This is a genomic window from Sulfurimonas lacustris, from assembly GCF_059705355.1.
Window position 1 is genome coordinate 2,121,462 of sequence record NZ_AP046125.1, and the last position, 112,091, is coordinate 2,233,552.

At 41.0% G+C, this 112,091-nt stretch carries 119 protein-coding genes, 1 tRNA gene and 3 rRNA genes (2 of these 123 cut by a window edge); 46 read left to right on the forward strand and 77 right to left on the reverse strand.

Features of this window, described 5'->3' with window-relative positions:
• The 9 genes from AC6H4V_RS11010 to luxS form a co-directional block, all read right to left on the reverse strand.
• Positions 1–214: the 5' portion of a nucleotidyltransferase family protein gene (locus AC6H4V_RS11010; protein WP_497606874.1), read on the reverse strand. It extends 83 nt beyond the left edge of the window; only the first 214 of its 297 coding nucleotides appear in the window; the start codon lies at positions 212–214; its stop codon lies beyond the left edge, outside the window.
• 138 nt (positions 215–352) lie between these two features.
• Positions 353–721, reverse strand: a complete 369-nt coding sequence (locus tag AC6H4V_RS11015) for an HVO_A0114 family putative DNA-binding protein (RefSeq protein WP_497606875.1) — start codon at positions 719–721, stop codon at positions 353–355.
• Positions 718–1,056 (reverse strand): toxin-antitoxin system TumE family protein, encoded by a 339-nt coding sequence (locus AC6H4V_RS11020; RefSeq protein WP_428729065.1) that lies wholly within the window; start codon positions 1,054–1,056, stop codon positions 718–720. The genes AC6H4V_RS11015 and AC6H4V_RS11020 overlap by 4 nt, the downstream gene beginning before the upstream one ends.
• Before the next feature lie 51 nt (positions 1,057–1,107).
• A complete protein-coding gene (locus AC6H4V_RS11025; protein WP_497606876.1) occupies positions 1,108–1,866 on the reverse strand; it encodes a tRNA (5-methylaminomethyl-2-thiouridine)(34)-methyltransferase MnmD in 759 nt (252 codons plus the stop codon).
• A gap of 28 nt (positions 1,867–1,894) precedes the next feature.
• Positions 1,895–2,110: a toxin-antitoxin system HicB family antitoxin gene (locus AC6H4V_RS11030; RefSeq protein ID WP_428729063.1), complete on the reverse strand. Its 216-nt coding sequence runs from the start codon at positions 2,108–2,110 to the stop codon at positions 1,895–1,897.
• On the reverse strand, positions 2,107–2,526 hold the full coding sequence (locus AC6H4V_RS11035) for a putative toxin-antitoxin system toxin component, PIN family (protein ID WP_497606877.1): 420 nt from the start codon (positions 2,524–2,526) through the stop codon (positions 2,107–2,109). Before AC6H4V_RS11035 ends, AC6H4V_RS11030 begins: the two co-directional genes overlap by 4 nt.
• Before the next feature lie 31 nt (positions 2,527–2,557).
• Entirely contained in the window at positions 2,558–3,058 is a 501-nt protein-coding gene (locus AC6H4V_RS11040; protein ID WP_497606878.1) for a hypothetical protein, read from the reverse strand.
• Positions 3,042–3,344 carry a hypothetical protein gene (locus AC6H4V_RS11045; RefSeq protein ID WP_497606879.1) on the reverse strand — a complete coding sequence of 101 codons (303 nt, stop codon included), beginning with the start codon at positions 3,342–3,344 and terminating at the stop codon, positions 3,042–3,044. Before AC6H4V_RS11045 ends, AC6H4V_RS11040 begins: the two co-directional genes overlap by 17 nt.
• A 4-nt stretch (positions 3,345–3,348) precedes the next feature.
• Positions 3,349–3,852 carry an S-ribosylhomocysteine lyase gene (gene luxS, locus AC6H4V_RS11050; RefSeq protein ID WP_497606880.1) on the reverse strand — a complete coding sequence of 168 codons (504 nt, stop codon included), beginning with the start codon at positions 3,850–3,852 and terminating at the stop codon, positions 3,349–3,351.
• Between the two features lie 170 nt (positions 3,853–4,022).
• Here luxS and AC6H4V_RS11055 point away from each other — a divergent pair, with 170 nt between their 5' ends.
• Genes AC6H4V_RS11055 through AC6H4V_RS11065 form a run of 3 tightly spaced genes read left to right on the forward strand, consistent with a single transcriptional unit; the run spans position 4,023 to position 7,991 of the window.
• Positions 4,023–4,592: a chemotaxis protein CheB gene (locus AC6H4V_RS11055; protein ID WP_497606881.1), complete on the forward strand. Its 570-nt coding sequence runs from the start codon at positions 4,023–4,025 to the stop codon at positions 4,590–4,592.
• Positions 4,592–5,371, forward strand: coding sequence for a CheR family methyltransferase (locus tag AC6H4V_RS11060; RefSeq protein ID WP_497606882.1), 780 nt, complete (start codon positions 4,592–4,594; stop codon positions 5,369–5,371). Before AC6H4V_RS11055 ends, AC6H4V_RS11060 begins: the two co-directional genes overlap by 1 nt.
• 43 nt (positions 5,372–5,414) lie before the next feature.
• Positions 5,415–7,991: an EAL domain-containing protein gene (locus tag AC6H4V_RS11065; protein WP_497606883.1), complete on the forward strand. Its 2,577-nt coding sequence runs from the start codon at positions 5,415–5,417 to the stop codon at positions 7,989–7,991.
• Here AC6H4V_RS11065 and AC6H4V_RS11070 read toward each other — a convergent pair.
• Together AC6H4V_RS11070 and AC6H4V_RS11075 are read right to left on the reverse strand one after the other, a co-directional pair.
• On the reverse strand, positions 7,988–8,191 hold the full coding sequence (locus tag AC6H4V_RS11070) for a hypothetical protein (protein WP_428729055.1): 204 nt from the start codon (positions 8,189–8,191) through the stop codon (positions 7,988–7,990). The two genes, AC6H4V_RS11065 and AC6H4V_RS11070, sit on opposite strands and share 4 nt — an antisense overlap.
• Entirely contained in the window at positions 8,178–9,941 is a 1,764-nt protein-coding gene (locus AC6H4V_RS11075) for a Na/Pi cotransporter family protein (RefSeq protein WP_497606884.1), read from the reverse strand. The genes AC6H4V_RS11070 and AC6H4V_RS11075 overlap by 14 nt, the downstream gene beginning before the upstream one ends.
• A 249-nt stretch (positions 9,942–10,190) precedes the next feature.
• On the opposite strand from AC6H4V_RS11075, the gene AC6H4V_RS11080 reads away from it, so the two are divergent.
• Positions 10,191–11,495: a M23 family metallopeptidase gene (locus AC6H4V_RS11080; RefSeq protein WP_497606885.1), complete on the forward strand. Its 1,305-nt coding sequence runs from the start codon at positions 10,191–10,193 to the stop codon at positions 11,493–11,495.
• On the opposite strand, the gene AC6H4V_RS11085 is transcribed toward AC6H4V_RS11080, so the two are convergent.
• From AC6H4V_RS11085 to AC6H4V_RS11105, 5 genes are read right to left on the reverse strand one after another with little or no spacing between them, the layout of a single operon-like run.
• Positions 11,480–12,379, reverse strand: coding sequence for a DMT family transporter (locus AC6H4V_RS11085; protein ID WP_497606886.1), 900 nt, complete (start codon positions 12,377–12,379; stop codon positions 11,480–11,482). The genes AC6H4V_RS11080 and AC6H4V_RS11085 overlap by 16 nt on opposite strands.
• 33 nt (positions 12,380–12,412) lie before the next feature.
• Positions 12,413–13,102 (reverse strand): penicillin-binding transpeptidase domain-containing protein, encoded by a 690-nt coding sequence (locus AC6H4V_RS11090; protein ID WP_497606887.1) that lies wholly within the window; start codon positions 13,100–13,102, stop codon positions 12,413–12,415.
• Between the two features lie 41 nt (positions 13,103–13,143).
• Positions 13,144–13,923, reverse strand: a complete 780-nt coding sequence (locus tag AC6H4V_RS11095) for a PhzF family phenazine biosynthesis protein (RefSeq protein WP_497606888.1) — start codon at positions 13,921–13,923, stop codon at positions 13,144–13,146.
• Between the two features lie 35 nt (positions 13,924–13,958).
• Entirely contained in the window at positions 13,959–14,417 is a 459-nt protein-coding gene (locus AC6H4V_RS11100; RefSeq protein ID WP_497606889.1) for an FKBP-type peptidyl-prolyl cis-trans isomerase, read from the reverse strand.
• Between the two features lie 16 nt (positions 14,418–14,433).
• The gene (locus tag AC6H4V_RS11105) at positions 14,434–17,232 is read right to left on the reverse strand and encodes a helicase-related protein (RefSeq protein WP_497606890.1); all 2,799 of its coding nucleotides are present in this window, start codon (positions 17,230–17,232) and stop codon (positions 14,434–14,436) included.
• A gap of 124 nt (positions 17,233–17,356) precedes the next feature.
• Between AC6H4V_RS11105 and AC6H4V_RS11110 the strand changes: the two genes are divergently transcribed.
• The gene (locus tag AC6H4V_RS11110; RefSeq protein WP_497606891.1) at positions 17,357–17,803 is read left to right on the forward strand and encodes a hypothetical protein; all 447 of its coding nucleotides are present in this window, start codon (positions 17,357–17,359) and stop codon (positions 17,801–17,803) included.
• Here the strand turns inward: AC6H4V_RS11110 and AC6H4V_RS11115 are convergent.
• Positions 17,788–19,281: a class II aldolase/adducin family protein gene (locus AC6H4V_RS11115; protein WP_497606892.1), complete on the reverse strand. Its 1,494-nt coding sequence runs from the start codon at positions 19,279–19,281 to the stop codon at positions 17,788–17,790. The genes AC6H4V_RS11110 and AC6H4V_RS11115 overlap by 16 nt on opposite strands.
• Complete coding sequence (mtnA, locus tag AC6H4V_RS11120) at positions 19,278–20,330, reverse strand: S-methyl-5-thioribose-1-phosphate isomerase (protein ID WP_497606893.1); 1,053 nt, start codon at positions 20,328–20,330, stop codon at positions 19,278–19,280. Before mtnA ends, AC6H4V_RS11115 begins: the two co-directional genes overlap by 4 nt.
• A gap of 146 nt (positions 20,331–20,476) precedes the next feature.
• Between mtnA and AC6H4V_RS11125 the strand changes: the two genes are divergently transcribed.
• A complete protein-coding gene (locus AC6H4V_RS11125) occupies positions 20,477–20,677 on the forward strand; it encodes a hypothetical protein (RefSeq protein WP_497606894.1) in 201 nt (66 codons plus the stop codon).
• Here the strand turns inward: AC6H4V_RS11125 and AC6H4V_RS11130 are convergent.
• The 5 genes from AC6H4V_RS11130 to ahbA are packed head-to-tail and all read right to left on the reverse strand — an operon-like array spanning position 20,674 to position 23,228.
• Entirely contained in the window at positions 20,674–21,360 is a 687-nt protein-coding gene (locus AC6H4V_RS11130; RefSeq protein WP_497606895.1) for a Rossmann-fold NAD(P)-binding domain-containing protein, read from the reverse strand. The two genes, AC6H4V_RS11125 and AC6H4V_RS11130, sit on opposite strands and share 4 nt — an antisense overlap.
• A gap of 5 nt (positions 21,361–21,365) precedes the next feature.
• Positions 21,366–21,659, reverse strand: a complete 294-nt coding sequence (locus AC6H4V_RS11135; RefSeq protein WP_497606896.1) for a hypothetical protein — start codon at positions 21,657–21,659, stop codon at positions 21,366–21,368.
• Positions 21,656–21,817, reverse strand: a complete 162-nt coding sequence (locus AC6H4V_RS11140; RefSeq protein WP_428729036.1) for a hypothetical protein — start codon at positions 21,815–21,817, stop codon at positions 21,656–21,658. Before AC6H4V_RS11140 ends, AC6H4V_RS11135 begins: the two co-directional genes overlap by 4 nt.
• Positions 21,814–22,218: a hypothetical protein gene (locus AC6H4V_RS11145; protein WP_497606897.1), complete on the reverse strand. Its 405-nt coding sequence runs from the start codon at positions 22,216–22,218 to the stop codon at positions 21,814–21,816. Before AC6H4V_RS11145 ends, AC6H4V_RS11140 begins: the two co-directional genes overlap by 4 nt.
• A gap of 2 nt (positions 22,219–22,220) precedes the next feature.
• Positions 22,221–23,228 (reverse strand): siroheme decarboxylase subunit alpha, encoded by a 1,008-nt coding sequence (gene ahbA / locus AC6H4V_RS11150; protein WP_497606898.1) that lies wholly within the window; start codon positions 23,226–23,228, stop codon positions 22,221–22,223.
• A 177-nt stretch (positions 23,229–23,405) separates the two neighbouring features.
• On the opposite strand from ahbA, the gene AC6H4V_RS11155 reads away from it, so the two are divergent.
• Together AC6H4V_RS11155 and AC6H4V_RS11160 are read left to right on the forward strand one after the other, a co-directional pair.
• Positions 23,406–23,978 carry a precorrin-2 dehydrogenase/sirohydrochlorin ferrochelatase family protein gene (locus AC6H4V_RS11155; protein WP_497606899.1) on the forward strand — a complete coding sequence of 191 codons (573 nt, stop codon included), beginning with the start codon at positions 23,406–23,408 and terminating at the stop codon, positions 23,976–23,978.
• Positions 23,975–24,358 carry a hypothetical protein gene (locus AC6H4V_RS11160; RefSeq protein ID WP_428729032.1) on the forward strand — a complete coding sequence of 128 codons (384 nt, stop codon included), beginning with the start codon at positions 23,975–23,977 and terminating at the stop codon, positions 24,356–24,358. Before AC6H4V_RS11155 ends, AC6H4V_RS11160 begins: the two co-directional genes overlap by 4 nt.
• Here the strand turns inward: AC6H4V_RS11160 and AC6H4V_RS11165 are convergent.
• Together AC6H4V_RS11165 and AC6H4V_RS11170 are read right to left on the reverse strand one after the other, a co-directional pair.
• Positions 24,355–25,575 carry an MFS transporter gene (locus tag AC6H4V_RS11165; protein WP_497606900.1) on the reverse strand — a complete coding sequence of 407 codons (1,221 nt, stop codon included), beginning with the start codon at positions 25,573–25,575 and terminating at the stop codon, positions 24,355–24,357. The two genes, AC6H4V_RS11160 and AC6H4V_RS11165, sit on opposite strands and share 4 nt — an antisense overlap.
• On the reverse strand, positions 25,568–26,464 hold the full coding sequence (locus tag AC6H4V_RS11170; protein WP_428729030.1) for a glycosyl transferase: 897 nt from the start codon (positions 26,462–26,464) through the stop codon (positions 25,568–25,570). Before AC6H4V_RS11170 ends, AC6H4V_RS11165 begins: the two co-directional genes overlap by 8 nt.
• Positions 26,465–26,636: 172 nt before the next feature.
• Here AC6H4V_RS11170 and AC6H4V_RS11175 point away from each other — a divergent pair, with 172 nt between their 5' ends.
• From AC6H4V_RS11175 to AC6H4V_RS11185, 3 genes are read left to right on the forward strand one after another with little or no spacing between them, the layout of a single operon-like run.
• On the forward strand, positions 26,637–27,449 hold the full coding sequence (locus AC6H4V_RS11175) for an SDR family oxidoreductase (RefSeq protein WP_497606901.1): 813 nt from the start codon (positions 26,637–26,639) through the stop codon (positions 27,447–27,449).
• Positions 27,450–28,637, forward strand: coding sequence for a cytochrome-c peroxidase (locus AC6H4V_RS11180; RefSeq protein ID WP_497606902.1), 1,188 nt, complete (start codon positions 27,450–27,452; stop codon positions 28,635–28,637). It abuts the gene before it with no gap.
• Positions 28,634–30,445 carry a multiheme c-type cytochrome gene (locus AC6H4V_RS11185; RefSeq protein WP_497606903.1) on the forward strand — a complete coding sequence of 604 codons (1,812 nt, stop codon included), beginning with the start codon at positions 28,634–28,636 and terminating at the stop codon, positions 30,443–30,445. Before AC6H4V_RS11180 ends, AC6H4V_RS11185 begins: the two co-directional genes overlap by 4 nt.
• A gap of 38 nt (positions 30,446–30,483) precedes the next feature.
• On the opposite strand, the gene AC6H4V_RS11190 is transcribed toward AC6H4V_RS11185, so the two are convergent.
• Entirely contained in the window at positions 30,484–30,876 is a 393-nt protein-coding gene (locus AC6H4V_RS11190) for a hypothetical protein (RefSeq protein WP_497606904.1), read from the reverse strand.
• 108 nt (positions 30,877–30,984) lie between these two features.
• Here AC6H4V_RS11190 and AC6H4V_RS11195 point away from each other — a divergent pair, with 108 nt between their 5' ends.
• From AC6H4V_RS11195 to AC6H4V_RS11250, 12 genes are all read left to right on the forward strand, one after another.
• The gene (locus AC6H4V_RS11195; RefSeq protein WP_497606905.1) at positions 30,985–31,203 is read left to right on the forward strand and encodes a hypothetical protein; all 219 of its coding nucleotides are present in this window, start codon (positions 30,985–30,987) and stop codon (positions 31,201–31,203) included.
• A 205-nt stretch (positions 31,204–31,408) separates the two neighbouring features.
• Positions 31,409–31,735 carry a hypothetical protein gene (locus AC6H4V_RS11200; protein ID WP_428729024.1) on the forward strand — a complete coding sequence of 109 codons (327 nt, stop codon included), beginning with the start codon at positions 31,409–31,411 and terminating at the stop codon, positions 31,733–31,735.
• A 37-nt stretch (positions 31,736–31,772) separates the two neighbouring features.
• A complete protein-coding gene (locus AC6H4V_RS11205) occupies positions 31,773–32,459 on the forward strand; it encodes a c-type cytochrome (protein ID WP_497606906.1) in 687 nt (228 codons plus the stop codon).
• Complete coding sequence (locus tag AC6H4V_RS11210) at positions 32,449–33,873, forward strand: cbb3-type cytochrome c oxidase subunit I (RefSeq protein ID WP_497606907.1); 1,425 nt, start codon at positions 32,449–32,451, stop codon at positions 33,871–33,873. The genes AC6H4V_RS11205 and AC6H4V_RS11210 overlap by 11 nt, the downstream gene beginning before the upstream one ends.
• 12 nt (positions 33,874–33,885) lie before the next feature.
• Positions 33,886–34,053 carry a hypothetical protein gene (locus AC6H4V_RS11215; protein ID WP_428729021.1) on the forward strand — a complete coding sequence of 56 codons (168 nt, stop codon included), beginning with the start codon at positions 33,886–33,888 and terminating at the stop codon, positions 34,051–34,053.
• 120 nt (positions 34,054–34,173) lie between these two features.
• Positions 34,174–35,793, forward strand: coding sequence for a cytochrome D1 domain-containing protein (locus AC6H4V_RS11220; RefSeq protein ID WP_497606908.1), 1,620 nt, complete (start codon positions 34,174–34,176; stop codon positions 35,791–35,793).
• Between the two features lie 185 nt (positions 35,794–35,978).
• Positions 35,979–36,284 (forward strand): c-type cytochrome, encoded by a 306-nt coding sequence (locus AC6H4V_RS11225; RefSeq protein WP_428729019.1) that lies wholly within the window; start codon positions 35,979–35,981, stop codon positions 36,282–36,284.
• Positions 36,285–37,406 (forward strand): radical SAM protein, encoded by a 1,122-nt coding sequence (locus tag AC6H4V_RS11230; RefSeq protein WP_497606909.1) that lies wholly within the window; start codon positions 36,285–36,287, stop codon positions 37,404–37,406.
• On the forward strand, positions 37,406–38,542 hold the full coding sequence (locus AC6H4V_RS11235) for a cytochrome D1 domain-containing protein (RefSeq protein ID WP_497606910.1): 1,137 nt from the start codon (positions 37,406–37,408) through the stop codon (positions 38,540–38,542). The genes AC6H4V_RS11230 and AC6H4V_RS11235 overlap by 1 nt, the downstream gene beginning before the upstream one ends.
• Positions 38,542–39,282 (forward strand): uroporphyrinogen-III C-methyltransferase, encoded by a 741-nt coding sequence (gene cobA, locus AC6H4V_RS11240; protein ID WP_497606911.1) that lies wholly within the window; start codon positions 38,542–38,544, stop codon positions 39,280–39,282. The genes AC6H4V_RS11235 and cobA overlap by 1 nt, the downstream gene beginning before the upstream one ends.
• Entirely contained in the window at positions 39,275–40,795 is a 1,521-nt protein-coding gene (locus tag AC6H4V_RS11245) for an oxygen-binding di-iron domain-containing protein (RefSeq protein ID WP_497606912.1), read from the forward strand. Before cobA ends, AC6H4V_RS11245 begins: the two co-directional genes overlap by 8 nt.
• Positions 40,785–41,474, forward strand: coding sequence for a response regulator transcription factor (locus AC6H4V_RS11250; RefSeq protein ID WP_497606913.1), 690 nt, complete (start codon positions 40,785–40,787; stop codon positions 41,472–41,474). Before AC6H4V_RS11245 ends, AC6H4V_RS11250 begins: the two co-directional genes overlap by 11 nt.
• On the opposite strand, the gene AC6H4V_RS11255 is transcribed toward AC6H4V_RS11250, so the two are convergent.
• From AC6H4V_RS11255 to AC6H4V_RS11290, 8 genes are all read right to left on the reverse strand, one after another.
• Positions 41,471–42,172, reverse strand: a complete 702-nt coding sequence (locus AC6H4V_RS11255; RefSeq protein WP_497606914.1) for a tetratricopeptide repeat protein — start codon at positions 42,170–42,172, stop codon at positions 41,471–41,473. The two genes, AC6H4V_RS11250 and AC6H4V_RS11255, sit on opposite strands and share 4 nt — an antisense overlap.
• Before the next feature lie 160 nt (positions 42,173–42,332).
• Positions 42,333–42,863 (reverse strand): YceI family protein, encoded by a 531-nt coding sequence (locus AC6H4V_RS11260; protein WP_497606915.1) that lies wholly within the window; start codon positions 42,861–42,863, stop codon positions 42,333–42,335.
• Positions 42,864–43,001: 138 nt separating this feature from the next.
• The gene (locus tag AC6H4V_RS11265) at positions 43,002–43,910 is read right to left on the reverse strand and encodes a hypothetical protein (RefSeq protein WP_497606916.1); all 909 of its coding nucleotides are present in this window, start codon (positions 43,908–43,910) and stop codon (positions 43,002–43,004) included.
• The gene (locus AC6H4V_RS11270) at positions 43,907–45,451 is read right to left on the reverse strand and encodes a hypothetical protein (protein ID WP_497606917.1); all 1,545 of its coding nucleotides are present in this window, start codon (positions 45,449–45,451) and stop codon (positions 43,907–43,909) included. The genes AC6H4V_RS11265 and AC6H4V_RS11270 overlap by 4 nt, the downstream gene beginning before the upstream one ends.
• Entirely contained in the window at positions 45,435–46,058 is a 624-nt protein-coding gene (locus AC6H4V_RS11275; RefSeq protein WP_497606918.1) for an ABC transporter ATP-binding protein, read from the reverse strand. The genes AC6H4V_RS11270 and AC6H4V_RS11275 overlap by 17 nt, the downstream gene beginning before the upstream one ends.
• Positions 46,055–47,128, reverse strand: a complete 1,074-nt coding sequence (locus tag AC6H4V_RS11280; RefSeq protein WP_497606919.1) for an ABC transporter permease — start codon at positions 47,126–47,128, stop codon at positions 46,055–46,057. Before AC6H4V_RS11280 ends, AC6H4V_RS11275 begins: the two co-directional genes overlap by 4 nt.
• Complete coding sequence (locus AC6H4V_RS11285) at positions 47,125–47,595, reverse strand: hypothetical protein (protein ID WP_497606920.1); 471 nt, start codon at positions 47,593–47,595, stop codon at positions 47,125–47,127. The genes AC6H4V_RS11280 and AC6H4V_RS11285 overlap by 4 nt, the downstream gene beginning before the upstream one ends.
• A 41-nt stretch (positions 47,596–47,636) precedes the next feature.
• Positions 47,637–48,374, reverse strand: coding sequence for a metallophosphoesterase (locus AC6H4V_RS11290; RefSeq protein WP_497606921.1), 738 nt, complete (start codon positions 48,372–48,374; stop codon positions 47,637–47,639).
• A 64-nt stretch (positions 48,375–48,438) separates the two neighbouring features.
• Here AC6H4V_RS11290 and AC6H4V_RS11295 point away from each other — a divergent pair, with 64 nt between their 5' ends.
• The 3 genes from AC6H4V_RS11295 to AC6H4V_RS11305 all read left to right on the forward strand — a co-directional run bounded on the left by AC6H4V_RS11295 (position 48,439) and on the right by AC6H4V_RS11305 (position 51,421).
• Positions 48,439–49,029 (forward strand): lipid-binding SYLF domain-containing protein, encoded by a 591-nt coding sequence (locus AC6H4V_RS11295; RefSeq protein ID WP_497606922.1) that lies wholly within the window; start codon positions 48,439–48,441, stop codon positions 49,027–49,029.
• A 59-nt stretch (positions 49,030–49,088) separates the two neighbouring features.
• A complete protein-coding gene (locus AC6H4V_RS11300; protein WP_497606923.1) occupies positions 49,089–49,535 on the forward strand; it encodes a DUF3015 family protein in 447 nt (148 codons plus the stop codon).
• Between the two features lie 86 nt (positions 49,536–49,621).
• A complete protein-coding gene (locus tag AC6H4V_RS11305; protein ID WP_497607936.1) occupies positions 49,622–51,421 on the forward strand; it encodes an Lnb N-terminal periplasmic domain-containing protein in 1,800 nt (599 codons plus the stop codon).
• 51 nt (positions 51,422–51,472) lie between these two features.
• On the opposite strand, the gene AC6H4V_RS11310 is transcribed toward AC6H4V_RS11305, so the two are convergent.
• From AC6H4V_RS11310 to recA, 4 genes are read right to left on the reverse strand one after another with little or no spacing between them, the layout of a single operon-like run.
• On the reverse strand, positions 51,473–52,129 hold the full coding sequence (locus AC6H4V_RS11310) for an AMIN domain-containing protein (protein ID WP_497606924.1): 657 nt from the start codon (positions 52,127–52,129) through the stop codon (positions 51,473–51,475).
• A gap of 42 nt (positions 52,130–52,171) precedes the next feature.
• Positions 52,172–52,450 carry an FtsB family cell division protein gene (locus AC6H4V_RS11315; protein WP_428729002.1) on the reverse strand — a complete coding sequence of 93 codons (279 nt, stop codon included), beginning with the start codon at positions 52,448–52,450 and terminating at the stop codon, positions 52,172–52,174.
• A gap of 8 nt (positions 52,451–52,458) precedes the next feature.
• Entirely contained in the window at positions 52,459–53,724 is a 1,266-nt protein-coding gene (eno, locus tag AC6H4V_RS11320; RefSeq protein ID WP_497606925.1) for a phosphopyruvate hydratase, read from the reverse strand.
• 37 nt (positions 53,725–53,761) lie between these two features.
• The gene (gene recA, locus AC6H4V_RS11325) at positions 53,762–54,799 is read right to left on the reverse strand and encodes a recombinase RecA (RefSeq protein WP_428729000.1); all 1,038 of its coding nucleotides are present in this window, start codon (positions 54,797–54,799) and stop codon (positions 53,762–53,764) included.
• A gap of 169 nt (positions 54,800–54,968) precedes the next feature.
• On the opposite strand from recA, the gene AC6H4V_RS11330 reads away from it, so the two are divergent.
• The 3 genes from AC6H4V_RS11330 to AC6H4V_RS11340 are packed head-to-tail and all read left to right on the forward strand — an operon-like array spanning position 54,969 to position 56,934.
• On the forward strand, positions 54,969–55,823 hold the full coding sequence (locus AC6H4V_RS11330) for a menaquinone biosynthesis family protein (RefSeq protein ID WP_497606926.1): 855 nt from the start codon (positions 54,969–54,971) through the stop codon (positions 55,821–55,823).
• The gene (gene fliQ / locus AC6H4V_RS11335; RefSeq protein ID WP_299859640.1) at positions 55,823–56,089 is read left to right on the forward strand and encodes a flagellar biosynthesis protein FliQ; all 267 of its coding nucleotides are present in this window, start codon (positions 55,823–55,825) and stop codon (positions 56,087–56,089) included. Before AC6H4V_RS11330 ends, fliQ begins: the two co-directional genes overlap by 1 nt.
• A complete protein-coding gene (locus AC6H4V_RS11340) occupies positions 56,089–56,934 on the forward strand; it encodes a UDP-N-acetylmuramate dehydrogenase (protein WP_497606927.1) in 846 nt (281 codons plus the stop codon). The genes fliQ and AC6H4V_RS11340 overlap by 1 nt, the downstream gene beginning before the upstream one ends.
• Positions 56,935–56,994: 60 nt before the next feature.
• On the opposite strand, the gene AC6H4V_RS11345 is transcribed toward AC6H4V_RS11340, so the two are convergent.
• Both AC6H4V_RS11345 and AC6H4V_RS11350 read right to left on the reverse strand, forming a co-directional pair.
• Positions 56,995–57,969, reverse strand: a complete 975-nt coding sequence (locus AC6H4V_RS11345) for an iron-sulfur cluster assembly scaffold protein (protein WP_497606928.1) — start codon at positions 57,967–57,969, stop codon at positions 56,995–56,997.
• 155 nt (positions 57,970–58,124) lie between these two features.
• Positions 58,125–59,336 carry a NifS family cysteine desulfurase gene (locus AC6H4V_RS11350; protein ID WP_497606929.1) on the reverse strand — a complete coding sequence of 404 codons (1,212 nt, stop codon included), beginning with the start codon at positions 59,334–59,336 and terminating at the stop codon, positions 58,125–58,127.
• A 156-nt stretch (positions 59,337–59,492) separates the two neighbouring features.
• Between AC6H4V_RS11350 and AC6H4V_RS11355 the strand changes: the two genes are divergently transcribed.
• Positions 59,493–59,999 (forward strand): hypothetical protein, encoded by a 507-nt coding sequence (locus tag AC6H4V_RS11355; RefSeq protein ID WP_497606930.1) that lies wholly within the window; start codon positions 59,493–59,495, stop codon positions 59,997–59,999.
• On the opposite strand, the gene AC6H4V_RS11360 is transcribed toward AC6H4V_RS11355, so the two are convergent.
• Complete coding sequence (locus tag AC6H4V_RS11360; RefSeq protein WP_497607937.1) at positions 59,996–60,682, reverse strand: pseudouridine synthase; 687 nt, start codon at positions 60,680–60,682, stop codon at positions 59,996–59,998. The genes AC6H4V_RS11355 and AC6H4V_RS11360 overlap by 4 nt on opposite strands.
• 97 nt (positions 60,683–60,779) lie before the next feature.
• Between AC6H4V_RS11360 and AC6H4V_RS11365 the strand changes: the two genes are divergently transcribed.
• From AC6H4V_RS11365 to AC6H4V_RS11390, 6 genes are all read left to right on the forward strand, one after another.
• Positions 60,780–62,045, forward strand: coding sequence for a 3-isopropylmalate dehydratase large subunit (locus AC6H4V_RS11365; protein ID WP_497606931.1), 1,266 nt, complete (start codon positions 60,780–60,782; stop codon positions 62,043–62,045).
• Positions 62,046–62,125: 80 nt separating this feature from the next.
• On the forward strand, positions 62,126–63,172 hold the full coding sequence (locus tag AC6H4V_RS11370) for an OmpA family protein (RefSeq protein WP_497606932.1): 1,047 nt from the start codon (positions 62,126–62,128) through the stop codon (positions 63,170–63,172).
• The gene (gene mobA, locus AC6H4V_RS11375) at positions 63,173–63,760 is read left to right on the forward strand and encodes a molybdenum cofactor guanylyltransferase MobA (protein ID WP_497606933.1); all 588 of its coding nucleotides are present in this window, start codon (positions 63,173–63,175) and stop codon (positions 63,758–63,760) included.
• 144 nt (positions 63,761–63,904) lie between these two features.
• Positions 63,905–64,375, forward strand: coding sequence for a cyclic pyranopterin monophosphate synthase MoaC (gene moaC, locus AC6H4V_RS11380; protein WP_497606934.1), 471 nt, complete (start codon positions 63,905–63,907; stop codon positions 64,373–64,375).
• Positions 64,356–64,625, forward strand: a complete 270-nt coding sequence (locus AC6H4V_RS11385; RefSeq protein WP_428728989.1) for an HP0495 family protein — start codon at positions 64,356–64,358, stop codon at positions 64,623–64,625. The genes moaC and AC6H4V_RS11385 overlap by 20 nt, the downstream gene beginning before the upstream one ends.
• 12 nt (positions 64,626–64,637) lie before the next feature.
• Complete coding sequence (locus tag AC6H4V_RS11390) at positions 64,638–65,609, forward strand: DUF6781 family protein (protein WP_428728988.1); 972 nt, start codon at positions 64,638–64,640, stop codon at positions 65,607–65,609.
• 14 nt (positions 65,610–65,623) lie between these two features.
• On the opposite strand, the gene AC6H4V_RS11395 is transcribed toward AC6H4V_RS11390, so the two are convergent.
• From AC6H4V_RS11395 to ccoG, 9 genes are all read right to left on the reverse strand, one after another.
• The gene (locus AC6H4V_RS11395) at positions 65,624–66,475 is read right to left on the reverse strand and encodes a nitrate- and nitrite sensing domain-containing protein (RefSeq protein WP_428728987.1); all 852 of its coding nucleotides are present in this window, start codon (positions 66,473–66,475) and stop codon (positions 65,624–65,626) included.
• Between the two features lie 82 nt (positions 66,476–66,557).
• Positions 66,558–67,631, reverse strand: coding sequence for a chorismate synthase (gene aroC / locus AC6H4V_RS11400; RefSeq protein ID WP_497606935.1), 1,074 nt, complete (start codon positions 67,629–67,631; stop codon positions 66,558–66,560).
• Entirely contained in the window at positions 67,628–68,308 is a 681-nt protein-coding gene (rnc, locus tag AC6H4V_RS11405; RefSeq protein ID WP_428728985.1) for a ribonuclease III, read from the reverse strand. The genes aroC and rnc overlap by 4 nt, the downstream gene beginning before the upstream one ends.
• Entirely contained in the window at positions 68,305–68,736 is a 432-nt protein-coding gene (gene rnhA, locus AC6H4V_RS11410; protein ID WP_497606936.1) for a ribonuclease HI, read from the reverse strand. The genes rnc and rnhA overlap by 4 nt, the downstream gene beginning before the upstream one ends.
• Entirely contained in the window at positions 68,711–69,757 is a 1,047-nt protein-coding gene (locus tag AC6H4V_RS11415; RefSeq protein ID WP_428728983.1) for a tetratricopeptide repeat protein, read from the reverse strand. The genes rnhA and AC6H4V_RS11415 overlap by 26 nt, the downstream gene beginning before the upstream one ends.
• Positions 69,757–70,224, reverse strand: coding sequence for a hypothetical protein (locus AC6H4V_RS11420; protein ID WP_428728982.1), 468 nt, complete (start codon positions 70,222–70,224; stop codon positions 69,757–69,759). The genes AC6H4V_RS11415 and AC6H4V_RS11420 overlap by 1 nt, the downstream gene beginning before the upstream one ends.
• Positions 70,225–70,289: 65 nt before the next feature.
• The gene (locus AC6H4V_RS11425) at positions 70,290–71,336 is read right to left on the reverse strand and encodes a YeiH family protein (RefSeq protein ID WP_497606937.1); all 1,047 of its coding nucleotides are present in this window, start codon (positions 71,334–71,336) and stop codon (positions 70,290–70,292) included.
• A 38-nt stretch (positions 71,337–71,374) separates the two neighbouring features.
• On the reverse strand, positions 71,375–74,911 hold the full coding sequence (locus AC6H4V_RS11430) for a DUF748 domain-containing protein (protein WP_497606938.1): 3,537 nt from the start codon (positions 74,909–74,911) through the stop codon (positions 71,375–71,377).
• 56 nt (positions 74,912–74,967) lie between these two features.
• Positions 74,968–76,401 (reverse strand): cytochrome c oxidase accessory protein CcoG, encoded by a 1,434-nt coding sequence (gene ccoG / locus AC6H4V_RS11435; protein WP_428728979.1) that lies wholly within the window; start codon positions 76,399–76,401, stop codon positions 74,968–74,970.
• Between the two features lie 168 nt (positions 76,402–76,569).
• On the opposite strand from ccoG, the gene metH reads away from it, so the two are divergent.
• Positions 76,570–80,061, forward strand: a complete 3,492-nt coding sequence (gene metH, locus AC6H4V_RS11440) for a methionine synthase (RefSeq protein WP_497606939.1) — start codon at positions 76,570–76,572, stop codon at positions 80,059–80,061.
• Between the two features lie 71 nt (positions 80,062–80,132).
• On the opposite strand, the gene AC6H4V_RS11445 is transcribed toward metH, so the two are convergent.
• From AC6H4V_RS11445 to AC6H4V_RS11455, 3 genes are all read right to left on the reverse strand, one after another.
• Positions 80,133–80,390, reverse strand: coding sequence for a hypothetical protein (locus AC6H4V_RS11445; protein WP_497606940.1), 258 nt, complete (start codon positions 80,388–80,390; stop codon positions 80,133–80,135).
• Positions 80,391–80,455: 65 nt separating this feature from the next.
• Positions 80,456–80,794, reverse strand: a complete 339-nt coding sequence (locus AC6H4V_RS11450) for a type II toxin-antitoxin system HicB family antitoxin (RefSeq protein WP_497606941.1) — start codon at positions 80,792–80,794, stop codon at positions 80,456–80,458.
• Positions 80,794–81,042 (reverse strand): type II toxin-antitoxin system HicA family toxin, encoded by a 249-nt coding sequence (locus tag AC6H4V_RS11455; RefSeq protein ID WP_497606942.1) that lies wholly within the window; start codon positions 81,040–81,042, stop codon positions 80,794–80,796. The genes AC6H4V_RS11450 and AC6H4V_RS11455 overlap by 1 nt, the downstream gene beginning before the upstream one ends.
• Positions 81,043–81,175: 133 nt before the next feature.
• Between AC6H4V_RS11455 and AC6H4V_RS11460 the strand changes: the two genes are divergently transcribed.
• Positions 81,176–81,742 carry a YceI family protein gene (locus AC6H4V_RS11460; RefSeq protein ID WP_428728973.1) on the forward strand — a complete coding sequence of 189 codons (567 nt, stop codon included), beginning with the start codon at positions 81,176–81,178 and terminating at the stop codon, positions 81,740–81,742.
• A 75-nt stretch (positions 81,743–81,817) separates the two neighbouring features.
• Here the strand turns inward: AC6H4V_RS11460 and AC6H4V_RS11465 are convergent, their stop codons facing one another.
• The 7 genes from AC6H4V_RS11465 to glmM form a co-directional block, all read right to left on the reverse strand.
• Positions 81,818–83,326 (reverse strand): YifB family Mg chelatase-like AAA ATPase, encoded by a 1,509-nt coding sequence (locus AC6H4V_RS11465; RefSeq protein WP_428728972.1) that lies wholly within the window; start codon positions 83,324–83,326, stop codon positions 81,818–81,820.
• A 93-nt stretch (positions 83,327–83,419) separates the two neighbouring features.
• Positions 83,420–83,959: a peptide deformylase gene (gene def, locus AC6H4V_RS11470; protein ID WP_428728971.1), complete on the reverse strand. Its 540-nt coding sequence runs from the start codon at positions 83,957–83,959 to the stop codon at positions 83,420–83,422.
• A gap of 15 nt (positions 83,960–83,974) precedes the next feature.
• The gene (locus AC6H4V_RS11475; protein ID WP_497606943.1) at positions 83,975–85,039 is read right to left on the reverse strand and encodes a GGDEF domain-containing protein; all 1,065 of its coding nucleotides are present in this window, start codon (positions 85,037–85,039) and stop codon (positions 83,975–83,977) included.
• A gap of 21 nt (positions 85,040–85,060) precedes the next feature.
• Positions 85,061–85,645: an ATP-dependent Clp endopeptidase proteolytic subunit ClpP gene (gene clpP, locus AC6H4V_RS11480; RefSeq protein ID WP_497606944.1), complete on the reverse strand. Its 585-nt coding sequence runs from the start codon at positions 85,643–85,645 to the stop codon at positions 85,061–85,063.
• A 4-nt stretch (positions 85,646–85,649) separates the two neighbouring features.
• Positions 85,650–86,948: a trigger factor gene (gene tig / locus AC6H4V_RS11485; RefSeq protein ID WP_497606945.1), complete on the reverse strand. Its 1,299-nt coding sequence runs from the start codon at positions 86,946–86,948 to the stop codon at positions 85,650–85,652.
• A gap of 59 nt (positions 86,949–87,007) precedes the next feature.
• Entirely contained in the window at positions 87,008–87,469 is a 462-nt protein-coding gene (gene lspA, locus AC6H4V_RS11490; RefSeq protein WP_428728967.1) for a signal peptidase II, read from the reverse strand.
• Positions 87,462–88,802, reverse strand: a complete 1,341-nt coding sequence (gene glmM / locus AC6H4V_RS11495) for a phosphoglucosamine mutase (RefSeq protein WP_497606946.1) — start codon at positions 88,800–88,802, stop codon at positions 87,462–87,464. The genes lspA and glmM overlap by 8 nt, the downstream gene beginning before the upstream one ends.
• Before the next feature lie 146 nt (positions 88,803–88,948).
• Here glmM and rpsT point away from each other — a divergent pair, with 146 nt between their 5' ends.
• Together rpsT and prfA are read left to right on the forward strand one after the other, a co-directional pair.
• Positions 88,949–89,209, forward strand: a complete 261-nt coding sequence (gene rpsT, locus AC6H4V_RS11500) for a 30S ribosomal protein S20 (RefSeq protein WP_300694703.1) — start codon at positions 88,949–88,951, stop codon at positions 89,207–89,209.
• A gap of 12 nt (positions 89,210–89,221) precedes the next feature.
• The gene (gene prfA, locus AC6H4V_RS11505) at positions 89,222–90,289 is read left to right on the forward strand and encodes a peptide chain release factor 1 (protein ID WP_497606947.1); all 1,068 of its coding nucleotides are present in this window, start codon (positions 89,222–89,224) and stop codon (positions 90,287–90,289) included.
• Positions 90,290–90,544: 255 nt separating this feature from the next.
• Here prfA and dapF read toward each other — a convergent pair whose 3' ends face one another.
• Genes dapF through AC6H4V_RS11520 form a run of 3 tightly spaced genes read right to left on the reverse strand, consistent with a single transcriptional unit; the run spans position 90,545 to position 92,432 of the window.
• Positions 90,545–91,294: a diaminopimelate epimerase gene (gene dapF, locus AC6H4V_RS11510; protein WP_497606948.1), complete on the reverse strand. Its 750-nt coding sequence runs from the start codon at positions 91,292–91,294 to the stop codon at positions 90,545–90,547.
• Positions 91,291–91,887 carry a dephospho-CoA kinase gene (gene coaE / locus AC6H4V_RS11515; protein WP_497606949.1) on the reverse strand — a complete coding sequence of 199 codons (597 nt, stop codon included), beginning with the start codon at positions 91,885–91,887 and terminating at the stop codon, positions 91,291–91,293. Before coaE ends, dapF begins: the two co-directional genes overlap by 4 nt.
• Positions 91,887–92,432 carry a class I SAM-dependent methyltransferase gene (locus tag AC6H4V_RS11520; RefSeq protein ID WP_497606950.1) on the reverse strand — a complete coding sequence of 182 codons (546 nt, stop codon included), beginning with the start codon at positions 92,430–92,432 and terminating at the stop codon, positions 91,887–91,889. Before AC6H4V_RS11520 ends, coaE begins: the two co-directional genes overlap by 1 nt.
• 237 nt (positions 92,433–92,669) lie before the next feature.
• Between AC6H4V_RS11520 and AC6H4V_RS11525 the strand changes: the two genes are divergently transcribed.
• The 3 genes from AC6H4V_RS11525 (at position 92,670) to purM (ending at position 95,376) form a co-directional block, all read left to right on the forward strand.
• Positions 92,670–93,995: an FAD-dependent oxidoreductase gene (locus AC6H4V_RS11525; RefSeq protein WP_497606951.1), complete on the forward strand. Its 1,326-nt coding sequence runs from the start codon at positions 92,670–92,672 to the stop codon at positions 93,993–93,995.
• Positions 93,996–94,146: 151 nt separating this feature from the next.
• Positions 94,147–94,329 carry a YgaP family membrane protein gene (locus AC6H4V_RS11530; protein ID WP_428728960.1) on the forward strand — a complete coding sequence of 61 codons (183 nt, stop codon included), beginning with the start codon at positions 94,147–94,149 and terminating at the stop codon, positions 94,327–94,329.
• Positions 94,330–94,380: 51 nt separating this feature from the next.
• On the forward strand, positions 94,381–95,376 hold the full coding sequence (purM, locus tag AC6H4V_RS11535) for a phosphoribosylformylglycinamidine cyclo-ligase (protein WP_497606952.1): 996 nt from the start codon (positions 94,381–94,383) through the stop codon (positions 95,374–95,376).
• Between the two features lie 56 nt (positions 95,377–95,432).
• On the opposite strand, the gene AC6H4V_RS11540 is transcribed toward purM, so the two are convergent.
• The 8 genes from AC6H4V_RS11540 to AC6H4V_RS11575 form a co-directional block, all read right to left on the reverse strand.
• On the reverse strand, positions 95,433–96,014 hold the full coding sequence (locus AC6H4V_RS11540) for a DUF302 domain-containing protein (RefSeq protein ID WP_428728958.1): 582 nt from the start codon (positions 96,012–96,014) through the stop codon (positions 95,433–95,435).
• A 241-nt stretch (positions 96,015–96,255) separates the two neighbouring features.
• Positions 96,256–97,530 carry an OmpP1/FadL family transporter gene (locus AC6H4V_RS11545; RefSeq protein ID WP_497606953.1) on the reverse strand — a complete coding sequence of 425 codons (1,275 nt, stop codon included), beginning with the start codon at positions 97,528–97,530 and terminating at the stop codon, positions 96,256–96,258.
• Between the two features lie 400 nt (positions 97,531–97,930).
• On the reverse strand, positions 97,931–98,527 hold the full coding sequence (locus AC6H4V_RS11550) for a hypothetical protein (RefSeq protein ID WP_497606954.1): 597 nt from the start codon (positions 98,525–98,527) through the stop codon (positions 97,931–97,933).
• Positions 98,524–99,039: a hypothetical protein gene (locus AC6H4V_RS11555; protein WP_428728955.1), complete on the reverse strand. Its 516-nt coding sequence runs from the start codon at positions 99,037–99,039 to the stop codon at positions 98,524–98,526. Before AC6H4V_RS11555 ends, AC6H4V_RS11550 begins: the two co-directional genes overlap by 4 nt.
• 182 nt (positions 99,040–99,221) lie before the next feature.
• A 5S ribosomal RNA gene (rrf, locus tag AC6H4V_RS11560) occupies positions 99,222–99,337 on the reverse strand.
• A 252-nt stretch (positions 99,338–99,589) separates the two neighbouring features.
• A 23S ribosomal RNA gene (locus AC6H4V_RS11565) occupies positions 99,590–102,479 on the reverse strand.
• A gap of 323 nt (positions 102,480–102,802) precedes the next feature.
• Positions 102,803–102,879: transfer RNA gene (locus tag AC6H4V_RS11570), tRNA-Ile, on the reverse strand.
• A gap of 161 nt (positions 102,880–103,040) precedes the next feature.
• A 16S ribosomal RNA gene (locus tag AC6H4V_RS11575) occupies positions 103,041–104,561 on the reverse strand.
• Together the 16S, 23S and 5S rRNA genes with 1 tRNA gene alongside form the textbook arrangement of a ribosomal RNA operon.
• A gap of 504 nt (positions 104,562–105,065) precedes the next feature.
• Between AC6H4V_RS11575 and AC6H4V_RS11580 the strand changes: the two genes are divergently transcribed.
• Both AC6H4V_RS11580 and AC6H4V_RS11585 read left to right on the forward strand, forming a co-directional pair.
• Positions 105,066–105,770: a Bax inhibitor-1/YccA family protein gene (locus AC6H4V_RS11580; protein WP_497606955.1), complete on the forward strand. Its 705-nt coding sequence runs from the start codon at positions 105,066–105,068 to the stop codon at positions 105,768–105,770.
• The gene (locus AC6H4V_RS11585) at positions 105,763–106,161 is read left to right on the forward strand and encodes a thiamine-phosphate pyrophosphorylase (protein WP_497606956.1); all 399 of its coding nucleotides are present in this window, start codon (positions 105,763–105,765) and stop codon (positions 106,159–106,161) included. The genes AC6H4V_RS11580 and AC6H4V_RS11585 overlap by 8 nt, the downstream gene beginning before the upstream one ends.
• Before the next feature lie 240 nt (positions 106,162–106,401).
• Here AC6H4V_RS11585 and AC6H4V_RS11590 read toward each other — a convergent pair whose 3' ends face one another.
• From AC6H4V_RS11590 to soxC, 5 genes are all read right to left on the reverse strand, one after another.
• Entirely contained in the window at positions 106,402–107,445 is a 1,044-nt protein-coding gene (locus AC6H4V_RS11590) for an MBL fold metallo-hydrolase (RefSeq protein WP_497606957.1), read from the reverse strand.
• Positions 107,446–107,558: 113 nt separating this feature from the next.
• Positions 107,559–107,858, reverse strand: a complete 300-nt coding sequence (gene soxZ / locus AC6H4V_RS11595) for a thiosulfate oxidation carrier complex protein SoxZ (RefSeq protein WP_497606958.1) — start codon at positions 107,856–107,858, stop codon at positions 107,559–107,561.
• Between the two features lie 58 nt (positions 107,859–107,916).
• The gene (gene soxY, locus AC6H4V_RS11600) at positions 107,917–108,369 is read right to left on the reverse strand and encodes a thiosulfate oxidation carrier protein SoxY (protein ID WP_428730394.1); all 453 of its coding nucleotides are present in this window, start codon (positions 108,367–108,369) and stop codon (positions 107,917–107,919) included.
• Positions 108,370–108,410: 41 nt separating this feature from the next.
• Entirely contained in the window at positions 108,411–109,523 is a 1,113-nt protein-coding gene (locus AC6H4V_RS11605; protein WP_497606959.1) for a c-type cytochrome, read from the reverse strand.
• Between the two features lie 13 nt (positions 109,524–109,536).
• A complete protein-coding gene (gene soxC, locus AC6H4V_RS11610; protein WP_428730396.1) occupies positions 109,537–110,874 on the reverse strand; it encodes a sulfite dehydrogenase in 1,338 nt (445 codons plus the stop codon).
• Positions 110,875–111,234: 360 nt separating this feature from the next.
• Here soxC and AC6H4V_RS11615 point away from each other — a divergent pair, with 360 nt between their 5' ends.
• Positions 111,235–111,681, forward strand: a complete 447-nt coding sequence (locus tag AC6H4V_RS11615; protein ID WP_428730397.1) for an MOSC domain-containing protein — start codon at positions 111,235–111,237, stop codon at positions 111,679–111,681.
• Here the strand turns inward: AC6H4V_RS11615 and AC6H4V_RS11620 are convergent.
• Positions 111,663–112,091 carry the 3' portion of a methyltransferase domain-containing protein gene (locus AC6H4V_RS11620; protein WP_428730398.1) on the reverse strand. 264 nt of this gene lie beyond the right edge of the window, so only the last 429 of its 693 coding nucleotides appear in the window; its start codon lies beyond the right edge, outside the window; its stop codon occupies positions 111,663–111,665. The two genes, AC6H4V_RS11615 and AC6H4V_RS11620, sit on opposite strands and share 19 nt — an antisense overlap.

Here is a 112,091-nt window from a genome sequence, read left to right on the forward strand (position 1 = left end):
GGAAATGTTCTTCGAGATATTTGTTTAACTTCAAATACGCAAACATCGAAAACTTTTTATTTTTATCTATTTCATAAATAATGTCAACATCGCTGTTTTTGGTTGATTCATCTCTAGCATATGAGCCAAAAAGTCCTATCTTGCTTATGCCGAACTGCTCGTGAAGGAATTGTTTTTTGTTTTTCAAATAATCTAAAATTTGTTCTTTATTCATATGTGCCTCCATAAAAATTTTTTCATTATAGCAAAATGTTATTGAATGCCTGACCCTTGTGCAACGGTGTTTTGTGCCAGCCACTTTTTTGCATCATCTTGAGCTAATCCCTAAGCGAACAAACAAGCGGATTGCACTTTATGCTGCATTAACTCCAAATTCTACTTGAAAATGAGTTGCTTTTACCTCTGCCACAAGTGCGTTGTTCTCTTTGTGAAGTTCTACTATGCCGTACCTCTCTAAAGTCTTAAGTGTTCTGGAGAGGTTTGATTTTGCTCTGCCTGTTAGCTCTTCCAGCTCTTTGAGTGATTTTGGACTCTTTTGCAATATAGTTTTTAACAGTTCTTGGTTCTCGCTTGAGAGGATTTGAGCCATTGATTTGATGGACTCAAACCACACTTTTGGTTCATCGCTCATTGGTCTATACTCGCCTTTTGCTATGGCTATAGTTCTTGCTTTATATTCAGATAGTGACATAATGCCGACTTTGATTGTTTTTGTATTCATAGGTTGTTCTCCAAATAATAATCTACACTCTTCCAAAAGTCCTCTATAAGCTGTGATGCTGATTCAAACTCATAGGATACGACTTCCATCTGTTTATGAATATGGTCATATGTCTCTTTTTTAGCTCCGTACTTTTGAGTGGGCTTAAAGCTATGTGCGTTGTCATATCCTATCACTCTTTGATTTCTTTTATCGTGAAGCGTAAGAGAGTATTTAACCCCGTATGGAACTGCGCTAGATGGTTTAACCTCTTTAGCTTCAAACTTCACCCAGCATCCGTTATCTAGTGGAAAGACTTCACCATCAAGCATCAATAGATTTTCTAAATCATTCACGGATTTCCTTTGTTATCAGCTAATGATAATATTATTCTCTTGACATCCGGCTTAATCATCCCTAAGCGAACAAACAAGCGGATTGCACTTTATCTTATGCTGCATATCTACTCCCTCAAACCCATTAAGCAGGCTTGGCGAGGCGATGGTTGCATCTCTAAACCCCTCTCCGCTATTGATGAAAAGCCCAAATCCATTCTCATAAAGAGCCAGTCTTGTGGGCAGTGCGATGGAGTATGTCGTGAGAACTCCGTCATCTTTTATGATATTTTTGATATCCGCAAAATACTCTCTCGTCCATAAAACAGGGTTGGATGCGGGCGAAAAAGCGTCTTGAAAAACCACATCAAAAGTTTTTGGCGCAAACTCTTTCACATAAACTCTTGCATCCCCCAAAAAAAGTTCGATGTGCGTAGTATCATCCTCATAAACCCCGTTGTTCACAAGTGCGGCGATGATAGGCAAAAACTCCTCAAACTCATCTGGATAGCTAAAATCCAAAAGCCCCGCCACCAAAGAGCTATCAAGCTCAGGCGAAAAGATACGCAGCTTCACATCGGGAGCGTTTTTTTGTCGGTGGTAAAGCATTGCAAGCGTGTTAAACCCAAGCCCAAAACAGATATCCAAAATCGTTATCTTTTTTGCGCCACTTTTAACCATAAAAGCAGGCTCAACATGTTTTTTCAGCGACTCAAAAAGCGCACCGTCTTTTGTGGAGTGGTAATGTTCATCGTACTCTTTGGAGTAAGCGGTATAGCTACCGTCGGCACTTTTTATCATAAGGTGTAGAGCATCATTAAACATATTCATAATCTTATTTTATAAAATTTATTATAGATTACAACTCTCTATCTAACTTCTCTAAAATCTGCAATCCCCTTTGGGTACTGCCTCTGGAAGCTTTAAGTTCAAACCTAGTTTTTGCATCGAACTGTGCAAGTGCTACTGTAGCAAATTCATCGAAGAGCTTGTTTAAGCTCACTCCTTGCTCTTTGGCATACTGTTTCAATCTTTCATGTTTAGAATCCGGTATTCTTAGTGTAACTGTACTCATGGCATCTCCTTTATAAAATCTTCTGGTGTTATAATCTTGTGTTTAAAAATCAACTCTGCGCTTTGAAAGTCTTTAACATTGTAAGTGATGATAGCTTCTGCTCCACTGGCAACTGCCAGCTCTACTACAAAGTTATCATTTTCATCTTTTAAATTGGGTCTCCACAGATAGTAAATCTCATTCCATCTGCAACTTGAAAGATATGCCTCAAAGAGTTCGTTTTGCTCAAGTAGCGTTAAAGGCGTTGATTCTTGAATCTTTTTTCTTTTCATAACATCCTCATACTCTCTCAAAAGAGCTTCACTCATTTGAGGAGAGAGCTTTGCTTGAAAAACCAATCTTAAAAGTTCTCTTGCTTTACTCTCTTTTGTGATAAGAGATGAAATCCACACGCTTGTATCTATGACTATTTTCATAAAGAAATGATAGCATATATACATTCAAAATTTACAACCCATTCCCCCACATATGCATCTTTTTTGCCACGATAAGGTCGTAGCCTTCTACTATTTCTATGGCGGATGGAGAGCGGAACTCGTGTTCTTCTAGCATTTGCATCACTTCAAGCGTGTTCATCATCCCTTTTTTCTCCATGATGATTATATTTGCGGTGTTTGCTAGGGTTGTGTATGAGAGTTTTAGTATCATTGGTTTGTTTTGGTGTGCGGCAAATATATCTTTGAGCAGAACTGTGTCGTGGTCTCTTGGGGCGGCACGGAATGGGGAGGCAAAGTCTAAAACACGCTCTACTTTTGCGTTGATGTCTGCCAACTCTTTTTCGCTTGGCGTACCATAAAGGGCAAGATGAAACTCTCCATCGACAAGCTTCATCATCTCACTAAAGAGTTTTGTGATGTCATCTGGTGTGGTGGTTACTTCAAGGTAGCGGTTGCCTGGTAAAGGGTTAAAAAGCTCCCGAAACTGGGAGAGTTTAGTATCTAAGCTCATTAAGTTCTCTAAAAAGATATGCCTCGACTATGTCATCGACGCTTCTTTGGATATGCGCCACCAAAACCATCATGCCTAACTCTATAAATGGCCAGACATATTCGTTGTCATTTTTTACTACCAAAATCTGGCTTTGGTTCTCAAATGCGTCTTTATCTTGGTTTATGTTTGTCTCTACGACCCTGCCCTCTTCTACAAGCAGTTGCACCCATACCGTCGCTTCATTTATGGCTGTGATGCGTGCCTCTTCGAGGTCGTTGTCGTCCATCGGTATCAAGATATACATGGGCTTATCCTATCTTTGTTTCATCGAGGGCTAGAGCATCGTTGTCCATCACGCCGATACCTCTCTCAAGTACCTTAGAGGCTATGGCTTTGGTATCTTCTAACGAGTGCATCGCACAAGTACCACACTGGTAAATGTTGAGTTCGGGGATATCTTTTTGCTCTTTTACTTTGAGGATATCTTCCATGGAAGCACTCCACGCATCCGCCACTCTTTGCTCATCAGGTGTACCGATGAGGCTCATGTAAAAGCCTGTACGGCATCCCATCGGCGAAATATCTATGATTTCGACATCATCCGCATTTAGATGGTCTCGCATAAAACCTGCAAAAAGATGCTCTAAAGTGTGGATACCCTCAGAGGATAAAATCTCCTTGTTTGGCGCAACAAAGCGCAAATCAAAAACGGTGATGTCATCGCCTTTTGGCGTTTTGATCCCTTTTGCACGGCGCACGGCAGGGGCTGGCATTTTAGTGTGGTCAACTTTGAAACTATCTAGTAACGGCATAAAATTTCCTTATTTTTTTGGGCTATTGTATCGTTTTTAGAAAAATAGACTACAATAACCAAAAATTTTTCGTATAATTTAAAACACGCTCTCTAAGGCTTCGCTACGCTGCAGAATCGTTCGCTTAGTTTTAAATTATGCGAAAAATCAAATCCAAACAATGGTGGCAAATGGAAGTTGGAAGAGTTATTCTTATAGGGGCTTCGACGGGTGGTCCAGGGCAGATAGAGAGCATCATCAAAGCACTTCCCTCGCTCAGACACACCACCATCATCATTGCGCAGCATATGGCGAGTGATTTTTTGGGCAGTTTTGCTAAGCGGATGAGTCAGCAGAGCGCAAACAGCGTTTATATCATAGAGAACAAAATGGTGCTTGAAGCTGGGTGCATCTACGTAGCACAAGGGGTTGTGACACTTACAGAGGAGCGCGAAGGGCTTGTCTTTCATCTCTCGCCACCAAAAGAGAGCCGTTTTAACCCTGACATCAACTCCATCTTTAGCGCATTTACACCCTATGCCAAAAGGTTTAAAACACTCGGTGTCATCCTTACGGGTATCGGCGATGACGGGGTGCAGGGGTGTAAAGAGCTGGCACTTCAAGGGGCAAGAACACTCACGCAAACGGCTCAAAGTGCCATCGTTGATGGGATGCCTGCAAGAGCGAGGCAAGAGGTAGAGGGCATAGAAATTTTAAACACAGATGAGATAAAAAATAAAATAACGGAGTTTTGCACATAATGTTTTTCGATTTTTTCAAAAAAAAAGAGCCACAAACAAACCACACACAAGAGCGTTGTGTTGAAGCATATGATGATATCGCCTCGGTTGCAACATTTTTTAAAAATGAGACGGGTGTCACTTTTGACAAGCAGACAAGTATCCTCAAAAACAAGCTTGTTACCTTTTGCAAACAGCGAGATATCTGCTCATTTGGCAAACTTTTAGAGAAAGTCTCATTTGACAAAACGCTCAAACAAGAACTTATCGATGCGCTTACAACCAATGAGACCTTTTTTTACCGTGAGTTTAAACAGATAGAAGAAATTGTAACGCTTGTAAAAAATTCTGGTGCTAGAGCAGAGATTTTATGCGCTCCGTGTGCGACGGGAGAAGAGCCTTACAGCATCGCCATAGCACTCTTAGAAGCGGGTGTTGCACCAAGCAGATTTCACATCACGGGGATAGACATAAACCAAGATGCCATCAACAAAGCAAAAGAGGCACGCTACAAAGAGCGCAATATCAGAAATCTCTCTGCGGCGGTTTTGCAACGCTATTTTAGGCAAGAAGATAGTGTTTATCTGCTTCACGAGAGCGTAAAATCGCAAGTTTCGCTCAAAGTCCTCAACCTTTTTGACCCCTCATTTAAGAGCATCGGAAAGTTTGACTTTATACTCAGCCGTAACATGCTTATCTACTTTGACAAAGAGACAAAACTCAAATCCAAAGAGATTTTGGAGAGTTTACGCAAAAATGCAAACCAAGCCATCTTTTTCGGTCACGCCGACCTTTTTTAAAGGTTCATTCGCTATAATAACTAAAATAAACAAGTGAGTAAATGTGCAAACCAACGTTAAATCAAGGCTCCTTTTTTTAGCCATCTTTCCGATTCTTTTTATCCTTGTGCTCTCTTTTATGATCCTCTCTGGCATCCTCAAAGAAAAAGAAAACCTAAACCTCACAAAACAGTACATCCTTGAGGCAGAAGCCATCTCAAGAGCGATTCATTTTATGCAGATAGAGCGCGGAACAACGGCGGGGTTGATTGCTGGAAATTTCCTCGATCCTCAAAATGAAAAACTTCAAATCATCAAGCTAGAGTCCGACAAGGCAATCTCTGATGCACAAAAAGTCATTCAACTCTGCAACACATGCCAATTTGGCGATACACTCCAATTTTTAGACCGTATGAAAAATCGCGACAATCAAAAACTCATGGCACTCCCAATCAACGACGCAAAAGCCTACTACACGCAAAACATCGAGATACTTCTCAACTTTATCAGAGAGATTCCCTCTCTTATGCAGGACAAAGAGAACCGAAACTACCTTCAAGCAAACAGCTCTTTAGCTCTTGCCAAAGAGTCGCTTGGGCAGATTCGCGCTCTTTTAAATGAGGTTTACACCCAAAAAACACTGACTGAAGAGTCCTTTGTCACACTTGTAAAGTTTTTGGAGATTTACCATCATAGTATTGCTGATTTTAAAAAGATAGCTTCAGAGGATTTGATGGGTGTCTATGAGAAAAACTTTGCGACTGAGGCAGTAAAAGCGACCTTTGCAATGGTAGAGGATGTGTACCGCAACAAAAACAGCGCGGATTTGAGCATCACTCCAACGCACTGGTTTGAACAAGCAACGCTCGCCATCAACGCACACAAACAGCTAGAACATGAGCTCTTTAACACCGTTACTAGGGCTATCAACAACAAGCTAGATATGACGCTGTATAAAATCCTCCTTATCGCATCTTTTTTACTTCTCACCATTGCTGCGCTTGTCACTCTTATGGTGCTTATCATCAAAAAAATTCTCTTCTCGACCAACTCGCTCAAAGAGGAGCACACCAACTCACTCTCACTCTTAGAACAGTACAAGATGGCGGTGGATAGAAGCTTTATCGTCTCCAAAACAGACCCAAAAGGTATCATCACCTACGCAAATGACGCTTTTTGCGAGATAAGCGGCTATGCACGCGAAGAGCTACTTGGCAAAGCACACAACAAAGTCAGACATCCAGATATGAAAAAAGAGACGTTCAAAGAGATGTGGCGCACCATCAAAACGCTCAAGCAGCCTTGGTACGGAGAGATTCTTAACTCTCGCAAAGATGGCTCTTCCTACTGGGTAAAAGCTGTCATCCATCCCATCCTTGACGCGCAGGGCGAGGTGGTGGAGTATATCGGGATACGAACAGACATCAACGAAATCAAAAATGCGCTTATCACCGACAGACTTACAGGTTTTGACAACAGAGTGAAGCTTACAAGCGACATTCAAGAGCTCAGCGACCTCTCTTTGGCGATTCTCAATCTTGATGATTTTAGACAGCTCAATGACTTTTATGGGCACCAGTTTGGCAATCTTGTCATCATCTCCGTGGCAAACAAAATCTACTCTTACACGGCGTGTGATGCAAAGCTCAAATTTTACAGACTTCAAGGAGATGAGTTTGTTATTTTGGGGCTCTCTTATGAAAGAGAGCTCTTTATCGCTACCATCAAAGAGATTATTGCTAAGATTAAAGAGAAGTTTAGCCTCAAAAATGAGGAGATTTTGCTCTCATGCAGTTGCGGTATCGCATTTGAGGGGGAGGAGCATATCCTCTCAAACGCCAACATGGCACTTAAAACCGCAAAGAAAAATGGCGCTGATTTTCTCATCTACGACCCTTTGTTCTCGCTCAACAAGCAGTATGAAACAAACATGGTCATGACAAAAAAGATTGCTCAAGCGCTTAAGGACAACGGCATCATCACCTACTACCAGCCCATCATCAACAACAAAAACTACGAAGATAAAAAGTATGAGTGTTTGGTGCGCATGCGTGATGGCGAGAAGATTTTATCGCCCTTTTTCTTTTTAGATATAGCAAAACGCTCCAAACAGTACTTTGGGATTACCAAAGCAGTTGTTGCGCAAGCTTTTGCGATGTTTGAGAAGAGCGAGGCGGATTTTTCCATCAATCTCTCCATCAACGACATCTTAGAACCTGATGTCTCAAACTACATCCTAGCGATGCTAGAGCGCTACGGGATTGGCGAGCGGGTTGTTTTTGAGATAGTCGAATCAGAATACATTGAAAATTTTGCAGGTGTTTTAGAGTTTATCACACGTGTCAAAAAGTATAAGTGCAAGATTGCGATTGACGATTTTGGAACGGGTTATAGCAACTTTGAGTATCTCATCAAGCTCAAAGCAGATTTTCTCAAAATCGACGGTTCACTCATCAAAAACATAGATAAAGATGAAAATGCGCGCCTTGTCGTCTCGACTATCGTAGAGTTTTCGAAGAAACTGGGCATGAAGAGCGTTGCAGAGTTTGTTGAAAATGAGGCAATTTTAAATATTGTCAAAGAGATGGGCATCGACTACTCGCAAGGGTACTACTTTTGCGCGCCCAAAGAGAGCCTCTAAACCCTCTCTAAGAGCTTTTTGAGGATGGAGAGTTTCGCCTTGAGACTCTCTTGCTCCTGCACTGATGAAGCATTTTTGAGCTCCTCTTTTGTCTCTTCTATCTTTTTGAGGAGTTTTTCCTTTATCTTCTCTTGCTTTTCTTCATCTTTTTCGCCAAAAAAGAGCTTTTCTATCCCCTCTAAAACCTTATCTATCTTCATTTTTTGCTCCTAAAATTCTGATATCTTTGTCTTTTATCCACAAGATTGTAGCCGCCTGAAGTAACTTTTGTGTTACATCGTATGCAAATGCACTATCGTTGATGAGTGAGGTCGCCATCTTTGAGTCCACTCTGTTTTCTCTTATGAGCGCATCGATGCGGCTGTTTTTGATGCTATCAAGCGCTTTGGTGCTCTCTTTTAAAAGTTCAATGGCGGAGAGCACATCAAGATCATCCACATGCTCTTTAAGCCTCTCTATGACGTCAATCGTTTTGGCGATTTGGATACGGATGTTGTTGTACTCCTCTTTGACATAGCTGTTTTTTGACCTTGCATAGTAGAAGATATTTTTTTGCAAATCTCTCATATTTTTGATGGCTTCGACGATTTCACGAGAGGCAAGTTTTAGTTCATAGACATGGTTTTGCTCTTCGACGCTCATGTGCTCCTGCGAGAGCGTTGCGTAGTAAATGATGTCGCTGTAGAGTGACTTAATCTTTTGGGCATAAAACTCATCGATGTCTGCGTTGATGCTAATCTCGGAGTTTTTGACCACATTTTCGATATCTGGACTTTTTATAAAGATGTGTCTATGCAGTGAGATAGAGTGCGCTATCGCCTCAATCGCACTCTCATAAAGGCGCATGGTCTCCTTTTTTATCGCCTCAATCGCTGCATTGGGAACGTTGATAACTACCTTGTCAAGATAGAGCGGTTTGAGTGCGTAGATGTTGACTTCGATAAAAAGCGTCTCAAGATACTTGACAAGTTGTTTTGTAAAAGGAGCGACAAGAAGCACGCCCATCACATTGAAAAGAGTGTGAAAAAGAGCAAGTTTCATCGCATAATCACTCTGGGCTATGCCGATTTTTGAAGCGACAAAGTTCGTAAAATCACTGAGCGGATACAAAAGAGAGAGTGCAACAAATGCTGTAATAAGGTTGAAGATAAGATGCGCCGTTGCCACTCTTTTGCCATTGGGGTTGGAGGAGAGCGCACCCAAAATAGCCGTAATCGTCGTACCTATATTTGCTCCGATTGCTAGTTCAAGCGCGTTGATGTAGATGATTTGGTTGGCTGCAAGTGCAGTGATGACAAGCGCCATAGTTGCAGCACTCGACTGCATAACCACAGTTGCAACCACTCCAAGCGAGACATAAACCAAAGCCCCAAGATAGCCCTCAACAGCGAATTTTGAGATATCAAACCTCTGTTGCAAAACCTCAAACCCATCTTTCATGTAGTCAATACCCAAAAAGACAAAACCAAGCCCAAGCAGAATTTTTCCAAACCCCTGATAACTTTTACTTTGGGCAAACTTCAAAACTACACCAAAGATAACCATCGGCATCGCAAAAGTAGCAATATCTATCTTAACACCAAAAGCAGAGATAATCCACGCCGTGGTCGTCGAGCCGATGTTAGAACCAAAAACAACCCCGATAGCACCGCTAAGCGTGATAAGCTCCGCGCTTAAAAAAGAGATGACGATAATGGAAACCAAAGAGGAGCTCTGCATGATAGCAGTTGCTACAAACCCAGTACCGATGGCTTTTGCAAGCGTGTCCGTACTTGCCTGCAACACGCTCTCAAGCACTCCACCGCTAAAGAGCCCAAAACCCTCTTCCATAAAGAGCATCCCCACCAAAAAGATAGCAATACCCGCGATGATGAGGGTGTAGTGCCCCCCATAAAAAAGCACAAAGGCAAGAGAGAGTAAAAAAAATTGGAAATAGTATTTTCTTAGCATGGATGACCTTTTGTAAGATAACATACTACTACTTTTTATTTTAAATTTGCTTTTTTTTCAATCCCAAACTCCCCAGCAACAAGCCGATTTGGTATAATGTTTTTAAATAGACTTCTTTCATAACCTCTGTTTATTCACTAAGGCTTCACGGTGGGTACCCCAAATCTAGCTTGCTAGATTTGACCCTTCCGTTGCAGAATCGTTCACAAACAGAGGTTATGAAAGAAGTCTAATAAAGGGTTTTAAATAATGTGCAGAGTTTTCTTTTTTCTTTTTCTTCTCTTTAGTAGCGTTTATGCGCAAAACTATCCGATTCTTTATGAGCATTTAGCAACGCCTCTTTATAACTCCATGAACTCTTTAAAAAAAATCTCGGATAGAGAAGATATAAACAAAACCTGCGCTTCATTTATCACAAATGCAGAGCAAACACTACAATTTGGCAAAAATATAGACGCAAACGACACATCTTTGACAAAAGAGTATCTGCTTAGGCTGAGAAAACTTCAAACCGAGTACAACCATACCCTGCATCTTATTCATAAGCAAATCAGCAAGTCTATAGATGAAGATGATTATGAAAAATTTTTGCAACTAACAAACTGTGAGCTAGATGGTTTGCTTCAAAACAGAGCCTTGCTTGATGCCTCTTTGGGATTTTATGAAAAAAAGAAGAAAAACAAAAAGAGTGCGTTTTTAGAGAAACAGGCTGAAAAATTTAAGCTTATCGAAGAGTACCAAAATGAGTTTATCAACGCAAGTGTTACGGATAGTATCGACTCGTCAAAAAAGGCGAAAAAACAAGAGCTCGTCTATCTTGAAGCAAAAAAAGTTGGCAAAGAGATAGCCATTTATGCCTACAACAACAATCCCTACACGGTTACGATAAATATAAAAGCGGACTTTACCAATTTAAAGTCCGACAAAGCAAAACTCTCATCTTTTACTCTTGGAGCGAACGCAAACGTAGAGTGCACTCGTCTTACTCCCATAAACGGCAATGCTTACTCCTACGCCTTAGAATATACTTGGATTTTAGGCTCGCAAAATGCCCTGCATGATGATAGCTATATCTATAGACTCCCTTTTTCTATTGGGAGTTCGCACATAGTTTCGCAAGGCTATAACGGAGGAAAAACACACTTTGGAAGCAGTCGCTATGCCATAGACTTTGCTATGAACGTGGGGACGAAAATCTACGCCGCAAGAGAGGGAAAAGTGGTAAAAACAAAGGCAGACTCCAACATTGGCGGCATAGGTAAAGAGTACTCAAAACATGGCAACTTTGTAACCATAGAACATAGTGACAAAACCTTTGCAACCTACTATCATCTCAAGCAAAACGGTGTAGCGGTGAGTGTCGGAAGCACAGTCAAAAGAGGCGACCTTTTGGGTTACTCAGGAAATACAGGTTATTCAAGCGGTCCGCATTTGCACTTTGCGGTGTTTACGCTTGATAGCAACTTAAAGACGCAGACACTTCCAGTCAAGTTTAAAAGTGTCAACATGGTGGTCGATAACCCACAAAAAGGAAGCTCTTATAAGGCTTTATAGCTAGAAACTCTCTTCATAGTGAACAAAACAACCGCCGCAAATGCCAGCATACAGCCCACCACGGTCGAGAGTGCGACAACCTCATCATAAACAACCCAACTTGAAGCAATCGCTCCAATGGGGACGATAAACATAAAAACTCCCGTTCTATGCGCCCCAACTTTCCCCGCTGAGACAAAATAGAGTGCCGTGCTAAATGTCCCCGGAATCACGCCCACAAAAATGATGGTTACCCAAAAAACAGCGTCATACGCCCCAAAATCAAAAGGGGCATAGGGAAGTGCAAAGAGCATATTTATAAAAGCCGTTATGCCAAAAACAACGAAAGTGTAAAACATCAAATCCGCCCTCTTCGCCGCCTTTTGCGAGATAACCGTCACAATCGCCCAAACAAACGCACACCCCAAAAAGTATAGACTCTGCGCATCCAAAAACCCAAACCCATCAAAAGGTATGCGAAGAAGGATAAGCGCACCCAAAACCCCGATAAAAAGTGCCATAACTTGTCTGGACGAAATTTTCGTACCCAAAAAAAGGATAGAGAGCGCATAAGTGATGATGGGAGAGAGCGAGGTAACGATAGTCCCGCCATACCCCGCATCCCCATGAGAAAGCCCCGCAAAAAAGAGGTAGTTAAAAAGCGAGGTAAGAACCCCCGCCAAAAACATATAGCCATACCCTTTTACATCGCTTTTAAAGGGCGTTTTAAAGTACCACACAAGAGGGATGATGGCTATAAAAGAGACCCCATACCGCCAAAAAGCCGCCACCTGAGCATTTGAATGCTCCGCCGCCACCTTCCCCGCCGTCCAAGCAATACCCCAAAAAAGCATGGCGATAATCATAAGTACAAAATAGCGTGTCTGATTTTTAGTGCTGCTCATTTTTTAGCTCTATTTTTTAGCGAATTATACAGCCTATTTTTTCAAATACTCCAACGCTATCTTCTTTGCCTCTACTCCGTTTGCGCCATCGCCTTTTATGTTAAAAGCGAAAACGGTAGTTTTGTCATGATTTTGCACAAATCCTACAAACCATCCCACTCCGCCGCAGCTTCCCGTTTTTCCGCCAAGCAGGTAAGTATCGCTTTTTTCTAAAGTCATAATATCTTTAACCGTATCCATCACATGTTGCCCAAATTCCAAATCATTGCGCATAAGCCGTGAGAGAAAATCAACCTGTTCGTTTAAAGAAATTTTGAGGCTTCCGCCGCCCAGCCAAAAGCCCCTAAGAGCATCTGAGGTATCCGCATTGCCGTACTTAGCCCTGCTTACATACTCTCGCATTCTCTGCTCGCCTATGCGGCTAGCCAACTCTTGATAAAACCAAACCGTTGACACCGCTATGGCAGAGCGCATAGTGTGGTCTTGATTCCATGCGGGGTATTCTCGTTTTACACCGTCCCACTTTATAACCTCATTCTCATCTTTTACAACTCTGCTATCAAGAGCTATCATAGAGTTTAGGATTTTAAAAGTAGAACAAGGACTAAGCCTCTCATCCGCACGCACCCCAAAAACCCTTTTTTGCGAACTGTTCAGATCCAACACAACCGCACTCCCGTCAAACTTGCCGAAATTTGGCTCTTTGGCAAACAGAGGTAACATAAATATAAATAGGATTATCAGCAAAGTCGTGTATAGCCTCATCATAGCTCTACTATTCCTTCAAAATATTTTATGCCGTATCCTGCTATCTCAACTCTTGAGCCGTACAATTTGCAAAAAACTTCTCCGCCTCTTTGTGAGATTTGTTTTGCTCTAAACTCATTTTTACCCAAAACTTTGCTCCAGTAAGGCGCGAGCTGAGTAAAAGCAGCACCTGTAACAGGATCTTCATCTATACCGATTTTTGGAGCGAAGAAACGGCAGACAAAATCATACTCTTGGCTTTTTGAAGTGATGATTACGCCTCTAGCACCAATATTTTTTAGCTTCTCTAGGTTTGGTTTTGCTTTTAAAATATCTTCTTCATTTTCAAAAACAAGCAGATAGTCCATCGACTTATAACACTCTTTTGGCTGCATCACAAACGCTTCTGCTATGGCAAGTGGAATCGGACATGCCGTAATCTCCTGAGCCGGAAAATCCATAAGAAGTTTATCCCTCTCTCTTCTAACACGCAACTCACCGCTTTTTGAATCAAAAACAATCTCATCGTTTGGGTAGTTCAAAATCTCAAACAATACAAACGCACTAGCGAGTGTCGCATGTCCGCACATGTCAACCTCTTCAAGCGGCGTGAACCATCGGATATGATAATTCGTACCCTCCTTTACAAAAAACGCTGTCTCAGAGAGGTTGTTCTCCATCGCTATCTTGCGCATTAACGCATCATCTAGCCAACTATCCAAAGGACAAACCGCCGCAGGGTTTCCTTCAAATATTTTTTTTGCAAAAGCATCTATTTGATATAGTTTAAGTTGCATATATTCTCCTTTTTATTTTCATATGCCAACCACCCTCAATGCTGATGTTCACCCTCAAGCAGCTCTTTTGCCGCCTCATCTGAGAGCTGTTCTATCTCCAAAATCTCCCCGCTTGCTACAATTGCGACACCTGCAAGTTCATGATTTGCGTTGAGGATTGCATACTTTTCATCTATGCTCTCAACCACGTAAACAATGCCTTCTTCTTCGCCGTCAAGTTCCGTGCCTACGGCGATATCCTCAGGCAAATCTTCTAGCAACTCTTTCAAAACTAAACTCTCATCGTACTCTCCAAACGCTTCTGCGGGAGTGAGCGTAACATGAAAAGTATCGCCTACTTTTTTTCCCATAAGCGCATCTTCTAGCTTTTGAAATATTTGAGCGTAACCGCCGTGAAGATACATAAGCTCGTCGCTATCATCAATGATGTTTCCCTCTTGATCTTCTAACTTTATAAGCATTGACACAAGTGTGTTTTTTTTGATTTTGTCCATAGAAAATCCTTTGTTTTTATTTACTTCTATACCCTCTACTACCAACTCCCCGTCCCGTGTAGTTTTTCTTAAAACATACCTGACAGATGCCGTAAGGGGAGTTTGGCGGGAGTGGGGCGTTGCACATTCTGCATTTTTGGGCGAGTTGGTTTTGTTGGAGGGAGTTTTCTATAAATTTGTTCAAAACTCCCCTTGCCGCTCTTGCTCTGTTTGTGTCGATAAAGTAGTCGCCAAAGCGGTAGCTGAGCCAGAGGTAGAGAGAAATCTCTTTTACCATATCTTCCGCACGCAAAAGGTCGTCTGTGGTTTGGGCGTGTGTGCTTGTGAGGATGGGCATGGTGTAAGGCACTGGTATCTTTTTCTCCAGTGCGCCAAGGTAGCTCTCGTATGCACCCGTGATATAGGGCGATTTTAACGTTAGCGGTGCGCATGCGAGATGGTATTTTGTGGTCAAATCTAGGTCATAGCTATCTACAAGCACGGAAGCTTCAAGCATATCGTCAAGATTTGTCGCCACAAACGGACCGTCAAACTCCATATTTTTGACAAAAAACTTGAGTATTTCATGAAGCGATTTCTCCTCCAAGATTGTGCCGACAAGCTTGATATGGTCGAGATTTGCCATTACTTTAAAAGGTATGGCGATTTTATGCGCCTCTTTGTGAAAATTTTTCTTCACGATATGCAAAACATCCGCACTCAAAGCCCCCACGTACCCCTTTTCATGCATTCCGTATCTTCCCGCACGTCCTGAGATTTGGTGTACTTCACTCGGCAGAAGATTTCTGTCGTTTACTCCGTCAAACTTCTCTGCTTTTGAAAAAAGGATGGTTTTGATGGGCATGTTAAGCCCCATGGCGATGGCATCGGTGGCAACAAGTATCTGCGTCTCGCCTGCACGAAAGCGTCTCGCCTCTTCACGCCGCACCTCTGGCGAGAGGTTTCCATAAACCACACTCACGCTAAAGTGCTTTGAAAATGTCTGTTTGAGTTTAAGCACATCTTTGCGGCTAAAAGCGATGATGGCACTTCCCTCTTCCACCTCTCGCTCATGAACAGGTGCATCGAGAAACACAAGCGGGTTTTTTCTCTCAAACTCCACTATCTCAAGCTCCTCGCCCAGATACGCCGCAAGTGCCTCAATCGCCTCTTTGACATTTGGCGAACCCGTCATGATAATCTCTTTTGCAGGTGCGCCGATGATGGCATTTGCCCACGCCCAGCCACGGTCACGGTCGTCTATCATCTGCACCTCATCGATAACGCAAACATCCACATCCACGTCAAAGTTACACATCTCGATGGTAGAGCTGATGTGTGTCGCCTCCTCATCAAGTATCTGCTCCTCGCCCGTGATAAGCGAGGCATCAATCCCGCTCTCCCGCAACTCCTCAAATCCCTCCAACGCCAAAAGTCTAAGCGGTGCGAGGTAGTACCCCGTGTCGGCGTTTTTTAGTTTTTGCATCGCTTGGTAGGTTTTGCCGCTGTTTGTCGGTCCTATGTGAAGTACAAGTTTGCGCCGCATATCACGGGCAAGCGGAAAGAGGTTTTTAAAATCCCTAATCGTGCGGGCAAGGAGTTCATAACGCTGTTTTTTGGCTATCTCTTCATGGATGGAGAAGGTAAATCGCTTGAGTGTTTTGCGTGCAACTTTTGGCGAGATGACAAGCGACATCGGCAGGAGTTCAAGCAGGGCATCATACACTTTTGCATGGAGTGCTTCAGGGCTTAGATGCAGCAGCGTGGCATAAGAGCCGCACTCCGCAACCAAAGATGAAAGGTCTGCAAAAAAATGCTCCTCATGCTCTTTTTTTGCCGCCGCTATCACCTCGCTAAAATCAAGCGTTTTACTCTTCCAAATCTCCCCCAAAAGCGAGTTCAACTCAACATGTAACTCCAGCGTATAAGGCTGTTCTTTGTTGCTATAAGGAAGTTTGCAACTCTCGCTAAGAGCTATTAAAAGCTCTTCATCATGGAGTTGCAAGGCAGTTTCTCCAAACTCTTCAGAGACGATGCGCTTTAAAATCTCCTCTTTAAGCGGCGGGTAAGAGAGTTTTGACTTGGGCGGTGCAGCGCGTAGCGCACTCACTATCTCTTTTTGGCTCAAATAGGGATGCTCCTCTCCAAGCATTGCCAAAAAGCTATCTATCTCTTTTTGCTTCAACGCCACAACACGCTCTTTTTCCTCTTCTATCTCCCCAACAAGCGCATCTTCCTCACCCTCTTGCAGATAGTCGTACTCATAGATTTTTGTGTTGAGTGTGAGGATTTTATGAAAATTCTGCCCGTAGATAACATAACGAAGCGAAGCGTTAAACTCCAAAGAGTCGTCGATGTCAAAAACCCCATCCAACCTCTTTTGGATACGCTCTTTTTTTAGACCGTAGCGTATGTGACGGAGCTTTGACTCCATCTTTTCGATAGATATTTTTTTGCTTCTCACATCCATAAATGCTTCACGCAAAAGCCCCGCTTCCTCAGGAGTTGCGTCTAGCTCGTCAATGAGCATATCTATCTTGTCATCACGCTCCAAACTTGGCTCTTTTGGTGCAGTTGCCTTGTAAATCCTCCCCTCATGCTCGAAAAAGTCCAAAATTGCCCCACGATAATCACTATCCACCTCACTCCAAATCATCCGCGCCACTTTAAGAAGCATCTCTTTGCTTCCCTCTACATCGTAGATGCCAAGATAATGAAATAGTTCGCTCAAAGTCTGCGTACTTACCCTCGCAACCCCCACATCAAAAGGGTCTCCGTCAAAATATTTTTTGATTTTCTGGTTGATTTTGGAGTTTTTTTTACTTTTTTTTGCCATGTTTTGGCTCCCTGTAATATCTTCTCATTCTATTAATTTTCTACTTTAACACCACTTAGAAAGTGCGATATCAGCCTCTTGATGCTAGAATGATAGCTTAAATTCTTCTCCTAAAGGTTCAAAAATGTTAGCTTATTTTCACGATGTACAACCAGAGATTTTGGCATACAAAGAGAGACTTGAAAAAAACAATATGGTTATCGACAAAACCAATCTTCTTTTTCTCAATCTTATCTTAAATATTTTGAACTATCTTGCCACCGAAAATCCCGAGAAACTTGATGAACTGTGCGAGTACAATGTTTTAACGATGCGCAAGGAGTTTGAGGGCGTTATAAGAAATGAGGCTGTGAACGAAAAAGCGCAATCGATTTTGCTCACATTTTTTCTTCGTATCGCCAAAGAGATGGAGATAAAGTACAAGCAAATTGAGAATGAGGATTTGCAAAAACTCTTCACGCTCTTGACATCAAAAGATTTCAAACTCCCCTCTTACATCAAAGACCAAAAGAGTTTTGCGCTAGAGAGCATGCCTGACAATGTCAAGCGAATGCTCTACATGAAAAGTTGATGCGGTGTCTCAACTCCGAGTTTTAAAAACGGCGCACACTGTTTGAGAAGCTCTTGATGAGCGGTGTGCGTATCTAAGTCTGAACTAGGCGTAAAGACCTCTCCATCGGCTACAACTATATCGATACCGCCGAAACTCTTAACCGCTCTCTCTACTACAGCAGAAATCTCTTCGCTTTTTACTGCATCACATCTCACAACCACCGCACCTTGAGCCCTTAACATATCTGCCCTCTCCAAGCCTACAACGATGGCTATTTTTCCACTAAGAGGAGCTGTTTTTGCACCGTTTTTGAGTTTTGCCTGCTCAAGCGACCAGTACTCAACCTCAAATATATCTTTTGCGCTAAGAGCCTTGTAACCGCCGAGTTTTTGGGCTTTTAGTATCGCTTCAAAGGTATGCTCATTGATATCTTTTATGATATTTGCCTCTTTTGTATTTGCACCAAAAGAGAGCGTTCCTCTGCCCTTAAGTATCGCAAAATTGGGTGCGGGGTTGAGAAGCGTCTCGCCATGTTCATTTGCTTCAAAATACTCTTTGTACTCTTTGACAAACCGTGCCAAATCAGCACTCACATCATCGCCCAAAAGTGCGGGAACTCTCTTTGTGCGTATAACATGGTCGGGTGTGAGCGGTCCTTGCACGGCGATTTTCTCAACATCCTGCTTTGAAAAATGCACCGCCAAATCACTCTCGTTAAAGATGGAGATAGTCGCAACACCTTTTAGATTTGAAACCTCTTTGCGGATTTTTGCCAAGGTAAGCAAATCCACAGAAGAAGCCGCACTCTCACACTCCAAGACCGCCCCATTTTTCTCAAGATACTTCTCTGCCGCATCCACCAACTCTATGGTTTTTTCATACGATTTTTTGCCATCATCGCTAAATGTAAAAAGCCCATGATTCATAAGAACCATTCCATCAAGCTCCTCCCACACGACATCTCTTATCATATCATAAACAAGTTTTGCAAGCACAAATCCGGGCATGATGTATGGGATAACCAAAACTCTGTCCCCATAAATCTCTCTGGTTTTCTCCTCGCCACCGTAAGTATTGGTAATAGTCACAACCGCATCTGCATGCGTGTGGTCAACAAACTTAAAAGGGATGATAGCGTGCAAAATCGCCTCAACAGAGGGGTTTGGAGCAGATGGATTTGTCATAGCAAGACGCTGCTGTGCCACCATATCGGTGTCGCTAAGCTCCTTTAACTCCGCCATCTTAAGCAGTGCATCCATCTTTACGGGAGCAAAACCCTCCGCCTCGATAGTCGCCAAATCCCAGCCGCTCCCCTTAACATAAAGCACCTCTTCACTCTCACCCAAAAGATTTGTAACGGTTGATTTTACAGAGGTATTTCCGCCGCCATGAAGCACCAAAGAAGCATCACGCCCAAGCAGCCTTGAGGTATAAACCCGCAAATCCAAATCTGTTTTACATCCAAACGCCTCTTTGTCATCATAAAAACTTCTCAAACACTCATCCTCTCTCTTAATTCACTCACCCCTTTGCCGGTGATAAACCCGCCAATAAGCCTTGCAGGAGTTACATCAGAGCCAAAACTTACTGCCGCTGAACCCTCATGTGTTATGCGAACTCTGCGAAAAACTCCATCAGCATCCACGCCTTTGACAAACTTTACCTCATCGCTGCTTCTCTCATCCACACGTGCCTCATCCGTACCAACACCAAACAAGGAAGTCGGAAGTGCAACGTAAAAAGGTATATTGTTGTCATGCGCTGCGAGTGCCAAAAGATATGTTCCCACACTTGCCACCGCATCGCCGTTTTCATTCACTCTATCGGCACTCACTATTACCATATCCACCTCGCCGCACTGCATCAAATGCCCTGCCATGCTATCGGTTATGATAGTGTGGTCTATCTCATTTTGAGCAAGCTCCCATGCGCCAAGCGACGCACCCTGATTTGTAGGTCTGCTCTCTGTTAAGAAAAGATGCACATCCACCCCTCTTCTCTTTGCCTCATAAATAGGCGCAAATGCCGCCCCCTCATCCACAAAAGCAAGATATCCACCGCTGGAGTGGGTCAAGATATTGATTTTCTCCTTTCCACTCTTTTTACGCATCTCCTCTATGAGCTCACAGCCTACCTCTGCTATCTTTTGGCTCTCCAACGCCTCTTTATCACTCAACTCTATCGCAAGCGCTCTTGCATCTTCTATCACATCTTGCGACTCTCTAAGTCGCTCCATCATCACATCAACTGCCCATGAAAGATTGCCTCTTACCAAACACGCCTCACGCAACAAAGCCGCCTTTTCTTGAAGTGCCTCATAATCCCCATCCACCTCAATAGCAGCTATATAAACCCCAAAAGCCGCCACAACTCCGACAACCCCCGCACCGCAAACGGTTCTATTTTTTATGGCGTTTACCGCCTCTTCTGTATTTGTTAAATAGCGTGTATCATAGACAAAAGGCAACTGACGCTGGTCGATTACCTCCAAACACTCATCAAACATCTCATCGCTAAGCCATAACGCTTTATAATTACCTTGCATTTCTGATTTCCCTTAAGTCGGAAGTTTAAAAAATTGTAGCATAATTCACTTTTGTTATTTTTACAGATTTTACGCAGCCTATAGGACGTGGGGCTTTAGCCCCGCCTTAAATACGTAAATTATTTCACTAAAAAAAGGAGTGCATCATGGGTTGGACATGCCAACATGACCATAACGGTTACTGCAAACTTATAAAAAAAGCGTGTGTTCCGGGGATGAAGAGGTGTATATTGCAAAAAAGCGAATACATCTTTAGCACGGGCAGTTTTGAAGAGGACAAAAAAATCAAAGAGTCCAAAGAGCCAAAAGAAGAGATTGATTTTGCGGCACTAGCCAGAAGCAATTAGCCCCAAAACTCCAACGGATTTGGATACTTAAAACTATATCCAAGCTCTTTGATGACCTTGTCTGACAAAACTCTGCGCTTTGTAAAACCCTCAAACTCCCCAACATCCACACTAAAATTTTGAGCATTTTTTTGATGTATTTCAAGGCGTGTCGGATGCAGGGGTGCTACAAGGTTGTAAATCCCTTGCGTTATACCACACTCCAACATCCGCTTTATGATAGCTATGACATCATCCCTATGGATGTAGTTCACATAGCCGTCTTGAAACTTTGTCGCACTCTTCCAACGCCCTGCAACCCTATCCTCACCCATCAGCCCGCCAAGTCTCAATACTAGCACCCTCTCTCTAAGCCCAAGCAGCAACTCCTCCGCCTCTTTGATAAGCGATGATTGCGATATAACAGCACTCTCATCCACATCGCCGTCAAACTCTTTATAGACGGATGTAGAACTCATAAGTATGATATTTGCGTCGTGTTTTGTAAGTGCGGCTATTTTTTGAAGCGTTGCGAGGTAGTTATCTTTTGTGTGCATGGCGATGATGAGCGTATCGCTCTGCCAAAACGGGGCATCATCTTTTGTTGTCTCTCTTGAGAAGCACTCCACCTCAAACTCTTTTTCAAGTTCAAGAGAGAGCGGTTTTCCAAGCCAGCCACACCCAAATATGCCCACTTTTTTCATAAAATCTATTGCTTTGGCTTGTTTTCGTTATAGCTTTTTTTGATGACGACCATCTCGTAGATAGTGACTTCAGGCATCGCTTCTTCTATAAGCTTATCCGTCTCGGCAAATTTACCCTTCATCTTCTCTATCTCTGTATAACCTTTAGGTTTTACCTCACTCGTAGCCAAACCGAAACTCGCCGCCCAAACGATAGCGAGCATGACCCAAACCGTCTTTTTTGCGCCTGTATAGACACCTAAAAAGTGAAATGCGATGCTTAAAATCGCACCTATTAAAAGAATCGTTGTTAAACTCATTTTGCTAAATTGTCTCCCCGTGGTTTCATCTCAACTCCCGTTCCCTCTAACATCTTATCTCCAAAGCTTTTCACGCCCAAAGTGCCCAAAAGCATCAAAAAGATAACAAGAAAAAGAAAAAGTATCGCTAAGCCATAGCGTCTGAGCGTCTCTTTCATTTCGTTTGATTCTCTTCTTGAAACACATCACTTCCCTTCCAGTCAACGCAGCGAGAAGTATGAAAATCTCTGATATAGTCATCATGTTTAAAGAGGTGATCTTCAAGTCTCCACCCTAAGCTTTGTGAGAGAAGTACAGATTTTGAGATGGTTCTTTGCATCTTGTTTTCACAGATGATGGTCTCTCCCGCATTGAAAAGCGCCTCAACTCCATTCATTCTTTTTACTGTAATTGTGTAGTGAAATGCCACCATCATAGAGACGACAACACCCACTGAAATCATCCCTTTTTTAAATGCACCCTTTGGCATAAAATCTCTTGTTGTAACAACTGCAGTCACACTCAAAATAAAAATCCCTATAACGATATAGACTATCTCTAGCTCTAAAAAAAGTTGCATATCTACTCCTTTGCCTCACTATATTGCTCTTCCCAAGCCTCAAACTCAGGAGTAAAATACTCTATGCGCACCTTTTTAAACTCGCGTGAGCTATAAAGCGGCATATGACTTTTTGCATCAATCTCAGCAGCCATCTCTTCTATGATGCTATTTGTCTCTTCCTCGCTCTTTCCATGCACCATAGTAAAGAGGTTGTAAGGCCAGTTTGGATATTTTGGGCGAAGGTAGCAGTGAGAAACGGCACTAAATGCAGCCGCTTTTTCACCTATCATTTCTCCGTTTTGCTCGTCCACATCCCAAACAACCATAGCATTTGCGCTAAATCCTGCTTTTCTATGGTTAAGGATAGAAGCAAATCGTCTCATAACACCCGCCTCTTGAAGCTCATCAAGCGCGCCAAAAAAAGTATCATAATCTATCCCTATGGCATCAACCATCTTCTTAAATGGCTCCTGTACAAACTCGATATCGTTTTGTGCATAACGGATGATAGCGTGGTGCAGCGGAGTGAGCTCTATCTCTTTATGCTCTACTCGCTTTACCTCCTCTTTCTTCTCATCTTTTCCGGTTGTATTGAGTTTGACATTGATTTTAAAGAGTTTGAGTGTCGGCAGAATGATAAAATCATCCGCTTTTGTCAACACGGCAAGCAGCTCAACCGTCTTTTGAAGACCTAGCTTAGAGTTTGGAGCGACTGCAAGCGTAAACCAGATGTTAAAATCATGATTTCTCTCATAGTTGTGCGAAATCCCAGGATGCGAGTTGATAATCTTGACCGCATCGCTGATTTTTTGGGGCGCGATTTTAAATGCAACCAAAGAGGAGACATAACCTAATCTTTTTGTGTCAAAAATAGCTGACGTTTGACGTACTATATTTGCTTTTTTCTGCTCTTGTAAAATAGCAAGAACCTCATCTTCACTCATACCCAGCTCATCAGCAATTACTTCAAATGGTCTTGCAACCAAAGGAAATTTCTTTTGAATACGCGATAATATTTCATCTTTCATCTCTAGTTCTCATCCATTTTTTGATTGGAGCTCTTTTGTTAAGAACCCGCTTTTAGTTTGTCGATTGTAACCTCATTTCAATTAATCTCAGTTGATGTCCATCAACAAAGGATTTGAAAAAAGTATGGTATTATATCGGAGATAACAAAAGAGAAAAAAAAGAGAAAAAGAGGTATTTTGAGCTATTTTCCTACCTTTTTAAACCTCCAAAACAGAAAAATTCTTCTTGTTGGAGGTGGTTTAGTCGCCTCTGCAAAATTGCGTCATCTTTTAGATTTTACTACAAATATCTCCGTCATAGCTCCCATTTTATGTGATGAAACAGAGCGTCTCATAGAAGCGCACAGCCTCTCTTTAGCGCAAAGAGGGTATGAACAAGGTGATGTTGCAGATTTTGACATCGTCGTTGTAGCAGTGGACAACATTGCGCTTCAAGCGGAGATATTTAAAGAGTCAAGAGGGTATAATTGCCTTTGCAATTGTGTCGATGCTACAGAGTATTGTGATTTTATCTTTGGCTCTACCATCAAAAAAGATGATTTGACTATCGCTATTTCGACTTCTGGTGCATCTCCTGCTGTAGCAAAAGTACTTAAAAACTACTTTGAATCCTGTATTCCAAGCGATATAGGGATTTTTCTCCAAGAGATGAGAGCGCTTCGAGAAAAACTGCCAAAAGGCAAAGAGAGAATGAAGATGCTTCAAGAAAAAGCGCAAGAATATATAAAAAAACATAGGAGAAACGGATGAATACAACTTTAAAAAAGGCTCTAATTTTCGGATTTTTTACAGCTTTTTTGATTTTAGGAACGCTCTCAATGCAAAGAGCAATGCCAGAAGCAAAAGAGGATCGCATCTATATGGAGATCAAAGCTTACAGCCCTTTTCTTGTAGAAAAAAGGATTGGTGGACTCACTATCATTGATAAACGTTACGATACCAAAGAGAAGCCAAACGCAAGCGATTTGTACCACAGACTTGACGAACTAGAAAAAAAATGGGGCAAAGAGTGTCTTAGAGTTGAGGGTAACGAAGTCTCGATTATGAGTGAAAAAGGTGAACTTCTTGGAAAAGTTCTTATCCAAAATGAAAAAGAGAGAGAGTTTCTTAAAACCTTTTTTGGGATTTAAGCCTCTGTTTTTCCCTCTGTTAAACGAAATGACAAAAAAAGCGCTGCCAAAAGCACTCCAGTTGCGAGTGAGTAGAGCAGTGTGTAGTTTGTGTAGTGCAAAACAACCCCGCCAATGATAGAGAAAAACATCCCCAAAGAGACGATATTCATCTGAAGTGCTATGTAAACGGGTCTTTTATCCGCTGGAGCAAGCTTAAGTATGAGGTTGCTTGAAGCGATGCGATTTCCATCCATAGAAGCACCCACTAAAAAGAAGATAAGCATATACGCATAGAGCGAAGATGCTACAAATGCAAGTAAAATAGCGACGATTTGTAGTGAAATCGCCACTTTTGCCACGGCAATATTACGTCCGTTACCGCTCAAATTTCCCCATAAAAAGTTACTAAGCATCGCTCCAACCATCTGCGTTGTGATGAGTGAGCCTATCGCCACACCGTCAAGATTTATCTTTTGCTGCGCATCGAGAATGATAAAAGGCAGAGCGATAAGATAGCCGTACGCTAAGAAAAAAGTGCTTACTTGCGTCTGAAAATTTTTATCTGCTTTGAGGATGGAGAGGGAGTTTTGCAAAAACTTTTTAAAAGAACTCTCTTTTTTTGAAACCTCCTCTTTTTCAGGTTCATCCACCAAAGCAAACGCTATGTAGCCCAAAGCCATGATAAAAGAGCTGATGACAAAGAGGTAACCATAACTTTGTGGTGCCTCAAACGACTCCAAAATCCAAGCCGCAAGCGCACCGCTGATTAGCCCACCCACCGCACTGAAAAACTGTCTGTACGCCATCGTTTTGCCACGAAACTTATGTGAAAATATCTTTGCCATAATTTCCCGAAAGTAAATCGCCGCAAATCCCGCACTGAAGGAGAAGAGAAAGAGCCCAAAACCTATGGAAGCGAGGGTTAGGTTGGGATAGTTTTCGCCAAAAAGGAGAATCGCAACACCGATGAGAAACCATGAGAAAAATCGGACAAAAAATATTCTACGCAGATAAGGCATCATCCGCTTGTAACTCTGTGCATGAAAGGCGGCAAAAAGCTGCACAATGACCGCTCCGCCACGAAGAAGTGCCGCAAAAAATCCCACAAGCATAGAACTTCCGCCAAAATAGTTGACGATGAGAGGCAAGATAGTAGAGGGTTCAGCGATAGTCGTTCCTATCGCCAAAAAGAAGCCATGTAAAATGTTTTTCAGATGGCTGGAAAATTTATCCATTGAGTTTTTCGTAAGCTTCTTCTATCGTTTTAGCCTTTTGTGCCACAAAAAGATAGACAGCGGCGTTGAGTCGTGCAAGTTTTAAAAATTCATCAGAGGGGTTGTTTATCTGTTCTAAAGACTCCTCCAAAGAGATTTTCTCCCAAGATTTTGTGTAGTTTACTCCATAGTACTCAGGATCTACAATAATCTCTTCTACATCACTGCCATCCGCGATCCACAACCTCCCCTTGCTAAAGAGCTCCGGCGTCCCCTCATTTCCCTGAATAAGCGCCAATCTCTTATATCTGTCCGCAAAAGCGTCAATATATTTTTTTACAAAAGGTTTGTGAAAAACACCCGTAATAGCGTACTCACTTTTAGCAACTTTCGTCAATTTTTCAATAGTGTTAAGCCCTGTTCTAAGCCCAAGACGCATACGAAGCGGCGTGAGGTCATGCATCTCTTTAAAAAAGTCAGCTCTGTCAAAATAGTGTAAATTTTTACCGCGTTCAATGTTAGTAGCTACCTCTTTTAAGGTAATCCCCGCCTTTGCTGGCGCCAAATCATCACCAGTGACTACAAGATGAAGCTCGGAATTTTCAAGCATTTTAGCAACAAGTGGAAAAATAAAAGGATTGTTTGCCTTTCCGTCAAATGGGTATCCAAGCTCTAGCGAGTTCGCCACTGGCATCTCTTTGATAAACCCATCACACGCCTCTACAACACCTCTAAACTCATCCGTTGTCTCAGGTTTGAGCCTCCATCCAAGTAAAAAAGCAGCAGCTTGTTCAGGATAAACCTCTTGCTTTAAAACCTGTTCCATCATGTCCTTTGCCTCTTGCAAAGTCAAATCACGATTGCCTTTTTCGCCCGTCCCTACCGCATGAATATATTTAAAAAAGTCCATTATTTCTCTCTGTTTTTACAATTTTTTTTCTTCGGCGGTATAATAATATCATTTGCTTAATGTCAGGTAATAGTCTCAAACTCATTAAAAAACTTATGCAATTTTTGCAAAACACAAACCTAAATTAATCTTTTTACCCTATACTTTACGCATCAAATCATAAGGAGTTTTTATGTCAAAAGTAGTTCTGATCACGGGTGCAACTTCGGGAATGGGTGCGCTTAGTGCTGAGTTTTTAGCGTCTAATGGCTACACGGTCTATGCAGGTTCACGAGATGAAAATGTGGCGCTTGGAAGTGGCAATCTCAAACACATCTACATCGATGTCACAAAGACGCAAAGTATCAAAGATGCGGTTGCTGCCATCATCAAAAACGAGGGTAAAATCGATGTCCTTGTAAACAATGCGGGCTATGGACTTTTAGCAACGCTTGAAGAGGGAACAGATGAAGAGATGTTTAATCAGTTTGATGTCAATGTTTTTGGGCTAATTAAGGCTACAAGAGAAGTTTTGCCGCACATGAGAGAAGCTAAGAGCGGCGTTATCATAAACATCAGTTCGTTTTTGGGCAAAATGGGCTTGCCTCTACTCTCCCACTATAACGCTTCAAAGTACGCTGTTGAGGGCATAACGGATTCGCTTCGCTTTGAAACGCTCCCTTTTGGTATAAGAGTTCATGCTATAGAATCGGGACTTTTTGGGACAAACTTTGTTAAAAAAGGGCTTGTGGCAAATGCAAAAACTACGAGTGAGGATTCGCCTTATAAAGATTTGGTGGCTCATTTTGTGCCTATAGTCGCAAAAGCCATCAACGAAGGACCAAACCCGCAACCAATCGCCGATGCAATTAAGATGATTATCGAAGATGAAAATGCTCCTATTGCTGTGCCTGTTGGTGTCGAGGCGACGACATTTGTCCCTATGAGAAAGAGCATGAGCGATGAGGCGTTTGAGCAAAAAGTCAAAGAGACATTTGGCTTTTAGATGAAAAAGCTGCTCTTTTATACTCTGCTTTTAGCTATCGTCGTTGTCACTACGATGACGACTATCGCCTATTTGACACCTCCAAAAAAGGTTCCAAACTATAGCGATGCAGCGTTAAGAGAGTTGGCGATAACAAAGGGGCACAAAGCGATGCCCTCCTCTTTGGGTGAGCTTAAAGCCCTTGTGGACGATGTTTCCAACCCAATAACGCATGAGAAGATGACGCTTGGCGCAGAGCTTTTCTTTGATACAAATCTCTCAAAAAGCAGCAAAACAAGCTGTGCCACTTGCCACTCTTTTGAGAGAGACCTCAAAAATAGCGGTGCGATGTTGCAAATGCTCACGCAAAAAGAGTCAAAAACCAACGATTGCGCCGCATGCCATCTAAGAGACCAAAGCGGGGTGGACAGATTTACCTTTTCTCAGGGCGACAAAGACACCGTGCATCCAAATCTTCTCAACACACAAACCATTTTAAACACAGCTTTTGCAAAACATTTTACATGGAGTGGCGAGGTTGCGACCATAAGGGAGCAGAGTGCAAACTCGCTTCTAGCACACCACAAACTCAATATGACCAAAGAAGATATCAACTCCACCCTTGCCAAAAATCCAAGATATCAAAAATTATTTGCAGAGGCTTTTGAGGATGGCATAACATTTGAGAACACCGCAAAAGCGCTTGAAGCGTATGTAAAAACGCTTGTCACAAGAGGGGCGTATGACAGATTTTTGGATGGAGACGACACCGCCATGAGCGGCACAGCCAAGAGAGGATTGGCAAATTTTATCAACCATGGATGCAAAGGGTGCCACTCTGGCAGAGCTTTTGGAGGCGAGAGTATCCAGAGATTTCCCCTTAGAGAGTTTGCACAGCTTTATGATGTAAAGTTCAATTTTGAATTTTTTCCAGAGCCAAGACGACTTGACGATGAGTTTCCTTTTAAAAACAGCGGCGGCTATCTCGGTAAAGAGGATGCACACCTTTTTCGGGTTCCTATTCTTAGAAATGTCACAAAAACATCCCCCTATTTTCACAACGGCGCAGTACCAAAGATAAGAGAAGCGGTGGATATCATGGGAAGACACCAACTCGGTCGCCATCTTACACTTGAGCAGATTGATGAGATTGTTGCATTTTTAAGAACATTAGAGGGCGATATAGTTGACTACAGGAGCGCAAAATGAGGAGATTTTTAGTAAAGTTTTTTATATTTTTGATGTTCGTCTCGGGTGTGGTTCAGCTTAAGTTATTTGACGTCTCATGGGAGATTTTTAGAGTTGTACAGCCCTTGCACATAGCCTTCTCTCTCCTTGTTATGCTCTTTTTTATGAACTCTTTTATCTATAAACATATCCGAAGATACTATTTTGTAAAAAAGACAAACAGCGTGGATGGTTGGATGCTTCTGGTCTCTTTTGCCCTTGTTACATTTAGCGGAGTGTACCTCTTTTTTATCGGCAATCGTGGCGGAGATACTTTAGGGGTGCTCTCATTTAACATCCACCTCTTTGGCTCATTTGTTTTGATGCTCTTTTTTCTTTGGCATATTACGGCACCCATGAAACAAAACAGAGAGCCGTTGGCACTTGTAGCAGCTCTTTTTCTCCTCTATCCATCTATCTCACAAAGCAAGATAACAGAACTCTCAAATCTTGAGATAACCAAAAATGGCGAAAAAAGCTACCACAGCGAGGATTGGACAAACTCCGCAAAATGCAAATCATGCCACAGCGAGATTTTTGAGCAGTGGAGTAACTCAAACCACAAGCATATAGCAGGCTCAAACCCCTACTATATGGCTATGGAGACACTCGCGGGAGAGGTTGAGGGAGAGGAGTTTCGTAAATGGTGCATGGGATGCCACAACCCAAGCGCGCTTTCGGTAGGAATTGGCAAAAGCACGCATGCCATGGATGGCAATTTCGTGAGTAATGAACATTTTGAAAAAGGTGCAAAAACGCTTCTCAAAGATTTTAAAGAACATGGCAATTTCAGGCTTGAAGAGGGTGTTTCTTGTATCACATGCCATCAGATAACAGATGCAAACTCTAGCGGCAACGCCTCGTATAAACTCTCATTGGATAGAAAAAAGTATGCTTTTGAAGATTCCAAGTCGGCTTTAGGGAACTGGTTTAGCGAAAAACTGATTAACTCAAATCCAACTGCACATAAAGAGAGCTACTCCAAAGAGATTTACAAAGAGAGCCGCTACTGTGCCTCGTGTCATGATGAATCCCACCCGCAAAATGGCATAAAAATCGTCTCAACGTTTCAAGAGTGGGAGAAGTCTCCCTTTAACAACCCAAACGACAAAACCAAACATAAAAGCTGCATAGACTGCCATATGACAAATCTCAAAGATGGTAAATTTGCGCCCTTAAGAGGCACTTCTACGGATGGCGGAGCTACCAAAGAGGATGTCAAAGTTCACTATTTTGCAGGCTCAAACCACTTTTTATCAGGTCTTAGAGACAAAGCACAAGAGGAGCAGACGCTTCAGCTTCTTAGAACTTCAGCCAAACTTGATGTTGCACTAAAGGATGGCGTTTTGGAAGTAGGCGTCGAAAATGTCGGCGCAGGACATCATCTCCCCACTGGCGTGGCTGATTTTAGGGAGTTATGGCTGGACATTGAAGTAAAAGATAGAGAGGACAAGCTGATTTTCTCAAGCGGCAAACTCAAAAGTGACGGCAACATAGAGGATGGAAGCAGACTTTTTCAAAAGGTTTTTGGCGATGAAAATCATAAGCCCGTCGGACTTCTTTTTTGGAAGTACAAAACACTTCTAAGTGACACACGCATACCAGCAGGCGAGAGAAGAGTAGAAAAATTTACACTAGACAAAGGGACAAAATACCCGATTCAAGTAAGTGCAAAACTCAACTTTAGAATCTATCCTCAATGGGTAACTGACGCAGTAAGAAAAGTTTTTCCAGTTCTAAGCGACCCAAATATAGTCGAACTCCTCAGAGTAGAAAAAGAGTTAAAGTAGTTTTTAGCCTAGCGTCATGCTAAGCTAAAACAGAAGTATTAGTGTTTCGTTTTATCGTGCTGCAACTCTTTTACGATTGCAGTTCTTAAAACCTCTAGCTCTGATTGAGGTAGGTTATCTTTAGAACACATAATATGCTCTTTTGCTACGATGATAGTAGTCGAACGCATCACTCCATCAATAATCTTCTCAGCCATAATAGCGTTTGATTTGAACTCAGTCATTCTCCAACCCTCTTCATGTCCCGCTTTTTTTATCGCTTCAATAACACTTTCTGAACTACGATGTCCGATATAAATAGCAGTTTTACATATAGTCGCATCCTCTTGTACATGCGCTCCCATCTCACTATCTCCACTCTTTAAACTACATCCCGACATAAGCATTAACGTAGCAACAGAAGCCGCAGCTATCGATACCATTCTTTTCATAACCATCTCCCTTGATTTTATTTTCATGATTTTTTTTGTAAAATTAATTCTACATTAAAAAAAATTAATGAATCAATGATATAATAATAGAGATAAAACAAAATTTAAATGAAAAATAAAGAGATTGATAAAATGAGCATGCAAGATTTAGTAATAGTAGGTGTGATGAGTGTTCCGATGTTGATGTTTTCTGTTTTTCCAGGGATTTGGCTTGGTGATTATCTTGAGCGCAAACACCAGATAGAGGAGAAATCTAAGCGCAGCGTCGTTGTTGTCACAACAATACTCTTTGCATTTACCCTCTCTAGTCTGCTTCACTTCTTTTAACGCTTTTATAAAAACTAAAACATACGAACTGAAAAAACTGAAATTGTATAAATTTTGGGCATGTTTCGTATAGTTACATTAATAATAAAACTAACCTTAATTTTTAATTTACCAAAAAAAATTGATACAAATCAACTGTTTTTAAACTAATTCAGACTAAACTTCTCTTGATTCTGAAAAATGGAACGAACGAAGGAGAGATAAAATGGTTGATGAAGCTTTAATGTCCCGCGACATTCTTGTGGATGATTTTCTAACGATATTTGTATCTTCTACACTCGTACTGGTATTTGGAGGATTCTATGTTGGTATATATACGGCTGTAAAAGTTAAACTTCTCAAGCAATGGACGATGCCTTTTGCATATCTGTTTTGGTTGTTGACTGCTTATTGTTTGTATTTGATGGGAAGTTTAATGCATGTAAATGAACTTACAGCTAAAGCTTTGGTTGTTGCTGCTATTGGATTGTTATTACTTCCACATGCAGTTTATTACATGCAAGACCATGTTCATGAAGAAAATGAACATTAATTCATATATATTGACCCATAATTTATAGGAGGGTATAGTGGCTAAAAATTCCGTATGGAGTGACAATCGCTTCTGGCAACGTACAGCGGCGTGGATTACAGGTTTTGCTTCAGTTTTACTTATTTGGTTGACATTTGATACAAGTGCTCAAATTTCAATGGGAACTGATGCAGACATACAAAATGGCGTAACGAAAAGGGTTCCAGGACCTACAGTTATCAACTACAAGATTACTTACGAGATGAACAAGAAGCGTCAGCATGAAATTCCAGTTATTGGTGGAATGAACGCAGAGGGGACTTCAGCTTTCCAAGAAAAAGAGAAATTCTTTGGAAGAGATGACTGGAGCGAAGAAGAAGCTGCTGAGTTGTTGCGTATTGGTAAATTAGGTTCACAATCTAAAAACTGTATGAACTGCCATACATTACTAGGAAATGGTGCATACTATGCTCCAGACTTAACAAAAGCTTGGTTAGATCCGGCATGGGGTCCAACAGGTCCAATGATGGGTATGACAGGTAAAGAGACTAAAGAAGAAGCGATGGCTGAGTTCTTAATGAATCCATCTCAATATCCAACGCACGCTCGTATGATGCCAAATCTTGGTATTACTGCTGAAGAAGCTAAAGGTTTAGTTGCTTTCTTGAAACATATGTCATCAATTGATTCAAATGGTTTCCCAAGAAACTTTGGAAAAATGCAAGGAGCGGTAAATGGCAAATAGTTATTTAAAATCTGAATCTAAAAAGTTAGCAACTTGGTACTTCACTGTTGCAGCGATTCTTTTTGGTGCACAGTTGCTTTTTGGACTTGTTGCTGCAGCACAGTATGTTATACCAGGCTTCTTGTTTGAAATACTAGACTTCTCAGTAGCTAGAATGGTACACATCAATGCACTCGTTGTATGGATGGTTTTTGCAATGTTTGGTGCGGTTTATTGGTTATTACCAGATGAAACTGGTATTGAAACTGTTGGTATCGGTATGGGTAAACTCCTTTTCTGGATTTTTACTGCTGCTGTAACTGTTGTTGTTCTTGTATATCTCTTCATTCAAGTTGGACCTGCTGATGAAACATCAATCTGGTTAATTCATGAAGGTCGTGAGTACATTGAAGCACCACGTTGGGCTGACTTAGGTATTACTGTTGTAGCACTTGGTTTCGTTGCAAACCTTTTCATGACAGGTATGAAAGGTAACCGCTCTGGTATCGTAACTGTTCTTATGGCAGACATGATTGCTTTTGCTGGTCTTTACTTAACAGGTATGTTCTACACAGACAACATTTCAGTTGATCAGTTCTGGTGGTGGTGGGTTATTCACCTTTGGGTTGAAGCTACTTGGGAAGTTTACGTAGGTGCTATCGCTGCTTATGGTCTTATCACTATGATTGGTGCACACCGTAAAGTTGTTGAAATGTGGTTATGGATCGAAGTATCAATGCTATTTGGTTCTGGTATTCTTGGTCTTGGTCACCACTACTTCTGGATCGGTACACCTGAGTACTGGTGGGAAATTGGTGCACTTTTCTCTGCTCTAGAGCCACTTCCACTTGTTGCAATGTTTATCCACGTTCTTTATGACTGGGGAAAAATGCAAGGAGAAGAGGATGCAAAAGGTCAAGCGGTTTCTGTTATTACAAACAAACCAGCATTTACATGGTTCGTTCTTAATGCATTTGGTAACTTCTTAGGTGCTGGTATTTGGGGATTCTTCCACACACTACCACAGGTAAACCTTTATACGCACGGAACACAGTTTACATCTGCTCACGGACACTTAGCGTTCTTTGGAGCTTATGCAACTATTCTTGTAGGTATGATGTATATTGCTGTTCAAGGCAAAAATGGCATCAAGATTATGAATAACACAAAATCAACTATCTGGGCAACTAGTATGATTGTTGGTGGTGTTGTTGGTATGACTGTTGCACTTACTATTGCTGGATACTCTGATGTTATCATCTCTCGTGCACAAATGGGTGCTACATGGGCAGGCTACTTTGATGCTCAAGCAACAACTTGGTTAGTACAAGGTATGGTATGGAGACTCTTAATGGGTGTTATTACATTTATAGGTTTCCTATTCTTAGCTAAAGATTTATTGAGTATCGGTAAAGCTACTCACCACGTAAGATAAGGAGAGACACAAATGATGAACGCAATGTTTGAACCATTTACAGACGTAGTACCAAGTTTTTTTGGTACACTCGCTCAGGGTCCATTGACTCTAACTATTTTCTTGCACACGGTAATTATACTTCCAATGTTTTGGATTTATAAGCAAGAAAAAGCTCGTTTAGAGCAAGAGGGTAACTAATATTTCTAAACCTTCAGGGCCCACATCGGGCCTTGAGGTTTACAATGAGTTTCGAATCGAAAGGTTCGTATTTGTTTCTATTTTAGAAGGAGAAATAAAATGAGATTAAATAAGTTAGCAATGTCAGTAGCAGCTATCGCAGTTGTTGCTTCAGGTTTAGTAGCAGATACATCTGCAATGGATGTTGAAAAAGTTTTTGAAAAAGAGTGTCAAGGTTGTCACGGTCCTAACCACGAAGGTGGTGTTGGTTCAGACTTACGTCCTGCCGTAATAGCAAAGAAAAATGCTTATGAGTTGGCTGCAACTATCCTAAACGGTAAAGCAGGAACTGCAATGCCAGGTTTCAAAGAGAAGTTCTCAAAAGCTGATGCAGATAAGATGGTTGATTATCTACAACACTTCAAAGGCAGACAAATCAAGCAGTTAACACTTGAGGCTGTTAAAGATGGTTGGAAAAAACATAACGACAGAATGGAGTTCTTCAAAAAGTATCCAAATCCAGCTGACGTTAAGAAAAACACTGATATCTGTTTCGTAACTGAGCGTGACGCTGAGCGTGTTGCATTCGTTGACGGTACAAACGGTAAGATTTTATCAAAACACCCTGCAGGTTTCGCGGTTCACGTAACTGTAACAAACAAGCGTCAACCACGTTATGCGTACTCAATCTCTCGTTCAGGTTTAGTAACGATGTTCGACTTAAATACTCCGGGTCAACAAAAAATTGCTGAGTGTCAAGTTGGATCTGAGTCTCGTGGTCTTGCAGTATCTCCGGATGGTAAGTACCTAATGGCTGGTAACTATACTCCGGGTGGTGCTGTCCTTATGGATGCTATGACTCTTGAGCCATTAAAAGTTTACCCAACTTCAAGTGTTATCAAGCCAAACGGTGACATCGATTCATCTCGTGTTGCAGGTATTTTCGATACTCCATACGGTCCTTATATTGCATTCGCACTTAAAGATGGTGGACACGTTTATATCGTTGACTACTCTAAGCCAGGATTCCCAATCGTTGGTGACATTCCAAACATCGGTGATATCCTTCACGATGGTTTCTTAAATGAAGGTAAAGAGATTGGTCGTTACCTCTTCATCGCTTCTCAAGGAAGTGACGTTGTTGGTGTTGTTGACTTTAAAACTAAATCTTTAGTAACTAAGATTTATACAGGTCCAGCATCTAAGCCACACCCAGGTCAAGGTTCTTCTTGGTTCAACGAAACATTGAAGCAACAACTTGGAGCAACAGTTAACATGAACTTAGGTCAAGTTACAATTTGGGATGATCACTTCGATGTTATCCGTCAAATCCCAACAGGTGGTGGCGGTCTATTCGTTGGTACATCTGAGCATACACCATTTATCTGGGCTGATAACGTTCTTGGATCAAGCGATGTTTGGAACCAAGTTCACCTTATCAACAAGCAAACTCTTGAGCTAGACAGAATCATCACTGTTGGTACAACTGAAGGTACAGTTACAGATCCTGTAACTCATAAAGTACTTTACAAGTGGGCTGTTCCAACTGTAAAAGATGACAAAGGCGTTGCAGTAGTTCCTAGAATTCTTCACGCTGAGCCGGCAAATCACGGTCACTGGACTATGATTTCTGAGTGGAATGCAGGTCGTATCGGTATCTATGAAGCTAAAACTGGTAACTTTGTTAAATACATCACTGGTTTAACAACTCCTACGTTTACTTACTCTATCGAGCACAGACAAACTATTCCAGGTGCATAATGTACACCTTCTCTCCCTTTGGGGGAGAAAATCTACTTCTTAAAACAACCTCATACAAAATTTCTCTCACTCTCTCTTTGTTTCTAATCGTATAAAAAATTATTATTTTGACATTTATAAGCCATTATTCAAGCTTAGTTTAGCTAAAATAAAACGCACAATTACTAGCTATAAAAAGAGAAAAAATGAAAAAAAAATTATTTGCTGCACTGTTTTTTACATCGCTTCTATCCGCTGATGCAACTACAGGTAAAGAAGTTTTTGAAACCTACTGTTGGGGCTGTCACCACCAAACTTCTGAAGCATTCGGTCCTCCATTCACTCAAATCGCAAATAAAAGAACATTTGAAGAGATTCAAGCATATATTATCGACCCAGAGTCAATGTACAAGTCGTTTGGATACAAACGAACTGTTATGACAAAGCTAAAATTAACAGACAAAGAGAGAGAGCAGATAGCACACTATGTTCTCTCCTACAAAGGCAAATAGATGTTTAGACTCTCCAACCTTATTCACTCCGTCATCCAAGACAAACCAGAGAGAGTTCTTAATGGCTCTATCGCTATATGGAACTTCACCAATCGCTGCAACCTCTCATGCTTGCACTGCTACTCAAAATCAACACTTGATGAAGTTGACACACTTACAACCCAGCAGATTAAAAAAACGATTTTAGAGATGAAGGAAAATGGAGTAAAATTCATTATCTTCTCTGGCGGTGAGCCCCTTACACGTAAAGACCTTTTTGAAATTGCAGACTTTTGTAAAGAAAACGGTATCATCACCTACCTCTCAAGTAACGGACTTTACTTTACTTCAAGCAACGTCAAGCGCATTGTCGATACTTTTAACTATGTTGGTATCAGCATTGATGGAGATGCACCGACACATGACCATTTCCGTGGTCTTAAAGGTGCATTTACTGAGACGCTAAAAGCCGTACGCCTCGCAAATGAGCATGGCGGCAAAGTTGGGATTCGCTTTACCATCACCAAAGAGACACTGGGTTCACTTGAGTACATCTTTGACCTCGCAGAAAAAGAGGAAATCTCAAAGATATATATCTCGCATCTTGTCTATTCTGGACGTGGACTAGACAACTTAAAGATGGACTTATCTAAAGAGCAAAGAAGAAAATCAGTAGAATTTATCCTTGATAAAGCGTTTGAGTACTATGAAACAGGCAGAGATATAGAGATAGTTACTGGCAACATGGAACAAGATGCGATTTTGTTTTTAAACAGATTTGGTGCAAAATTTCCTCATCTTAAAGCAAAAATGAGAGAACGCCTTGTTTCATGGGGCGGGAACAGTGCAGGACGCAAACTCCTTAACATCAACAGCGAGGGTGACGTACGCCCTGACCCGTTTTTCCCACTGACAGTCGGCAATATCATAGAGCAAGACTTTGGCACTATCTGGCAAGGCGGCGAGTTGCTAGACCAACTACGCATCCATCCAAGAAAACAGATAAGCGGTATTTGTGCATCATGTGAGCAGATAGATGTCTGCAACGGAGGTTCCAGATCACGTGCGTATGCAGTGACTGGCGATTTATGGAGCGAAGATCCATCATGCTACTTAACAGAAAATGAGAGAAGGAGAAATTAATGCAAATCAAAAAACTTTTTATAGCTGCCTCTTTAGCAGCATCACTACTTGGCACTCTACAAGCAAAAGGAGTCAACCCAATACTTGCGGATCTCAAAGGAAATGAGAAAATCTTTGTTGTTGAGAGAGAGAGCAAATCACTTGCAGTTATAGAGCAAGGCATGACAAAAGGTCATATCGAGGGCGTTCACGACATGAACCATGGTGTTGTGAAGTTTTACGAAAAAGATGGGTATGTCATTTCACGTGATGGGTATATCGTAAAATTCAACCCTGAAACAGAAAAAGTGCTCAAAGAGTACAAAACAAGCGATAGTGCAATTGGTTTTACTGTGGAGAAAAACTACATTGCCGTGGCAAACTATGCAAAAAAGAGCGTGGACATCCTAGATAGAGACCTCAACCCTATCCGCTCTTTTGAGACTGGTTCTAAAAATGTCGGGATAAAAAAGTACAAAGACTATCTTATCTTCTCGCAAATGGACAATGATAAAATCACTGTCTTAAAAGATAAAAACAGCGGTAAAGGGCTTCCTGATTTTGAAATCCATAAAGAGTTTGAAAATGTCGGCGTGATGCCTTTTGATGCGATGATAAAAAACAACAACTTTATCACTGGATTTTTCAAAAGTGACTTCTTTGGTGTTGTTGACCTTGACACCATGACATACTCAAAGATAGATATTTTGCTTGAAGATAGAAAACCTGTTCTTAAAGTACCCCATTTTGGTTTTTGGAGTATCAGCGATGGCAATGTCTTTATCCCTGCAGTTGGAAACAACAAGGTGCTTGTCTATACATCTGACTTTAAATTTGTTAAAAACATAGAAGTTGAAGGTCTGCCTGTCTTTACGGCACTAAGCCCAGACCAAAAGTATATGGCAGTCACATTTAGCGGCGAGAAGTTCCCTGTTGTTCAAATCATAGACACGCAAACTCTTGAGGTTATCAAAAGATTTGAATTTGATGGGAAAGTGCTACATGTAAGATGGTCGGATGTGCGTCCAAATCTTTATGTCTCAGTAAATGACACAAATAAAGTTGCAGTTATAAACACAAAAGAGTGGTATCTTGCTCGTGAAATGTTTGGTATCAACAAGCCATCAGGCGTATTTATCTACAAAGAGGCAAAATAATGGGTAAAGTCTATCTAACGGGAGCGGGTCCGGGAGATATAGAGTTGCTCACGCTAAAAGCACTTCGTGTTATCAAAGATGCGGATGTTATCATCTATGACCGTCTTGCAAATCCGGACATTTTAGAAGAGGCAAAAAGCGGATGTGAGTTTGTCTATGTTGGCAAAGAGGATGGCAGACACATCGTTCCTCAAGATGATATCAATGAGGTTATCTACCAAAATGCACTTAAACATGAAAATGTTGTGCGCCTCAAAGGCGGAGACCCTTTTGTTTTTGGTCGCGGTGGAGAAGAAGCACTCTATCTTCAAGAAAGAGGCATAGCATTTGAAGTTATCCCAGGGATTACCTCTGCTATCAGCGCACCTGCTTATGCGGGCATCCCCGTAACGCATCGTGGTGTCTCTGTAAGCTTTAGAGTGGTAACAGGGCATGAATCGCCACATAAAAAAGAGTCTCAAATCCCGTGGGAGACATTTAAAACGGATGATACTATCGTCTTTTTGATGGGACTTCACAACCTACCAAAAATAGCAAAAAAACTCATAGGCATCGGCAAACCAATTGATTATCCATGTGCTGTTATCTCAAGAGGAACGACAAAGCATCAAAGCGTTGTTGTAGGTACACTTGAAAATATCGTTGCTAAAACACAAGATGTCCCAACACCAGCACTTATCGTAGTAGGCAGAGTTGTTGAGCTTAGAGAACAGCTACAGTGGTTTGAGGGAAATGAGTAGCACACTCAACACCTCCGAAGCAGTTCAAATTGCGCCCAGTATCTACTGGGTTGGCATGCACCTCAAGAATGACCCTTTTCAGTGCCACCCTTACCTTATCAAAAATGGTAATGAATCCATCCTGATTGACCCAGGCTCTATGCTTGAGTTTGATGAGACAGTTAGAAAAATCAAAACGCTCCTCCCTATGAGTGATATCAAGTACATCATCCTCCATCATCAAGACCCAGATTTGGCGGCAGCTGTTCCCGAGATAGAAAAGCTCATCAACAGAGATGATTTGCTTATCGTCACACACTCCAGAATGTCGCTTTTAGTCAAACACTACCTCATCCAATCAAGTTACTATGAGATTGATAAACATGAGAACACTCTTGTAACTTCTACGGGGTTTAAACTTGACTTTTTAACAACACCCTACTGCCACTCCCCTGGTGCATTTGTAAGCTATGAACCCACTTCTAAGGTGCTCTTCTCGGGAGATATTTTTGGAGGCATTGAGGAGTCATGGGATTTTTATGCGGATAAGAGTTACTTTACAAAAGCAAAACTTTTTCATCAGGAGTATATGCCTAGCAAAGATATCTTTAACTATGCACTAGGCAAAATCGAGAAACTTGATATCGAGCTTATCGCGCCGCAGCACGGTTCAATCATAGAGAAAAGGTATATCCAAAAGCTCATAGAAGATATGAAAAATCTTGATTGCGGTCTCTATATAGAGCAGAAGTATAACCGTGAACTTCTTGACACCATAGAGGAGTTACGAAGAAAAGAGGCAGAACTCAAAGAGCGTGATTTGCTCCTTTTTGAGCAGTCAAAACGAGCAGAGATTGGCGAAATGATGGGCAATATCGCGCATCAATGGCGTCAACCTCTTGCTATCATCAACACCTCACTTGCAATCCTTCAAGAAAAAAACCGAGCAAATCTTCTCACTAAAGAGGAGATAGCTGAGAAGCTTGAGAAGATGGAAAAACGCGTTATCTATATGTCTGAGACGATAGAGGACTTTATGAGCTACTATAGCCCAGAAAAAGAGAAGGCTTGGTTTAGCGTTGATGACGCACTCAAAAAATCGCTAGAAATTACCCATTTTGACCACAAAAACGTCAAGTTAGATATACGCTTTGATGCTACGTCGAAAATTTTCGGCTTAATCAATGAGTATGTACAAGTTATCGTCTCCATCCTCTCCAACATCAATGATTTGATTAGGATACAAAGCAAAACCAATGTCACTATTAGCATCATAGTGCACAAGACACAGGAGTTTATAACACTCAGTATCGCGGACAACTGCGGGGGAATAGAGGATGAAAATCTCACAAAGATATTTGACCCCTACTTCACCACAAAACACAAGTCTATGGGAACAGGGCTTGGACTTCATATCGCCAAGATGGTTATTGAGAGCAACATGAAGGGTTTTTTGAGTGCAAAAAACATCTACAATGAGAAAAATGAGAAAATAGGTGCAAAATTTACTATAAAGGTAAAAAATGAAGAGTGAAAAGATAAGAGATGTATCTATCTTGTTGGCAGAGGATGAGAGTGAACTTCGAGAGATGCTTCAAGAGTATCTACAACTTTTTTTCAACAGAGTTTACACGGCAGCATCTGGAGATGAAGCGTATGATATCTACAAACAAAAAAAGCCAAATATCATCCTAACAGACATAAGCATGCCTCATCTTGATGGTTTAGAGATGATTGGCAAGATAAGAGAGAGCGACAAAGAGACAAAAATCATCGTTATGAGTGCGCACTCTGAACAAGAAAAACTGCTCCTTGCCATCAAACTTCATCTTGAATCTTACCTTATCAAACCCATAAAGACGGACAAACTCAAGACAATATTGCTTGATATCGTCTCACAAATCAGAGCGACGGTGCGTCGTACTTATGTAACAGAGACTATCTTTTGGGATCACAACACCAACACACTTTGGGAAAACTCCAAAGAGATTAAACTCAGAAAAATGGAAAATATGTTGCTTAAACTTCTCTTCTCCAAGCCAAACGAGATAGCTTCAACGAAAGAGATTTTTGAGTATCTGCATGAAGAGAAAGGTGAAAAAGAGTTTTCGGTTCACGCGGTCACTTCTCTTATGAAAAGATTACGCGCGAAACTTCCGGAGGGAGTTATCCACAATATCTATGGCTCCGGATATAAAATTATACCGCTCTAATATTTTTGTAAATCGTACTTTTTAAAGAGAAGTTCGGCTTCTTTGTTACCGTTGTTTATGGCTTTTTGTGCCCACTCTTTTGCTTTTTTAAACTGCTCAAGCTCGCAATAGACTTGCGCAAGGATGTAGTAAACACTCTCATCTCCTTTTGCCGCGCTCTTCTCAAACCATTGGGACGCTGCATCAAAGTTCAACAAATGCATGTAAATATGCCCTATATTTTGCTGTGCCGCTTTATGTCCGTTGTTTGCAGCTTTTTCAAAGAGTTCGACTGTTTTTGAGATGTTGAGATCTACTCCATCGCCTTTGTAGTACATTTGACCTAAATTATACTGTGCATCACTATGATTTTGATCAGACGCTTTTGTCAAAAATACAACCGCTTTTTTGCTATCTTGAGGCACGTTGTTTCCATTGAGATAAAACATTCCCAAATCATACTGTGCATTTGCATTTGCGTTGTTAGCAGATTTCTCAAGCCATTCTATAGACTTTTTCGTATCTTTTTGCGTCCCTAAACCATTTGCATAAAGATAGCTAAGTGCGCTCTGCGCCTTTGCATCACCCTCCAATGCGCTCTTTTCATAGAGCTCAAACGCCTTTTGATACTGCTGTGCTTTAAACGCCTTAAGCGCTTCGTCCGTGCTCGCTTCTAACTGAAGCAGAAGAAAAAACATACCTACTATAAACTTGAACATTTGTATCCTTGAAAAATTGGTAATAGACTTCTTTCATAACCTCTGTTTGTTCACTAAGGCTTCACGGTGGGTACCCCAAATCTAGCAAGCTAGATTTGACCCTTCCGTTGCAGAATCGTTCACAAACAGAGGTTATGAAAGAAGTCTAATGAAATTATACTTACCTTATCTCAAACGACGCTTTTACACGCAAGTCAACTTGGTCACGAACACACATAAAAACCATACAAGGCATCTTTAGACCATACTCGCTTACCAAAATCATTGAGGTTGCATCCAGTGTAACTTCAGAATTTGTGGCAGTTATCTTTGCGTTTGCTTCAAGCTCTTTGCTTACTCCATGAAAATCAAGCTTGCCTTTTATCTTATAGGTATCGCCGTCAGCTTTTGTAACGCTTGAGATCGTGTAAGTTGCAAGTTTGTACTTAAATGCTTCTACTTCCTTATACATGCTCTCATCTCTATCACTTTTATCGCTCTTAAAAAGCGACATCTCTACCCAAAACTTTCCTTGCATGGTTGTAATATCGCCGTTTTGCATAGTTATCTGCGCTTGCAGAGCGTTGTTGAGAGGGTCAATCGTTTTATCCATAAGCATCTCGGTATGTGCCGCAACAGAACCGTTTTTGAGGTTCAAATCAGCTCCAAAAAGCCCTATGCTTATAAGAAACAGTAACACTATCTTTTTCATTTTTTTCCTTTAATATAATTCTTGCAAAACTAAAAACACGCTCACTAAGGCTTCACGGTGGGTACCCCAAATCTAGCTTGCTAGATTTGACCCTTCCGTTGCAGAATCGTTCGCTTAGTTTTTAGTTTTGCAAGAAGTTTAATGTAATAATCTTGAGAGTGCCAACGCTAAACCTGCACCCGACGCAATCCAACCGACAAAAATCATCATAAAAGAGAGTTTTGCCAAACGCACCTCTTTACTAAGCACCGTAAATACTACCACATTATAGTAGGAGATGGTAAAAGGGTAAAGCATAGCTAACATAAAACTCGCCTCAAGGTAGGAGAGTGCGTAACTTCCAAAAAACAGAAGTGCAATAAAGAGATGTTTTTTGGGTTTTGAGGCTTTTATAAAATACGCCGCAACCAACCCCAAGAGATGAAATACTATAATTGTAAAAGTGTAGTTTGACCATATATCTATGTTTTCATGCCTAGAGAGTGTCTCAAAAAGATTTGAGTCCAGAAATATCCAGAGCATCAAAGGAAGATATGCCACAAATGGATAGGAACTCTCTTTTGCATCCAGTGCGACCTTATAATTTCTAAGCACAAAAGCACTCGTAAGAGCAACTCCGCTTAAAAATATAGCCAAATCGTCTCGTGCATCTGCATCAAATGTAAAGAGAAATGTTCCCACGCTATAGGCTATGGCAAGTGCAAAAAGCAGCTCTTTTTGCTGTTTTGCTTTAAAGAGATAGATGCCAAGCGGAGCCATAACACCCACCGCCAACCCCAAAAGTGCGAGAGTAAAAAAAGTGTAATTCGGGTATAAAAAAGAGAGTCCGAGTTGCAAAGAGAGTGCTATGAGTATCTTATGGATAGGATTTTGGATAGTCCCCCAACTAGCACCGCCAAGCCATGTTCCAAATACTCCGCCCGCAAACATCGGAAAAAGCGTTATCAAGTCAGAGTTGTAGTGTGCGGCGATACCTGTTTGAACTATAAGCAGATAGTAACTTAACTCAAATCCAAGCAGAAGCGAGAGCGCAATAGAGTAAATCATGATAAACGGCTTCTAAATATAAGATACAACAAGGCGTATGAGATATCATAAAATCCAACAAGCAGTCCAAGAGCGTCTATTGTCCCCAGATAAAAGAGAGAGAGGAAAATCGTTCCCGTAATCAGACGAGCCAAAGATGTCACGAAAGCCAAAAAGTGCGGCTCTTTTGTTATGCCTATAAGATGCAAGATGCCCACAAAGCCCATAAAGCCAAAGATAAGATAGTAGTACGGAGTAAAAGCAAACCCTAAAAAACTAAAAAGCAGAGGTGCGGATAAAAAGAGCAGTAACGCCCCTAATCCATCCGATGCAAATCCGCTTAGATGGTATAGCTGCAAAAGAGAGAGCTTTGTTTTGTTTATCTTTTGCACCATGAAATAGACCAAGCCCGCAACTGCGACAACCCCGCCAAGGAGGCGAATCCACCACATAGAGGTAACATCTACATTTGCAAATCCCGCCTCGCTAAAACCTGCAAGCGAGAGTGAAACAAAGATAATGGCTATAACATAGAGCCAAAAGCGCATAAAATTTTGCGGTAGTTTGTAAAAATACTTAAGTACACTTAACGCCATAAAAAATATACCAAGCCCGATAGCCACATGAGCATGAGCGACTATCAAATCGTTTCTGTGAAATGGCCAGCGAATTTCAGGGATAAAGAGTATATTTCCCTGAATCATCACAAACAAAAATGCCCAGATGGAGATGATAAGATAAGGTGTCTCTTTGAGAGAGAGTTTTGCATCCTTGCACCACTTTATAAGTAGCGGCGCATAAGCAAAAGTTAGCCACTGATAAACCCACTCTTCGCCGTATGAAAGCTCTCCTCTAAATATGCGGGTTGCAACGGAGAGAGCGTATCCCACAAGCGGGATAATCCAAAAAATATGCCATTTAGCGACAAACTCCTCTTTTGCATGAAGTTTTATCATAAGGTAAAAAAGTGGGATAAGGGTAAAACTCATCCCCAAAGTATTGTCTCCGTGAGGACCGATAAGAGTTTTTTCAACTTGCCCAAATGTCGGGTTCATCAAAACCAAAAGAGCCAAAGGTGCGACAAAAAGAAGTGTTTTTGATACTTTTACCCAAAGCGGCGTAACTTCATAATGTCTAATCATTTTAAAAATAGCAATTATGTAAAAAATGCCCGAAGCGGCAAGTACAAAGTTTAACTCATATGCGAAATCATAAAAAGGCAATCCTCTTTGAACGCCCAGAAAAATTGAGACGGTTGCCATAAATAAAAAGAGATGCCATAGCAAAAAGTAGTTTTTAAGCGGCTCTACCGCATCGCTCAAATCCAATTTATCCTTTGCAAAAAGGGCAAAGGGAAGAAGTGAGAGAGCGAGCATAACGGGTCCATAAAGCATCAAAGTTATATGAAGCGAACGAGTTGTTGCGGGATTTAGCAAAGTAGTGTTTAAAAACTCTACTCCCAAAAGCTGCGCCGCAAAAATAACGCCCACTAAAATAGAGCCTAAAAATATAAAAGCCCATATGGGCATAACCTGCTCTACTAATTTATAAAATTTGTCCATCTTTTAACCTAATAATTTTAGTTGCATAATTTTGTATCTGCATATCATGAGAAGCTACAACCACGGTAGTTTCTTTTTTCTGCGCATCTTGCAGAAGTTCATAGACTATTGTGGAGTTTTTTGAGTCCAAACTCCCTGTGGGCTCATCTGCAAAGATGATTTTTGGTTCGTTTACAAGTGCGCGGGCAACCGCAACTCTTTGTCGCTGTCCGCCTGAAATCTCGTTTGGATAGCGGGATGAGAGTTCCAAGATACCGAGTTCATCAAGAATCTTGTTTATATTCTCTTTTTTATCGTCCATCGCCGCTAATGCGATATTTTCATAGACGCTTAGGTAGTTTATGAGGTAATGAAACTGGAAAACAAAACCTATATTGCTTTGGCGAAAGGAGTCCATATCTTTCATGCTTCCCACCGCTTTGCCATCAAGCAAAAGCGCACCGTTTGATGGTTTTAAAAGTGTTGAGAGTATGGAGAGAAGCGTTGATTTGCCGCTTCCGCTCTCTCCGCTCAAAAAGAGAAACTCACCGCTTTGCACTTCAAATGTGAGGTCAAATAACACTTGTTCACTTCCGTAAAAGTGTGAAATATTTGATGCTTGTATCATGCGCATCCTTGATTTATAAGAAGTATCGGGTCTGTTTTGGAAGCTATCCAAGCAGGAAATAGCGAACCTAAAAGTGCCATAAAAAGCGTCGAACCCAAAACATAGAGTGCGCTTGAGAGCGAGAGCGTACCGTTTACATACCCTTGAAGCATCTCTATATGAGGAAGCATAGCCAAAATGCCAAGGCTAAGGATAAGCGCAAAGAGATATGCCGAGAGACTCATAACAAGCGTTTCAAAAAAGAGGTTTTTTATGATAAAAAATCTACTCTTGCCAAGCGCACGCATAATTCCAAACTCCTCTTTTCGGGAGTTTACAATCATACTCATCACCGAAGCAATCCCCATCAAACCCATGGCAAAAGCAAGTGTGGAGATAACAAAAGATGAATTTTCGATTATTTTAAACTGATTGTACTCTTTGACAAAATTTTGTGTTGTTTTTACCTCTATTTCACTCTCCAATTGAGAGATTTTTTGAACAATCCTGTCTATTTCATTGGGCGAGCTTGACGAAACCAAGATAAAGGAAGCGGAGCGGTTAAAAAGCTTGCCTGCGTCTGTTATGTTCATAACGACACCGCCCTCTTCAAAACCTATCTCGCTGCTGTATGTACCAGATATTTCAAAATTTTTGTTTGCGATGTTTATACTTTTTGTCTTAAACTGCTTTGCGAGATTTTCACCTAAAATCACTTCGCCCTCTTTAGGGTAATCTCCGCCGATAAGTTTGTAGTGAGAAAAATGGTTGGCGGTCGTTCCGTAAATGCCCGCAATGGGGATATGTCCGATGGGAGAAGCACCGACTATCATGGCATAGCTTGAACTTACATGTTCGAGTTTATCTATGCTGTCCATCAAAGAGATATCGACATTTGAAAAAAAAGTATCCGAAATCCCTTTTTGCGTGATGATGATATCTCCGTCCGTTTTAATCATCTTTGAGTACATCCCGATAACGCCCTGCGAAACGGAGCTAATGAGAAAAATAGCCATTACCGCAATGGTAATGGAGGAGAATATCAGCAGACTTTTAAAAGGATTTTTGCGAATGGCTTTAAATGCTATCACTTTTCTATCGCTGCTCTGAGTTCCTCTTTTGTAGCGACATAGCGAATCTCTTTGATTTTGCCATTTTCTACAAAAAGAAGCGTAACCATGTCCTCTTTGGCAGGAACGACTGTGCTAAACCCTTCGCTGTAGTTTAAATGGATGGGATGCTTATATTTTTTGAGTTTTGGGATGGCAAACATGGTTGTAATGACGGAGGGCATCTTGGTGATATCTGCTATAAAAACCGCACTATGACCTACTAGATATGTTACGTGTTGGTTCTGAAGGTATTCATTAACAAGCGCACCCGTCTCTTTTTCAAAAGAGGCGATGATAATTTTGACATCTTTTGGGATTTTAACCACTGCATCATTTGGAGTTTTGTAAACAAAATCACTAAGCCTTGCACTTGGAGAATCAACATGTAAAAAATCAGCGTTTAGAGCCGAAAAACAGAGCGAGAAACATAAGAACATTTTATACATAATACTTCCTTTAAATAAAAATTTATTATGCTCTCTCTTTACTAATTAATCGTTAACACCGCTATCTCTCTGGGTGCTTTGTATCTGATTTGTAATCCCCAGTAACCTATGCCGTTACTAACATAAAGCGTTGTTTTATTGTGTCGGTAAAGTCCGCTAAAGTATGGCTGTGCTAGCTTAACAAGAAGTGAAAACGGGTAAATCTGCCCGCCATGCGTATGCCCGCTCAACTGCAAATCCACACGGCGCTCCCCTATGAGGCGTACATCTTTTGGCTGATGCGCAAGAAGAATCGTCGGCAACTCTGGCTGCAAAGATGCAAAGAGCCTCTTTGTCTTCCTTTTAACTCCACGCATAAAACTGTACCTATCGCTAAGCCCCACCAGTTGGAGCTTTGCCCCTTGTATATCAAGATGCACAACTCTGTTGTCCAAAAGCTCTATACCGCTCTTTTGCATGATACTTTGGAGATTTTTTGCGCCATAAACTATGTCATGATTGCCCGTCACATAGTAGGATTTTGCCTTTAATCCTTGAAAACTTTCCAGCTGTTTTTGCACTTTATATGCTCCACTTTGAATAATGTCTCCGCTAAAGAGAACAAGGTCAGGGTTGATTTGGTTGATTTGCTCCACCATTGCATCAAGATGTGCTGCGTCTATGTCTGGCGTGATATGCAAATCAGAGAGTTGGACAATTTTTAGAGAGATTCCAAAAGTATCCAATGAAAGTGAGACATTTTTAAATGGAAAATCTCTCCACCCTCTTTCTAGCGACATATTGGTATCCTTATTTTAAAAATGTATGGTATTATTATTTTAACAAATAGAAAAGGTATCCGTGATGCAACATTTCAAATTAATCTTTACTTTAGCTCTTGTGGTTCTCCTCTTTAGTGGTTTTTGGTCTGGCAAAAGCAAAAAGGAGATAAAAGAGGAGAACCAAAAAGAGAGAGTGGAGCGCATCAAAACAAATCATGAGACACTCCAGCTTCTCTACAAATACGCACCCGAAGCAAAAGATATGATTTACTACTCTTACGGTTATGCAACTTTTAGTAACGTAGGCGTTAATCTTGTTCTTTTTTCGGCTGAGGGTGGCAAAGGGATGGCACACAACAACAAAACAGGTATCAACTCATACATGAACATGGCATCAGGCGGTGTTGGGTTTGGACTTGGTGTCAAAGATTTTAGAGCAGTTTTTATCTTTGAGAACAAAAAAGCGTATGACACTTTTGTCAACTCAGGATGGGAAGCGAACGCACAAGCAGATGTGGCAGCGAAATATGAAGAAAATGGAGGCGCAATCAATGCAGCCGAAACCGTTGCCCCTGGTGTTCGTCTCTACAAACTCACCCAAACAGGATTAGCGCTTCAAGCAACCATTCAGGGAACAAAATATTGGAAAGATGAAGAGCTCAATAAACACTAATCTTTACTTAAGCTAATTCATCTTACAATCCTCACATCTTAATATACAAAGGACGTTTTATGAAAAAGATTTTAGTAAGTATTGCTGCAGTTGTAGCGCTTAGCTCATCAATGATGGCGAATGTAAATAGTCAAACAGGTTGTGGTCTTGGTGCGATGATTATCAAAGATGATTCGACTGCGATAATGTTAGCGCTTCAAGCGACAACAAACGGTATTTTTGGAAACCAGACTTTTGGTATCACTTCAGGAACTTTGGGTTGTAAAAAAACTCAGTTTGTTATGAACGAAAGAGCGGAGGAGTTTGTTGCTTCTAACATGGATCAGCTTGCAAAAGAGATTGCACAAGGACATGGCGAGAGCGTTGACACGCTAGCAGAGCTTTTAGAAGTATCTGACAAAGCAGCTTTTGCAACTGCACTTCAATCAAACTATAACAGTATCTACACAAGCCAAAATGCAAAAATGGCTGACGTACTAGACAATATCTCTGCTACTACACTTTAAGCAGCTAAAACAGATGAGTTTTCTCATCTGTTTATCCTGACTTTCTCTCTTAGGAACTTTTTATTTTAACCCGATTTTTTTTATTTATCTTTCTTTTTACTCTTTTTTTAGATGCATCCTCTGATTTTTATAAAAACAGAGCCGACACACTCCACTTAGCAGACTCCAGATACTGGCATATTCTTCTTCATGTAGAAGATGGCTTAAGTGAGATAGACGATGCAAGATTTTTCTTAGCACCAAATGGCAAAACAGATACAAAAAGCGAGCTTCATGCTACAATCGACGCTCTTTTAAACGAATCAACCTTTGATGACAACTCCACGGCATGCCGCTTTCCTGCAAGAAAAGCGTGGCTCAAAGAGCAACTTGAGGGCATCGAGTTTCCAGAGGTTCACTGCGATGAATACGACAAAATACTCAAAAGATTAAATCCAAAATCTGCAACCCTTGTTTTTCCATCTGCACACATCAACTCTCCTGCATCCATGTTTGGACATACATTTTTGCGAATCAACTCGGCGTACAACTCCAAACTTCTCGCTTATGCCCTCAACTATGCAGCCGATGCAGACCCCAGCAAAGAAAATGGAGCACTCTTTGCCATTAAGGGTCTCTTTGGCGGCTACTTTGGCAAATACTCGCTTCTTCCCTACTATGACAAACTCAAAGAGTACAGAGACGCCGAGCAAAGAGATATCTGGGAGTATGACCTGAACTTGAGCGAAGAGGAGGTCTTAAAGATGGTGCGCCACATCTGGGAGCTCAACGAAACACACTCTTATTACTACTTTTTTACCCAAAACTGTTCTTACAATATGCTCTGGTTTTTAGAAGCCGCACGCCCTGAACTTGACCTCAGAGGACACTTCTCCTTTCAAGTCATCCCTCTTGAAACAGTGCACGCAACAAAAACGGAGGGGGTTATCAAAGAGCATTTTTACAGACCCTCAAAGAGAACAACCCTTTTGCATTATGAAAAACTTATCCACAAAGAGTATAGAGAACTGCCGCTAAAACTTGCCGCATCCGATATGGATGTCACTCTTCTTGAGAGTTTAAATATACCGCTTGCGCAAAAACGTTTTATCTTAGAAGCCTCTATTGAACTCTTAGAGTACGACTTCAGCAAAAGCAAAATAGACAAGAAAACCTATCTGAAGCGCTTTCATACCCTCTCAAAAGCAAGAGCAACACTGGGAATGGGAGAAAAAATCACCATAAAAACACCACCAAATCCCATAGAAAGCCATCAAGCTATCAGAGCCTCTTTTGGCGCGGGAGCCAGAGAGGGAAAATCTATAGGCTTTATAGGACTTAGACCTGCATACCACAGTCTTGAGGATAGTGGTTATGGTTTTTTACGAGGTACACAGATAGAGTTTTTAAGCCTTGAACTCTCAAATCATGATGACAAACTCTCAATAGAGGATGCCACCATCCTCTCAATCGTCTCAATCGCACAAAGAAGTGACTTTTTTGACAACTTATCATGGAGAACAAAATTTGGATGGGACAGAAACACCCTTGATAACTCTGCACGTTTTATAGCCACCATCGGTGCGGGATTTAGCTGGGGAAATGAGTTTGGCTACACCTACATCATGACCGACCCACTCTTTTATGCAGGAAGCAGATTTACATCTGCCATAGGTGGCTCACTGGGATTTGTAGTTGACAAATGGAGCACGGCAAGCACAAAAATAGAGCTAACTCACAGATATTACGATATTGGTGAAACCCAAAACATTTTTGAATTTTCACAAAGCTTTAGACTCTCTCAAAATTTGCAACTAAGATTTGACTACGACTACAAAGGCAGAAGCAAAGAGATGGTTGAGAAGCAGGAGAGAAGCTTGAAGGCTTATTTGAATGTTTATTTTTAACTAATACTACCCACTAAAACTACGAAAAGTAACCTTTTCGAGAAAATTAGTCTATTTTAACTCGACTATATACCCATCATCCACTTTTTTGAAATTATACTTGTAAAATCCATCAAGTTCGACAACTACTCTGTAGTAATTTTTATGGTTTCCTACTCTTACTTCTTGAAAAACTTTATCAAAATCTTTTTTGACAAAACTTGTAACTTCTGCACTACTTTTAAAATCTATAACTATTCTATGAGGATTTGCAATTAAAAAATTTCTTATAGCTTCATTTTTAGTTGTTACCTTTAGGCTCTTCCCTTCAACAGAGAGTTTTGGTCCTATACCATTTTGAATATCATTTTTTTTTGTGGGTGTGGGAGTTGTGGTGGTGGTTTTGGAGAGTTCTTTTTCTTTAGGAGTGGGCACTGCAGTTTCTCTATACCCTTGCGATATGAAAATAGGGAGATGCCAGTCAATGGAGTTGTCTAGCTCGATACTTTTTGTCTCTATAGAACCATCAAGATTTTTAAGTTCTATAGTTACTTTTTGCAAAACTCTTGCTTGGGATGGAAGAGTGATTGCTGCTTGTTTTAAAGGGATTTTGGAGTTGTCTTTGTTTGTAGTTATAAAAATATCCTTTTCTCCCTCCGGAGGAAAAAAAGGATTTTCACGAGCATGCAGGGTTAAAATCAACAGTGCAAAAAGCGATAAAACTTTCATGAAAATAACCGCCTCCTCACTCTTTTTGCACGTATTATACTACTATTTTGCAGAAATCTCTTTAAGCTCAAAATACTCTCTTTGGAGCTCTGCATTCTCGTTTTTTAGTCTCTCTATCTCTGTTTGCAAATGGTTTTCGTAATCGACAAGACCCATATAAACCTGAAGAGAGTTTTCTCCATAAAGAAGGAGCCCGATATAAACACCAAGCCCGACAACTACAAAAAGAAGTATGAAAAACTTTGCAAAAGAGAAACCAAGATACTTTTGAGTAAAACTCTGAGTATCGCTGATGCCGCTAAAAAGTTCCTCTTTACTCATACGTCTTCTTAGTTAAAAAGTTTTGAACCCAAATACTCACCATACATTACTTCGTTTTCAATCTCTAAAAGACGGTTGTATTTAGCAGTTCTTTCTCCGCGAGCAGTTGAGCCGGTTTTAATCTCACCACAATTAAGTGCCACTGCAAAATCTGCAATGAAAGCATCTTCACTCTCACCTGAACGATGGCTCATGATACATCTGTAACCATTTCTTTGTGCAAGACGAACCGTAAGCATTGTTTCACTGACAGAACCGATTTGGTTTGGCTTGATAAGAATAGCGTTTGCAATACCTTTTTGGATACCCTCGTTGAGGATGTTAGCGTTTGTAACAAACAAATCATCTCCAACAAGTTGAACTTTGTCTCCTAACTTCTCAGTTAAGAGCTTCCATCCATCCCAGTCATCTTCACTCAAACCATCTTCGATAGAGACGATAGGGTATTTTGAGCATAGGTCAACATAGTAGTCAACTAACTCAGCAGAAGTTACCGTTCTATTTTCACTATCTAGTCTATAACCGCCGTCCACAACAAGTTCAGATGCCGCAACATCAAGAGCGATTGCCATCTGCGTGCCAGCTTTATACCCTGCCTTTTCTATCGCTTCCATGATAATCTGAATAGGCTCTTCATTTGAACTCAAATCAGGCGCAAAACCACCCTCATCACCAAGTGCCGTATTGTGTTTTTTAGCTTTTAAAATCGCTTTTAGGTTATGGTAAACCTCTGCTGAAGCTTGAAGCGCTGTTGCAAAATCATCAAACCCAACCGGCATAATCATATACTCTTGAAAATCAACTGAGTTATCTGCGTGTGAACCGCCGTTGATGATGTTTAACATCGGCGTAGGTATAACCATAGCATTTGCACCACCTAAATAGCGATAAAGAGGAACTTTAAGGCTTTTTGCAGCAGCACGAGCAACAGCCATAGAGACGCCAAGAACTGCATTAGCACCCAAATTTGAGTAATTTTCAGTTCCATCAGCCTCTTTCATGGCAGCATCAATCATCGCTTGATTAAATGGAGAGAGACCGATAATTACATCTGCAATAGGTCCATTTACATTATCAACTGCTTTGAGTACACCTTTACCCATATATCTGCTGCCGCCGTCACGAAGTTCTAATGCCTCACGCTTTCCAGTACTTGCACCCGATGGTACAATCGCACTCTCTGTTGTTCCGTCACTCAGTACTACCGTAGCTTTAACTGTTGGATTACCACGAGAATCCATTACTTCTATCGCACTTACATTATCAATAAACATCTTTACCTCTTTCGTTGTATTTTATTTTGTCTTTTTATTAAAGATCGACATCTTCCATCTCTGTGCTGTCCATGGTCATCAAATCGCCCATGCCCATAGCTGAACGTATCTTCTCTTCCACTTCTGCCGCGAGAGCTTTGTCTTCTACAAACTTTGCCTTGGCATTTTCACGTCCCTGACCGAGCTTTGTCTCACCATAAGAGAACCAAGCTCCACTTTTGTCAATAATGTCAAGTTTAACACCATAATCGACAAGTTCACCCTCTTTAGAGATTCCCTCTCCAAACATTATATCAAATTCAGCTTGACGAAATGGAGGAGCGACTTTATTTTTAATAACTTTTGCTTTAACGCGGTTGCCTATTTGGCTCTCACCCTGTTTTAGCGACGCGATGCGTCTAACATCTATACGAACAGAAGCGTAAAATTTGAGTGCATTACCGCCTGTTGTTGTCTCTGGCGATCCATAACCCATCATGCCTATTTTCATACGGATTTGGTTGATAAAGATAACGGTACAGTTCATCTTGTGTAAAATACCTGTTAGTTTTCTAAGTGCTTTTGACATCAAACGAGCTTGAACACCGACATTTTGGTCAGACATTTCGCCCTCAATTTCAGACTTTGGAGTAAGTGCCGCAACCGAGTCGATAACTATAAGATCAACCGCTCCGCTTCTTGCGATAGTCTCGACAATATCGAGTGCCTGTTCGCCGTAATCCGGTTGTGAAACGAGGAGATTTTCAACATCTACGCCGAGATTTTTCGCATACGCAACATCAAGCGCATGTTCTGCATCTATAAATGCGCAAACGCCGCCCGCTTTTTGGCACTCTGAGGTTATCTGAAGAGCAAGTGTTGTTTTTCCCGAACTCTCCGGTCCATAAATCTCAATAACTCTGCCCTGCGGAACTCCGCCGATACCGAGTGCGAGATCAAGTCCTAAAGAACCTGTACTAATGGCTTCAATAGGAGCTATCTCTCTATCGCCAAGTCTCATAAGCGCACCTTTGCCAAATGCCTTATCTATCTGTTTCATCGCCAAGTCTAATGATTTTTGTTTATTTGCGTCCATTGTGGCTCACTTTATAGTAAATTTAGACTTATTGTAGTGCAATTTTCATTGCAGGCAAAAAAATATGGCAAATTGTCATATTTTTTTGTATTCTCTCACTTTTTTAAAAGTGAGATTTTATCCTTAATTGGTTAAAATTTAGCTAATTATTCCAAAGAGGTAATAAAAAATGCTAATCGCCCACTCCCCTGATGCCGATGATATCTTTATGTACTATGCCATCAAGTTTGGCTGGGTTGGGATGGATGGTGTAAAGTTTGAAAATATCGCCGAAGATATCCAAACGCTCAACGAAAAAGCCCTTGCCGGTATGTATGAGATAGCGGCTATCAGCTTTGCTCTGTATCCGCATATAAGAGATGAGTATGCTCTGCTTCGTACTGCCGTGAGTTTTGGCGATGGATATGGACCTAAAATTATCAAAAAAAAGGGTGCGAAACTCAAACGAAACTTTAAAGTCGCACTTAGCGGAGAGCATACGACAAATGCAATGCTCTTTCGCATAGCTTATCCTGATGCACGCGTAACTTATATGAACTTTTTAGAGATTGAAGAGGCGGTTTTAAGCGGCAAAGTCGATGCAGGGGTACTCATCCATGAGAGTATTTTGACTTATGACAGTGAACTTGAGGTTGAAAGGGAGATGTGGGATATCTGGCAAGAACTTGCAGGCGGGGAGCTTCCTCTGCCACTTGGCGGTATGGCTATCATGCGCTCTATCCCGCTTAACAAAGCCATAGAGTATGAAGCAACACTCACTAAAGCGGTAAGGGTTGCAAGAGAGCATAAAGCAAAACTCTCAGAGATGCTCTTAGAGAGAAATCTTGTGCGCATTGATGCTCAAACGCTTGACAAATATCTTGAACTCTATGCAAATGATGATTCGGTCTCGCTAAACGAGTTGCAGTACAGAGCGATAAACAAGCTCTTTGAAATCGGCTATAAACATGGTTTTTACGATGCACTTGTGCGTGCTGAAGATTTTATGATACCCACAGAGTATAAAGAGTTGAGATACTCCTAATGGAAGCGAAACTTATCTCTTTGGGAATTGAGACATTCAAGATAGCTCTTCTTCTTGCACTTCCAGGGTTGCTTGTCGGTATGCTTATAGGTCTTGCCGTGAGTATATTTCAAGCAACGACACAAATCAACGAAATGACGTTGAGTTTTATCCCTAAAATCGTTGGTGTCGCGATTGTTATCATCTTAACAATGCCGTGGATGTTAAATACAATGATAGATTTCTCAACAGAAATTTTCAATATGATGCCAAGTTTTGTAGAGTAATGCACAAAGTAGCTACCGATTTTTCCAAATACTCCTCCATAAAAATCGGTGGGGTTTTTGATGTCTCTGTTTTAGAGGAGTGTACACAGGCGTACCAAAACCACACTATCATAGGCTCATGCAACAATGTTTTGATGGGCTTAATGCCTCCCCCGCTACTCAAGATTTCCAAAACATACGACTTCATCAAGATAGAAAACAACACCCTTAAAATCGGTGCTGCAACACCCTCTGGGAAAATCGCCTCGTTTTGTAAAAAAAACAATATCGCCAATTTTGAATTTCTCTCCCATCTTCCAGGGACACTCGGCGGACTTGTTTTTATGAATGCTGGACTTAAAGAGTATGAGATTTTCAACAACCTCATCTCCATCGCTACATGTGAGGGAATTTTTCATAAAGAAGAGATAGTTTACGGGTACAGATATACAGATATAAAAAGCCCTATATTGGAGGCGACTTTTAAACTCTCTTATGGTTTTAGCAAAGAGAAGCTGGAAATGTTTAAGAAAATGCGTCAAAATCAGCCAAAAACTCCAAGTGCGGGAAGCTGTTTTAAAAATCCAAAAGGAGATTTTGCTGGCAGGCTTATAGAGGCGGTGGGACTTAAAGGGCTTAGAGTTGGGGGCATGGGGTTTAGTTCCCAACATGCAAACTTTTTGGTAAATGCAGGAGATGGAACTTTTGATGAGGCGATATACCTTATACAAGAGGCACAAAAGAGAGTTTATGATGCTTTTGGAATTTGGCTTGAGTGTGAGATTGCAGTTTTGGATGTAAGGTATATGGGCGAAAATTCGCCGCTTCTCAAATACCAAACTCAACGAAGCAGCAACATACTATAAAATCGTTTTAAGCAGCAATGGCTCGCTGAGTTTGGTATTAACCCCCACAAAAAGTAGGAATTAAATCGGTAGAACTCTAATCTTTTTGGATAGTTTCTCTTTTAGTGTTGCTTCTATCGCATAGAGAGTTCCTGTCGCAGAACTTGCACAACCATTACATGCACCGAGATAGCGAATATAGACATCGATATAGTCAGGGCTTGGTTTTACATCTATAACTTCCATATTTCCGCCGTCCATGATAAGGAACTGGCGTACATTTTCATCGATTACCGCATCGATAGCTTTGATTTGTTGTACCAAAGTCATCGCCTCAAAACTTGCTTTTGAGCCTGCGTCTGCTGCTGCTCTCATCTTCTCTTCATCCATCTCTTTGCGAGTGTCTCTTAAAATATCCACTAAATAGTACTCCCTTTTTTCATGTCCGCCCGGTCTTATACAGCTTTTACAAAAACCGCCCGCTTTTGTGTAGTCTGTTATCTGTTCAATAGTTGTCAAGTCGTTAAGTCTGATAACCTCTTGAAGTGTTCTGAGGCTTACTCTTGCGCACTCGCAAACGATAATCTCCTCTTCAAAACTTCCCTCATCCACGCCTAAATAGAGTGAAGCCGCCTTTTTGATAACATCGTACGCCATAACTGAGCAGTGCATCTTTTGAGGCGGAACTGCCGGAACATCCGGATGGTCACGAAGTGCAAACTCAACATCGATATTTGTTATTTTTACCGCCTCTTTGACCGTTTTGCCGATACAAAGCTCCGTCATGATGTCCGAACTTGCTATCGCCGTACCGCATCCAAAACTCTTAAACTTAGAGTTTACGATAATGTCTGTTTTTGGGTCAACTTCCCAGTAAAGCCTTACCGCATCCCCACAACTCTCCGCACCAAAATCTGCCACGATAAGCTTGTTTCCGTTCTTCTCCACTTGTTCTGGAGTTATCTCGCCTTGATGATTTGGATTGTTCATCAAAGTTGTTACTTTATTTGAGTACGCATCCCACAGAGAAGCACCCAATAAATCGTTCTTTGCCATCTTTTTATTCCTTTAATTTATTTCATAAATTCAAGGGAACCTTTTCCCCTGTTTTGTCCGCAAAAGGAACTCGTCCCTTTTGCTTCGCTAGCCGCTGTGGCACTAAAGCTTGACACATTCGTGTCAGATAATTTCATAATTATAATTTTATCTACTTAATGGTGAAGCTCGCACGCTTTAGATTCACCGCCAACTGTCGGTTGTACCTTTGCATAAGAGCTTGAAATCGCTCTTAAACGCTCTACCGCTTTTTTAAAATGTGCGATAACATAGTCGATTTCACTATCGGTTGTAAAACGGCTAAGACTTAGGCGGATTCCAGTGTGTGCAAGTTCGCTATCGGCACCGATGGCAAGCATTACGGTGTTTGCCTGCAAATCTTCACTCGCACATGCAGAACCCGTTGAAGCTCCGATTTGTCCGTTGTTTAAGTCCCAAAGCATACCCTCGCCCTCAACGCCTCTGATGGAGATAAGTATGGTATTTGGCGTGCGGTTTTCTCTGTTTCCTACAACAAATGTATCGCTTAACTCTAAAAGCGCATCCTCAAGGCGGTCTCTTTTTGCTCTGATAGTTGCGATTTTTTCTTCTAAATTGGTTGTTGCAAGCTCTATGGCTTTGCCCATACCAACTATATAAGGAACGTTGAGCGTTCCTGAGCGGCGCCCATTCATCTGCTCACCGCCATGAAGCAGAGGCGATAACGGCTGAGAATCTCTTATATAGAGTGCGCCGATACCTTTTGGTCCATGAAACTTATGTGCAGACATAGAGACAAAGTCAACATGAACATCTTGCAAATCAACAGGAATTTTACCGATTGCCTGTACGCCGTCTGAGTGGAAAAGAACACCTTTTTCCTTACAAATCGCACCGATTTCTTTGATAGGGTTTATCATTCCCGTCTCATTTGATGCCCACATAACAGAAACAAGTGCTGTTTTGTCCGTGATAAAACTTCGCACCACATGTGCCTCGACAATCCCCTCTGAGTTTACAGGTAGGTAAGTGACCTTTGCACCCTCTTTTTCAAGTGCTTTACATGCCGCAAGAACGGATGGATGCTCCACTTCTGTTGTGATGATATGGTTTTTGTCTCCGCTCACTATATGGTCGTTGAAAACTGATTTTAAAACCCAGTTGTTGGACTCTGTTGCACATGATGTAAAGACGATATCATCATTATCGCTTGCGTTTAGTGCTTTGTACATCTGGTCTATCGCTTTGCTTAGGGCAGGATGTGAAGCAGTGCCAAACTTATGCAAAGAACTTGGGTTTCCATATATCTCGCTAAAAAACGGCATCATTGCCTCTACAACCAAAGGGTCAACCATCGTTGTAGCGTTGTTGTCTAAATAAACTTTCATACTTCGCCTTATCCAAAATCATTTTAATTAAGAGTAATTTTGTCTCTTTTTAGTTTCGTATAGTAATAAGTTTGTTATTACGATATGCTTAAATGAAATAATACTTCAATCTCATTTAAGCTATAATTATAGTTATATTATAAATCAGGAAACCCCATGTGCAATTTCAACAAACAAAGTGAAGAGACAAAGGCGCGTATGCATCTGCTTATACAAGAGTGCGCACAAAAAGCTGGAGGTGTCAACTTTCTCTTAGGTCTCGTTGAAGCCATAAAAGCGAAAAAACCAAATGCCCTCATAGACAGTTCATGCAAGGTGGAGTCTAAAGAGCTTAGACTTTCATGGAACAAGATTATTTTTAAAGATAAATTTGATGTTTTAGAAGAGCTGGTGCGCATGCGTGATGACTCTGAGGGGATTACACGCAATATTCTCGATGTTGGTGGTGAAAAAAAGAGGAAAAAAACCCTCACTATGCTCAAAACACTAGCACCCGTAGAGTTTAAAGTAGTGGCTAAAGATACACAAAAGGCAGAGGGATTTGAGTTAAAGATTTTTGAGACACTTCAAGAGGGAACTGCAACGATAAATCCTCTTTTTGCAGCACTTTTTTTCTGTTCTGCTGAGTTTACAAAAAAAGCACTCAAGTATGAGGCGGCTTAAAACGAGAGGATTTTATACTCGCTTGGCTTTAAATCTTCCACGCTAAACTCTCCAAAACGCACTCTATGGAGTGCGACAACTCTGTTTCCGACTGCGCCAAACATCCGCTTGACTTGATGGTAGCGTCCTTCACAAATCTCTAACCTTACTACGCTCTGGCTTACAACTTCGAGTTTCGCCGGCAAAAGCGGTTTTTTCTCTCCATGAAGCATCAGCGTACCGCTGGCAAATATCTCTGCCTCATCGCCTCTTAGTGGCTGTGCAAGCGTCGCTTCATAGAGTTTTGCGACATCACTTTTTGGGCTTGTGAGCTTGTGGTTGAGTGCGCCGTCATCCGTGAGCAAAATCGCCCCTGTTGTATCGGCATCAAGCCTGCCGATGGTTGCTATTTTTGGGTTGCGTCTCTGCCAACGCTGTGGAAGAAGCGAGTATATAAGCACACCGCCATCGCTGTGTGAGCAGACAACGCCGCTTGGTTTATGCATAAGCAACACAAGAGTTTCATCGTCAAGCTTCTCTCCATCGACCGTGATATCGCTATGATGCGCCTTTTCTCGCACATCAAAAACTCTAACGCCGTTTATGGAGACCACATTTTTGCTCAAAAACTTTTTTGCTTCACTTCTTGTGCAGTATCCGAGGTTTGAGAGGTGTGCATCGACTCTTTTGTAGCTGTTTTGCATGTTTGTCACTTTTTTTGCAATCGTATCATTTTGTGGGTTAAAAAGAAAATGGGTATAATCGCAAAAAATTAGTAAATGCAATGAAGGATTCTATGTCATGGGACAAACTATCACTGAAAAAATATTTTCCGAGCATGTAGGAAAAGCAGTTTATGCGGGCGAGATTATCCGCTGTAACATCGATATGGTTATCGGAAATGATATCACTACGCCTATCTCTATCAAGGCTTTTGAGGATAGCGGTGCGACAAAACTTGCAAATCCTGACGGTTTTTCCATAGTTCTTGACCACTTTATCCCTGCAAAAGATATAGCAAGCGCAAATCAAGCACGCATCAGCCGTGATTTTGCAAAAAAACACAACCTCAAAAACTTTTTTGATGAAAAAGACATGGGGATTGAACATGCACTATTGCCTGAAAAAGGGCTTGTAGTTCCGGGAGATGTTATCATCGGTGCAGACAGCCACACATGTACGCACGGCGCACTTGGGGCATTCTCGACGGGTATGGGTTCAACTGACCTCGCATTTGCGATGGTAACGGGCGGAAACTGGTTTAAGGTACCAGAGTCCATCAAAGTGGTTCTTAGCGGAAAACCTGGAAAATATACAACGGGCAAAGATATCATCCTTGAGATCATCCGCATGATCGGGGTGGATGGTGCGCTTTACAGAACTTTGGAGTTTACGGGAAGCACCATCGAACACCTTACAATGGATGATAGATTTTCTATGTGCAACATGGCTATCGAAGCAGGAGCAAAAAGCGGGATTGTCGCTTATGACCATATAACAGAAGCGTTCTTGAGCGATAAAAACCTCGCTCGCACACCAAAAATCCACCACTCCGATGCAGATGCCTCTTATGTGCAGATTTTAGAGATAGATGTTGCAAATCTTGAGCCTGTTATCGCTTATCCGTTTTTACCGTCTAACGGGCATAGTGTTTCTCAAGCGGTAAGCGATAAAATAAAAATTGATCAGGCATTTATCGGAAGCTGCACAAACGGCAGACTAAGCGACCTTAAAGTTGCTGCCGAGATACTAGAGGGCAAAAGAGTGCATCCAGATGTTCGTCTTATCGTCACTCCAGGGACACAGATGATACTTAGAGAAGCGAACAAACTCGGCTATATCGACATTATCGTCGATGCGGGCGGCGTTGTGAGCAACCCGACGTGTGGCGCATGTCTTGGCGGATATATGGGGATTTTGGGGGACAATGAAGTAGCAGTGGCTACAACAAACCGTAACTTTGTGGGTCGTATGGGAAGCAGAAGCTCAAAAGTTTATCTGGCAAACTCAGCGGTTGCAGCAATCTCTGCGATTAATGGTTACATCAGCGACCCAAGAGAGATATAAATAACAAATTAATCTCTTAAGTTATAGTTATCTTAAGAGGGGAACTGCTAAAATTCCAAAAACATACGGAGGATACACAAATGAGAAAAACACTACTAATTTCGGCACTTCTTGCAAGCAGTTTATTGATGGCACAGGAGTATAACTATGAGATTACACCTGTTATTGGTACAAATATTCCAGAAGGAAATTTGGACTTAGACAATCAGTTTTTAACTGGGGCTGAGCTTCAGTACAACGGTCTTGGTACTCTTTTAAGTCCTGAACTAAGCTTGCTTTATACAAACAATGCTGACTACAAAAACTCTACATTTGATACAGATATCTACCGCATCGCACTTAATGGTGTTTATGAGTATAAAACAGAGGGTATGATTAAGCCTTTGGCAAAAGTTGGTATCGGTTATGAGACGCTTGATAAGCACTTTGCAGAAAATAAAGACAGTGCATTTTTAAATGCAGGTGTTGGCGCAAAGCTTCCTTTGGCAGAAAGTATCGCTCTTAAGCTTGAAGCGGTTTATATGCTTAAAGAAAACGACAGAAGATGGGATAGTAACCTCGCACTCTTAGCGGGTCTTAACTTCGCATTTGGTCCTAAAGCACAACCAGTAGTTGCAGCACCTGCACCAGTAGCGGCTCCAGCTCCAAAGCCAGTTCCAGCTCCAGTTGTTGTGGCTCCTGCTCCAAAACCAGTAGATGGCGACAATGACAAAGATGGCGTACTTAACTCTAAAGACAAGTGCCCAACAACACCGGCGGGACACAAAGTTGATAGCGATGGATGTTCAGTTTTAGTAAATCTACATGTAAATTTTGACAACAATTCTTACAAAGTAGGTGATGCATATATGTCAAAAGTAAAAGAGTTTGCAGACTTTATGAAAACAATGCCAAACTATGATGCAAAAATCGTAGGTCATACAGATAGCGTTGGAAGCGATAAGAGCAACCAAACTCTCTCTGAAAACAGAGCAAATGCAGTGAAAAACCTTATCGTAAACGAGGGTGTTGACGCAAGCAGAGTATCTTCAAAAGGTATGGGCGAAAAAGCTCCTGTAGCGTCTAACGACACTAAAGAGGGCAAAGCTCAAAACAGAAGAATCGAAGCAGAACTGCTCAAAAAATAGATGTTTGACATCCCTTGCATTATCTTTGCGGGTGGCAAATCAAGCCGAATGGGGGAAGACAAAGCGCTTCTTCCTTTTGGTTCTTTCTCCACACTTAGTGAGTTTCAACTCCATCGTCTCTCAAAAATTTTCAAAAATGTTTATATCTCCTGCAAAGATAAATCAAAATTCCATTTTCAAGCCTCTTTCATAGAAGATGCCAAAACCTCTTTGACGTATGCGCCGACTGCGGGATTTGTAACTATTTTTGAGGCTTTAAAATGTGAAAGATTTTTTGCGCTTAGTGTTGACACCCCATTTGTCTCTAAAAGTGTGATAGAAAAACTTTTAGATGCCGACACTGCAGATAACGATGCAACTATCGCCGCAACTCAAAGCGGCATTCAGCCTATGTGCGGTATCTACCACCGCACACTCGCGCCAAAATTTGAGATGATGCTTCAAGAAGATAATCATAAACTTGGATTTTTGCTAAAAAGTGCAAAAACTTTGTTTGTGGATTTTGAAGATGAAAAGCCCTTTTTAAACCTCAATCATCCGCATGAGTATAAAGAGGCGTTAGTGCAATTAAGTTATAATACAAAATAGAGTTCTTGCAAAATTAAAAACTAAGCGAACGATTCTGCAGCGGAAGGGTCAAATCTAGCTTGCTAGATTTGGGGTACCCACCGTGAGGCCTTAGTGAGCGTGTTTTTAATTTTGCAAGAACTCTATTTATCAATAGGAAAAAAGATGAACCTAACGCATTTAGATGAAAAAGATAGACCAAAAATGGTTGATGTGAGTGAGAAAAACTCTACTACGCGTGTCGCTGTTGCAAGCGGTATCATAGAGATGAGTCAAGAGGCTTATGATGCTATCGTGAGCGAAAAAACAAAAAAGGGTCCCGTGCTTCAAACGGCTGTTATTGCAGCTATCATGGGGACAAAAAAGACGAGTGAACTCATACCGATGTGCCATCCGCTCAACCTGAGCGGGATTAACTGCGATGTTGAAGAGTTGGCTGAACTCCCTGGATTTAAGCTCACAGTTACTGCAAAACTTACGGGACAAACTGGGGTGGAGATGGAAGCACTCACTGGAACAAGCATCGGGCTTTTAACCATTTATGATATGGTCAAGGCGATTGATAAGGGGATGATTATCCGCAATGTACAGTTGGAAGAAAAATCGGGAGGTAAGAGTGGAGATTTTAAACGCTAGAGAGCAGAAGCTTGAACTTGAGTATCCTTGCAGTTGGTCTTATAAGCTTATAGCTAGTGAAGTGGAAGCTTTGAAGCAGGCGATTGTGGATGTTATCAGTGAGAGGGAACATAAACTCACGCACTCCAAAAATTCTAAAGGCGGCAAGTATGTAAGCATGAATCTTGATATGCTTGTCCACAATGAAGATGACAGAAACTTCATCTATGAAGCGCTTAAAGCGCACCAACATATCAAAATGGTACTTTAAAAGGAGTTTACAATGAGTTTACAAGAGTTGCGCACGATAGAATTTGAAAAAATGGATTTACATGAGATTAAAGAGGTTACAGCAAGCGTTATAGAGGAACGCACAAAAGAGCTTCACGACACTCTTGCTGAACTTTTGGTACAAAAAGAGCTTCTTGAGAAAAATATCCAAAAAAAGCAGAGCGAACTACAAGAGGCGAAATATGCGATTTTCAATGATATAGAGTCTCTCATCGACAAAGATGACGCACTCACTCTCTCAAAACTGCATCAAGCAAAACTCCAGTCTATCGACCTTTTTGATCTCTTAGGTGAAACGGTTGAGGGAGCTATCATCACGGCGCTTGAGAAGTCTAAAGACTCTGAGGCGAAAAATATGATTCAAGAGATGGTGCGCGAACTGACCTTTGAAACTATCAAGGAGGGGACGCTCAACACCATACGTGTAAGAAAAATCCTCTCTACCATCTTGCACTCAAGTATTGGGGTTGCGGAAGTTTCACCAAATATGTCTGAAGATATTTTAGAGGCAACTTTAAAGGGTATGCGAGCAGGTTTGCTTGAGTCAATCGATAGGTTTAAAAAGAGACTTGCCTTTATGCCGCTTGAGGCTAAACATATTCTTATAGAAGATTATGACACCATTATGGAGGATTTGAACCAGACAGATACGCTCTTCTTGCAAGTCGTTCAGACGCAGGCAAATGAGAGTGAGCCAACCATCGCCAAGATTCTTTTAGAGCTTAACAAAAAGATGCGTTATGACCTCGAAGAGCTTATCCATATCTCTAAAGAGACAGCTGTTGTTATGAAGGAGAGATTTTCTACTTTAGCAAAAACGGCGGTTAAAAAAGCGGATACTGCCCTGAAGTCTGAGACGGCAAAAGAGGCAAAAAGAATGGGCATTCAAGCATGGGGAATCGCTAAAACAGCCCTCGGAACTGCTATCAAATCTGCAAAAAGCAAGATGGAACCAAAAGAGTAACTCTCTTTTGGATTTTATAACCACCCTTTAGAATCTTCTAGTACGGCTTTGTTTGTCGCATCGTAGAGAGAGATAATCTGTGTTATTATCTCTGTTCCGTTTGTAAAGTAGTCATCAGGATTGATAGCGATACTCTCTTTAGAAAACTCTTTTTTTGCAAAATCAACATAGGCTTCAAGTGAACTATTCATCTTTGCAACTTTTGCTTCTAGGTCTTGTGGATAGTACTTTTTACCACCGCTAAGCACATTTTTTACGCGCGTTTGTAACTCTTTATGAAGCGTGCTCAAATCCGCGATGATAATCGAGAGATTCTCTTTTTGCTCTTGTGTTATTGCGGCTTTAGCAGCGATTCCTGAACCATAGCCTCGTAGCTGTCCGACATATTCACTCAGCGGCAACATCTGCTCCATCATTACAAACGATGCATCTTTTGCAAATGGTGTCATGTGCTCTGCACTTCTTTTGCTTACAGTTTGTGCAAGCATCAAAATCTGCTCAATCTCTTGTGTGTAGCGCTCAAATGCCTCTTCAGGTTTGAGTTTAAATCCTTTACGGTTGAGCTCTATAAGCTTGTTACTTACATCTGAAGCTCTTTGATTGATGACTGGGTCTGATGCAAGTTTTAAAGACTCCATAGTGCCTATAGCTTTTTTCATATCACTTTTGGCATCTTGCACAAGCATCAAAGCAATAAGGTTGCCGTTAAGATAGCTGTTTGTCAAACCTCTGGTTTTTTGTGTTGCAACAACAAGATTTTTCAGAGCATCTATATACTGAGAGCTATCTGCTTGATCAGTATTGCTAAAAATTGGTTTTGCTTGTAGTGTAAATACAAGAATGAACATAAATAAAAAAATACGCATAAACTTACCCTTTTTGATTTTTCAGGGACATTTTAACTCTATTTAAATTAATAAAAACTTATTACTTCGATAATTTAAACTACTATTTATAATATTTAACAACTCCATCCATCTTTGAACCCATATTTAAAAGTACCATATCGGCGATGACAAGTGCCGCCATAGCTTCACACACCACCGTTCCTCTAATGGCTACGCATGGGTCATGACGTCCTTTGAGCGAAAAATCAACCTCTTCATTTTGGCTTGTAATGGTTTGCTGCTCTTGAAAGATGGAGGGTGTCGGCTTAAAATAGACATTCATAACTATCTCCTCGCCGTTGCTGATACCGCCTAAAATACCGCCTGCATGGTTGGAGACAAATCCATCCGCTCTTATAGCATCATTGTTTTGCGACCCCTTCAGCGAAGCACTTAAGATACCATCGCCTATCTCGACTGCTTTTACTGCATTGATGCCCATCATAGCGTCCGCTAAAACACTATCTAGCTTGTAGTAAAGCGGCTGACCCAGCCCTATCGGTGCACCGCGTACAACTACTCTTGAGACACCGCCGACTGAGTCGTGCGCATTTTTGGCTCTAAGAACCGCCTCTTTTTGGGCATCCTCTTTTGTAGCATCAAGCGCATAAATGATACTTTTTTTTGCCGCCTCATAGTCAGAAGTTTCAGATTTTATCCCGTCAATCTCACAAATACCGCTTAGCACTTCGATGTCAAGCTGACGTAACATCAGTTTTGCGATAGCACCCGCCGCAACTCTAGCCGCCGTCTCTCTTGCAGAGCTTCTTCCACCTCCGCGGTAATCACGCAAACCGTACTTGTGAAAATAGGTAAAGTCTGCATGTCCTGGGCGAAAAACATCTTTGATATTGGAGTAATCTTTGGACTTCTGGTCTGTGTTGTAGATGACCATGGCGATGGGCGTTCCTGTGCTTTTGCCCTCAAAAACTCCGCTAAGTATCTCTACTTTGTCGTCCTCTTTTCTAGCTGTTTCAAACTCGCTTTTGCCAGGTTTGCGGCGGTCTAGCTCACTTTGGATAAACGCCTCGTCTATCTCAAGCCCTGCGGGAACACCATCAAGCAGACACCCGATAGCCTTGCCGTGTGACTCTCCAAACGTGCTGATACGCAACTTTTGTCCAAAACTATTCACTTTAGCTCCTTTAACATTTTTACCGCTGTCTCAGCCGCTTCTTGCTGTGCGATTTTTTTGCTTTTCCCCACCGCTCGTGCGTACTCCCTGTTTTCTATGATAACCGCTACTTCAAACTCTTTTTTATGGTCAGGTCCACGACTTGCGATTACTCTATACTCCGGCGTCTCTCCAAATCTCGCTTGTGTAAGCTCTTGAAGAGTTGTCTTAAAATCACGAAAAAGTGAATCCAGCGATATCTCTTTATGGTTTTTCTCTATCAAACCAATCACGATGGGTCTAAGCGTCTCAAGCCCGCTCTCAAGATAAATAGCCCCCATAATCGCCTCAAAAGCGTTCGAGAGAAGGGAGGCTTTCTCACGTCCGCCGTTGTTCTCCTCTGCGCTTGAGAGGTAGATATACTCGCCAAGGTTTATGGAGCGTGCAAGTTTTTCAAACCCGTCTTCATTCACAAGTGCCGCTCTGATTTTTGACAAAGAGCCCTCATCTGATTTTGGAAATTTGAAAAAAAGGTACTCCCCGACTATCAAATCCAAAACCGCATCACCCAAAAACTCAAGTCGCTCATTATCGTAGGGCTGTTTATGGCTTTTGTGCGTCAGCGCTTCGATAATGAGCTTCTTGTTTTTAAACCTATACTCCAAAATCTCTTCTAAATCTTCTATTTTCTTACTCATTTTCTCTTCTCTTTCATCTTTTGAGCTTCCTCTTTTGCTAAAACATCGCATCGTTCATTCTCTGGATGTCCGTCATGCCCTCGAACCCATGTCGCACTTACTTTGTGCGGTTTTGCTACTTTTATGTACTCCATCCATAAGTCTGGATTTTTTACCTTTTTAAAGTCTCTCTTTACCCAATCACCAAGCCACTCGTTAATCCCCCGCACAACATAAGATGAGTCTGAAACGATAGCAACCTCACACGCTTCCCTTAGAGCTCTAAGTCCTTCAATGACACCTAAGAGCTCCATTCTGTTGTTCGTCGTGTGCAGCTCTCCGCCGCAAATCTCTCTCTCTTTGTCTCCAAAACGCAAAATAGCCGCATATCCACCCGGTCCAGGGTTTCCAAGGGCACTGCCGTCACTGAAAAGAGTTATTTTCTTCACTAAAATCCTTATGATAATCTTTTACTAGAGCGATTTCTGCTCTTGAGGTATCTATCGCATGGCAACTGCTGCAACGGTGAAACGCAAAGGGAAAAACAACTTTGCAGTTATTGCAGATATACTCAAAACCAAGTGTAGCGTTTGCTTTTGCATCAAGGTTTATAAGGACATCTAGCTCAAAGATAGAGCTTCTGTTCGCCACTTCTATATACCCTTTAGCACTGTAAAGCTCTCTGAGATAGCCGTTTTGCATAATAACTTCAAGGTTCAAATCTTTTTTATCAACACACCATAAAACATCAATAAGCTCTTCGGCTTTTGAAGCATCAAAGTTCTCCCAAGCCACTTTTGGATTGACTCGAAAGAGATACTCAAAAACAAGGTGCGTAAGTGCGTGAGAGCTCTTGTAGATCCGCAACAGCTCCTCTACTTTTTCCTCTGATGAGAGCTTTGCAGAGTTGAGTACAAGCAGTGCTTCAAGGTATGCCCTCTCCACCGTCGTATCTCTGCCAAGTTCCTCTAAAGGCTCCAAAACTTCCATCGCCGCCTTGTAGTCTCGCACGCGCTCATACGTCAAAAGCAGATAGCTAAGTGCTTGAGGGGTACGAGGGTTGTTTTTTAGTATCTCTAAAAAAATCTGCCTTGAGCGTTCCAAAAAGCCCGCTTTAAAGTAGGTTTTACCGAGCAAAAACATCGTGTCTCTGTAATTTGCCTTGTCTCCGACCTTTAAAAGTTCACTGTAAATCTCAATACTTTTTTCATAGTTACCGCTCTTTGCATAGGCATTGGCAAGTAAAAACCAAGACTTTTCGGAGAGTTCGCCTTTTGCGATAAGAACCTTTAGCTCATTTTGCGAGGGAAGCGTTTGAAACTGTTGTAAAAATCTATCAAGATGCTTGTAGTCCTCTTTTTTCTTATATTTGGAGAGCCAGTATGAGAAAAAAGTGATAACAAAAATAAGAACAAAAAAGATAATAATTCCAAAAAGCGGGTCTTTAGACTCCAGAAAAAAAGCATCCATCAGTCGTACACCACTATACCGTAATCATTTTTGAGATTGTAAAACGTTGCGTTTGGAGCAAACTCCAAATCTTTTATCTTTCCAAGCTGAACAATGGAATTTTTGCCTACTTTTATGCCAAACTCTGTAAAAAATTTTTTGATATTGACAAACTTCACATCTTCGACATATTTGTACTCAAACTCTTTGTAGAGCTTCATCTTCTCGTATGAGAACAGATGTTCATTGACATGAAGTTTGTCGGAAGCGTACTTGATGGGAAGATGTCCGGAGAGGTCTGTAAGTATCTTCTCCACGTACTCATATTTTTGAGGAAGTGTCTGTTTTTGTACAAAAAGGTATTTGTTGTTGAGCTTGAGGTTTGGCGTGCTCTTCCAATAACGATACGTTGGGTTTGAGACACCAAGTTTTGCAGAGACCTCTCTCCAGAGCCAATAAGAGTTGAGTGTATTTGGCAAGTGAGACATCTTTGCTTCTTAGCTCCTTAAAAATTTACATCTATTATATAATGATTTGGTTAAAATCCCCACCCCTAAAAGGTTGCCACAACCCATTTTGTAACAAAGTAACCTCCAATAAGAAGCCATAAGAACATCGTTCCCGCTGTATAAATGGGTGCTAAACCAAGCCCTTTAAATTTGGCAAATACCGTCCCAATCCCCAGAGCAGTCATCGCCATCGTGAGCAAAAAAGTGTCTATCTGGTTGATAAGTGCTACTATGTTTTGCGGCACGATGCCAAGCGAGTTAAACCCCGCCATACCGATAAAGTAAACCGCAAACCACGGGATAACAAGCTTCACGCCGCCAGCCTCACCGCCACTTTTTTTGGCACTCAAAGAGAGGTAAATACCAAGAAGAATAAGCATCGGCGCAATCATAATGACACGTGTCATCTTTACAATAACCGCTGCGTTTGCCATCTCTTCACTCGCCCCTGGAACAGAAGCGGGAACTGCGACAACCTGTGCCACTTCATGGATAGTTCCGCCGACATAGATACCAAACTCTTTTGCGCTCATGTCAAAAACGCCCATATTGTAGAGTGCGGGGTACAAAAACATCGCTATTGTTCCAAAGAGAACAACCATGGAGACGGCGATTGCCGCTTTATGCTCCTCTGCCTTTAAAACAGGCTCTGTCGCCAAAACTGCCGCCGCTCCACAAACCGAAGCTCCGGAGGCACTGAGCATGGATGTGTCTCTGTCCATCTTGAAAAGCCGCTGTCCCACCCATGTTCCAAGCACAAAAGTAGTCGAGAGCATGATAAGCGAGACCAAAAAGCCCTCCACGCCCACCTCTGCTATCTGCTGAAACGTGATGCGAAATCCATAAAAAACAATGGCAAAACGGAGGATTTTTTTGGCTGAAAATGTTATACCCCCGCTCCACTCTTTTGGGGTGTTGTTATGCAGTGTATTTGCATAAAAAATACCGATAACGATACCGATAACAAGCGGTGAAATCCCCAAAGATTTGACAAATGCAAGTTCTGAAATCATCGTTGCGGCTGCGGCAAAGATAGCTACAAAAAGAACTCCGTTGATAGTACCTTTTCTATTTGTGGGTGAAAATGGCATGGACTCTCCTTTAAAAAAAACGCAATTATAGCTAAAATTTATAGTACTTCGATTTTGAGCATGCTTTTTACCCACTCTTCTTTAGAGTCATCTCTCTTTTGTGCCTTCTCTACGAGAACCTTTGCTGCATCAACTTTTTTCACCCCAACAAGATAGGTCGCTATGGTATCTGCTCTGCTGTTTGCCAGAGTTACGAGCTCCTCATCCAAGACGCTCCATGTTGTCATACATTCCGCAACAAGCGCTTTTTGGAACTCTGATTTGAAGAGCTCTTTTGCGTGTTTCTGGCTTATATCGCTCTTGAGCAGTGCTATTTTCTCTTTGCCAAGACGCGGGAGGCAGAGTGCCTCTACAGAGTTTACAGTAACATTTGCACCGTTTCCGCTTTGCGCTAAGAGCTCTTGTGTCAGTTTTTTTGCCTGAAGCGCCTCTTTATCTTTTTGAACATCATATCCGCCAGAGATTTTAAGAGAGAGTTTTGGTTTTTCAAGCAGCATCTTTGCCACGCTGTCAAGCTTTTCTCTCTCAGGCGGTAGCAGTACAAACTCAGAAGCCCCAAACTCGACATACTCAAGCTCATCAGACTCTATTCCCATCGCTGCACCCAAAAACTTAAATGGAGACGCTACTGCTTTGACGATTAAGTTCACAAATGTTTTAAGCACCATCGCGCCATACTTAAAATCAGGTTCGTTCAAATTGCCCTCTACTGGCATGTTAATATCTATGACGCCCTCACTGTCTTCTAGGAGTGCGACTGCAAAACCAAGGGGAAGTTTGGTGATATTTTCATCCTCCACCTCTTCACCAAGTTTGATTTTTTTGATGATAAGGCTATTTGCACCAAGAAGTTGTGAGTCAAAAATCTTATACTGCAAATCAAGGAAAAGTTTTCCCTCATCTATCTTATACCCAGCAAATTGGGCACTGTAACCGCTAAAAGAGTTGAGGCTAAGATTACGAAAGTTCAGGTTTAAATCGGTGTAAGATTTAAAGTCCGAAGCCTCTACGCTCCCTTTGAGTTTTGCAGAGCCGTAAGCATCAACCTCACCATCCATCTCTACATAACTCACACCCCCTTTGACGTTGGAGAGTGCGTAGAGGTCGCCGTTTAGGTCATGGATAGAGGTTTTAAAATCAATTGGCAAAGAGTAGTCCGCAAAATTTGCACTTCCATTTTTTACTTTGAGCTTGAGAAGTTTAAAATCAAAACTCTCTTTTGATTCACTTTTTTGCGGCTCTTTTAGCTCTTTTGATTTTTGTGACTCTTTTGACTCTTTGGTGAGTTTTGCAATATTCATACTTTTGTCTTCATTGATTTGCGCATCCAAATAAAAAGAGTCAAGTAAAACCTCATCGACACTTAGCCTGTTTGGCGTACTTTTGAAGCTAAATGAGTTTACATCTGCTTTGATGAAAGAGGTGATTGTGCTGTTGTCTCGTGTGTCGTGCAAGAAAAAGTTGCGCACATTGAGACTTCCATCCACAGAAGCATCAAATCTCTCGCCCCTTTGCTTGTAACTGTTTTTACTCGTGAGACTAAGATACCCGTCGCTGATTTTTAAAAATGTACTCTCTTGCAGGTAAGGTGTAAGCTCTTTGAGGGAGATTTTTTGAAGCTTCAACGTCCCTTTTTGCTCAAGCGGCGTGTGCTGCAGCGACCCTTTTGCATCTATCTTGCCTACTTTGTTCACCCGCATATCAACAGCATACGCAAGCGAGCTCTTCTTGTTTGAGTCTATATTTTTTGCACCGACGTGAATCTTGTCTAAAACAACCTTCGCGCTTTTTTGCACACTTTTGTCCTCAAAAACAACCTCTGCATCGTTTATATCAAATGCGCCTATCGCCACTCTGTAGGGTTTCTCTTGCGGTACATTTTTTGCGACATTTGCTTTGGTGCTTTTTTTGACCTCTTTTGCCTCTACAAGCCCTGCAACGTCAATGCTGCCGTTTTTCTCTTTTTTGAGACCAAAAGAGAGCTTCTCTAGCGTTGCGCCGGTTACACTTACCTCTTTTTTAGCACTGTTTAGGGATGCATTTTGGATAGCAAAGGTTTTAAATGTGACAACCTTTTCTCCGCTTTTTCTCTTTGCAAGATGAAAATCCTCAAGTTTGAAATTTGCTTTATCGACAACAGCACTGATTTGCGCATTTCTATCCTCAAGGGCGATATGCGCATCAAAGCCCACAACTCCACCCTTAAGTGCCACATTGTATGTTTTGAGTTGCTCTAACGCTATCTTGTCCACATAAGGAACATAGTGCAAAAGCCCTAAATTTGCGCATTTGACACTAGAGTCAAGCATGAGATTTTTATGTTTGAGCGCACCTTCTATGTTACACGTCGCTTCATTGAGACGCATAGCTGCTTCGTACGTTAACGCCTCTTCTCCAAGCAGTGTCACATTTTTTATCTCGGCATTGACGATATCTAGTTTCGTCTTTACGCTAGGAGCGACACTCTTATCCTCAAAAGCCGCCCCAACATCCTTAAGCGCAATCTTTGCAACTTGAACACTCCAAGGCGCTGTATCTTTTTTTTGTGGTTCTTGCTCTTTGACGCTCTTAGATTGTCCTTCCAGATAACCCATCCAGTCTATAGCGCCTTGCAAATCTCTTTGTGCATTTGCGCTTAAAGATTCGATGACAACATCCTGAACTGAGAGTTTTTGGTGCATTGGTTGGACACGTACATCCTCTATACGTAGGGTTTTGAGTGTAAGCAAATCATGATGTTTGCTCTTTGGTTTGATGCGGAGATTTTCAAGAGAGATAAAAATGTTTTCAAGCGTTGTTGCGTTGATGTCGCCTGCGTTGAAGTGGTAGTTTGTAACAAAATAGAGCTTCCCGTCCGCAATCTCAAGCTTAAGGCTATCTTGCATATATTTCCAAAACGTATAGAGCTTTGTCGCCTCGATATTGACATTTCCATCAATGATGAAAGGGTCGTAACTTGCTACATCGCCTCTTATATCGATATTTCCTCCATCTCCAAGCTGTGAAGTAAAACGCACTTTTGCATTTTTAGTATCAACATTTTGTGTATCGATATCACTCACTTTAAAGTTGATTGCCTCTATGCCAAGTTCAAAAGGGGTTGGATTTCTCAAATCACGAAAAGCAAAAGAACCCTCCTCTAGCGCAACTGCATCGATGATGATACGAGGGATTTCACTGCTTGTTTGCGTCTTCTCCGGCTCACTTTGCGCAGCGCTTTTTACCAGATTATCAAAATTGAGTACGCCCTCTTTATCGAAGTTTAGAAAAATTTGCGGTTTTTGCAGCGTGATATTTTTGAGATACACTGCCCCCATAAAAAGCTGATGAGGTTCAAGATTGACCTTAAATGCTTCAAAAGATGCGAGTTTTTCCCCTTTAGCATCTTGAAGTTCTACGCCATTAACAGTAAGATGAAAAAGAAATGGATTAAAGGAGATATCTCTGATAGAGAGTTTGGCGTGAAGCTGATTTGATATGATTTTTGGTATTTGAGACTCTAAAACAAGAGGAACGATAACAAAACCTACGAGCGCATAAAGCGTAAAAAGAGAGAGCAAAACTTTTTTTATCATCGATAAACCTTTCAAGCTAGCTGATAAAGTTTATCGAATTGTTTTTTAAATGAAGATTATTTTGCCTCTTTTATAACATCGGCCCTTGGATACGTAAATGTTGACTCTCTAAAAACAACGATTTTATCCTCGTGTCCGAGTGCGTACGCACGGATAGTTATGGGAATGATAGTGTCGTGACGTGCATCTTCAGAGAGCTTATCGTATGTTCTTAAAACAACGATTTTCTTCTTTTTGACATCTGGTGTGACATCAAAAGGCTCTTGCGGTTTTGCAATCTCGAGTTTCCCCTCCATACCCTGCGGTAAACTTACCTCAAAGTAAAATTTAAGCGTCTCATTTTGCGTATTTTGAAGTAAAAACTCATACGCATTTTCCACTACCACCCTTCCATCACTCTCTTTGCTGATGGAGTAGAGACGATTTTCTTTGTTGATATTAAGCAACATATGCTCTTTTTTGCTTCCCATCACAACCATACCAACTGCCAAACCAACAAGAAGAATCGCATAAGCAATAATTTTTGGACGGAAATAGTGTGTTTTTCCTTTTTTCTGGATAATCTCATACTCACTCGACCACGTTACAAGGGATGGTTTGCCAAGTTTACCCATGACAACCGTACATGCATCCACGCACTCCAGACAGTTGATACACTCAAGCTGCAACCCTTTTCGGATATCGATGTGTGTCGGGCAGACCGTGACACAGCTCTCACATGCCGTACACTCCGCATGTGGTTCAAAGGCTTGCAAATCTTTTTGTTTTGTAAATGCCTTCTCTTTATGTTCGTTATAGATATGTCCGCCACGGTTTGTATTGTAGAGTGCCATAACCGTGTGGTCATCATAGAGAACAGACTGAACTCTTGAGTATGGGCAAACATAGATACAGTAGTCCTCTTTTAAAAAGACGATATCATAGATGAGAAACAGCGCCGAAGAGACCAGTGTGCCAAGCAAAATCATATGCTCAAACGGGTCAGCCATATAAGCAAAAAAGTCCTCAGGCGGCACAAAAAACCAGATAAGATTTGCACTTGCTACAAAAGAGAGTACGACCCACAAGAGAACAGCGATAAGCTTTTTTATCTTGTTTTCACCCAGTGACATATCGGGCTCTTGTTGCTTGTTTTTGATGCGTTTTCTCAGTTTGAGAAGTTTCGTCTCAATCACATCACGGTAGATGACACGAAAGATAGTCTGCGGACAAATCCACCCACAAAAAACGCGTCCTCCCATCACCGTCATCCCAAAAATCCCTAAAAAGAGTATCATCAGCAAAAACGGCATAAGGTAGAGCTCTTGCATATCAAACTGCACAAATCCAAGATGCAACTTGAGCTTGTCAAAACTCAGTAGAAAAAAGTGGTTCCCATCTATCTGAATCCACGGCAAACCCAAAGCTGCAACTGTTAAAAAAACAAAGAAGACATATCTACTATATCTCCACGGTGTTGGCAACTTTACACCAACGCTACTCTCACTCATGTCTGCTCCTTTGACATATTATTGACAAAATTATAACACACTTTTAAATAATATTCATTATTCATTATAATAATTATTATAACGTATTGTATATTTTTCTTAAAAGTCTCTTTTATGCTCTCTTTTGGTAAAATCAAAACTTTATTTATCTTAATCAGAAGATTTTTCATGACAACAAAAGAGTATATCTTAAAAACTATAAAAACTAGACCCTTAATCATAGACGGCGCTATGGGAACACAGCTCCAACAGCGAGATGAAAAAATCCCAAAAGAAGCGTGGGAGGGCAACGAGGGGTGTAACGAACTTCTTAACGCTACATGTCCTGAGGTTTTAAGCGACATTTACCGTGCCTATCTGACATCTGGCGCAGACTTCATCACGACCAATACTTTTGGCTCATTTTCATGGGTTTTGGATGAGTACGGCATCTCTCACAGAGCTTATGAGCTGACATATGCGGGAACAAAACTTGCAAAAGAGGAGTGCGAAAAAGTCTCCACACCAGAGCATCCGAGATTTGTTTTAGGCTCCATCGGACCAGGGACGAAACTCCCCTCTTTAGGACATATAGCTTATGATGAGATGTATGAGGGTTACACGGAATTTTGTTTAGCGTTGATTGATGGCGGGGTTGATGTTTTCTTGCTTGAGACTTGTCAAGACCCATTGCAGATAAAAGCGGCTCTTCATGCATGCGAAGCGGCAAGTAAACAAAGAGGCGTAGAGATTCCCATCATGGTCTCTGTCACGATTGAACTAAGCGGAACGATGCTTATCGGAACTGATGCCGCAACCATCGCAACCATCTTAGAGCCTTTTGACATCCTCTCTCTTGGATTTAACTGCGGAACAGGACCTGAACAGGTAGAAAAACATGTAAAAACCCTCAGCGAGATTTGGCACAAACCCATCAGCGTTCATGCCAATGCAGGGCTTCCGCAAAACCGTGGGGGCTACACATACTACCCAATGGGACCAGATGAGTTTGCCACAAAACAGGAGAGTTTTTTAAAGTATGAGGGTGTGAGCTTTTTAGGCGGATGTTGCGGCACAACACCTCAACATATCAGAGCGTTAGTCAACCATGTTAGCAAAACAGCTCCAAAAGAGCCAAAAGGAAGCCAACCAAACTCTCTTGCCTCACTCTTCAACACGGTTTCGCTCACACAAGAGGCATCAGTTCTGCTTGTCGGAGAGAGAAGCAACGCAACGGGTTCTAAAGCATTCAGAGAACTTCTTTTGGCAGAGGATTATGAAGGCACGCTAAGTGTCGCTCAACAGCAGGTAAGAGTCGGTGCGCATGTGCTAGATGTAAGTGTCGGTTTTGCAGGGCGTGACGAGACAAAAGATATGAACAGAGTTATGAGTTTGTACGCTCAAAAGATAGCACTTCCGCTTATGCCCGACTCCACGCAAACTCCGGCACTTGAAGAGGCACTAAAACTCATCGGCGGCAAACCCATCATAAACTCCGTAAATCTTGAAGACGGGATAGAGAAGTTTGACAAAGTTTGCGCCCTGGCTAAAAAATTTGGAGCCGCTCTTGTTTGTCTGACTATCGATGAAGAGGGGATGGCAAAAACGGTGACAAGAAAACTTGAAGTTGCCGAACGCATTTACGCATTTGCTACCCAAAAACATGGGATAAAACCGCAGGATTTGGTTTTTGACCTGCTCACTTTTACCCTTGGAAGCGGTGATGAAGAATACGCTGATGCGGGCATAAACACCATAGAAGCCATAAGAGAGTTGCGCACTAGACACCCTGAAGTGGGAGCAATTTTGGGGCTTTCAAACATCTCTTTTGGACTTGACAAAGATGCCAGACCCTACCTAAACTCCATGTTTTTACACCACTGTACACAAGCGGGACTTACAAGCGTCATCATCAATGTTCAGCACATCATCCCGATAAACAAAATCAGCGAGAGAGACCAAGAGATTTGTGACAACCTTATCTTTAACCGTAAAGCTAATGGAGCGGCTCTTTTTGAGTTTATAGAACATTTCAGTACAAAAGAGAAGGTTGATAACAGTGCAGTCGATGAAGCCTACCTTGCCATGAGCATGGAGGAGAAAATCGCAAAACTGCTTATGGACGGCGACAAAGAGCGGATGATTCCACTGGTAGAAGAGGCGAGACACTCCATCGCACCTGAAAAAATCGTAAATGAGATACTCATAGATGCTATGAAAGTTGTCGGAGAGCTTTTTGGGCGTGGCGATATGCAGCTCCCTTTTGTTCTTCAAAGTGCCGAAACTATGAAAAAAACGGTGGATTATCTCAACCCTTACTTGCCAAAGATAGATAAGAAAGTCGATACCACACTCATTTTAGGAACGGTAAAGGGGGATGTTCACGATGTCGGCAAAAACCTAGTTGATATCATCCTCTCAAACAACGGCTTTAAAGTTATCAATCTCGGTATAAAAGTTGATATAGAGGCGTTTATAAAAACCCTAAAGGAGTCAAACGCAAGTGCCATAGGCATGAGCGGGCTTTTGGTCAAATCGACGCAAGTGATGAAAGAGAACCTTGAAGCACTCCAGAGAGAAGGCATCAAAATCCCCGTACTTCTCGGCGGTGCGGCACTTACAAGGGCGTTTATAGATGATTTTTGCCGCCCTATTTATGATGGACCAATATTCTACTGCAAAGATGCGTTTGACGGCGTGACCGCCATGAGCCGCATTGAAGCGGGCAATTTTGATACCGACCTACACGGCAAAGAGGGCGAAGAGAAGATAATCAAAGTAAAAGAAGAGATAATCATCCCGCCGTTTGAAGAGCTTAAAATGCCCTCTCGTGATATCAAAGTTCCAACACCGCCGTTTTGGGGAAGAAGAGAGCTAAAACTAACTCCACAACAAATCGAGATGGCATTTGAGTGGCTAAACCACAAACTTCTTTTTAAAGCTCGCTGGGGTTACAGCTCAAAAGGACTAACAAAAGAGGCGTATGAAAAACAGCTAAATGAGGTAGTTTACCCAGCGTATGAGAAGCTAAAAAAACGCTTTATAGATGAAAAACTATTTGAGCCAACCATCATTTACGGCTACTGGCCATGCAGAAGCGACGATGACACGCTTTTGATTTTTGATGAGAGCGAAGGGTACAACAGCGAGAGCGAGATAAACCATGAGCCGCTTTATGAGATTATGGGCAGAGCAAAAGAGAAGTTTACTTTCCCAAGACAGTCAAAACAACCACACCGTGCATTAAGCGACTTTTTCCACAGAGACAGACATGATGTCGTAGCGTTTACATGCGTAAGTGCGGGAGCAAAACTAAGCGAAGTCGAGAGAGAGATTTACGAGCGAGGCAACTACACAGAGTACTACCGGTTTCATGGATTAGGCGTCGAACTTGCCGAAGCTTTGGCGGAGATAGCACATAAACAGATACGCCTTGATTTGGGAATTGCCAAAGACGAGGGCAACAAACTAAGCGATGTAAAAATGTCCGCTTATGAGGGATGCCGCTACTCATTCGGATACGCCGCATGCCCCAACCTAGAACTAAACCGCCCACTCTTTAACCTCTTAAAACCCGAAGAGTTCGGTATAGAACTAAGCGAAACATTTCAAATCCACCCAGAACAGTCCACTTCTGCGCTGGTGGTTTATCATCCTAGTGCGAGTTACTATAATGTTTAAGAATGGCGAAATAACAAGATCAATATGCTTTTAAGTGAAGTCAAATACTCTCTTTTTCTGACAATTGTCATCTATAGAGTCTTCATAAATTCATCTATCTCTTTATCATATTCTTCTTGAGTTAGCAGTACAGCATTACCACTTTTTACATCTTGAAGAGATTTTGCAACTCTGCTTTTTGCCTCTTCTTTTGTGATAGCAGGATAACCATCATCCAAAGAAAGTTTTACAAATTTTATAAAATCATCAACCAAACTGTTAGTATCGTTTCCATATCTTGAAGCTATAAACTTCTCTGCTTCAGGATTGTCAATTCGGATAGTCTGCATTGTCAAACCTCCTCTTTTTATTTGTCATATTGTAACATTATTCTTTAACGCTTGTTTTGTATTTTTTAAACTGCCGCTACTTTTGACTTCAATATATTTTGAACAAAAGCATTTAACGAAACTCCCGCTCTTAGTGCCTCTTGATGGATTTTTTGGTGCAGTTTAGGGTCAATTCTGACATTAAAAACGCCCTTGTATGTCTTTTGCGGTTTTCTTCCTAGCTCTTTGCATGTTTGCAGGTATTCATCAACTGCATTATGAAAGTTGGTTTCAAGCTCACTCGCACTATCTGCCTCAAAAGTTACCAAATCATCTATAAGCTCTATTTTTCCAAAAAAGAGTTTATCTTCACTCGAATATTCTATTGAGCCGATATAGCCTTTGTATTCAATCGTATTAGCCATTACAGTATCTCCTTTAACTTGACTTGTATTTGCTTGACAAGATAGATTTTTAAAATATTACTCGGATGTGGTTTGTGTAAGTTGATAAGACTATCTTTTTCTTTGTTGTAAAACTTCACGGCAGAACCGCTACCCTCTATTTTTTCATAACCAAAACCCAAAAGTAAAGTCTGAAGTTCATCAAACGTCAAATCTTTGTTTGGCGGTACTTTTAAAAATTTTTCAAGTAATTTATCTTTTTTGCTCATAGTAAAATGATACCACAAAATAGTTACAAAACATTATAACGTCAAAATTAAAAAATGTCACTAATTGACATTATTAAGAGCAAAAAAGCGAAAAAAAGTAGATAATGCTTCAAACCAACCTAAAGGATTGAAGATGAAAATAATGTACTCGTTAGCAGGTTTACTGCTTGGATTTAGTTCACTTTTTGGTGCATCTTATAATGTAGATGTTTCACATACAAATGTTGCTTTTAAGGTAAAGCACATGATGGTAAGTACTGTTGGTGGAGAGTTTGAGGAGTTTTCTGGCACATTTGAGCTAGATGATAAATCTGGTCTTTTGACAAAACTTCAAGGAGAAATTGAAGTTGATTCTATCAACACAAACATAGAAGACAGAGATGCGCATCTCAAATCTTCAGAGATTCTTGATGCGGAAAAATATCCAAAAATCACATTTGTTCTTGAGAAGACAAAAGGCGATAAAGCGTATGGAAAACTAACTATCAAAGATGTCACAAAAGATGTTGTACTTGATTATGAGTTTGGTGGAACTATTGTAGATCCTATGGGTAAAAAAAGAGCTGGATTTACGCTTACAGGTTCAATCGACAGAAGAGATTATAACGTTAAATGGAACAGAATCTTAGAAGCAGGCGGCGTTGCCGTGAGCGAAAAAGTAAAGCTTGAGATATCCGTTGAGGGTATTGCCACTAAGTAATGAAGCCTACGCTTCTTTCTCGGAAGTGGGGCTTTAGCCCCGCCCAAAATATCACGCGCATAAAACACTTTTCCTTTATCTTCGCCTATAACTAAGCGCTTCTAAAACATCACTCTTCTCTATAACATCCCCCGCGCGCAAATCTGCGATAGTTCTGGCAACCTTTTGAATCTTTTTGATACTTCTAAATGAGAGCGCAAATTTATGAACCGCCATATCCAAAACAGCTTTTGCCTCTGCACTTAAAACACAAAACTGCTCCACTTCGGCATCACTGAGCTTTGCCGTAAAACTTTTTTGTCCACGTTTTTTTATAATTTTTAGCACTTCAACAACTTTTGCATGCATCTGCTGTGAACTTATACTTGGTGTATCCTCTGGCGCAACCTGCTGCATCACCACACACAAATCTATCCTATCCAAAAACGGGTCGGAGAGTCTGTTTTTGTACCGCATGATGTCAAGTTCACTGCATCTGCATTCTCTGTGCGCATGAAGGAGATTGCCGCATGGGCATGGGTTCATAGCTGCTACAAAAAGAAAGTCACTCGGATACTCTACTTTTGAGTTAACCCTTGAGATACGGATTTTGTTGTCTTGTAGCGGCTCTCTGAGGGCTTCAAGAACAACTTTGCTAAAGTGCGGCAACTCGTCAAAAAACAAAATCCCCCTATGCGCAAGCCCTACTTCACCTATTTTTGCCTTATGACTTCCACCGCCAAAGATACTTGCAGTCGTTGAAGAGTGGTGAGGAGCGCGAAAAGTTCTTAGCGGTACAAACTGTGGTTCTACTGCTTCAAGCACATCAAGTTTTGCGATTTCTAAAATCTCATCACCGCTAAGTGGGGGCAAGATGTAGCGCAACCTCTGTGCAATCATGCTCTTGCCACACCCAGGACTTCCTTCTAAAAGAAGATTGTGAAAACCTGCCGCACTGATAAGCGCAGCTCGCTTTGCCACTTCCTGCCCTTTGACATCCAAAAAATCTTCAGGATAATTCTCTACAAAATAGTACTCTGTATTCTCTACACTTATATTTGGATAGTCGATTCTTTTGTAAACTGCATTTGGTTGGGCATTTGCACTGTTTTTAAGAAGTTCGATGGCTTCATCAAGCGTTTTTACTCCATAAAAATCAACATTTGGGATATTTGAGAGCTTCTCCAAACTCTCATAAGGCACAACCGCTTTTTTAATGATTTTTTGATTTGAGAGTGAGAGCAGGAGTGCGTAAAGCTGGAGATTTTCCTTGATAGCACCATCAAGCCCCAACTCGCCAAAAACAAACCACTCACTCAAATCCTCTTTTAAAGTATCAAGTGCGATGAGAAGTGCGATGCTCAAATCAAACTGGCTACCCTCTTTTTTAAGGTCGCTTGGAGCAAGGTTTATGGTGATGCGTTTTGGAGGAAAGATAAATTCGTTACTCAGAAGTGCAGATTTGACACGCTCTTTTGCTTCATTGATGGATGCACTTGCCATCCCAACCACGCTAAAAGAGGGCAATCCCTTTGTTAAAGTTGATTCGACTTGTACAACTTTTGCTTCGATTCCCTCGTATGTCGCACATAAAACTCTTTTCATTGCAGAAACCTTGATTAAGTTACTACAATTTTACTATGAAAATTTTCAAATGTGAAACTATATGACAAAATGTCATATAAAAATGTAGAGAGATTACTCTTTAGTACCGCTCTTTGAGATTTTTTTCTCTTTGAGCATTTTTTTATACTCTTTTTCAAACTTTTTTCTGCGAGAGTAGGAGAGTTTATCTATAAAAAGGATACCATTTAAATGGTCTATCTCATGCTGAATCGCAATACTAAGAAGCCCATCCGCCTCGATGCTTTTCGTGTTACCGTCTCTGTCTTGATAGTTAACACTTACTCTCTCAAATCGATTTACATCTTCATAAAAACTAGGAACACTTAAGCACCCCTCTTGGTACGTTGTCTCCCCAGAACTCTCTACAACAACAGGGTTAATCATCTCAATAAGAGAATCCCTTGATTGCGCATCATTTTCATCTGGAATATTTAAAAGCAGCACCTGCTTTGCATACCCAACTTGAATCGCCGCTAAGCCTATACCGTTAGAGCTTAGCATAGACTCATACATCGCATCAAGAAGCTTATGAAGTTCACTGTCAAACTTCACAACAGGTTTTGATTTCTCTTTTAATCTTTTATCTGGATATTCTACGATTGTCAATTTCATCTTTTTTTTACTGGTTTAATTATTTCTTAGCATGACTGCATAGTCTAAATTAGGATTTTCGTACGCTTTTTCTATTCCATCCATTGTGCTTACAATCGTCTCTTCAACTGAGTGGCTCTCAGTGATGTCAGTAATGCCGATAGAAATTTTAAGCTGGATTTCACGGTCTGCTAGGAAAAAAGTGCTGTTTGAGACAAGTTCACAAAGTCTCTCACTCGCTTTTTTTGCACTCTCTATGTCCGTATGTTTTAAAAGCATCATAAAAACACCATTGCCATAGTGCGCTACAATATCGCTTCTTCGAGAAGTTTTTAAAAGAAGCCTTGCCACTGTTTTTGTCATAAGCATGATTGCTTTTTCATTGGAAACGCTCGATTTAAGATCACGCGCAAGCTCAATCATGATAAGCGAACTTTTATGCTTAAACTTACGGATCAACTCTATCTCTTGTTCCACTTTTGTCATCAAATAGCGTTTATTGTACACACCAAATTGGTTATCAAAAATAGTCTCATTTTCAACATTTCTGATAATTTTCGCCGTATCATCGTAAAGTGTTTTGATACTACCACTCTGCTTTTGAAGAATTTCATTAAGCTTAGAGATATCAGAACCTAAAGAAGCAGCTATGCTTTTTGCTTCTTGCGAATTAGAGTCCGCTTCAAGCTCCTGCTTTCTTTTTTCAAGTATTTTACCCATCAAGCTCATATTTTTATAAAGATTTGCGGTGACATTGAGAATGTTTTTGATGGAAGAAAACCCCTGCTTTAAACTCTGCTCAAGCATGATAGAGTTTTCTGCGTCGTTGTCCTCTTCAAGCTCTAAAACAGAGGCAATCTGCTTGCGGGCACTTTGGCTTTTTTCATCCAAAAGTCTGTCAAAATAGAGAGAGAAATTGTTTGGCGTAGGAGGCAAACCATCTTTAATCAGACTGCTTAGCACCTCTTTTGCATATATTTCTAGTTCACCCTCGGGCTCTACAACTACCTTATCACTCACTACAACTCTCTCAGCAGCAACAGCAGCAGGTTTTGTAGATGTGGCATCACGACGCATTCTGCTTCTTAAGATTCCTGACATGTGAACTCTCCCCCTCTTACTTTACTCTTTTTTTAAAAGAACTTCATCAATCATACCATACTCTTTTGATTCTACAGCACTCATAAAGTTATCTCTGTCAGTATCTTTTTCTACGGTTTGGATATCTTGTCCGGTGTTCTTTGCCAAAATGGCATTGAGCTCCTCTTTCATGCGCAAAATCTCTTTAGCTTGGATAGCTATATCTGTTGCCTGCCCTTGTGCACCGCCTAGAGGCTGATGAATCATGATGCGAGCGTGTGGAAGGGCATATCTTTTACCTTTTGCGCCACTTGAGAGCAAAAACGCCCCCATTGATGCCGCTTGACCAACACAAATCGTCGCAACATCTGGACGAATATAGTTCATCGTATCGTAGATGGCCATCCCAGCAGTCACAACTCCCCCCGGAGAGTTTATGTAGAAGTAGATATCCTTCTCAGGATCCTCAGCTTCCAAAAAAAGCATCTGCGCTACGATAGAAGAAGCAACAGCATCGTTTACCTCTCCGCTTAGCATAATGATTCTATCTTTTAAAAGACGAGAATAGATATCGTAAGAGCGCTCACCGCGCGCTGTTTTTTCAACTACATAAGGGATATAGCTCATCTACTTACGCCTCTATTTTTGAGTTTAAAATCTGAGTAAGAACTTTATCTTCTACCATTGACATCTGAATTGCAGGTAGATAACCAGCATTTTTGTACTTATCGTACGCAAGTCTTGGGTCTTGTCCCATCTGCATTGCTTCGTAGTAAATCGTCTGCATTACTTCATTTTCATCTACTCTTACCTTCTCAGCCGTTGCAAGCGCATCAATGATAAATGTAGCTCTTACGCTTCTTTGTGCATCATCACGGAATGTTTCACGAAGTTCTTGTAGTTTATCGGCACTTTGGCGAAGTTCTTGAATCTCCTCTTCACTCATCGTACTTGCTTTTCTGTTGAGTGCAACATCAATCTCTTGTTCAACAACAAATTCAGGAAGGTCAAACTGCATCTTAGCAACAAACGTCTCTAAAAGTGTAGGTTTTAACTCATCATTATAAAGTTTTGCAAGTGCCTCATACTCAAGTTGTTTTTTCACTTGTGATTTTAGATTTTCCAAGCTCTTGTCATCTTGACCTGCAAGCATTTTTGCAGCAAAAGCGTCATCTATCTCTACTTTTACTTTCTCTTGAATACCATGAAGTGTCACCTTAAACGCAGCATCTTTTCCTGCTAACTTCTCTGAACCATAACTCTCAGGGAACTTTACATTTACCACTTTTTCTTCACCGATAGTCATACCAACAACTTGCTCTTCAAAACCGGGGATAAACTGTCCAGAACCAAGAACCAAAGCAAACTCTTTTGCCGCACCGCCTTCAAAAAGCTCGCCATCGATTGAACCTTCAAAGTCGATAATCGCGCTATCGCCGTTTTGTGCCGCTCTTTGCTCTTTAAGATCTACAAATTTACCTTGTGCATCTGCAAGTTTCTCAAGTCTGCTTGCAACATCTTCATCACTAATAACAGGCTTTTGGAACTCTGGAACCATCTCTTTGTAATTTTCAAGATCAATCTCCGGTCTTGTAGCGATTGTTACGCTCACCTCAATCTTATCAGCATCCTTGTTAAACTGTGTAATGTTTGGCTCACCAATAAGTGCGCTCATAGCGATTTTGAGCTCATCAAGACCTCTGTTTAAAACTTCACGTAAAGCTTCAGACTCAGCATCTTGAACCAGACGTTCACCGTACTGCTTTTTAATCACGTTTACAGGAACTTTACCTTTACGGAAACCTTGAACAGAAGCAGTTTTTGTTAACTTCTTAGCAATCTTCTCAACATTCTCATCTATCATACTTTTTGGAATTTCAGCTTCTATTTTAGCATTTGCACTATCAATTTTATTTGTTTTGATTTTCATCAATTTTCCTCTTGTTGTTGTTTTTGGCAATATTACCTTAAATCTGCTTTTATCTATCTTTAGGGCTCGTTTTTGCACAATTTTGGCTTGAAATTAAGCAAAAGAATCCATACTACAGCCACATCTATCATCACATCCGCGAAGTTAAACACCGCAAAATCAAAACCGCAGTGCCAGTAAACCATATCGACAACACCACCATGGATAAACCTGTCATAGATGTTTGAAAAAGCACCGCCAAGCAAGAACCCTGCAGGAATCGCATAGCAAACTTCCTTAAGATAGATGATGTACCCAAGCACACCAAAAACCAAAACAAGCTGGATGTACTTAAGCCACTCATCTAAAAAGGCAAACATCGAAAATGCCACCCCTTTGTTATAAACGAGTATCAAATCGATACACTCCGTGTAGTAGCGAAAACCATCTACGAAAAGTGATTTGATACTTTGGTCAATGATAAAAATGCCCGCAAGAGACAAAAAAAGCAGTGTTAAGAGTTTGATAGTTTTATTATGCATTGAGAGCTTTTTGGAAAAATTCTATCATCGCATCCATATAGGCATTCATTTTTTTGGCATCTTTGCACTCTAGCAAAACCCTTAGTTTGTTTTCTGTACCAGAGTAACGCACAAGATGATGCACGCCATTTTTCTGAAGTTCTGAGAGCTTTGCACCTAGTCCCTCAATCTCCTCAAGAGGCTTTTTCGTTTTTACTTTTATATTGACAAGTTTTTGCGGATAGAGTGCAAATGGACGAAGTACTTTGGATGCTTTTTGTCCAGTTTTGATAAGAAGTGCCAACACCTGAAGCGCACTCACCAAACCATCACCCGTCTTTGCAAAATCACTGATAATAACATGCCCACTCTGCTCACCACCGAAGTTGATACCCTCTTGCTTCATAAGTTCCAAAACATTTTTATCGCCAACATCTGAGCGCAAAAGTTTCAACCCTTTTTCTGACATAAAATCATCAAGCGCTTTGTTACTCATCACAGTAGAGACAATACCGCCGCCTTTGAGCGCACTATTTGCATGCATAAACGCCCCAAGAGCTCCAAGCAGTTGGTCGCCATCTACTACTACACCTTTTTCATCAACTATGACAACCCTATCGGCATCGCCGTCAAGCGCAATCCCCAAATCCGCTCTATACTTTATGACACTCTCACACACATCTTTTGTATGTAGCGCGCCGCACCCCTCGTTGATATTAAAACCATCCGGTTTATTGTGAAGAACGATAACTTCTGCGCCAAGCTCTTCTAAAACTGTCGGACCGACGATATAGCCCGCCCCATTTGCCGCATCAAGAACGATGCGCATATCTTTAAGGGAGAGGTCTCTGGGAAATGAGTTTTTAAGCTGCACGATGTAGCGACCGATAACATCATCGATTCTTTTGGCTTTTCCGATATCTTTGCCTTTTGCCTGAGCCTCTAAAATCATCTCATCGTTATAGTAGATTTTCTCTATCTCCTCTTCGACGCTATGAGGCAACTTGTCTCCGCTTCCATCGAAAAATTTGATACCATTGTCTTCATAAGAGTTATGCGACGCACTAATCATAATCCCCGCATCACAACGCATATTTTCCGTTAAAAAAGCAATAGCAGGTGTAGGCATCGGACCAATCTGCACCACATCATACCCGATGGCAGTAAGACCGCTAACAATGGCATTTTCTATCATGTAACCACTTCGGCGCGTATCTTTGCCGACTAAAATCTTATTTGTCTTTGCATGTGCTTTAAAGTAGATTCCCGCCGCCATTGCGACACGCATAGCAAGCTGTGCACTCAAAAATGTTCCAGCTTCCCCTCGTACCCCATCTGTTCCAAATAATTTCATGATATTTTCCAAAATTTAAAGTGCAGTATTTTAACACATTCTATGAAATAATCTCCAAATCATTGCAATCTAGCTTGTCTTTAACTTAATTTTAATTATTTTTAAGCTACCATTCCGCACTAAATTTTTATGAGAAGGACTCATGTATGGCAAATCACAAGTCATCAGTTAAGAGAATTCGTCAAACTATCGTTCGTGCAGAGCGCAATCGTTTTTACAGAACTCGTCTTAAAAACATCGTGAAAGATGTTCGTGCTGCTGTTGAAGCAGGAAGTAAAGAGGAAGCTACATCAGCAATGGGCGTAGCAAACAAACAAATTCAAAAATTTGTAAGCAAAGGTATCTTGAAAAAAGAGACTGCTGCAAGAAAAATCAGTCGTCTTCACAGAGCTGTAAACGCACTATAAGGTTAACTATTAATGTTAGCCGATAAACTTACCCCGTTTATCAATCGTTATAATGAACTTGGCGAAATGCTGAGTTCACCTGACATCATCTCCGACATCAAAAGAATGACAACGCTCTCAAAAGAGAGATCCTCGCTAGAAGATATTGTTGAAAAAGCACAAGAGTACAAATCTATAATTTCCCAAATCAATGACACAAAAGAGATGCTTTATGACTCTGAAATGGCTGAAATGGCAAAAGAGGAACTCAAAGAGCTTGAAGCCAAAATCCCGCTTCTTGAAGATGAGATTAAAATTCTTCTTCTTCCAAAAGATCCAAACGATGATAGAAATATTATCGTAGAGCTTCGTGCCGGAGCGGGCGGAGATGAAGCGGCTATATTTGTAGGAAATCTTTTTGAAGCTTATGTTCGCTATGCCGACCTTAAAGGATGGAAAGTTGAGATTATGAGCAGCTCCCCATCAGATGCGGGCGGCTACAAAGAGATGATTGCACTTATCAGAGGTGAACAGGTTTATAGCAGATTGAAGTATGAAGGCGGAACACACCGTGTTCAGCGTGTTCCCGCAACAGAGTCTCAAGGACGTGTGCACACCTCGGCAATTACAGTTGCTGTCATGCCAGAGGTTGATGATGTCGAGGTTCAAATCAACGAAAGCGACTTAAAGATAGACGTTATGCGTTCAAGCGGTTGTGGCGGTCAAAGTGTCAACACAACAGACTCCGCTGTAAGGATTACACACCTTCCAACTGGTCTTGTTGTAACAAACCAAGATCAAAAGTCACAACATAAAAACAAAGAAAAAGCGATGAAAGTCTTAAAAGCAAGACTCTATGACCTAGAGATGCAAGAAGCTATCGCAAAAGACAGTGCAAACCGTGCAGCGCAAGTTGGCACAGGCGATAGAAGCGGGCGTATCCGAACATACAACTACCCACAAAATCGCATAAGTGACCATCGTATCGGCTTAACTCTCTATAGACTAGCCGAGATTATGCAGGGTGGACTTATGGATGAGATAGTAGAACCACTCATCGCAGACCACCAATCCAAAATCGTTGAGGCGGCGGGGCTTTAAAACCCGTTGCTAAACGCACATTGACTTATTAATTTGAAATCATTATAATTCTTTTTGCGATTAAGACTTTTCTGTTTAAACAATGGAGCGGCAATTTAAGGTTAGAGGAAGTCATGAGCCTCTAACCTTTTTTTTTGCCCTCCAAAGTTTAAACAGAGGGGGTTCTTTATGGATAAGCTCTTAGTCGCAATACTGCTTATGTGCATTTTCGCACCGCTGCTTCGGTAGTGCCAAGGGGTTTTTGCCCCTTGCCCCCTAAATATCAACCGCCAAATCAGTGCTAAAAACTTTTTTCACTCTTCCCTTAAAAGTAATCGTTTTCTCATTTACTCCAAGATAGAGTGTTTCGCCGCTTGTCGGATAGACTTCTATATTGTTTTTTACTTTTTTTTCTATGTATGCTCTATAAAAACATGCCGCCATTCCCGTGCCGCATGCCAAAGTCTCGTTTTCCACGCCACGCTCATAGGTTCTTACTCTTAAGTTATCTCCGTCCACAAAAGCGATATTGACATTGGCATTGTATTTGTATCGCAATGCTCTTGCTTCTTGGATGTCAAACTCGCCTATGTTGTCTGTGAAATGTACCAAATGGGGTACGCCTGTGTCAAGTAACCACCATGATTTGCCGTTTTCGACTATCTCTTGGTTTAGTATCTTTGGCGGAGTAAGTTCGCTTTGTACCATGTCGGCATCTACAAAAGCCCCAATTACGCCTGCTCCTGTCAAAAACTGCATCTCATTTGAAGCTAGCTCATTATCAAACGCATAGTGTGCGCATGCTCTTGAGCCATTGCCGCACATGTTTGCTTCGCTTCCATCGGAGTTGTAAAACTGCCACTCGAAATCATAGCTCTCATGCGGCAACAAGACGATAAGTCCATCCGCTCCCACTCCGTTTTGTCTATGGCAAAGTGCTTTTGCAAGCTCACCTCTGGCTTTTTTGACAAAAGTATGAAAGATGACAAAGTCGTTTCCGTTTGCGCTGTATTTTGTTACCGTCATGATTTACTCCTTTTTTTAATCTTCTCTACAAAATCTTCACACTCTTTTTGTAAATGTTTTAAATCACTTGAGTTATCTATCACCCATGTTGCTCTTTTTCTCTTCTCTTCTATATCCATCTGAGACTCTATGCGTCTTAGCGACTCCTCTTTAGAGTAGCCGTTTCGCTTCATAAAACGCTCAAGTTGAAGCTCTTTTGGCACATAAACAACAACGCTCTCTTTGATGTCGTATCCGCCGTTTTCAAAAAAAAGAGGGATGTCTATAAGGTATGGAAATCTAAAGCTATCCTGTTTTATGCTTCTTTGCTCTATCTCGGCTCGTATCTTTGGATGCAGAAAATCCTCTAACTTTTTTTTTGCCTCTCTGTCGGAAAAGATAAGCGTTCCAAGCTTTGTGCGATTTACCTTTGCCCCATCAACAAACGCTTCGCCAAAATTTTCTCGCACCCATGCAGAAGAGGCATCAAGTATCTCATGTGAGATGGTATCCGCATCGATTATCCGCATACCGTTGAGCATAAGCAAAGAGGCAACGGTACTTTTTCCAGTAGCGATTCCGCCTGTTAGAGCTATGGCGTACTCGTAAGCCATTAGTTTTTGATGACTCCCAAATACTCTTTGCGGATGTAGTTACCCATCGCAAATGCCGCTGGATGGATATCGCAGTTGTAGTAGCTCAAACCGTCTAGCATATCGGCTCTTTGAAGGTTGATATCTGCTGTTGGATGATACTCTTTTGAAGCCAAAAGTGCAGTTGTGCCATCTCCAATGTTGTAAGGCATGATGATTTTAAAATATTTTCCAAGCACAACCATCAAGCTTTTGTTTTCCGCAACATCATCCAAAGATGGATGCACAGTTGCGAGTTGACCATCTTTTTTCAAAATACGATTGTATTGTGCGGCCAATAGTGCATCAAGAGGCATCTCCGAGATAACCACATCAAAAGCAGCATCTCCCAAAGAGCTTATCGCATCCAAAGAGCATCCGACAACAGAGAGATTTGCCTCTCTATGTCTTGCAACTTCTGCACTTAGAAGAGCGGCATCGTCACTCACTATCAAAATATCTTTTGCCTCTTTAGAAGTACACATCGGCACATGAACCATCATCTCTGCATAAATAAAATCTTTCATTTTTATAATTCCTAAGTAGTTTTTCGGATTTTAGCATATTGGAACTAATAGTGACTATAACTCTTTTTTTTAATCTCGAAAAACAAAGTTTTTCGTAGCTTTAGGGGGTTGTAGGGACTTTAGTCCCTGCCATTAAAACGGACGTGTTCGTTTTAATGTATAACATCACCAAATAAGCTCTGGGTAAGTCTAAAAATGATAACATTATTACAATTTCAAATTTTAGGGGACTTTAAAATGGCTTTATCAAGAAGAGATGTTCTCGCACTCTCAGGCTTAGCAGTTGCATCTTCAGCACTCGATGCAAGCACACATACTAAGAGCCAAAAAAACAGTACATCTACAGACTACAAGGCTCCTTTGGCGGATACCAAAAATCCACGAGTAGTTGTTGTAGGCGGCGGATGGTCTGGGCTTTCTGTTGCAAAATACACCAAAGTATTTGCTCCAAATGCAGATGTTATTTTAGTAGAGCAAAGACATGAGTTTATCTCTTGTCCGGTAAGCAACCTTTGGCTGGTTGACAAGGTAAAACTGGAGTATTTGACACATGACTATCTCCAAGCGGCAAGAAAAAACAACTACACCTATTTTCATGCAACTGCCATTGATTTAGACAAAGAGAAGCAGATACTCAAAACTAGTAACGGAAACATTCATTATGATTACCTTGTTTTTGCACCCGGAATCGACTACGACTACTCCCGCTGGACAAAAGATATCGCTTTTGAAAACAGACTTAGACAAGAGTACCCTGCTGGATTTATCCCTGGGTCTGAGCATATGACACTTAAGAGCAAGGTGACAAATTTTAAAGGTGGAAACTTTATCCTTACCGTTCCTGCCGGAAACTACAGATGTCTTCCTGCTCCCTATGAGAGAGCATGTGTGATTGCGGACTACTTCAAGCAAAAAAAGCTCAATGCAAAAGTTATTTTACTTGATGCCAACAACGCTATTACCATTAAAGAGCAAGGTTTTCAAACGGCTTTTAAAGAGCTTTATGCTGATTATCTTGAGTATGTTCCAAGCGGGGTTATCACAAAAATCGATTTGGACAAGAAGGTAGTTTATACAGAGTTTGAAGAGTATCCATTCGAAGATGCGGCATTTTACCCTCAAGTCAGAGGTGCTAAAATCCTAGAACGCGTAGGACTCGCAAAAGATGCAAAAAATATGCTTGAAGCAAATATTAACCAACTCACCTATGAAGCCATAGGTGCAAAAAATGTCTATATCACAGGCGATTCACGTCCGATGGGCTTTTCAAAATCTGGTAACACTGCTAACACAGAAGGCAAGTACGTTGCATCACACATCGCACAAAAAATTAACAAAACACAAAAAGTTTTATGGCAGTCCCCAGTAACAAGCTGTTTTTCTGCTATCTCGATAGAACCTGAAAAAGCTATCTATATCTACACAGAGTATGCGTACGACAAAGACACGGTCTTTACTTTTGCAAATACCACAAGCTCTGAAGAGTGGGCAAAAGATGGTATCGTAAATGCAAAATCCATTTACGACTGGGCGGACGCACTCTACTTTGATATGTTCAGCTAATGAACTACTTTTTTGAAAGTGGGGTTTCAGCCCCGCAAAAAGCCAAAAAAAGTCAAAAACAAAACGAGGCTAAAGCCTCACTTCCAAATATGACATTTTGTACACCATTTTTTGCTATAATTCACACTTAAAATATATATAAGGATTTCTAATGAATTTTGATAAAATCAGAAAAAATTGTAGAGTAATCAGAATAGTTGTTGGCTTAGCCCTCATCATCACAGGTGTTGTTACAGGTAACGCATGGTTTTACTTAGGCGTTCTTCCTCTTGTTGCAGGACTTACAAACTTCTGCCCACTCTGCATCATCACCAAAAAGTGCTCTCTCAAATAACTCTAAACTCTCATAGGGTATAATCCCATACTTTAAATATGGGAGCCATACATGAGCCAAATAAGCTACAAAGATGCCGGTGTTGACATAGACGCCGGCAATAGTTTCGTAGAAAACATCAAACCTTTAGTCAAAGCAACAAAAATTCCAGGTGTTCTTGGCGGTATCGGCTCTTTTGCAGGAGCATTTGAGATTCCAAAGGGCTTTAGAGAGCCTGTAATGCTTGCCGCAACTGATGGTGTTGGCACAAAACTCAAACTCGCCATCGACTCCGGCATACACAACACAGTGGGCATCGACCTTGTCGCGATGTGTGTAAACGACCTTCTTTGTAACTTTGGCACTCCCTCTTTCTTTTTGGACTACTACGCAACAGGCAAACTTGATGTAAAAGCGGCAACAAACGTACTTGCCGGCATATCTGAGGGGTGCATCCAAGCAGAGTGTGCGCTTATCGGTGGAGAGACTGCTGAGATGCCGGGGATGTATGCGCATGATGACTATGACCTTGCAGGTTTTGCGGTAGGTATTGCTGAAAAGAGCGAGATGGACAGAGTTTCCATGGTAAGAGTAGGAGACAAGCTTATCGCACTTCCGAGTTCAGGACTTCACTCAAACGGTTTTTCACTTGCGAGAAAAGTTCTTTTTGAAAAAATGGGGATGAAGTTTGAGGATGAGTTTAATGGCAAACCTCTTATAGAGACACTTTTAACGCCTACACGCATCTATGTAAAGATGTTTAAAGAGCTGAAAGAACATATCGTTGCACTTGCGCATATCACAGGCGGGGGAATCGTTGAAAATCTCCCTCGCGTTTTACCTGAAAACCTTATGGCAGAGATACAAGGAGACGCTATCAAGGTACTTCCTATCTTTGAGCTTATGGCGCAACATGTCCAAAGAGAAGAGATGTTTAGAGCTTTCAACATGGGCGTTGGCATGATACTTGTAGTAAGAGAAGCGGATGTTGCAACTGTTTTAGCTAAAACTGACGGTTATCTTATCGGAGAAATCAAAGAGGGAAAAAGAGAAGCAGTTATTATCTAGTGCCTCTCTTTAGAGGAGAAATAATTTAAGAGAGTTTTGCGCCTAAGCGCAAAGCCTTACTCTCCAGAAGCTGCAAGTCGTGGAATCTCTTCCATAGCTTTTTTCACATTGAGCATATCTTCAAACAAATCTGGATTGATTGGTTTTTTATCTGTTCCGCCGTAAAGTGCGAGCGTCATATCCATAGTAATGAGGTATCTTCTTCCATCACCATACTCTACCAAAACAACACGACATGGCATAAATCCGCCATAGTAACGAGAGTGGTTAAACATCTTTTTAGCAACGTTTAAAGCACAAAATTCAGCGATTCTCGCATGCACCACTTCATCTGGCTTGCCGTCTTTGATTCTAAACATATTTTTCTCACCAACAAAGAGCATGTTGTACTCTGATGCGAGTGATTTCATAGATTCAAAAAGTTCCTCTTCATCTATGTCTTTTTTTACTTCAAACTCTAACATCATCGCCTGAGCAGGATCTCCAGTCTCACCAATAGTATCCATCATCTTCGCATACGCTTCTTGCGTCTCCGATTCAAATCCTATAAACGTTGTACCCATCTTCATTATAGTACATCCACTAAAAAGAGATGCCACCAAAAGAGTTGAAACTCCCATTACTACACTTTTTAACATGCCTATCCTTTGTCTATAAAGTTTACTTTGTGATTTTTTTATCACAAAGCCAATGTAAGAATTGTATCATACAAAACTGTAATTTTTCTGAAATAAATCTCTTTTTTTTAAAAAATATAATTTTTTTATCACATTTATATTTAAAATTATAGCTCTACAAAAAACAAGAGCAAATAAAGAGATAATTTGAGATTTTAAAAAGCGTAACACCGCTAAAAAGCGGTGTTAAAGAGAGAAGTTCTTAGAACGCGTAGTTAAGTTGAACTGTATAACTTTGCTCAGAGTGTGTACTAGTAATATCTTCACCAGTAAAACCTGTAAAAGTTTCTTTATTTTCTAAACCATATACAGCAGCCAAATCTATAGATAGCGTCTCATTAAATGCATAAGTACCACCTAAAGTAATATGACTTTCTTGAGTTCCTGGAAAACCAATTAGGTTAAATGAGTTTGTTAAAGAACTAGGACCTGCATAACCCATCAATCCAGACATATTTGCAGCATGCGCATTATCAATTGCTAAACCTTTGCCGCTATTATCTTGCACAGCTGACTCTGCATACTGGTAACCTGCACGCACAGCCCAGCCATCAGTCGCATACTCATAACCGATTGCGATCACATCTTGGTCTTCCCAACCAAACTCTTTATAACCTTCAGCATCTTCCCAGTTGATATTTTTATAATCAAGTGCTATTGTATGTCCAGATGTTGTATATGATATACCCACGCCATACTCTGCAGGTGTCGCCATTTCATCAATCGTAGTACCACCAAAAGAAGGCCCGACCATAAAGCCATCCAATGCAGCATTCATTACATCTTTTGTATCAAATTTGATCTCAGATTTATAAACTGCACCAAGTGTTAAGCCATCAGTCTCATACGCTAAACCAAAATTTACACCTACAGCCACATCTTGAGCAACACCAGAACCAATAGGATCTCCAATAAAATCAGCTGGTTGAGTATATTGAATATCTAATGAAGAATACTGTACTATTGGAGTGATACCAATGCTAAAACCACTATTAGTATATGCTATAGGCACACCAAACTGCATAGTTTGAAGCGCTGTAACCATACTAAATGTATTTTCTGTCACATCTCTATAATCAACACCGAGTCCACCTGTACCCCACATACCGATACCCCAGTAAAAATTATCATTGATCTTAGAAGCTAATGAAACTGTAGGTATAACAAAAAAATCTGAATCGCTAGTTTGTTCAGCACCAGTAGACCCACTAGGTAGATTGTTTGTATTAGCTTGAACTTCAATATCTGGCATAAATACAGTACCACCAAATGATACTTCATTATTACCTTTAATTGTAGTAATTAAAGCTGGATTAGCAATTCCTGACTCAGCCCCATGACCAACACCAATTTGAGTACCACCCATACCACGAGCTTTTGCGCCAATACCGATTAACGATGAACCGTTTGTTGCGAATGCAGAAGTTGCACCTAAAGCTAAAGCAGCTACCACTGCAAGTTTAATTGTTCTTTTCATTTTCTCTCCTACGAGTAATTTTTTAGAATGTAAGCATTATAGGAGAGTAATTTTTAACCGAATCTTAAATGAATAGTAAACAAACATAAATAAAACTTAAAAGAAGTATGGGGAAAAAATATTATATAAATTTGGTTTATAACTCTAATCATTGAGTGAGATAAAAATATCACATTTTAGTGGAAATATAAATTTTATATATAATTAATGGCTTCTCTTCTAATATAACTTTGATTTTTTGTGTATCACACTTTGTGTGATAAAATTATCATATTGTGTAAAAAAGTAACATTAAAATTCTGTAAAAAAAGCTTTTTTATAAAGAACTCTTAGGCAGAGAAAAGAAGTAATGAAAAAAGAGGCGCATAAAAAAGAGGAAATAGCGCTAGAGACGGAGAGGTTAGTGAAAAAAAACTTTCTCCTGAACTATTTTTAAACCCTCTTGATTGTATATTTTGGCATCTTTTATATCTAAAAGCATATATCCAGAACCATCTTCAAGAAGCTTGCATGATGGTTGCAAGCTATTTTGCTCTGCTTTTTTATTTATCTCTGGCTCTACTACGACAAGCTGCGTCTGTTCTTGTAGATTGACCTCACCTTGGCTTAAGCCTCCAAAAAGATGCCCATCACGCTCATCTAAAAATGCTTTTGCACCTTTTGCTTCTATAGTATCGCTTATCTTTTGTTTCTCTATCTCTTTTTTGATAGTGGCAATATCTTTGGCTTCAAAAACCTCTTGCGTCATGCTCAAATAACCACTATGGAGCTCTTTACCCACAATAGCAAGATTTCCTTGGCTTAGTCCACCAAAATGGCGTACCATCAAACACTCACTTGGCACAAGGTAGGCCTTTGCATCGCTCACAATAATCTCTTTTTTATATTTCAAAAAAAGAGTATCAAGAGTTTTATTATCAACATCATTAGATATAAGTAGAAGCTCTGCAGCGCCCAAAGAAGCAACTACTGCAGCTACGCTAAAGAGTATCTTCACTTGAACACATCCTTATCACTGAGCCACAGTATCCATGAGTACTTTTTAATGTGACTGTTGTCAAAAAGAGCATCATCTTTGATATGGTAGTACTCATAAACAACAGAGATTTTTCCATCATTAGCCGCATCGATATAAGGCTCAGGGATAATAATCTTATACGACGACACACCAGGACCAAAACCTCGCTCATCTATATCATCAAGCGCAAGCACCCCATAAAGCTCTTTTGAAGAGGAAGGAACCTTTACGCGCACATGCTTCGCACCAAAACCAAGCGCATGTTGATACCCTTTGATAAACTTCTCTCCGCCGATGTTGAGTGAATGGTAGTGTGTCTTACTTTGAAATGGCGCTTTAAACGCACCTTGAAGCTTAAAACTACCATCAACAGCAGTGATAACAACATCACTCTCTTGGATAGTGCCTTGTGAAATATTTTTAGTATAAGTAGTTGTAGCACACCCACTTAAAAAAAGAAGTGCCGTAAAAAGAAAAAGAGCAAATTTCATGTAAAACCCTATTTTAAAATGAGTAGATTATACCTTTATTATTACAAATGTCAAAACCTGAATTGTAAAAAGATAGGATTGTTTTATTTTTTTAAAATATTAATTATAATGTGTTGAGTAAAAAAGCAATAATAAGATTTAATTTGAAGTTAATTTGTAAGAAGTAAGAGTAAAAATGATCAACTAGGCAGCGACCTACGTTCCCAACCCTGTAAGGATCAGTATTATCAGCGATGAGAGGCTTAGCTTCTGGGTTCGGAATGGAGCCAGGCGTTTCCCTCTCTCTATAGCCACCTAGACAGACCATATATAAAGATATAACGCTTAAGGAAGTAATTCCTTAAGCTACGCTAACGCTAAGTTCTCTTCAGCAGAGAGCTCACGGACGCTAAACCGTCCTTCTTGTTAACCTATATACTCATATATAATCTGTAAAGATTAGAGAAGATTTCCATTGTTAAAGTCAACATCAATTACTAAATAACTATTACTACAAGATACCTATACACTAAGTAAGGTAGTGAACGAATTTGTTCTACTCAAAGAACTGTAAAAAAAGACGAACGTACTATTAGTACTGGTCAGCTAAACAGATTACTCTGCGTACACATCCAGCCTATCAAGCTTGTAGTCTTCAAGCGTACTTCAGGGAGAGTTCATCTTGGAGTTGGCTTCCCGCTTAGATGCTTTCAGCGGTTATCTCATCCATGCGTAGCTACCCAGCGATGCTCTTGGCAGAACAACTGGTGCACCAGTGGCATGTCCAACCCGGTCCTCTCGTACTAGGGTCAGCTCTCCTCAACTCTCCTACGCCCACGGAAGATAGGGACCGAACTGTCTCACGACGTTCTGAACCCAGCTCGCGTACCGCTTTAAATGGCGAACAGCCATACCCTTGGGACCTGCTCCAGCCCCAGGATGCGATGAGCCGACATCGAGGTGCCAAACCTCCCCGTCGATGTGAGCTCTTGGGGGAGATCAGCCTGTTATCCCCGGCGTACCTTTTATCCTTTGAGCGATGGCCCTTCCACACAGAACCACCGGATCACTATGACCGTCTTTCGACTCTGTTTGAGTTGTATCTCTTACAGTCAGGCTCGTTTATGCCATTATACTCTACGATGGATTTCCAACCCATCTGAACGAACCTTTGTAAGCCTCCGTTACTTTTTAGGAGGCGACCGCCCCAGTCAAACTACCCACCAGACATTGTCCTCCAAGTGGTTCACACTTGCGAGTTAGCTATCAGAATATTCAAGGGTGGTATCTCAAGGATGCCTCATCTACAACTGGCGTCATAGAATCAACGGCTCCCACCTATCCTGCACATGAATATCCCAATAGCAATGTCAAGCTATAGTAAAGGTGCACGGGGTCTTTCCGTCTTTCCGCGGGTAGGAGGAATTTTCACCTCCACTACAATTTCACTGGATCCCTGGTTGAGACAGCTCCCATCTCGTTACGCCATTCATGCAGGTCGGTATTTAACCGACAAGGAATTTCGCTACCTTAGGACCGTTATAGTTACGGCCGCCGTTTACTTGTGCTTCATTTCAAACCTTCGCAGAGCTAAGTAATCCATTTAACATTCAAGCACCGGGCAGGCGTCACACCCTATACATCCTCTTACGAGTTAGCAGAGTGCTGTGTTTTTGGTAAACAGTCGGGAGGGACACTTTGCTGCGACCCGTCAATGCTTTATGGAGCAAGTCCATTAACAAATAGGGCACACCTTATACCGAAGATACGGTGCTAGTTTGCAGAGTTCCTTAACCAGGGTTCATCCACGCGCCTTAGAATACTCATCTCACCCACCTGTGTCGGTTTACGGTACGGGCGACCATTGTTCTCGTTTAGAGGCTTTTCTCGGCACGACAGTATCATTGATTCAAAGCGCTCTCCGAAGAGATTGCTCTGCCTGTAAGATCTCGGTCTAATGTTAAGCGGATTTGCCTGCTTAACAACCTACGTCCTTCGACCCACTATTCCATCAGTGAGCTCAATTAACTCTATGCGTCCCCCCATCACTCAAGCGAACAACAGTCGGTATTGGAATATTAACCAATTTGCCATCGTCTACCCCTCTCGGACTCGACTTAGGTCCCGACTAACCCTACGATGACGAGCATCGCGTAGGAAACCTTGGGTTTACGGCGAAGGGAATTCTCATCCCTTTTATCGCTACTCATGCCTGCATGCTCACTTCCAGCCGCTCCACCACTCCTTGCCGGTATGGCTTCTACGCTGACTGGAACGCTCTCCTACCACTCACATAAATGTGAATCTAGAGCTTCGGTGCTTGTCTTAGCCCCGTTATATTTTCGGCGCAGAATCGCTAGACCAGTGAGCTGTTACGCTTTCTTTAAAAGATGGCTGCTTCTAAGCCAACCTCCTGGTTGTCACAGCAACTCCACATCCTTTTCCACTTAGACAAGACTTTGGGACCTTAGCTGCTAGTCTGGGTTGTTCCCCTTTTGACGATTGATTTTATCACCCACCGCCTGACTCCCGAGGTTACACATGAAGTATTCGGAGTTTGATAGGGTTTGGTACCGCGGTAAGCAGCCCTAGCCCTGTCAGTGCTCTACCCCTTCATGCTACTGCTCGAGGCTATACCTAAATATATTTCGGAGAGAACCAGCTATCACTGAGTTTGATTGGCCTTTCACCCCTATCCACAAGTCATCCCAAGACTTTTCAACGTCAGCGGGTTCGGTCCTCCACTGGCTCTTACACCAGCTTCAACCTGCTCATGGATAGATCACTCAGTTTCGGGTCTGCAGCATCTGACTATGTCGCCCTATTAAGACTCGCTTTCGCTACGGCTTCTCGTTCGATTAACCTTGCCAGACACCACAACTCGCAGGCTCATTATGCAAAAGGCAGTCCGTCACACTTATAAATAATAGTGCTCCGAATGATTGTAAGCCATAGGTTTCAGGTTCTATTTCACTCTGCTCACCGCAGTTCTTTTCACCTTTCCCTCACGGTACTTGTTCGCTATCGGTCTAGTAGTAGTATTTAGGGTTGGAGGGTGGTCCCCCCATATTCAGTCAAGATAACACGTGTCCCGACCTACTCTTTCCTTAGTCTAGTACTCTATAAATGTTTTCGCTTACGGGAATATCACCCTCTGTGTTCACTCTTTCCAAAGTGTTCGGCTAACAAATATAGTATCACTAAGTGCCCTAATCCCATTTCGCTCGCCGCTACTTTGGGAATCTCGTTTGATTTCTTTTCCTTTGGGTACTGAGATGTTTCACTTCCCCAAGTTCGCTCTCCCGTAGGAGTAGTATGATTCTCACCATACTGGGTTGCCCCATTCAGAAATCCCCGGATCAAAGCTTCTTGGCAGCTCCCCGAGGCTTATCGCAGCCTAGTACGTCTTTCATCGCCTCTACTAGCCAAGGCATCCACCTATGGCCCTTAATATCTTTTTTATTCTAATTTGCGTTCACTACCTTACTTAATGTAGGGCAGTATTTGTAAATAATTGTAGTTATTTAGTTGATATATTTATAATTTGATTCTAGCGAGTATATAAGATTTCTCTTTTTAACCTCTAGTTATCTCTTTATAACTATATGTTGACTTTAACAATGATAATTGAATGAACATTTGGTATAAAACCAAATATAAATCTTTTTTTAAAGACTTATATTTAGTTTTTAAGCTTGGTTTTTTGTGCTAGTCGTGCTTAAAAAAGAAGCGAAGCATACTGTAGTATGTGAGTTTCTTTTTTAAGTGCGAATAGTGCAAAAAATGGTGGGTTTGAATGGACTCGAACCATCGACCTCACCCTTATCAGGGGTGTGCTCTAACCACCTGAGCTACAAACCCATTTTTTTACCCAGATCACTGAGTACTAAGCAAGTAAAAGACTAAAATAACTATTTTTCTCTTGTACGACTCGGCATTTAGTGCCTCGCGTGTACTGGCTTTTAAGCCTTGTGAGATTTTCTTTGTATGTCAATTCAAACGAATGATTGACTTTACTCTAGAAAGGAGGTGATCCAACCGCAGGTTCTCCTACGGTTACCTTGTTACGACTTCACCCCAGTCGCTAATTCCACCGTAAGTGGTAGCCCCCCGAAGGTTAGCTTCCCAATTTCGGGTGAAATCAACTCCCATGGTGTGACGGGCGGTGAGTACAAGACCCGGGAACGTATTCACCGTAGCAATGCTGATCTACGATTACTAGTGATTCCAGCTTCATGTTCTCGAGTTGCAGAGAACAATCCGAACTGAGAGACGCTTTAAGTGATTGGCTCCACCTCGCGGTATTGCAACACTCTGTACGCCCCATTGTAGCACGTGTGTAGCCCTAGCCATAAGGGCCATGATGACTTGACGTCGTCCTCACCTTCCTCCTCCTTGCGAAGGCAGTCTCCCTAGAGTGCCCAGCCGAACTGCTGGCAACTAAGGACGAGGGTTGCGCTCGTTGCGGGACTTAACCCAACATCTCACGACACGAGCTGACGACAGCCGTGCAGCACCTGTTTTCAAGCTCCCCGAAGGGCACTACCGTATCTCTACAGTATTCTATCAATGTCAAGGCTAGGTAAGGTTTTTCGCGTATCTTCGAATTAAACCACATGCTCCACCACTTGTGCGGGTCCCCGTCTATTCCTTTGAGTTTTAATCTTGCGACCGTACTCCCCAGGCGGAACACTTAATCTGTTAAGTGCATCACCGCAATGACAAGCATCGCGACGACTAGTGTTCATCGTTTAGGGCGTGGACTACCAGGGTATCTAATCCTGTTTGCTCCCCACGCTTTCACGCCTTAGCGTCAGTAATGTTCCAGGAGATCGCCTTCGCTTTAGGTATTCCTAGTGATATCTACGGATTTTACCCCTACACCACTAATTCCATCTCCCCCTCCCATACTCTAGTCTAGCAGTTTCAAATGCAGTTCAATGGTTGAGCCATTGGATTTCACATCTGACTTGCTAAACAGCCTACGCGTCCTTTACGCCCAGTGATTCCGAGTAACGCTTGCACCCTCCGTATTACCGCGGCTGCTGGCACGGAGTTAGCCGGTGCTTATTCATATGCTACCGTCATTTTCTTGACATATAAAAGGAGTTTACACACCGAAATGCGTCATCCTCCACGCGGCGTTGCTGCATCAGGGTTCCCCCCATTGTGCAATATTCCTCACTGCTGCCTCCCGTAGGAGTCTGGTCCGTGTCTCAGTACCAGTGTGGCGGATCATCCTCTCAGAACCGCTACCCGTCATTGCCTTGGTGAGCCATTACCTCACCAACTAGCTGATAGGATATAGTCTGATCCCAAAGCGAAAAGACATTTCCCTTCATACCTTATGATATGAAGGTGTATCTAGTATTAATCACCGTTTCCAGTGGCTATCCCAGTCTTTGGGGTACATTAACTATAGTTTACTCACCCGTGCGCCACTCGTCAGCAAAATAGCAAGCTATTTCCTGTTACCGTTCGACTTGCATGTGTTAAGCACGCCGCCAGCGTTCACTCTGAGCCAGGATCAAACTCTCCATAATTGAAGTTAGTTTAATCTTTGCCCAAGAATTAAAATTCATTGGCTTTGTTTGCTCTCTATACTGTTACATATAGAAAGACTTGTAAAGTATCTATTGCTATAGATACCCATTTGGGTATAAATAGAATAGACGGTTGTTGTTATTTAGTTTTTATAAGTAAACTTATTTGACTAAGATAACTATTTCTAGTTATTAAAGTCTATCTACTTGCTTAGTTTTCAATGATCTCAAACTACCTGAAACTTCGTTACAAAGCCTCTTAAAACCTAAACTTTAGGTCTCTGTGTTTGTGGATGGGAATTATAGGGAAATGAGACTTAGAAGTCAATAGTTTTGCGCACAAATTTTGAAATTTCTTTTGAAATGTTTAGATTTTGTAGCCTAGTAGTTTCCGATTATTTTTATAAAGGCTTCTGATACTCCCTTGTATGTTGCTGTTTATTAACTCTTTGCATATAAAATTCTTATGCATACAAAAATGTATCGTATATATAAGGAAAAAATATGGGACTATATGACCGTGATTACGCAAGAGGGAATGCTTCTACTTACAATAGCAGTTATGCTAAAAGTGAAGCGCAAATTGTTTCTTTTGTAAAAGAGACATATAAACTATTCGCAGCCTCAATGATGGCTGGAGCTGTTGGGGCTTATGTTGGTGTTCCTATGGCTGGAACCATTCAATCATTTTTTTGGCCTCTCTTTTTCTTAGAGATAGGGTTGTTGATAGGGTTGCATTTTGTAAAACATAAACCAGGTATCAACTTAGCCGTAATGTTTGGATTTGTCTTTATGACGGGTCTTATGCTTGCGCCTCTGTTGTCTCGTACTCTTGGAATGAGTGGTGGAGCTACTATTATAGGAAATGCTTTTGCAATGACCTCTGTAGTGTTTGGGGCTATGAGTTTTTATGCCATTAAGACTACAAAAGATTTTACAGGGTATGGAAAACCTCTTATGATTGCTATGTTTGTGATCATTGGCTTTTCAATTCTTAATATCTTTCTTGGAAATCCAATATTGCATATAGCTATCTCTGGTGTTGTAGTTGTCCTTTTTAGCATAATGGTCATTTATGATACTCAAAATATTATGCAGGGCACTTATGAAACTCCAATTGATGGTGCAATTGCTCTATATTTGGATTTTTTAAATATATTTACTGCACTATTACAGCTATTTGGTATCTTTGGAAATAGTGATGAATAATCAGCTCTCACCCGAACTTTTTCGGGTGATTGATGCAAATCTCAACCGCCTCAAAGAAGGCATACGAGTTGTTGAAGATATCATGAGATATAAAAACAACGACAAAATCCTCTCTCATAAACTTAAAAATCTACGACATATCGCAAATGTTCAAGAAAGCTTAGAGCTCCTCAAGTATCGAGACAGTACAAATGACGTTCTTCGCCAAACAATAAAAAGTGAAATGAATCGTGCAGATTTGACGGATATCATCCTTGCTAACTTCAAAAGAGCTCAAGAGTCGTCTAGGGTTTTAGAAGAAATCTATAAGCTCTCTAACGCTACATATAGTGAGAATTTCAAACATATACGTTATGAGCTCTATACACTTGAAAAAGAGATTCTTAGCTAGATACTCTTTGCTCTTCATCCTCTAAATAATAGTCCTCAAGTTATCATTGACTTTCTAGTTTTTTTGCGTGGCTTAAGCCCTATTTTCATTGCAATGATTAAGAGAATAGTAAATTTTAAACAGATAGAAAAAGATGAAGAGATGAAGCAAAAGATTTAAAGAAGAGATTAAAAAACGTATGAAGATGCGATGTAAAAAAGAGGTAGTTCAGCAGAGGTGCTGAACTACTTTACTATAGGGTTATTCTAGCCCCATATCGTACTCTTGGAATGCTCTAGCAACATTCGCCGAATTTAATAAATCATAGAGTGCTTTATCTTTAAACTCTTCGAGAGGCACTTTTTCAACAATTTCTGTACTATCGATACCATCATCGATTGCTTTTAGGATTCTCTCTTTTGTGAGTGAAAAGTACTGCACAGACTCATCTGTTGCTGTTTTGTCAATAATAAAACCGTGTCCTGGAACAAGAGTAGTCCACTCTTTAGAGTTGATAGCCTCAAGTGCTTTGAGCTGTCCTTCTACGGATCCATCTCTGTTAGATGTTACTCTACCATTCATAACAAGGTCACCTGCAAGAATCACTTTATTGTCTGGCATATAAAGGAAATAATCCTCTTCTGAGTGACCGTTACCTACTGGAACGTACTCAAAGTTAACGCCACCAATAGCAAATTTAATTGATTCTTTTTGCTCATATGACTTGTCAACTGCGATGATTTTTGTTCCTCTGATAGCATTTTCTGAGAGAGTTACAAACATTCTACTTGTTGTTTCACCTGGGTGATAGTTTTTGTTTACTGAGTTTGGTCCAACAATCTCTGAACCGTGAACTTCTTTGTAGTAGTTGTTTCCTAACCAGTGGTCATCATGTTCATGACTCATCAAAACAGTCGTTACTGGTAGTTTTCCAACAAGTTTGCTCATAGCTTCGTATGCTTGTTTTGCATAGATATACGTAGGACCTGTATCCCAAAGTGTGTATCCTGTTTCAGTTTTGATATAGCAAGTATTTACCATATTTCCGCCGTTTTCTTTTGTAGGAATTTCAAGTGCTCCGAAGAAACACCATACGTTATCTGCTACTTGCTTAGGCTCAAGCTTATACTGCCACTCATCACTTACTGTTGCTACTGGAGCTGGAGCTGCTGCAGTTGTTTGTGCTGCTGGAGCGGACTTTTGGGCAGTTGTTTCAGATTTTGTTGTGTCTGAAGAACATGCACTCATAAATGGAAGCATCGCAAGAGCTGTGAGCGCTAACGGATTCATTATTTTTTTTATCATAAACATTTCCTCTTTTTTTTTATATTCTTGGAAGAATATAACTCGTATGTAGAATACAAACCAATTATATTCTTGAGATATCAAAAATGGTTTCCCCAAAAAGGGGAAAACCACTACTTGATAACGTCTTTATCAGTCTCAGTAGCACCTTTGTCATCGATAGTCTCAACAACGATTTCATCACCTGCTTTAGCACCTTTAAATTGGAACATAAAGTAAGGATCTTTTGACAAGAATGGACCAGTTGATGCTTCCCATACAACTTTACCGCCTACTTTAGCAGTAACGTGTGTAAGATAACTTACTGGCACTTTTTTCGTTTCAGCTTCTTCTTTACCAACCATTGGGTTAGAGAGTAAAAGTTTTACCTCTGTAACGCCATCTTTATTTTTAGCTTTGATTTTCATACCCATAATATTTTTCCTTTTTTTGTTTTTTGTTTTTTAGATTTATTGATGATGTGGGGTTAAATCAACCTCCACAACCACCGATAGAAACTTCTACTTTTTGTACAGCTGAATATAACTTGCCGTCCTTGCCTTTTGCTACAACAGTAACATTTGCAGTTTTTCTCATTTTGATTTTAGTTTGCATATCAACAACACCATTATCACCTAATTCAAATACCGCTACAGCACTTCTTGGGTTTGCATCTTGGAAGAGAGCGATTGTTACAAGCTCTACTTTTGACTTGATACCGATTGGCACTGCGCCACCGTTTTCAGCCAATTTTGGAGCTTTAATTTCGATTTGTCCATCAGTTGCAGCAGCAGAACCAAATAACGCTTCAATAGCCTCTTTACTTGTTGGAGCCTCCCATGCTTTTGGAGCAGTTGCTACAAAATCAGTTGCACTAAGGCTAACAGGTAAAACAGATGCAGCAGCAGCTACAGCACCTAAACTTAAAAACTTTCTTCTTTTCATTTTTTTTCCTTTATCTCGATGTGAAGTAGATCTAGCAAAAACTACTTGCTAGATTCTACCATATATTTTACAATATCTTTGACTTGTGCGTCACTTAAATCCATAGCACCACCTTTTGGAGGCATACCGCCTACACCATTGATAGAGTTATGATTTACCTTATCCATGCCTTTTTCCAAAACTGTTGCCCAAGCGCCTTTATCTCCGACAGCCGGTGCTCCCATTGCATCAGTTTTGTGACAAACTGCGCATGATTTTTCATAGAGCTTTTGAGCTTCAGATACAGCACCTTTTGCTTCTACTTTTGGAAGATCTCTTACAGTAGAGTATGCTGGTACAACAGCCGTAATCTCATTTCCTATCTTCATAACAGGTTCTTTTCCACAATTTGTCATACAGCGAGTACCCACTGCACCAAAGTTTTTAGGGTTTTTATAGAACGCTCTTACGTTTTCTACACCTTTTGGTCCATCAATATTTGGATAGAAACCATTACGATTTGGCATAACAATCTTTTTGAAGTTATCTTGATTTAACTCTTCGATATCTGCTCCATCAATTTGTACACCGCTCTCTCTTAGAAGATATGCAGTCATAGCATACATCTGATCTGGTGAGTAACTCTTCGGATTTGCATATGGCATTGCATCACGAATATACCAAATAAGCGTACTTGCCTGTGGCCAGTAAGAACCAATCGTTCTGTTTGGAGCTTCTTTACCTGGGCAATCTCTTTGGAATTTTAGTGACTCTAAAGAACCGCCTGTTAAAGTCGGATATCCTTTTCCACCTGCACCAAATTCACCGTGACAAACAGCACAATCTTTATCGTAAAGCACTTCACCATCATCAGCAGTACCGCTACCTACTGGCAAACCTGTACCATCTGGCATGATATCTGCATCCCAAGCTTTTAACTCATTTGCAGTAGGTGCTCTACCAAAGTTAACACCTTTGGTTGATTGGTCATTTACTTTATATGCAGTATATGCACCATTTTCTCTCTTATACGTTACACCGCCATCTAAAGCATTTTTAGTAGCTTTGTAAATATTTGCCGGGAGTGGTTTTGTTTTTGCCTCTGCTGCAAACATTGTTGTTGCTAAAAGTGCGCTTGCAGCTATAGCAATTAATTTATTGTTAAATTTCATCATAATTTACCCCTCTCTACTTTGGACAGTTGTCTGTTCTAACTTGAACATTATGAACTGAGCCGTCTTGTCTAACTTCCCAAGTACAAATTGAGTTTCTATGATAAACACCCTCTAATCCCATAATAGACTTCTCTTGAGTAACTGATGGCTGTACAAAACCAGCATCATCCATTGCGCGAGACTGAATCAATAAAGGTTTCCCTTCATATTTGTACATATATGAGAATCTTGTCCATGATTTTGGAAGAACAAGCCCTTTGAGTTTTGCTTCAACATAGTTGTCTCCACCATCAAAAGAGATATCAACTCCCGTAATTGTTCCATGACCACTCCACGCGATACCTTCAACCTCTACTAAGTCACCTTTTTTGAGGTCTGTCCACGGTTTCTCTGGACATGGAGTTGTAATGATAGAGTTTACTTCTAATGGATAGTAGTGCTGAATTGCTTTACCACTCGGCATCAACGCTGTATATTTTGAAGTCTCTTCTTTACAATACCATGGCTCTGCACCAAACTCTAAACGCTTCAACCACTTAACACATAGGTTTGCTTCCCAGCCTGGTAACATAAGACGAACAGGATATCCTTGCTCTGGTCTAATCGCTTCACCATTTTGAGCCCAAACAATCATCGCATCATCAAGTACTTTTTCAACAGGAACAGTTCTACTCATCTCTGAACCATCAGATCCCTCAGCTAACATCCACTTTGCAGTAGGTTTTAGACCGATTTCATCAAGAATAGTTTTGAGACGAACACCAGTCCACTCAGCATTACTCATCATCCCTTTTACAAACTGTAAAGAGTTAAATTGAGGACCTTTCCACTCAGCAGCACCATTTGCAGGGCACTCCATAAAAAGAATTCTACTCTCAGCTGGGTATTTTTTCAACTGATCTAGTGTTAGAACGATAGGTCTCTCAACCAAACCATGAATCATGAGTCTAAACTTGTTAGGATCTACATGAGCAACACCGTTATGTGTTCTTGTAAAATGCAAACCATTTGGAGTAATGATGCCTTCCAACTCGTGAAGCGGCGTCATAGAAACAGCAGCATGCATGTCACCCGCTGAAGAAAGAAGACTTGAAGTTCTTCTTACAACGTTATGCTCGTATGCTGATGGTATCCCGTATGGGTGCTTGTTTAGCTCATCACCTAAAGTTGTTCCCCATTCAACATGGTGAATTATATTTTCATCGTCTGCAGACAATTTTACAGGTGCTAAAAGATTAGCAGCAGCAATTGCACTTACAGAATAAGCAGCAGTTCTTTTGAAGAAATCTCTTCTACTCGAGTGCTCTTGATTTGTAGTAGTTTCTAAATTATTTTCAGAAATATTACTCATTTATGACCTACCTCCCTCTTTTAATCTTGTAGATTTCATAAGTATGCAAAAGCACACAAAATACGAACTTTTTCATGCATATATGAAATGCAAGACGACGATTATATATGAATTCAAATTAAATTGTCAAGGCTAATTATGAAAAATGTGAGAAAATTATTACATTTTTATGAATATACTCATTTGGTAACATTCTGAATAATTTTTATTTATATACGATATTAATTAAATTTATATTTTTACTCTTTTTCTGTTTTTCGGGTATCCCCACATAAAAATATGCTACCATTTCGCATAAAAATTAGTACAAAATCAAAACTATATTGCTAGTTGTATTTTGTGTAAAAAGGCATATCTCAAATGTCAAACAAAAAAGTTGGACGCGTTTTAAATCTTTTTGTATCACAGAGTGGAGTTTCTCAGAGAATAGAAAAAAATCTTCTCTCTTTTGATACACTTGGGGTAGTTGAAGATAAGTTTTATAACAAGAACATAGAGCGTTCTGTTTTAATCTCTTCAATGGATAGCTATAATCTTATAAAAAATTATGGACTTGAGATGCCACTTGGTTATCTTGGCGAAAATATCCTGCTTGACTATAACCCCTATGCGCTTGAAGTTGGAAGCGTGTTGCAAATTGGGAACACAGTGCTTGAAATCACACAACACTGTACTATCTGCAACCATCTTGCTGTTATTGATGTTAAAATTCCTACACTTTTAAAAAACGACAGGGGTATCTTTGCGAAAGTTGTCGGAGATGGGGATATCAAAGTTGCAGATGAAGTTTACTTACTTGGCGCATAAATAAAGACGACTTCAAACTCCAAATAGGAGAGCGGGTACTCTTCTAGGAGTTTTTTACTCTCTTTATAGCTTAGCACTTTCCTTGAACCGCTTACACCGCTTTTTTTAATATAGCGAAACATATCTCTTGTTGATTCAAACTCAAGTTTATAGTTGACTACCTCACAATGAGCGTCAAAAGAGTTCTCTGCGAGCCTCTTTACCTCATCGGCGCTTCGGAGTATGGAGCTAATGGACGCGGTTTCGTTGAGAGTTTTAAAAGTGTTGGATGTAAAAATCGCCAAAGAGATAGGCGCATCAAGTTTTTGAATAGAGTGAAAAACTCTCCCCAAATCATGCGCCCATTGCAAGGCAGATGCTGAGAAAATAAAATCCCACTTATATGTAAGCATCTTCTTAAAGAGCAAATC

What these genes read in the sequence shown, in the direction of transcription:
- AC6H4V_RS11015 (WP_497606875.1), bottom strand. Translation starts at nt 721, where the DNA reads ATGAATACAAAAACAATCAAAGTCGGCATTATGTCACTATCTGAATAT.
- AC6H4V_RS11025 (WP_497606876.1), bottom strand. Translation starts at nt 1,866, where the DNA reads ATGAATATGTTTAATGATGCTCTACACCTTATGATAAAAAGTGCCGAC.
- AC6H4V_RS11030 (WP_428729063.1), bottom strand. Translation starts at nt 2,110, where the DNA reads ATGAGTACAGTTACACTAAGAATACCGGATTCTAAACATGAAAGATTG.
- AC6H4V_RS11035 (WP_497606877.1), bottom strand. Translation starts at nt 2,526, where the DNA reads ATGAAAATAGTCATAGATACAAGCGTGTGGATTTCATCTCTTATCACA.
- AC6H4V_RS11040 (WP_497606878.1), bottom strand. Translation starts at nt 3,058, where the DNA reads ATGAGCTTAGATACTAAACTCTCCCAGTTTCGGGAGCTTTTTAACCCT.
- AC6H4V_RS11045 (WP_497606879.1), bottom strand. Translation starts at nt 3,344, where the DNA reads ATGTATATCTTGATACCGATGGACGACAACGACCTCGAAGAGGCACGC.
- luxS (WP_497606880.1), bottom strand. Translation starts at nt 3,852, where the DNA reads ATGCCGTTACTAGATAGTTTCAAAGTTGACCACACTAAAATGCCAGCC.
- AC6H4V_RS11055 (WP_497606881.1), top strand. Translation starts at nt 4,023, where the DNA reads ATGGAAGTTGGAAGAGTTATTCTTATAGGGGCTTCGACGGGTGGTCCA.
- AC6H4V_RS11060 (WP_497606882.1), top strand. Translation starts at nt 4,592, where the DNA reads ATGTTTTTCGATTTTTTCAAAAAAAAAGAGCCACAAACAAACCACACA.
- AC6H4V_RS11070 (WP_428729055.1), bottom strand. Translation starts at nt 8,191, where the DNA reads ATGAAGATAGATAAGGTTTTAGAGGGGATAGAAAAGCTCTTTTTTGGC.
- AC6H4V_RS11075 (WP_497606884.1), bottom strand. Translation starts at nt 9,941, where the DNA reads ATGCTAAGAAAATACTATTTCCAATTTTTTTTACTCTCTCTTGCCTTT.
- AC6H4V_RS11080 (WP_497606885.1), top strand. Translation starts at nt 10,191, where the DNA reads ATGTGCAGAGTTTTCTTTTTTCTTTTTCTTCTCTTTAGTAGCGTTTAT.
- AC6H4V_RS11085 (WP_497606886.1), bottom strand. Translation starts at nt 12,379, where the DNA reads ATGAGCAGCACTAAAAATCAGACACGCTATTTTGTACTTATGATTATC.
- AC6H4V_RS11090 (WP_497606887.1), bottom strand. Translation starts at nt 13,102, where the DNA reads ATGTTACCTCTGTTTGCCAAAGAGCCAAATTTCGGCAAGTTTGACGGG.
- AC6H4V_RS11095 (WP_497606888.1), bottom strand. Translation starts at nt 13,923, where the DNA reads ATGCAACTTAAACTATATCAAATAGATGCTTTTGCAAAAAAAATATTT.
- AC6H4V_RS11100 (WP_497606889.1), bottom strand. Translation starts at nt 14,417, where the DNA reads ATGGACAAAATCAAAAAAAACACACTTGTGTCAATGCTTATAAAGTTA.
- AC6H4V_RS11105 (WP_497606890.1), bottom strand. Translation starts at nt 17,232, where the DNA reads ATGGCAAAAAAAAGTAAAAAAAACTCCAAAATCAACCAGAAAATCAAA.
- AC6H4V_RS11110 (WP_497606891.1), top strand. Translation starts at nt 17,357, where the DNA reads ATGTTAGCTTATTTTCACGATGTACAACCAGAGATTTTGGCATACAAA.
- mtnA (WP_497606893.1), bottom strand. Translation starts at nt 20,330, where the DNA reads ATGCAAGGTAATTATAAAGCGTTATGGCTTAGCGATGAGATGTTTGAT.
- AC6H4V_RS11125 (WP_497606894.1), top strand. Translation starts at nt 20,477, where the DNA reads ATGGGTTGGACATGCCAACATGACCATAACGGTTACTGCAAACTTATA.
- AC6H4V_RS11130 (WP_497606895.1), bottom strand. Translation starts at nt 21,360, where the DNA reads ATGAAAAAAGTGGGCATATTTGGGTGTGGCTGGCTTGGAAAACCGCTC.
- AC6H4V_RS11135 (WP_497606896.1), bottom strand. Translation starts at nt 21,659, where the DNA reads ATGAGTTTAACAACGATTCTTTTAATAGGTGCGATTTTAAGCATCGCA.
- AC6H4V_RS11140 (WP_428729036.1), bottom strand. Translation starts at nt 21,817, where the DNA reads ATGAAAGAGACGCTCAGACGCTATGGCTTAGCGATACTTTTTCTTTTT.
- AC6H4V_RS11145 (WP_497606897.1), bottom strand. Translation starts at nt 22,218, where the DNA reads ATGCAACTTTTTTTAGAGCTAGAGATAGTCTATATCGTTATAGGGATT.
- ahbA (WP_497606898.1), bottom strand. Translation starts at nt 23,228, where the DNA reads ATGAAAGATGAAATATTATCGCGTATTCAAAAGAAATTTCCTTTGGTT.
- AC6H4V_RS11160 (WP_428729032.1), top strand. Translation starts at nt 23,975, where the DNA reads ATGAATACAACTTTAAAAAAGGCTCTAATTTTCGGATTTTTTACAGCT.
- AC6H4V_RS11165 (WP_497606900.1), bottom strand. Translation starts at nt 25,575, where the DNA reads ATGGATAAATTTTCCAGCCATCTGAAAAACATTTTACATGGCTTCTTT.
- AC6H4V_RS11170 (WP_428729030.1), bottom strand. Translation starts at nt 26,464, where the DNA reads ATGGACTTTTTTAAATATATTCATGCGGTAGGGACGGGCGAAAAAGGC.
- AC6H4V_RS11175 (WP_497606901.1), top strand. Translation starts at nt 26,637, where the DNA reads ATGTCAAAAGTAGTTCTGATCACGGGTGCAACTTCGGGAATGGGTGCG.
- AC6H4V_RS11180 (WP_497606902.1), top strand. Translation starts at nt 27,450, where the DNA reads ATGAAAAAGCTGCTCTTTTATACTCTGCTTTTAGCTATCGTCGTTGTC.
- AC6H4V_RS11185 (WP_497606903.1), top strand. Translation starts at nt 28,634, where the DNA reads ATGAGGAGATTTTTAGTAAAGTTTTTTATATTTTTGATGTTCGTCTCG.
- AC6H4V_RS11190 (WP_497606904.1), bottom strand. Translation starts at nt 30,876, where the DNA reads ATGAAAAGAATGGTATCGATAGCTGCGGCTTCTGTTGCTACGTTAATG.
- AC6H4V_RS11195 (WP_497606905.1), top strand. Translation starts at nt 30,985, where the DNA reads ATGAAAAATAAAGAGATTGATAAAATGAGCATGCAAGATTTAGTAATA.
- AC6H4V_RS11200 (WP_428729024.1), top strand. Translation starts at nt 31,409, where the DNA reads ATGGTTGATGAAGCTTTAATGTCCCGCGACATTCTTGTGGATGATTTT.
- AC6H4V_RS11210 (WP_497606907.1), top strand. Translation starts at nt 32,449, where the DNA reads ATGGCAAATAGTTATTTAAAATCTGAATCTAAAAAGTTAGCAACTTGG.
- AC6H4V_RS11215 (WP_428729021.1), top strand. Translation starts at nt 33,886, where the DNA reads ATGATGAACGCAATGTTTGAACCATTTACAGACGTAGTACCAAGTTTT.
- AC6H4V_RS11220 (WP_497606908.1), top strand. Translation starts at nt 34,174, where the DNA reads ATGTCAGTAGCAGCTATCGCAGTTGTTGCTTCAGGTTTAGTAGCAGAT.
- AC6H4V_RS11225 (WP_428729019.1), top strand. Translation starts at nt 35,979, where the DNA reads ATGAAAAAAAAATTATTTGCTGCACTGTTTTTTACATCGCTTCTATCC.
- AC6H4V_RS11230 (WP_497606909.1), top strand. Translation starts at nt 36,285, where the DNA reads ATGTTTAGACTCTCCAACCTTATTCACTCCGTCATCCAAGACAAACCA.
- AC6H4V_RS11235 (WP_497606910.1), top strand. Translation starts at nt 37,406, where the DNA reads ATGCAAATCAAAAAACTTTTTATAGCTGCCTCTTTAGCAGCATCACTA.
- cobA (WP_497606911.1), top strand. Translation starts at nt 38,542, where the DNA reads ATGGGTAAAGTCTATCTAACGGGAGCGGGTCCGGGAGATATAGAGTTG.
- AC6H4V_RS11245 (WP_497606912.1), top strand. Translation starts at nt 39,275, where the DNA reads ATGAGTAGCACACTCAACACCTCCGAAGCAGTTCAAATTGCGCCCAGT.
- AC6H4V_RS11250 (WP_497606913.1), top strand. Translation starts at nt 40,785, where the DNA reads ATGAAGAGTGAAAAGATAAGAGATGTATCTATCTTGTTGGCAGAGGAT.
- AC6H4V_RS11255 (WP_497606914.1), bottom strand. Translation starts at nt 42,172, where the DNA reads ATGTTCAAGTTTATAGTAGGTATGTTTTTTCTTCTGCTTCAGTTAGAA.
- AC6H4V_RS11260 (WP_497606915.1), bottom strand. Translation starts at nt 42,863, where the DNA reads ATGAAAAAGATAGTGTTACTGTTTCTTATAAGCATAGGGCTTTTTGGA.
- AC6H4V_RS11265 (WP_497606916.1), bottom strand. Translation starts at nt 43,910, where the DNA reads ATGATTTACTCTATTGCGCTCTCGCTTCTGCTTGGATTTGAGTTAAGT.
- AC6H4V_RS11270 (WP_497606917.1), bottom strand. Translation starts at nt 45,451, where the DNA reads ATGGACAAATTTTATAAATTAGTAGAGCAGGTTATGCCCATATGGGCT.
- AC6H4V_RS11275 (WP_497606918.1), bottom strand. Translation starts at nt 46,058, where the DNA reads ATGATACAAGCATCAAATATTTCACACTTTTACGGAAGTGAACAAGTG.
- AC6H4V_RS11285 (WP_497606920.1), bottom strand. Translation starts at nt 47,595, where the DNA reads ATGTATAAAATGTTCTTATGTTTCTCGCTCTGTTTTTCGGCTCTAAAC.
- AC6H4V_RS11290 (WP_497606921.1), bottom strand. Translation starts at nt 48,374, where the DNA reads ATGTCGCTAGAAAGAGGGTGGAGAGATTTTCCATTTAAAAATGTCTCA.
- AC6H4V_RS11295 (WP_497606922.1), top strand. Translation starts at nt 48,439, where the DNA reads ATGCAACATTTCAAATTAATCTTTACTTTAGCTCTTGTGGTTCTCCTC.
- AC6H4V_RS11300 (WP_497606923.1), top strand. Translation starts at nt 49,089, where the DNA reads ATGAAAAAGATTTTAGTAAGTATTGCTGCAGTTGTAGCGCTTAGCTCA.
- AC6H4V_RS11310 (WP_497606924.1), bottom strand. Translation starts at nt 52,129, where the DNA reads ATGAAAGTTTTATCGCTTTTTGCACTGTTGATTTTAACCCTGCATGCT.
- AC6H4V_RS11315 (WP_428729002.1), bottom strand. Translation starts at nt 52,450, where the DNA reads ATGAGTAAAGAGGAACTTTTTAGCGGCATCAGCGATACTCAGAGTTTT.
- eno (WP_497606925.1), bottom strand. Translation starts at nt 53,724, where the DNA reads ATGTTTATTGATAATGTAAGTGCGATAGAAGTAATGGATTCTCGTGGT.
- recA (WP_428729000.1), bottom strand. Translation starts at nt 54,799, where the DNA reads ATGGACGCAAATAAACAAAAATCATTAGACTTGGCGATGAAACAGATA.
- AC6H4V_RS11330 (WP_497606926.1), top strand. Translation starts at nt 54,969, where the DNA reads ATGCTAATCGCCCACTCCCCTGATGCCGATGATATCTTTATGTACTAT.
- fliQ (WP_299859640.1), top strand. Translation starts at nt 55,823, where the DNA reads ATGGAAGCGAAACTTATCTCTTTGGGAATTGAGACATTCAAGATAGCT.
- AC6H4V_RS11340 (WP_497606927.1), top strand. Translation starts at nt 56,089, where the DNA reads ATGCACAAAGTAGCTACCGATTTTTCCAAATACTCCTCCATAAAAATC.
- AC6H4V_RS11345 (WP_497606928.1), bottom strand. Translation starts at nt 57,969, where the DNA reads ATGGCAAAGAACGATTTATTGGGTGCTTCTCTGTGGGATGCGTACTCA.
- AC6H4V_RS11350 (WP_497606929.1), bottom strand. Translation starts at nt 59,336, where the DNA reads ATGAAAGTTTATTTAGACAACAACGCTACAACGATGGTTGACCCTTTG.
- AC6H4V_RS11355 (WP_497606930.1), top strand. Translation starts at nt 59,493, where the DNA reads ATGTGCAATTTCAACAAACAAAGTGAAGAGACAAAGGCGCGTATGCAT.
- AC6H4V_RS11360 (WP_497607937.1), bottom strand. Translation starts at nt 60,682, where the DNA reads ATGCAAAACAGCTACAAAAGAGTCGATGCACACCTCTCAAACCTCGGA.
- AC6H4V_RS11365 (WP_497606931.1), top strand. Translation starts at nt 60,780, where the DNA reads ATGGGACAAACTATCACTGAAAAAATATTTTCCGAGCATGTAGGAAAA.
- AC6H4V_RS11370 (WP_497606932.1), top strand. Translation starts at nt 62,126, where the DNA reads ATGAGAAAAACACTACTAATTTCGGCACTTCTTGCAAGCAGTTTATTG.
- mobA (WP_497606933.1), top strand. Translation starts at nt 63,173, where the DNA reads ATGTTTGACATCCCTTGCATTATCTTTGCGGGTGGCAAATCAAGCCGA.
- moaC (WP_497606934.1), top strand. Translation starts at nt 63,905, where the DNA reads ATGAACCTAACGCATTTAGATGAAAAAGATAGACCAAAAATGGTTGAT.
- AC6H4V_RS11390 (WP_428728988.1), top strand. Translation starts at nt 64,638, where the DNA reads ATGAGTTTACAAGAGTTGCGCACGATAGAATTTGAAAAAATGGATTTA.
- AC6H4V_RS11395 (WP_428728987.1), bottom strand. Translation starts at nt 66,475, where the DNA reads ATGCGTATTTTTTTATTTATGTTCATTCTTGTATTTACACTACAAGCA.
- rnc (WP_428728985.1), bottom strand. Translation starts at nt 68,308, where the DNA reads ATGAGTAAGAAAATAGAAGATTTAGAAGAGATTTTGGAGTATAGGTTT.
- AC6H4V_RS11415 (WP_428728983.1), bottom strand. Translation starts at nt 69,757, where the DNA reads ATGGATGCTTTTTTTCTGGAGTCTAAAGACCCGCTTTTTGGAATTATT.
- AC6H4V_RS11420 (WP_428728982.1), bottom strand. Translation starts at nt 70,224, where the DNA reads ATGTCTCACTTGCCAAATACACTCAACTCTTATTGGCTCTGGAGAGAG.
- AC6H4V_RS11425 (WP_497606937.1), bottom strand. Translation starts at nt 71,336, where the DNA reads ATGCCATTTTCACCCACAAATAGAAAAGGTACTATCAACGGAGTTCTT.
- AC6H4V_RS11430 (WP_497606938.1), bottom strand. Translation starts at nt 74,911, where the DNA reads ATGATAAAAAAAGTTTTGCTCTCTCTTTTTACGCTTTATGCGCTCGTA.
- ccoG (WP_428728979.1), bottom strand. Translation starts at nt 76,401, where the DNA reads ATGAGTGAGAGTAGCGTTGGTGTAAAGTTGCCAACACCGTGGAGATAT.
- metH (WP_497606939.1), top strand. Translation starts at nt 76,570, where the DNA reads ATGACAACAAAAGAGTATATCTTAAAAACTATAAAAACTAGACCCTTA.
- AC6H4V_RS11445 (WP_497606940.1), bottom strand. Translation starts at nt 80,390, where the DNA reads ATGCAGACTATCCGAATTGACAATCCTGAAGCAGAGAAGTTTATAGCT.
- AC6H4V_RS11450 (WP_497606941.1), bottom strand. Translation starts at nt 80,794, where the DNA reads ATGGCTAATACGATTGAATACAAAGGCTATATCGGCTCAATAGAATAT.
- AC6H4V_RS11455 (WP_497606942.1), bottom strand. Translation starts at nt 81,042, where the DNA reads ATGAGCAAAAAAGATAAATTACTTGAAAAATTTTTAAAAGTACCGCCA.
- AC6H4V_RS11460 (WP_428728973.1), top strand. Translation starts at nt 81,176, where the DNA reads ATGAAAATAATGTACTCGTTAGCAGGTTTACTGCTTGGATTTAGTTCA.
- AC6H4V_RS11465 (WP_428728972.1), bottom strand. Translation starts at nt 83,326, where the DNA reads ATGAAAAGAGTTTTATGTGCGACATACGAGGGAATCGAAGCAAAAGTT.
- def (WP_428728971.1), bottom strand. Translation starts at nt 83,959, where the DNA reads ATGAAATTGACAATCGTAGAATATCCAGATAAAAGATTAAAAGAGAAA.
- AC6H4V_RS11475 (WP_497606943.1), bottom strand. Translation starts at nt 85,039, where the DNA reads ATGTCAGGAATCTTAAGAAGCAGAATGCGTCGTGATGCCACATCTACA.
- clpP (WP_497606944.1), bottom strand. Translation starts at nt 85,645, where the DNA reads ATGAGCTATATCCCTTATGTAGTTGAAAAAACAGCGCGCGGTGAGCGC.
- tig (WP_497606945.1), bottom strand. Translation starts at nt 86,948, where the DNA reads ATGAAAATCAAAACAAATAAAATTGATAGTGCAAATGCTAAAATAGAA.
- lspA (WP_428728967.1), bottom strand. Translation starts at nt 87,469, where the DNA reads ATGCATAATAAAACTATCAAACTCTTAACACTGCTTTTTTTGTCTCTT.
- glmM (WP_497606946.1), bottom strand. Translation starts at nt 88,802, where the DNA reads ATGAAATTATTTGGAACAGATGGGGTACGAGGGGAAGCTGGAACATTT.
- rpsT (WP_300694703.1), top strand. Translation starts at nt 88,949, where the DNA reads ATGGCAAATCACAAGTCATCAGTTAAGAGAATTCGTCAAACTATCGTT.
- prfA (WP_497606947.1), top strand. Translation starts at nt 89,222, where the DNA reads ATGTTAGCCGATAAACTTACCCCGTTTATCAATCGTTATAATGAACTT.
- dapF (WP_497606948.1), bottom strand. Translation starts at nt 91,294, where the DNA reads ATGACGGTAACAAAATACAGCGCAAACGGAAACGACTTTGTCATCTTT.
- coaE (WP_497606949.1), bottom strand. Translation starts at nt 91,887, where the DNA reads ATGGCTTACGAGTACGCCATAGCTCTAACAGGCGGAATCGCTACTGGA.
- AC6H4V_RS11520 (WP_497606950.1), bottom strand. Translation starts at nt 92,432, where the DNA reads ATGAAAGATTTTATTTATGCAGAGATGATGGTTCATGTGCCGATGTGT.
- AC6H4V_RS11525 (WP_497606951.1), top strand. Translation starts at nt 92,670, where the DNA reads ATGGCTTTATCAAGAAGAGATGTTCTCGCACTCTCAGGCTTAGCAGTT.
- AC6H4V_RS11530 (WP_428728960.1), top strand. Translation starts at nt 94,147, where the DNA reads ATGAATTTTGATAAAATCAGAAAAAATTGTAGAGTAATCAGAATAGTT.
- purM (WP_497606952.1), top strand. Translation starts at nt 94,381, where the DNA reads ATGAGCCAAATAAGCTACAAAGATGCCGGTGTTGACATAGACGCCGGC.
- AC6H4V_RS11540 (WP_428728958.1), bottom strand. Translation starts at nt 96,014, where the DNA reads ATGTTAAAAAGTGTAGTAATGGGAGTTTCAACTCTTTTGGTGGCATCT.
- AC6H4V_RS11545 (WP_497606953.1), bottom strand. Translation starts at nt 97,530, where the DNA reads ATGAAAAGAACAATTAAACTTGCAGTGGTAGCTGCTTTAGCTTTAGGT.
- AC6H4V_RS11555 (WP_428728955.1), bottom strand. Translation starts at nt 99,039, where the DNA reads ATGAAATTTGCTCTTTTTCTTTTTACGGCACTTCTTTTTTTAAGTGGG.
- AC6H4V_RS11580 (WP_497606955.1), top strand. Translation starts at nt 105,066, where the DNA reads ATGGGACTATATGACCGTGATTACGCAAGAGGGAATGCTTCTACTTAC.
- AC6H4V_RS11585 (WP_497606956.1), top strand. Translation starts at nt 105,763, where the DNA reads ATGAATAATCAGCTCTCACCCGAACTTTTTCGGGTGATTGATGCAAAT.
- AC6H4V_RS11590 (WP_497606957.1), bottom strand. Translation starts at nt 107,445, where the DNA reads ATGATAAAAAAAATAATGAATCCGTTAGCGCTCACAGCTCTTGCGATG.
- soxZ (WP_497606958.1), bottom strand. Translation starts at nt 107,858, where the DNA reads ATGGGTATGAAAATCAAAGCTAAAAATAAAGATGGCGTTACAGAGGTA.
- soxY (WP_428730394.1), bottom strand. Translation starts at nt 108,369, where the DNA reads ATGAAAAGAAGAAAGTTTTTAAGTTTAGGTGCTGTAGCTGCTGCTGCA.
- AC6H4V_RS11605 (WP_497606959.1), bottom strand. Translation starts at nt 109,523, where the DNA reads ATGATGAAATTTAACAATAAATTAATTGCTATAGCTGCAAGCGCACTT.
- soxC (WP_428730396.1), bottom strand. Translation starts at nt 110,874, where the DNA reads ATGAGTAATATTTCTGAAAATAATTTAGAAACTACTACAAATCAAGAG.
- AC6H4V_RS11615 (WP_428730397.1), top strand. Translation starts at nt 111,235, where the DNA reads ATGTCAAACAAAAAAGTTGGACGCGTTTTAAATCTTTTTGTATCACAG.